The 105,586-nt window shown below is 62.8% G+C and carries 114 protein-coding genes, 1 tRNA gene and 1 pseudogene; 68 read left to right on the top strand and 48 right to left on the bottom strand.

The features are described from left to right. Positions 1-111: 111 nt before the first annotated feature. Positions 112-240: a recombinase family protein gene (locus DQ230_RS17445; RefSeq protein ID WP_275263546.1), complete on the bottom strand. Its 129-nt coding sequence runs from the start codon at positions 238-240 to the stop codon at positions 112-114. Between the two features lie 54 nt (positions 241-294). On the opposite strand from DQ230_RS17445, the pseudogene DQ230_RS10510 reads away from it, so the two are divergent. Continuing rightward, positions 295-543, top strand: a pseudogene (locus DQ230_RS10510) (winged helix DNA-binding protein); the annotation flags it as partial. A 73-nt stretch (positions 544-616) separates the two neighbouring features. On the opposite strand, the gene DQ230_RS10505 reads toward DQ230_RS10510, so the two are convergent. Further along, entirely contained in the window at positions 617-1,045 is a 429-nt protein-coding gene (locus tag DQ230_RS10505; protein ID WP_113912551.1) for a VOC family protein, read from the bottom strand. 144 nt (positions 1,046-1,189) lie between these two features. Here DQ230_RS10505 and thyX point away from each other — a divergent pair, with 144 nt between their 5' ends. Continuing rightward, entirely contained in the window at positions 1,190-2,104 is a 915-nt protein-coding gene (thyX, locus tag DQ230_RS10500) for an FAD-dependent thymidylate synthase (RefSeq protein ID WP_113912550.1), read from the top strand. Positions 2,105-2,131: 27 nt separating this feature from the next. Here thyX and DQ230_RS10495 read toward each other — a convergent pair whose 3' ends face one another. Next, positions 2,132-2,893, bottom strand: coding sequence for an alpha/beta fold hydrolase (locus DQ230_RS10495; protein WP_113912558.1), 762 nt, complete (start codon positions 2,891-2,893; stop codon positions 2,132-2,134). 107 nt (positions 2,894-3,000) lie between these two features. Between DQ230_RS10495 and DQ230_RS10490 the strand changes: the two genes are divergently transcribed. Next, positions 3,001-3,363, top strand: coding sequence for a hypothetical protein (locus DQ230_RS10490; protein ID WP_162497420.1), 363 nt, complete (start codon positions 3,001-3,003; stop codon positions 3,361-3,363). Positions 3,364-3,418: 55 nt separating this feature from the next. On the opposite strand, the gene glyA is transcribed toward DQ230_RS10490, so the two are convergent. Next, positions 3,419-4,702 carry a serine hydroxymethyltransferase gene (glyA, locus tag DQ230_RS10485; protein ID WP_113912548.1) on the bottom strand — a complete coding sequence of 428 codons (1,284 nt, stop codon included), beginning with the start codon at positions 4,700-4,702 and terminating at the stop codon, positions 3,419-3,421. Between the two features lie 174 nt (positions 4,703-4,876). On the opposite strand from glyA, the gene DQ230_RS10480 reads away from it, so the two are divergent. Next, positions 4,877-5,638, top strand: a complete 762-nt coding sequence (locus DQ230_RS10480) for an NAD kinase (protein ID WP_113912547.1) — start codon at positions 4,877-4,879, stop codon at positions 5,636-5,638. Between the two features lie 106 nt (positions 5,639-5,744). Beyond that, entirely contained in the window at positions 5,745-5,948 is a 204-nt protein-coding gene (locus tag DQ230_RS10475) for a CsbD family protein (RefSeq protein WP_113912546.1), read from the top strand. Positions 5,949-6,082: 134 nt separating this feature from the next. Here DQ230_RS10475 and DQ230_RS10470 read toward each other — a convergent pair whose 3' ends face one another. Both DQ230_RS10470 and DQ230_RS10465 read right to left on the bottom strand, forming a co-directional pair. Beyond that, positions 6,083-6,295 carry a hypothetical protein gene (locus DQ230_RS10470; RefSeq protein ID WP_113912545.1) on the bottom strand — a complete coding sequence of 71 codons (213 nt, stop codon included), beginning with the start codon at positions 6,293-6,295 and terminating at the stop codon, positions 6,083-6,085. A gap of 86 nt (positions 6,296-6,381) precedes the next feature. Continuing rightward, positions 6,382-6,780 (bottom strand): MerR family transcriptional regulator, encoded by a 399-nt coding sequence (locus tag DQ230_RS10465; protein ID WP_113912544.1) that lies wholly within the window; start codon positions 6,778-6,780, stop codon positions 6,382-6,384. 191 nt (positions 6,781-6,971) lie between these two features. On the opposite strand from DQ230_RS10465, the gene DQ230_RS10460 reads away from it, so the two are divergent. From DQ230_RS10460 to DQ230_RS10450, 3 genes are read left to right on the top strand one after another with little or no spacing between them, the layout of a single operon-like run. Beyond that, positions 6,972-7,409, top strand: a complete 438-nt coding sequence (locus tag DQ230_RS10460) for a PaaI family thioesterase (protein WP_113912543.1) — start codon at positions 6,972-6,974, stop codon at positions 7,407-7,409. Next, positions 7,406-7,906 carry a PaaI family thioesterase gene (locus DQ230_RS10455; protein ID WP_113912542.1) on the top strand — a complete coding sequence of 167 codons (501 nt, stop codon included), beginning with the start codon at positions 7,406-7,408 and terminating at the stop codon, positions 7,904-7,906. Before DQ230_RS10460 ends, DQ230_RS10455 begins: the two co-directional genes overlap by 4 nt. After that, complete coding sequence (locus DQ230_RS10450) at positions 7,899-9,224, top strand: MATE family efflux transporter (protein ID WP_113912541.1); 1,326 nt, start codon at positions 7,899-7,901, stop codon at positions 9,222-9,224. The genes DQ230_RS10455 and DQ230_RS10450 overlap by 8 nt, the downstream gene beginning before the upstream one ends. A 51-nt stretch (positions 9,225-9,275) precedes the next feature. On the opposite strand, the gene DQ230_RS10445 is transcribed toward DQ230_RS10450, so the two are convergent. The 3 genes from DQ230_RS10445 to ygfZ are packed head-to-tail and all read right to left on the bottom strand — an operon-like array spanning position 9,276 to position 11,452. After that, positions 9,276-10,334, bottom strand: coding sequence for a quinone-dependent dihydroorotate dehydrogenase (locus DQ230_RS10445; RefSeq protein WP_113912540.1), 1,059 nt, complete (start codon positions 10,332-10,334; stop codon positions 9,276-9,278). Then, positions 10,331-10,669, bottom strand: a complete 339-nt coding sequence (locus tag DQ230_RS10440) for a DUF952 domain-containing protein (RefSeq protein WP_113912539.1) — start codon at positions 10,667-10,669, stop codon at positions 10,331-10,333. The genes DQ230_RS10445 and DQ230_RS10440 overlap by 4 nt, the downstream gene beginning before the upstream one ends. A gap of 51 nt (positions 10,670-10,720) precedes the next feature. Next, the gene (gene ygfZ, locus DQ230_RS10435) at positions 10,721-11,452 is read right to left on the bottom strand and encodes a CAF17-like 4Fe-4S cluster assembly/insertion protein YgfZ (RefSeq protein WP_113912538.1); all 732 of its coding nucleotides are present in this window, start codon (positions 11,450-11,452) and stop codon (positions 10,721-10,723) included. Between the two features lie 69 nt (positions 11,453-11,521). On the opposite strand from ygfZ, the gene DQ230_RS10430 reads away from it, so the two are divergent. After that, positions 11,522-12,193 (top strand): TIGR04283 family arsenosugar biosynthesis glycosyltransferase, encoded by a 672-nt coding sequence (locus DQ230_RS10430; RefSeq protein ID WP_113912537.1) that lies wholly within the window; start codon positions 11,522-11,524, stop codon positions 12,191-12,193. An 81-nt stretch (positions 12,194-12,274) separates the two neighbouring features. After that, a tRNA-Gly gene (locus DQ230_RS10425) sits at positions 12,275-12,348 on the top strand. Positions 12,349-12,459: 111 nt separating this feature from the next. Here the strand turns inward: DQ230_RS10425 and DQ230_RS10420 are convergent. The 4 genes from DQ230_RS10420 to DQ230_RS10405 form a co-directional block, all read right to left on the bottom strand. After that, on the bottom strand, positions 12,460-13,029 hold the full coding sequence (locus tag DQ230_RS10420; protein ID WP_113912536.1) for a sarcosine oxidase subunit gamma: 570 nt from the start codon (positions 13,027-13,029) through the stop codon (positions 12,460-12,462). Further along, positions 13,022-15,973, bottom strand: coding sequence for a sarcosine oxidase subunit alpha family protein (locus DQ230_RS10415; RefSeq protein WP_113912535.1), 2,952 nt, complete (start codon positions 15,971-15,973; stop codon positions 13,022-13,024). Before DQ230_RS10415 ends, DQ230_RS10420 begins: the two co-directional genes overlap by 8 nt. Beyond that, complete coding sequence (locus tag DQ230_RS10410; protein ID WP_113912534.1) at positions 15,970-16,257, bottom strand: sarcosine oxidase subunit delta; 288 nt, start codon at positions 16,255-16,257, stop codon at positions 15,970-15,972. Before DQ230_RS10410 ends, DQ230_RS10415 begins: the two co-directional genes overlap by 4 nt. A gap of 154 nt (positions 16,258-16,411) precedes the next feature. After that, complete coding sequence (locus tag DQ230_RS10405) at positions 16,412-17,662, bottom strand: sarcosine oxidase subunit beta family protein (RefSeq protein ID WP_113912533.1); 1,251 nt, start codon at positions 17,660-17,662, stop codon at positions 16,412-16,414. Between the two features lie 101 nt (positions 17,663-17,763). On the opposite strand from DQ230_RS10405, the gene DQ230_RS10400 reads away from it, so the two are divergent. Next, the gene (locus DQ230_RS10400) at positions 17,764-18,711 is read left to right on the top strand and encodes a GlxA family transcriptional regulator (RefSeq protein WP_238987491.1); all 948 of its coding nucleotides are present in this window, start codon (positions 17,764-17,766) and stop codon (positions 18,709-18,711) included. 2 nt (positions 18,712-18,713) lie between these two features. On the opposite strand, the gene dapA is transcribed toward DQ230_RS10400, so the two are convergent. Continuing rightward, complete coding sequence (dapA, locus tag DQ230_RS10395; RefSeq protein WP_113912531.1) at positions 18,714-19,589, bottom strand: 4-hydroxy-tetrahydrodipicolinate synthase; 876 nt, start codon at positions 19,587-19,589, stop codon at positions 18,714-18,716. 156 nt (positions 19,590-19,745) lie between these two features. Here dapA and DQ230_RS10390 point away from each other — a divergent pair, with 156 nt between their 5' ends. Further along, complete coding sequence (locus DQ230_RS10390; protein ID WP_238987490.1) at positions 19,746-21,722, top strand: lytic transglycosylase domain-containing protein; 1,977 nt, start codon at positions 19,746-19,748, stop codon at positions 21,720-21,722. A gap of 35 nt (positions 21,723-21,757) precedes the next feature. Here the strand turns inward: DQ230_RS10390 and DQ230_RS10385 are convergent, their stop codons facing one another. From DQ230_RS10385 to mnmC2, 4 genes are all read right to left on the bottom strand, one after another. After that, on the bottom strand, positions 21,758-22,888 hold the full coding sequence (locus DQ230_RS10385) for a transporter (RefSeq protein WP_113912529.1): 1,131 nt from the start codon (positions 22,886-22,888) through the stop codon (positions 21,758-21,760). 67 nt (positions 22,889-22,955) lie between these two features. Then, the gene (locus tag DQ230_RS10380; RefSeq protein ID WP_113912528.1) at positions 22,956-23,333 is read right to left on the bottom strand and encodes a hypothetical protein; all 378 of its coding nucleotides are present in this window, start codon (positions 23,331-23,333) and stop codon (positions 22,956-22,958) included. Positions 23,334-23,448: 115 nt separating this feature from the next. After that, complete coding sequence (locus DQ230_RS10375) at positions 23,449-24,315, bottom strand: DMT family transporter (RefSeq protein WP_113912527.1); 867 nt, start codon at positions 24,313-24,315, stop codon at positions 23,449-23,451. Then, positions 24,312-24,989, bottom strand: a complete 678-nt coding sequence (gene mnmC2, locus DQ230_RS10370; protein WP_113912526.1) for a tRNA (5-methylaminomethyl-2-thiouridine)(34)-methyltransferase MnmC2 — start codon at positions 24,987-24,989, stop codon at positions 24,312-24,314. The genes DQ230_RS10375 and mnmC2 overlap by 4 nt, the downstream gene beginning before the upstream one ends. A gap of 63 nt (positions 24,990-25,052) precedes the next feature. On the opposite strand from mnmC2, the gene DQ230_RS10365 reads away from it, so the two are divergent. From DQ230_RS10365 to DQ230_RS10355, 3 genes are all read left to right on the top strand, one after another. Continuing rightward, positions 25,053-26,078, top strand: a complete 1,026-nt coding sequence (locus DQ230_RS10365; protein WP_113912525.1) for an NAD(P)/FAD-dependent oxidoreductase — start codon at positions 25,053-25,055, stop codon at positions 26,076-26,078. Between the two features lie 20 nt (positions 26,079-26,098). After that, positions 26,099-26,575: a L,D-transpeptidase family protein gene (locus DQ230_RS10360; protein ID WP_113912557.1), complete on the top strand. Its 477-nt coding sequence runs from the start codon at positions 26,099-26,101 to the stop codon at positions 26,573-26,575. A gap of 259 nt (positions 26,576-26,834) precedes the next feature. Then, complete coding sequence (locus DQ230_RS10355) at positions 26,835-27,209, top strand: H-NS histone family protein (protein WP_113912524.1); 375 nt, start codon at positions 26,835-26,837, stop codon at positions 27,207-27,209. A gap of 87 nt (positions 27,210-27,296) precedes the next feature. Here DQ230_RS10355 and DQ230_RS10350 read toward each other — a convergent pair whose 3' ends face one another. Further along, complete coding sequence (locus tag DQ230_RS10350) at positions 27,297-27,944, bottom strand: YggS family pyridoxal phosphate-dependent enzyme (protein ID WP_113912523.1); 648 nt, start codon at positions 27,942-27,944, stop codon at positions 27,297-27,299. Between the two features lie 161 nt (positions 27,945-28,105). On the opposite strand from DQ230_RS10350, the gene DQ230_RS10345 reads away from it, so the two are divergent. Then, the gene (locus DQ230_RS10345; protein ID WP_113912522.1) at positions 28,106-28,606 is read left to right on the top strand and encodes a DUF3576 domain-containing protein; all 501 of its coding nucleotides are present in this window, start codon (positions 28,106-28,108) and stop codon (positions 28,604-28,606) included. A gap of 58 nt (positions 28,607-28,664) precedes the next feature. Here DQ230_RS10345 and DQ230_RS10340 read toward each other — a convergent pair whose 3' ends face one another. Beyond that, positions 28,665-29,915, bottom strand: a complete 1,251-nt coding sequence (locus tag DQ230_RS10340) for a glycosyltransferase (protein ID WP_113912521.1) — start codon at positions 29,913-29,915, stop codon at positions 28,665-28,667. 150 nt (positions 29,916-30,065) lie between these two features. Here DQ230_RS10340 and leuS point away from each other — a divergent pair, with 150 nt between their 5' ends. Genes leuS through holA form a run of 3 tightly spaced genes read left to right on the top strand, consistent with a single transcriptional unit; the run spans position 30,066 to position 34,112 of the window. Continuing rightward, on the top strand, positions 30,066-32,612 hold the full coding sequence (leuS, locus tag DQ230_RS10335; RefSeq protein WP_113912520.1) for a leucine--tRNA ligase: 2,547 nt from the start codon (positions 30,066-30,068) through the stop codon (positions 32,610-32,612). Further along, positions 32,599-33,090 carry an LPS assembly lipoprotein LptE gene (gene lptE, locus DQ230_RS10330; protein ID WP_113912519.1) on the top strand — a complete coding sequence of 164 codons (492 nt, stop codon included), beginning with the start codon at positions 32,599-32,601 and terminating at the stop codon, positions 33,088-33,090. Before leuS ends, lptE begins: the two co-directional genes overlap by 14 nt. Beyond that, the gene (holA, locus tag DQ230_RS10325; RefSeq protein ID WP_113912518.1) at positions 33,087-34,112 is read left to right on the top strand and encodes a DNA polymerase III subunit delta; all 1,026 of its coding nucleotides are present in this window, start codon (positions 33,087-33,089) and stop codon (positions 34,110-34,112) included. Before lptE ends, holA begins: the two co-directional genes overlap by 4 nt. Before the next feature lie 6 nt (positions 34,113-34,118). On the opposite strand, the gene DQ230_RS10320 is transcribed toward holA, so the two are convergent. Together DQ230_RS10320 and DQ230_RS10315 are read right to left on the bottom strand one after the other, a co-directional pair. Then, complete coding sequence (locus DQ230_RS10320) at positions 34,119-34,565, bottom strand: GFA family protein (RefSeq protein ID WP_113912517.1); 447 nt, start codon at positions 34,563-34,565, stop codon at positions 34,119-34,121. Positions 34,566-34,601: 36 nt separating this feature from the next. Further along, a complete protein-coding gene (locus DQ230_RS10315) occupies positions 34,602-36,080 on the bottom strand; it encodes an MORN repeat-containing protein (RefSeq protein ID WP_238987493.1) in 1,479 nt (492 codons plus the stop codon). A 270-nt stretch (positions 36,081-36,350) separates the two neighbouring features. On the opposite strand from DQ230_RS10315, the gene DQ230_RS10310 reads away from it, so the two are divergent. Next, the gene (locus DQ230_RS10310; protein ID WP_113912515.1) at positions 36,351-38,015 is read left to right on the top strand and encodes an NAD+ synthase; all 1,665 of its coding nucleotides are present in this window, start codon (positions 36,351-36,353) and stop codon (positions 38,013-38,015) included. A gap of 53 nt (positions 38,016-38,068) precedes the next feature. Here the strand turns inward: DQ230_RS10310 and DQ230_RS10305 are convergent, their stop codons facing one another. From DQ230_RS10305 to DQ230_RS10295, 3 genes are read right to left on the bottom strand one after another with little or no spacing between them, the layout of a single operon-like run. Beyond that, a complete protein-coding gene (locus tag DQ230_RS10305) occupies positions 38,069-38,464 on the bottom strand; it encodes a metallopeptidase family protein (protein WP_113912514.1) in 396 nt (131 codons plus the stop codon). 43 nt (positions 38,465-38,507) lie between these two features. Next, positions 38,508-40,103 (bottom strand): 5'-nucleotidase C-terminal domain-containing protein, encoded by a 1,596-nt coding sequence (locus DQ230_RS10300; RefSeq protein WP_113912513.1) that lies wholly within the window; start codon positions 40,101-40,103, stop codon positions 38,508-38,510. After that, the gene (locus tag DQ230_RS10295; protein ID WP_113912512.1) at positions 40,090-40,419 is read right to left on the bottom strand and encodes a hypothetical protein; all 330 of its coding nucleotides are present in this window, start codon (positions 40,417-40,419) and stop codon (positions 40,090-40,092) included. The genes DQ230_RS10300 and DQ230_RS10295 overlap by 14 nt, the downstream gene beginning before the upstream one ends. Before the next feature lie 214 nt (positions 40,420-40,633). Here DQ230_RS10295 and nudC point away from each other — a divergent pair, with 214 nt between their 5' ends. Continuing rightward, on the top strand, positions 40,634-41,602 hold the full coding sequence (nudC, locus tag DQ230_RS10290; protein ID WP_113912511.1) for an NAD(+) diphosphatase: 969 nt from the start codon (positions 40,634-40,636) through the stop codon (positions 41,600-41,602). Positions 41,603-41,674: 72 nt separating this feature from the next. Continuing rightward, positions 41,675-42,142 (top strand): SRPBCC family protein, encoded by a 468-nt coding sequence (locus DQ230_RS10285; protein ID WP_113912510.1) that lies wholly within the window; start codon positions 41,675-41,677, stop codon positions 42,140-42,142. Positions 42,143-42,163: 21 nt separating this feature from the next. Here the strand turns inward: DQ230_RS10285 and DQ230_RS10280 are convergent, their stop codons facing one another. Further along, the gene (locus DQ230_RS10280) at positions 42,164-42,997 is read right to left on the bottom strand and encodes a prephenate dehydratase (protein ID WP_113912509.1); all 834 of its coding nucleotides are present in this window, start codon (positions 42,995-42,997) and stop codon (positions 42,164-42,166) included. 143 nt (positions 42,998-43,140) lie between these two features. Between DQ230_RS10280 and DQ230_RS10275 the strand changes: the two genes are divergently transcribed. From DQ230_RS10275 to fnrL, 6 genes are all read left to right on the top strand, one after another. Next, positions 43,141-43,662, top strand: a complete 522-nt coding sequence (locus DQ230_RS10275; RefSeq protein WP_113912508.1) for a c-type cytochrome — start codon at positions 43,141-43,143, stop codon at positions 43,660-43,662. A 225-nt stretch (positions 43,663-43,887) separates the two neighbouring features. Next, on the top strand, positions 43,888-45,795 hold the full coding sequence (locus tag DQ230_RS10270; protein WP_238987492.1) for an extracellular solute-binding protein: 1,908 nt from the start codon (positions 43,888-43,890) through the stop codon (positions 45,793-45,795). 7 nt (positions 45,796-45,802) lie between these two features. After that, complete coding sequence (locus DQ230_RS10265; protein ID WP_113912506.1) at positions 45,803-46,894, top strand: microcin C ABC transporter permease YejB; 1,092 nt, start codon at positions 45,803-45,805, stop codon at positions 46,892-46,894. Positions 46,895-47,033: 139 nt separating this feature from the next. Then, the gene (locus DQ230_RS10260; RefSeq protein WP_113912505.1) at positions 47,034-48,140 is read left to right on the top strand and encodes an ABC transporter permease; all 1,107 of its coding nucleotides are present in this window, start codon (positions 47,034-47,036) and stop codon (positions 48,138-48,140) included. Then, positions 48,137-49,735 (top strand): ABC transporter ATP-binding protein, encoded by a 1,599-nt coding sequence (locus DQ230_RS10255; protein WP_113912504.1) that lies wholly within the window; start codon positions 48,137-48,139, stop codon positions 49,733-49,735. Before DQ230_RS10260 ends, DQ230_RS10255 begins: the two co-directional genes overlap by 4 nt. A gap of 110 nt (positions 49,736-49,845) precedes the next feature. Next, positions 49,846-50,589 carry a transcriptional regulator FnrL gene (gene fnrL, locus DQ230_RS10250; protein WP_113912503.1) on the top strand — a complete coding sequence of 248 codons (744 nt, stop codon included), beginning with the start codon at positions 49,846-49,848 and terminating at the stop codon, positions 50,587-50,589. A gap of 40 nt (positions 50,590-50,629) precedes the next feature. Here the strand turns inward: fnrL and DQ230_RS10245 are convergent, their stop codons facing one another. Further along, complete coding sequence (locus DQ230_RS10245) at positions 50,630-51,469, bottom strand: universal stress protein (RefSeq protein ID WP_113912502.1); 840 nt, start codon at positions 51,467-51,469, stop codon at positions 50,630-50,632. A 241-nt stretch (positions 51,470-51,710) separates the two neighbouring features. On the opposite strand from DQ230_RS10245, the gene ccoN reads away from it, so the two are divergent. The 4 genes from ccoN to ccoP are packed head-to-tail and all read left to right on the top strand — an operon-like array spanning position 51,711 to position 55,131. Beyond that, on the top strand, positions 51,711-53,315 hold the full coding sequence (gene ccoN / locus DQ230_RS10240; protein WP_113912501.1) for a cytochrome-c oxidase, cbb3-type subunit I: 1,605 nt from the start codon (positions 51,711-51,713) through the stop codon (positions 53,313-53,315). Between the two features lie 14 nt (positions 53,316-53,329). Continuing rightward, positions 53,330-54,055, top strand: coding sequence for a cytochrome-c oxidase, cbb3-type subunit II (ccoO, locus tag DQ230_RS10235; protein WP_113912500.1), 726 nt, complete (start codon positions 53,330-53,332; stop codon positions 54,053-54,055). Positions 54,056-54,064: 9 nt separating this feature from the next. Further along, the gene (locus tag DQ230_RS10230) at positions 54,065-54,262 is read left to right on the top strand and encodes a cbb3-type cytochrome c oxidase subunit 3 (protein ID WP_113912499.1); all 198 of its coding nucleotides are present in this window, start codon (positions 54,065-54,067) and stop codon (positions 54,260-54,262) included. A 5-nt stretch (positions 54,263-54,267) separates the two neighbouring features. After that, on the top strand, positions 54,268-55,131 hold the full coding sequence (gene ccoP / locus DQ230_RS10225; RefSeq protein ID WP_113912498.1) for a cytochrome-c oxidase, cbb3-type subunit III: 864 nt from the start codon (positions 54,268-54,270) through the stop codon (positions 55,129-55,131). A gap of 181 nt (positions 55,132-55,312) precedes the next feature. Here ccoP and DQ230_RS17105 read toward each other — a convergent pair whose 3' ends face one another. Then, positions 55,313-55,459, bottom strand: a complete 147-nt coding sequence (locus tag DQ230_RS17105; protein ID WP_162497418.1) for a hypothetical protein — start codon at positions 55,457-55,459, stop codon at positions 55,313-55,315. A 101-nt stretch (positions 55,460-55,560) separates the two neighbouring features. Here DQ230_RS17105 and DQ230_RS10220 point away from each other — a divergent pair, with 101 nt between their 5' ends. The 5 genes from DQ230_RS10220 (at position 55,561) to ccoS (ending at position 60,913) form a co-directional block, all read left to right on the top strand. Further along, entirely contained in the window at positions 55,561-56,457 is an 897-nt protein-coding gene (locus DQ230_RS10220) for a LysR family transcriptional regulator (RefSeq protein ID WP_113912497.1), read from the top strand. 94 nt (positions 56,458-56,551) lie between these two features. Further along, complete coding sequence (ccoG, locus tag DQ230_RS10215; protein WP_113912496.1) at positions 56,552-58,102, top strand: cytochrome c oxidase accessory protein CcoG; 1,551 nt, start codon at positions 56,552-56,554, stop codon at positions 58,100-58,102. Beyond that, positions 58,102-58,557 (top strand): FixH family protein, encoded by a 456-nt coding sequence (locus tag DQ230_RS10210; RefSeq protein ID WP_203228046.1) that lies wholly within the window; start codon positions 58,102-58,104, stop codon positions 58,555-58,557. The genes ccoG and DQ230_RS10210 overlap by 1 nt, the downstream gene beginning before the upstream one ends. Next, a complete protein-coding gene (locus DQ230_RS10205) occupies positions 58,554-60,758 on the top strand; it encodes a heavy metal translocating P-type ATPase (protein WP_113912494.1) in 2,205 nt (734 codons plus the stop codon). Before DQ230_RS10210 ends, DQ230_RS10205 begins: the two co-directional genes overlap by 4 nt. Continuing rightward, on the top strand, positions 60,755-60,913 hold the full coding sequence (ccoS, locus tag DQ230_RS10200) for a cbb3-type cytochrome oxidase assembly protein CcoS (protein ID WP_113912493.1): 159 nt from the start codon (positions 60,755-60,757) through the stop codon (positions 60,911-60,913). The genes DQ230_RS10205 and ccoS overlap by 4 nt, the downstream gene beginning before the upstream one ends. Positions 60,914-60,999: 86 nt before the next feature. Here the strand turns inward: ccoS and DQ230_RS10195 are convergent, their stop codons facing one another. Together DQ230_RS10195 and DQ230_RS10190 are read right to left on the bottom strand one after the other, a co-directional pair. Next, positions 61,000-62,532, bottom strand: coding sequence for a D-alanyl-D-alanine carboxypeptidase family protein (locus DQ230_RS10195; RefSeq protein ID WP_420820888.1), 1,533 nt, complete (start codon positions 62,530-62,532; stop codon positions 61,000-61,002). A gap of 198 nt (positions 62,533-62,730) precedes the next feature. Further along, complete coding sequence (locus tag DQ230_RS10190; protein WP_113912492.1) at positions 62,731-63,318, bottom strand: DNA-3-methyladenine glycosylase I; 588 nt, start codon at positions 63,316-63,318, stop codon at positions 62,731-62,733. A 92-nt stretch (positions 63,319-63,410) separates the two neighbouring features. Between DQ230_RS10190 and DQ230_RS10185 the strand changes: the two genes are divergently transcribed. The 3 genes from DQ230_RS10185 (at position 63,411) to phbB (ending at position 66,750) form a co-directional block, all read left to right on the top strand. Then, positions 63,411-64,253, top strand: coding sequence for an EAL domain-containing protein (locus DQ230_RS10185; protein WP_113912491.1), 843 nt, complete (start codon positions 63,411-63,413; stop codon positions 64,251-64,253). Positions 64,254-64,392: 139 nt separating this feature from the next. Then, a complete protein-coding gene (locus tag DQ230_RS10180) occupies positions 64,393-65,568 on the top strand; it encodes an acetyl-CoA C-acetyltransferase (RefSeq protein ID WP_113912490.1) in 1,176 nt (391 codons plus the stop codon). 459 nt (positions 65,569-66,027) lie between these two features. Next, the gene (gene phbB / locus DQ230_RS10175) at positions 66,028-66,750 is read left to right on the top strand and encodes an acetoacetyl-CoA reductase (RefSeq protein ID WP_113912489.1); all 723 of its coding nucleotides are present in this window, start codon (positions 66,028-66,030) and stop codon (positions 66,748-66,750) included. A gap of 72 nt (positions 66,751-66,822) precedes the next feature. Here phbB and DQ230_RS10170 read toward each other — a convergent pair whose 3' ends face one another. Both DQ230_RS10170 and DQ230_RS10165 read right to left on the bottom strand, forming a co-directional pair. Continuing rightward, entirely contained in the window at positions 66,823-66,990 is a 168-nt protein-coding gene (locus DQ230_RS10170; RefSeq protein ID WP_113912488.1) for a YdcH family protein, read from the bottom strand. A 190-nt stretch (positions 66,991-67,180) separates the two neighbouring features. After that, complete coding sequence (locus tag DQ230_RS10165) at positions 67,181-67,402, bottom strand: putative signal transducing protein (protein ID WP_113912487.1); 222 nt, start codon at positions 67,400-67,402, stop codon at positions 67,181-67,183. A 72-nt stretch (positions 67,403-67,474) separates the two neighbouring features. Here DQ230_RS10165 and DQ230_RS10160 point away from each other — a divergent pair, with 72 nt between their 5' ends. Beyond that, positions 67,475-68,461: a polyprenyl synthetase family protein gene (locus DQ230_RS10160; protein ID WP_420820887.1), complete on the top strand. Its 987-nt coding sequence runs from the start codon at positions 67,475-67,477 to the stop codon at positions 68,459-68,461. 42 nt (positions 68,462-68,503) lie between these two features. On the opposite strand, the gene DQ230_RS10155 is transcribed toward DQ230_RS10160, so the two are convergent. The 3 genes from DQ230_RS10155 to DQ230_RS10145 all read right to left on the bottom strand — a co-directional run bounded on the left by DQ230_RS10155 (position 68,504) and on the right by DQ230_RS10145 (position 72,848). Continuing rightward, positions 68,504-69,355: a 4-(cytidine 5'-diphospho)-2-C-methyl-D-erythritol kinase gene (locus DQ230_RS10155; protein WP_113912485.1), complete on the bottom strand. Its 852-nt coding sequence runs from the start codon at positions 69,353-69,355 to the stop codon at positions 68,504-68,506. 4 nt (positions 69,356-69,359) lie between these two features. Continuing rightward, complete coding sequence (locus tag DQ230_RS10150) at positions 69,360-71,075, bottom strand: tetratricopeptide repeat protein (protein WP_238987489.1); 1,716 nt, start codon at positions 71,073-71,075, stop codon at positions 69,360-69,362. Between the two features lie 123 nt (positions 71,076-71,198). Beyond that, positions 71,199-72,848 (bottom strand): electron transfer flavoprotein-ubiquinone oxidoreductase, encoded by a 1,650-nt coding sequence (locus DQ230_RS10145; protein ID WP_113912483.1) that lies wholly within the window; start codon positions 72,846-72,848, stop codon positions 71,199-71,201. Positions 72,849-73,110: 262 nt separating this feature from the next. Here DQ230_RS10145 and greA point away from each other — a divergent pair, with 262 nt between their 5' ends. Then, positions 73,111-73,581 (top strand): transcription elongation factor GreA, encoded by a 471-nt coding sequence (gene greA, locus DQ230_RS10140; protein WP_113912555.1) that lies wholly within the window; start codon positions 73,111-73,113, stop codon positions 73,579-73,581. 24 nt (positions 73,582-73,605) lie between these two features. Beyond that, complete coding sequence (locus DQ230_RS10135) at positions 73,606-74,622, top strand: hypothetical protein (protein ID WP_113912482.1); 1,017 nt, start codon at positions 73,606-73,608, stop codon at positions 74,620-74,622. A 140-nt stretch (positions 74,623-74,762) separates the two neighbouring features. Here the strand turns inward: DQ230_RS10135 and DQ230_RS10130 are convergent, their stop codons facing one another. From DQ230_RS10130 to DQ230_RS10115, 4 genes are read right to left on the bottom strand one after another with little or no spacing between them, the layout of a single operon-like run. Next, positions 74,763-75,518, bottom strand: coding sequence for an ABC transporter permease (locus DQ230_RS10130; protein WP_420820886.1), 756 nt, complete (start codon positions 75,516-75,518; stop codon positions 74,763-74,765). A gap of 8 nt (positions 75,519-75,526) precedes the next feature. Beyond that, entirely contained in the window at positions 75,527-76,249 is a 723-nt protein-coding gene (locus DQ230_RS10125; RefSeq protein WP_113912480.1) for an ABC transporter permease, read from the bottom strand. Positions 76,250-76,258: 9 nt separating this feature from the next. Next, positions 76,259-77,035, bottom strand: coding sequence for a transporter substrate-binding domain-containing protein (locus DQ230_RS10120; protein ID WP_113912479.1), 777 nt, complete (start codon positions 77,033-77,035; stop codon positions 76,259-76,261). Positions 77,036-77,093: 58 nt separating this feature from the next. After that, entirely contained in the window at positions 77,094-77,894 is an 801-nt protein-coding gene (locus tag DQ230_RS10115) for an ABC transporter ATP-binding protein (RefSeq protein WP_113912478.1), read from the bottom strand. 101 nt (positions 77,895-77,995) lie between these two features. Here DQ230_RS10115 and DQ230_RS10110 point away from each other — a divergent pair, with 101 nt between their 5' ends. Genes DQ230_RS10110 through DQ230_RS10100 form a run of 3 tightly spaced genes read left to right on the top strand, consistent with a single transcriptional unit; the run spans position 77,996 to position 80,657 of the window. Beyond that, positions 77,996-78,664 (top strand): TetR family transcriptional regulator C-terminal domain-containing protein, encoded by a 669-nt coding sequence (locus DQ230_RS10110; RefSeq protein ID WP_113912477.1) that lies wholly within the window; start codon positions 77,996-77,998, stop codon positions 78,662-78,664. Then, on the top strand, positions 78,661-79,857 hold the full coding sequence (locus DQ230_RS10105) for a pyridoxal phosphate-dependent aminotransferase (protein WP_113912476.1): 1,197 nt from the start codon (positions 78,661-78,663) through the stop codon (positions 79,855-79,857). The genes DQ230_RS10110 and DQ230_RS10105 overlap by 4 nt, the downstream gene beginning before the upstream one ends. A gap of 11 nt (positions 79,858-79,868) precedes the next feature. Beyond that, positions 79,869-80,657, top strand: coding sequence for a dimethylarginine dimethylaminohydrolase family protein (locus DQ230_RS10100; protein ID WP_113912475.1), 789 nt, complete (start codon positions 79,869-79,871; stop codon positions 80,655-80,657). Positions 80,658-80,703: 46 nt separating this feature from the next. Here the strand turns inward: DQ230_RS10100 and DQ230_RS10095 are convergent, their stop codons facing one another. Next, positions 80,704-80,937: a cupin domain-containing protein gene (locus tag DQ230_RS10095; protein WP_338050511.1), complete on the bottom strand. Its 234-nt coding sequence runs from the start codon at positions 80,935-80,937 to the stop codon at positions 80,704-80,706. Between the two features lie 950 nt (positions 80,938-81,887). On the opposite strand from DQ230_RS10095, the gene DQ230_RS10090 reads away from it, so the two are divergent. The 6 genes from DQ230_RS10090 to DQ230_RS10065 all read left to right on the top strand — a co-directional run bounded on the left by DQ230_RS10090 (position 81,888) and on the right by DQ230_RS10065 (position 86,832). Next, on the top strand, positions 81,888-83,129 hold the full coding sequence (locus tag DQ230_RS10090; protein ID WP_113912473.1) for a porin: 1,242 nt from the start codon (positions 81,888-81,890) through the stop codon (positions 83,127-83,129). 96 nt (positions 83,130-83,225) lie between these two features. Beyond that, entirely contained in the window at positions 83,226-84,104 is an 879-nt protein-coding gene (locus DQ230_RS10085) for a sulfotransferase domain-containing protein (RefSeq protein WP_113912472.1), read from the top strand. A 1-nt stretch (position 84,105) separates the two neighbouring features. Continuing rightward, complete coding sequence (locus DQ230_RS10080; RefSeq protein ID WP_113912471.1) at positions 84,106-84,975, top strand: sulfotransferase domain-containing protein; 870 nt, start codon at positions 84,106-84,108, stop codon at positions 84,973-84,975. Positions 84,976-85,044: 69 nt separating this feature from the next. Then, complete coding sequence (locus DQ230_RS10075; RefSeq protein ID WP_162497417.1) at positions 85,045-85,611, top strand: hypothetical protein; 567 nt, start codon at positions 85,045-85,047, stop codon at positions 85,609-85,611. A gap of 85 nt (positions 85,612-85,696) precedes the next feature. After that, complete coding sequence (locus DQ230_RS10070; protein ID WP_113912469.1) at positions 85,697-85,888, top strand: PLDc N-terminal domain-containing protein; 192 nt, start codon at positions 85,697-85,699, stop codon at positions 85,886-85,888. Between the two features lie 68 nt (positions 85,889-85,956). Further along, on the top strand, positions 85,957-86,832 hold the full coding sequence (locus DQ230_RS10065) for a YihY/virulence factor BrkB family protein (RefSeq protein ID WP_238987488.1): 876 nt from the start codon (positions 85,957-85,959) through the stop codon (positions 86,830-86,832). 16 nt (positions 86,833-86,848) lie between these two features. Here DQ230_RS10065 and DQ230_RS10060 read toward each other — a convergent pair whose 3' ends face one another. Beyond that, positions 86,849-87,223 carry a phage holin family protein gene (locus tag DQ230_RS10060; protein WP_113912467.1) on the bottom strand — a complete coding sequence of 125 codons (375 nt, stop codon included), beginning with the start codon at positions 87,221-87,223 and terminating at the stop codon, positions 86,849-86,851. A gap of 8 nt (positions 87,224-87,231) precedes the next feature. Continuing rightward, entirely contained in the window at positions 87,232-87,552 is a 321-nt protein-coding gene (locus DQ230_RS10055; RefSeq protein ID WP_113912466.1) for an ElaB/YgaM/YqjD family protein, read from the bottom strand. A gap of 178 nt (positions 87,553-87,730) precedes the next feature. On the opposite strand from DQ230_RS10055, the gene DQ230_RS10050 reads away from it, so the two are divergent. Next, positions 87,731-87,901, top strand: coding sequence for a DUF1328 domain-containing protein (locus DQ230_RS10050; protein WP_113912465.1), 171 nt, complete (start codon positions 87,731-87,733; stop codon positions 87,899-87,901). A gap of 103 nt (positions 87,902-88,004) precedes the next feature. On the opposite strand, the gene DQ230_RS10045 is transcribed toward DQ230_RS10050, so the two are convergent. Next, on the bottom strand, positions 88,005-88,835 hold the full coding sequence (locus tag DQ230_RS10045) for a response regulator (protein WP_113912464.1): 831 nt from the start codon (positions 88,833-88,835) through the stop codon (positions 88,005-88,007). A gap of 140 nt (positions 88,836-88,975) precedes the next feature. On the opposite strand from DQ230_RS10045, the gene DQ230_RS10040 reads away from it, so the two are divergent. From DQ230_RS10040 to DQ230_RS10025, 4 genes are read left to right on the top strand one after another with little or no spacing between them, the layout of a single operon-like run. Further along, complete coding sequence (locus tag DQ230_RS10040; RefSeq protein ID WP_162497416.1) at positions 88,976-89,155, top strand: NepR family anti-sigma factor; 180 nt, start codon at positions 88,976-88,978, stop codon at positions 89,153-89,155. Further along, on the top strand, positions 89,152-89,733 hold the full coding sequence (locus DQ230_RS10035; RefSeq protein ID WP_113912463.1) for an RNA polymerase sigma factor: 582 nt from the start codon (positions 89,152-89,154) through the stop codon (positions 89,731-89,733). Before DQ230_RS10040 ends, DQ230_RS10035 begins: the two co-directional genes overlap by 4 nt. Before the next feature lie 11 nt (positions 89,734-89,744). Next, a complete protein-coding gene (locus tag DQ230_RS10030; RefSeq protein WP_162497415.1) occupies positions 89,745-91,511 on the top strand; it encodes a sensor histidine kinase in 1,767 nt (588 codons plus the stop codon). 21 nt (positions 91,512-91,532) lie between these two features. After that, positions 91,533-91,790 carry a DUF6522 family protein gene (locus tag DQ230_RS10025; RefSeq protein ID WP_113912461.1) on the top strand — a complete coding sequence of 86 codons (258 nt, stop codon included), beginning with the start codon at positions 91,533-91,535 and terminating at the stop codon, positions 91,788-91,790. Between the two features lie 75 nt (positions 91,791-91,865). Here DQ230_RS10025 and hemN read toward each other — a convergent pair whose 3' ends face one another. Then, positions 91,866-93,221 (bottom strand): oxygen-independent coproporphyrinogen III oxidase, encoded by a 1,356-nt coding sequence (gene hemN / locus DQ230_RS10020; RefSeq protein WP_113912460.1) that lies wholly within the window; start codon positions 93,219-93,221, stop codon positions 91,866-91,868. A gap of 89 nt (positions 93,222-93,310) precedes the next feature. On the opposite strand from hemN, the gene DQ230_RS10015 reads away from it, so the two are divergent. Continuing rightward, on the top strand, positions 93,311-94,063 hold the full coding sequence (locus DQ230_RS10015; RefSeq protein WP_113912459.1) for a ZIP family metal transporter: 753 nt from the start codon (positions 93,311-93,313) through the stop codon (positions 94,061-94,063). A 152-nt stretch (positions 94,064-94,215) separates the two neighbouring features. Here the strand turns inward: DQ230_RS10015 and dps are convergent, their stop codons facing one another. Then, positions 94,216-94,704, bottom strand: coding sequence for a DNA starvation/stationary phase protection protein Dps (dps, locus tag DQ230_RS10010; RefSeq protein ID WP_113912458.1), 489 nt, complete (start codon positions 94,702-94,704; stop codon positions 94,216-94,218). 220 nt (positions 94,705-94,924) lie between these two features. Between dps and DQ230_RS10005 the strand changes: the two genes are divergently transcribed. Next, positions 94,925-95,827 (top strand): DMT family transporter, encoded by a 903-nt coding sequence (locus DQ230_RS10005; protein ID WP_113912457.1) that lies wholly within the window; start codon positions 94,925-94,927, stop codon positions 95,825-95,827. Here the strand turns inward: DQ230_RS10005 and DQ230_RS10000 are convergent. Further along, on the bottom strand, positions 95,760-96,584 hold the full coding sequence (locus DQ230_RS10000) for a putative rhamnosyl transferase (protein ID WP_113912456.1): 825 nt from the start codon (positions 96,582-96,584) through the stop codon (positions 95,760-95,762). The two genes, DQ230_RS10005 and DQ230_RS10000, sit on opposite strands and share 68 nt — an antisense overlap. Next, the gene (locus tag DQ230_RS09995) at positions 96,575-97,411 is read right to left on the bottom strand and encodes a putative rhamnosyl transferase (protein ID WP_238987487.1); all 837 of its coding nucleotides are present in this window, start codon (positions 97,409-97,411) and stop codon (positions 96,575-96,577) included. The genes DQ230_RS10000 and DQ230_RS09995 overlap by 10 nt, the downstream gene beginning before the upstream one ends. 113 nt (positions 97,412-97,524) lie before the next feature. Between DQ230_RS09995 and DQ230_RS09990 the strand changes: the two genes are divergently transcribed. From DQ230_RS09990 to DQ230_RS09950, 9 genes are all read left to right on the top strand, one after another. Next, positions 97,525-97,866: a VOC family protein gene (locus DQ230_RS09990; RefSeq protein ID WP_203228044.1), complete on the top strand. Its 342-nt coding sequence runs from the start codon at positions 97,525-97,527 to the stop codon at positions 97,864-97,866. Between the two features lie 274 nt (positions 97,867-98,140). Continuing rightward, entirely contained in the window at positions 98,141-98,512 is a 372-nt protein-coding gene (rpsL, locus tag DQ230_RS09985) for a 30S ribosomal protein S12 (protein ID WP_076532270.1), read from the top strand. A gap of 12 nt (positions 98,513-98,524) precedes the next feature. Continuing rightward, a complete protein-coding gene (gene rpsG, locus DQ230_RS09980; RefSeq protein ID WP_113912455.1) occupies positions 98,525-98,995 on the top strand; it encodes a 30S ribosomal protein S7 in 471 nt (156 codons plus the stop codon). A 26-nt stretch (positions 98,996-99,021) separates the two neighbouring features. Beyond that, positions 99,022-101,145 carry an elongation factor G gene (fusA, locus tag DQ230_RS09975; protein WP_113912454.1) on the top strand — a complete coding sequence of 708 codons (2,124 nt, stop codon included), beginning with the start codon at positions 99,022-99,024 and terminating at the stop codon, positions 101,143-101,145. An 88-nt stretch (positions 101,146-101,233) separates the two neighbouring features. Further along, positions 101,234-102,409: an elongation factor Tu gene (gene tuf / locus DQ230_RS09970; protein ID WP_113912453.1), complete on the top strand. Its 1,176-nt coding sequence runs from the start codon at positions 101,234-101,236 to the stop codon at positions 102,407-102,409. A 116-nt stretch (positions 102,410-102,525) separates the two neighbouring features. Further along, entirely contained in the window at positions 102,526-102,834 is a 309-nt protein-coding gene (gene rpsJ / locus DQ230_RS09965; protein WP_113912452.1) for a 30S ribosomal protein S10, read from the top strand. A gap of 14 nt (positions 102,835-102,848) precedes the next feature. Next, positions 102,849-103,733, top strand: coding sequence for a 50S ribosomal protein L3 (gene rplC, locus DQ230_RS09960; RefSeq protein WP_113912451.1), 885 nt, complete (start codon positions 102,849-102,851; stop codon positions 103,731-103,733). Beyond that, positions 103,730-104,347, top strand: coding sequence for a 50S ribosomal protein L4 (gene rplD / locus DQ230_RS09955; RefSeq protein WP_113912450.1), 618 nt, complete (start codon positions 103,730-103,732; stop codon positions 104,345-104,347). Before rplC ends, rplD begins: the two co-directional genes overlap by 4 nt. Next, positions 104,344-104,640 (top strand): 50S ribosomal protein L23, encoded by a 297-nt coding sequence (locus DQ230_RS09950; RefSeq protein WP_113912449.1) that lies wholly within the window; start codon positions 104,344-104,346, stop codon positions 104,638-104,640. The genes rplD and DQ230_RS09950 overlap by 4 nt, the downstream gene beginning before the upstream one ends. 142 nt (positions 104,641-104,782) lie before the next feature. Here DQ230_RS09950 and DQ230_RS17100 read toward each other — a convergent pair whose 3' ends face one another. Continuing rightward, positions 104,783-105,307, bottom strand: coding sequence for a hypothetical protein (locus DQ230_RS17100; protein ID WP_162497414.1), 525 nt, complete (start codon positions 105,305-105,307; stop codon positions 104,783-104,785). Positions 105,308-105,586 lie beyond the last annotated feature (279 nt).

Here is a 105,586-nt window from a genome sequence, read left to right as displayed (position 1 = left end):
TGGCCAGTCCTGCCCATGATCGCGTGAAATCACTGCCCGCGATCGCGTGAAACAGGTGCCCGCCTTCCCATGAAATCGCTGCCCACGATCAGCTGAAATCAGTGCCCGCCATCATGCGAAACGCGCAGTCCAACGCTTGGCGGCCTCGGTCTGTCGTTCGAGGCTGGCACCTTGGCGCTGCTTTTCGGAACTGAAGCGGACATACGAGAAGGCGAGTGGCATTTGCTTATGGTCGGTCATGGTCAGGGTCTCCAGTCTATTCAGGCTCCCCGTCTATACCTCTCCTATATCACAAATATCAAAAAACTGGTCGAGATGGAGTATATGCACCACCAGCGCTGCGAAATCGATCGCCGCTCGGTCCGGGTGCGTCTGACGCCGCGGGGTCGGCAGATCCGCGATGTGGTGACGGACCTTTTCGGTCGCCATGCCGAAGGGCTTCAGGCCCAGGGCGTGCTGGGGCTGGACGGGATCGACCAGATCGCCAGTTCCCTGCGCCGGGTCGAGCGGTACTGGACCGACCAGATCCGCTACATCTACTGATAAAGGCCGATACTGGGACGGCCATCAAACTGCTGCGCCGATCATGCGCAGCAGCCTTGATCGCGCCCGTGTCCTACCAGCTTCCGGTGTTTTCCATGCTGGCCCAAGGTTCGGCCGGGGCCAGCGCCTCACCGTCCTGGAGCAGCTCGACCGAGATGTTGTCGGGGCTGCGCACAAAGGCCATCCGCCCGTCACGCGGCGGGCGATTGATGGTCACGCCGTTGGCCTGCAAATGGGCGCACATCTCGTAAATGTTGTCGACGCTGTAGGCCAGATGCCCGAAATGGCGGCTGTCATCGGGCAGCTTGTCGTCACCGTCCCAGTTATATGTCAGCTCAATCGGGCATTCCTCCTGCCCTTCGGGCGCCATGAAGATCAGCGAAAAGCGGCCATCCTCGTTATCCATCCGGCGGATTTCGCGCAGGCCCAGAAGCGCATAGAACGCCATGGATTTTTCCAGATCCTTGACGCGGACCATGGTGTGCAAATAGCGGATTGTCATCGTTCTCTCCTTGCTGCTCCGGCTGGGGCCTATCCTAGGGGGAATGAGCTGCGCGTCCAGCAACGCTTTCTTTCGCGCCGGCTGCGGTCTACAAAGCGTGCCAATCGACTCAACGCTCATTTCCGCCGCGCGAAGGACCAGCCCATGCCCCTTACCCCCCAGCAGATCGCCGAAATCGACGCACAGCGCGCACAGCCGCAAACCACCCTGCGCGCCACAGCCCAAGGGATGGAGACGCATTTATACACCGCCTATCCGGTGCTGGATCACGGGTTTGTCCGCGTGGTGGATTATATGGGCGACGATGCCGCCATTTGCCAGGCCGCGCGGGTCAGCTATGGCAAGGGCACCAAATCGGTGCAGAATGACGAAGGGCTGATCCGCTACCTCATGCGCCATTGGCATTCGACCCCGTTCGAGATGTGCGAGATCAAGCTGCACGTCAAACTGCCCGTCTTCGTCGCGCGCCAGTGGATTCGCCACCGCACCGCCAACGTCAACGAATATTCGGCCCGCTATTCGATCCTGGACCGCGAATTCTACATCCCCGCGCCCGATGCGCTGAATGCGCAGAGCAAAGTCAACAATCAGGGCCGCGGCGACCTGCTGGAAGGGGAGGAGGCGGATCGCGTGCTGAAATACCTGCGCGACGATGCGATGCGCGCATACGATCATTACGAGGAAATGATTTCGGACGAGGGCCAGCAGGGCCTTGCGCGCGAACTGGCCCGCATGAACCTGCCCGCCAACATCTATACGCAGTGGTACTGGAAGGTCGATCTGCACAACCTGCTGCACTTCCTGCGCCTGCGCGCCGACGCCCACGCCCAATACGAGATCCGCGTCTATGCCGAGGAGATCTGCAAACTGGTCGCCGACTGGGTGCCGTTTGCGTACAGGGCTTTCGACGATTACCGCATGGGTGGTGCGCAACTGTCTGCCACGGCACTTGATTGCGTGCGCCGGATGCTGAAGGGCGAAGAGGTCACGCAGGAGAATTCCGGCATGAGCAAGGGGGAATGGCGGGAGTTCGAGGGGGTTTTGAGCGGCTCCGATTGAGCGTCCTTTATCTTGGCGCAAGCGGGCTCAGGCCCGCTCCAACCACCCCTTCACCACATCCACAAACGCCCGCGGCTCCTCGGCATGCAGCCAATGGCCCGCGCCCTTGAGCGCCGCGAACCGCGCCTCGGGAAAGAGCGGCTTGATCACCTTGCGGTGTTCGGGCTGCACGTAGTCCGATTGGCCGCCGGTCAGGAACAGGGCCGGGCGCTCGAACTGGCCGTGCAGGTCGGGGAAGCCCATGATCTGCGGCATCGCGTCTGCCAGCACGTCGAGGTTCAGGCGCCAGCGGCGCCCCGCCACATCCAGCGATTGCAAGAAGAACGGCACCAGCGCCGGATCGTCCACCAGCGGCTCCAGCAGGGCGGCGGCGTCGGAGCGTTTCTCGATGCCCGACAAATCGACCTGCCGCATCGCGTCGAGGTATTTCAACTGGCTGTGCCCATAGCTGACCGGCGCGATATCGGCGACGATCAGGCGGTTCACCAGATCGGGCTGGGTCAGCGCCAGCGTCATCGCCGCCTTGCCGCCCATCGAGTGGCCTAGCAGATCGACGGGGCCGTCCAGCGTAGCGGCAACTTCGGCCAGATCGGCGGCCAGATCGGGGTAGCTGTGGGTATCGCGCCACGCGCTTAGCCCGTGATTGCGCAGATCCACCGCCACAACGCGGCGGGTGTCCGACAGGCGCCGCGCAATGACGCCCCAGTTGCGGGCGGAGCCATAAAGGCCGTGCGCGATCAGCAGGGTGGGGGCGTCCGTGCGCGCCCCGTGGTCAATCATATTCAACATAAGCGCATGAATAGCGCGGTCGCGCCGCGCGTTCCAGTACCATTGAGCCTGCGCGCCCATGCGGCTAGGGTCCGGCGCAAAACGAGGGGCGCGCAATGATTGATCCGGTGACATTTCAGCAAGATATCGACGCGGTGCAGACCAAGCTGCGCATCCGTCTGGGGGCGCGCGGCAAAACGCTGTCGCGCAGTTTGCGGCGGGCCGGACGCGCCTTGCCAAAACCGGCGCGGCAGGCGGGCCGGCGGCTGGTACAGATGCAGGCCATGGTGGCGCATCCCAGGCTGCGCCGTCTGGTGACGCGCGCAGAGGTCGATGGCGCCCTGGCCGACCTGAGCGCGCCGCTGAACCTGATCAATGTGAAAGAGCGGCGCAAGGACCGGCTGCTGAGCATGACGGCCAGCGTGGTGTTTGGTCTGATGGTGCTGGGCGCCGGCATCATCGCGCTGATGCGCTGGCGCGGGTTGCTGTGAACGCAAAACGGCGCCGCTGTTTCCAGCGGCGCCGTAATTCGTGCAATTTATCGGCTCAAAGGTTCGGGTAAAGCGGGAAGCGGTCGCAGAGGTCCGCAACTTCCTTGCGCACCTTCGCCTCGACATCCGCGTTGCCATCGGGGCCGTTCGCTGCCAGCCCGTCGACCAGTTCAACGATCCAGTCACCGATCTGGCGGAATTCAGCCTCTTTGAAGCCGCGCGTGGTGCCCGCCGGGCTGCCCAGACGCAGGCCGCTGGTGACGGTCGGCTTTTCAGGGTCGAACGGCACGCCATTCTTGTTGCAGGTGATATGCGCGCGGCCCAGCGATGCATCGGCGATGTCGCCGGTCACCTTCTTGGGGCGCAGATCGACCAGCATCAGGTGCGTGTCGGTGCCGTCGGTCACGATGTCCAGACCGCCCTTTTTCAGCTGATCGGCCAGCGCCTGCGCGTTCTTTATGACCTGCTGGATATAGCCCTTGAATTCGGGGCGCAGCGCCTCGCCAAAGGCCACGGCCTTGCCTGCGATGACATGCATCAGCGGACCGCCCTGAATGCCGGGGAAGATGGCCGAGTTGAATTTCTTGGCCAGCTTTTCGTCATTGGTCAGGATCATGCCACCGCGCGGGCCGCGCAGGGTTTTGTGCGTCGTGGTCGTGGCCGCGTGGGCGTGCGGGAAGGGCGAGGGATATTCGCCCGCCGCGATCAGGCCCGCGAAATGCGCGACGTCGGCCAGGACATATGCGCCGACCATATCTGCAATCTCGCGGATGCGCTTGAAATCCAGCTGGCGGGGAATCGCGCTGCCGCCGGCGATGATCATCTTGGGCTTATGTTCCTTGGCCAGCGCTTCCATCTGGTCGTAGTCGACATCCAGCGTATCGCGGCGCACGCCGTACTGGATGGCGTTGAACCACTTGCCCGACTGGTTCGGGGCGGCGCCGTGGGTCAGGTGACCGCCTGCATCCAGGCTCATCCCCAGGATGGTGTCGCCGGGTTGCAGCAGGGCGGTGAACACGCCCTGGTTGGCCTGCGATCCCGAGTTGGGCTGCACGTTGGCAAAATCGCAGCCGAACAGCTTGCAGGCCCGCTCGATCGCCAGATTTTCGGCCACATCGACGAACTGGCAACCACCATAATAGCGACGGCCCGGATAGCCTTCGGCGTATTTGTTGGTCATGACAGAGCCCTGGGCTTCCATCACGGCGGCCGAAACGATGTTCTCGGACGCGATCAGCTCGATCTCGCTGCGTTGGCGGCCAAGCTCTTTGGTGATTGAGTCGAACACCGCGGAGTCGCGGCTGGACAAGGATTCAGTGAAAAAACCGGAGTCGGACATGGGGTGGCTCCCTAATTGCAATGTCGTTGCCGGACGTGGTAGCGGAAACATTATTGCAATGTAAGCTATTAATGCGACAAATTCGTGCGTCCATGCGGCAGCACTGGCGAAGCGCGTTAATCTGTGGTGTCATTGCGGCCTTGAGCACGGCAGCAGAGCGGGACAGCCAGAAAAATGCAGGCAAACATAGCCTTCCTTGCCAGCACAGCGCCCAGTGCGCGTGCGGCCCATACTGCATTGGTGCGCCGCTATGGTACGGTGCCGGTTGACAGCGCCGATGTCATCGTGGCGCTGGGCGGTGACGGCTTCATGTTGCAGACGCTGCACAACACGCAGGAGCTGAATGTGCCGGTCTATGGCATGAATCGCGGCACTGTCGGGTTCCTGATGAATGAATACAGCGAATCGGACCTGCTGGACCGGCTGAAGGCCGCCGGCGAGGAGGTCATCAACCCGCTGTCGATGCATGCCGAATCAGCGGGCGGCGGGACGCACCGCGCGCTTGCCATTAACGAGGTGTCGCTGCTGCGGGCCGGACCGCAGGCGGCGCAGCTGAAAATCACCGTGGATGGACACGTCCGGCTGGAAGAGCTGTCTTGCGACGGTGCGCTGCTGTGTACGCCCGCCGGATCGACGGCCTACAACTACAGCGCGCACGGCCCGATCCTGCCGATCGGGTCCGATGTTCTGGCCCTGACGGCGGTTGCGGCCTACCGCCCGCGCCGCTGGCGGGGTGCCTTGCTGCCCAAGGCAGCCACCGTGCGGTTTGACATTTGCGAGCCGGAAAAGCGCCCGGTTATGGCCGTGGCAGACAGCACAGCGGTGAACGACGTCCTGTGGGTCGAAATCCGGTCAGAGCCCAGTATCGCGCACCGGATCCTGTTCGATCCCGGCCATGGTCTGGAGGAACGGCTGCTGCGCGAACAGTTTGTCTGATTTCGCGCGCAAAGGTGGAACCGAAGCGGCTGCCACCGGGTTGGTATGTCAGACGGGCAGGGCAGCGCCTCTGGTCCGGACGGACACCAAGAACAGGAGATTCGAAATGAACTGGGACACAATCAAAGGCAACTGGAAGCAGCTCACCGGCGAAGCAAAATCGCAGTGGGGCGAGCTGACAGATGACGACGTTCAGCAGGCGGAAGGCGACCGCGAAAAGCTGGTCGGTAAGGTGCAGGAGCGCTACGGCATCGCCAAGGACGAGGCAGAGCGTCAGGTTGACGATTTTGCCGCACGCGTCAACAAGTAGGCGCGTTGCAGGTATTCGCGCTATCCCTCAAAGCGCAGTCATGATCAGGGGCGGCTCCATCGGGGCTGCTCCTTTTTCATATTTGGGGGGGGATGTCTGGCGGCTTGGCGCCGCATGGCATCACTGATACCGGCCTAGCGCTTGCGCGCCTCCAGTTCGGAGTTGAAGATCCGCAGGCGGTGGCCAAAGGTATCCTCGTCAATCACGCTGTCGAAATTCTCGAACAGGAATGACAGCGCCTCACCTTCGTCCAGACCAGCCTCTTGCGACAGACGGCGCAGACGGCGATACGCGTCTTCGGTCATTGCCGTATTGAACCGGCGCGTCAGGCGAAAGCGTTTTGGCATGGACGGCTCCTGGGCTGGATGGGCGGGCAGCGCAAGGCGATCCTATACCCGATCAGGCCGTCGCAGCAATCCACCGCCAAGGCCGGCTACTCAGCAGCAGCGCAGGTTTGGCGTTGCGCCAGCAGACGTCCGGCGCAATCAATATGGCCGCGCAGTTCCGAAATGGCGGTGTCCAGCTCATCCCGTTCGCGGATCATCTGCGCCAACCGCTCGGTGGCAAGTTCCCGCGTGCGGCGAAGCTGAATGTTGTCCGGATCGCCCGGCTCGTACAGGTTCAGCAGCTGGCGAATTTCCTCAAGCGCAAAGCCAAAACGCTTGCCACGCAGGATCAGTTTCAGCCGGGCACGCTCGCGTTTGGTGAAAAGCCGTTTCTGCCCCTGCCGAATAGGGGCAAGCAGTTCTTTTGCCTCATAAAACCGCAAGGTGCGAGGGGTCACGTCAAAAGCGTCACACATCTCGCGTATTGTCATCAAATCGCCGCTCATGTCCAACCCGATCCTGTTCGCCGTGCAGTTGAAAAGTAAGGACTATAATTGACGATACAACATGTCACGGCAAATTGGGACAGTTTTGTTGCCTCAATCTTGCGTGATCGGCGCGGCACGGTTCCGGGTTGCGCCCATGCGCGCCTGCGCCGATAGAATATGTGACCAATTTATCGGAAGGAACGTCAAAGATGGCCGATGACACGGACACCCGCGCGGATGGCGCAACCGCCAAGGATTTTTTCGGCACGGTTCCGCACGCCACCGCGCTGGGCCTGACATTTGGCACGATCGAAGGCGGCACCGCTGTCATGTCTATGCCCTGGGCCGAAAGGCTGGTGGGCGATCCGGCGACGGGCGTGGTGCATGGCGGCGCTGTCAGTGCGCTGATGGACACCTGTTGCGGGGCGGCAGTGATGAGCCATCCGCAAATGGGCGGACCCACGGCCACGCTGGGCCTGCGCATTGACTACATGCGCCCCGCTACCCCCGGCCAGACCATCCGCGCCGAGGCGACGTGCCACCACGTCACGCGCACAGTTGCATTCGTGCGCGCCGTGGCGATGGATGACGACAGCGCGCGCCCCGTCGCAACCGCCACCGGCACCTTTACCGTGAGCGCGGCATGACCGCCCGCCGCGCCGCCCCCGAGCCGGTCGAGGTGACCCGCCAGCGCCGCGATCAGGCGCTGGCGACACTGGTTGCAGGCGTGCCTTACATCACCTTTCTGGGCGTCCGGTTTGAACGGCGCGGTGACGAGCTGACGGCGATCATGCCCTATGCGAGCAGTCTGATCGGAAACCCCGCGCCAGCCGCGCTGCATGGCGGCGCGACAGCGGCCTTTCTGGAAATGACGGCGATCATCAGCCTTGGCTGGGCGATGCTGTGGCCCCGGATCGAAGGGGGCGGGCAAGCGCCCGGCGCCGCGCCCGCACTGCCCAAGACGATTGATTTCACCATCGATTATCTGCGCGCCGGCCTGCCGCGTGACGCCTATGCGCGGGCGCGCGTCACGCGCGTAGGGCGCCGCTATGCATCGGTCCAGTCCGAGGCGTGGCAGGACAACCGCGATCGCCCGATTGCACAGGCGGCGGGCCATTTCCTGATGCCGCCCGGCGATGGCTGACGCGGCGCCCGCACATATCCGTCTGACCCATCGCCGCGTCCTGCGCATTGCATGGCCGATCGTTTTGTCTAACGCGACGGTGCCACTGTTGGGCATTGTCGATACCGGCGTGATCGGCCAGCTGGGGCAGGCGGCGCCGATTGGCGCGGTTGGCGTCGGCGCGGTGATATTGACGGCAATCTACTGGATTTTCGGCTTTCTGCGCATGGGCACGAGCGGGCTGACCGCGCAGGCGCGCGGCGCGGGGGACAGTGCCGAAGTGGCAGCAATGCTGACCCGCAGCCTGATGATCGGGGCGGCAGGCGGCGTGCTGGTTGTGCTGCTGCATGTCCCGCTTTTTGCCGGCGCCTTCGCGCTGTCACCCGCCAGCGCCGAGGTCGAGCGTCTGGCGCAGGACTACATGAGCGTCCGTGTCTGGAGCGCGCCCGCCATGATCGCCCTTTTCGGCATGACCGGCTGGCTGATCGCGCTGGAGCGGACGGGCGCCGTTCTGGTGATCCAGCTGGTGATGAACGGGCTCAATATCGTGCTGAACCTGTGGTTCGTGCTGGGGCTGGGCTGGGGCGTGACCGGCGTTGGCTGGGCTACCTTTGTGGCGGAATGGGCGGGGCTGGTGACCGCGTTCGTGCTGTGCCGCGACGCATTTCGCGTGCCTGCATGGCGCAACTGGGCGCTGATCTTTGACGCCGCGCGCTTGTGGCAGATTGCATCGGTGAACACCGATATCCTGATCCGCTCGGCCCTGCTGGAGGTGGTGATGCTGTCCTTCATCTTTCTTGGCAGCGATCTGGGCGATGTCACATTGGCGGCCAATCAGGTGCTGGTGCAGTTTCTGCATGTCAGCAGCTACATGATGGACGGCTTTGCCTTCGCGGCCGAGGCGCTGGTGGGGCAGGCGGTGGGCGCGCGGGCGGCGGGCGCGGTGCGCCGCGCGTCGATCCTGACCAGCCAGTGGGGGCTGGGCGCGGGCGTGCTGCTGGCGCTGTGCTTTGCGCTGTTCGGCGGTGCGGCGATTGATGCGCTGGCCGCGTCCGACGCGGTGCGCGCGGCGGGCCGCGAATTTCTGCCATGGATGGTGGCGGCGCCGATTTTCGGCGCGGCGGCGTGGATGCTGGACGGTATATTCATCGGCGCGACACGCACCCGCGACATGCGCAATATGATGATCGTTTCGTTGGCGGTCTACGGCGCGGCGCTGGTCCCCTTGGTGCCGCTTTTTGGCAATCACGGGCTTTGGGCGGCGCTGCTTGTGGCGTTTGCGGTGCGCGGCATCACGCTGGGCCTGCGCTATCCGGCGCTTGAGCGGGCGGCGGGCTAGGGTGTGATGCCGCGCGCGATTTTCAGCAGCGCGGATCGTGCCGCAGCGTGATCACAGCCACGCGTCCCGCTGCGTGCCGACGGCATTGGCGACGTTGGCATGCCCGTCCGCCTCCAGCAGTCGCTCCAGCCCGCGCGCGATGCGCGGCACCAGCGGCAGCCCCTCATAGACCAGTGCCGAATAGAGCTGCACAGCACTCGCGCCGGCGCGGATCTTGGCATAGGCATCTTCGGCAGTGGCGATGCCACCGACGCCGATCAGGGGCATGGTGCCGTTTGTCAGCTGCGAAAGGCGCGCCAGAACGCGGGTGGATTTGTCAAACAGCGGCGCGCCGGACAGCCCGCCGGCCTCCGCCTTGGCGGCAGAGGTCAGGCCGGCGCGGTCCAGTGTCGTATTCGTGGCGATGATCCCGGCCAGCTGCGCCGATTGCGCCACCTCGGCGATGTCGCCCAAGGCAGCATCATCCAGATCCGGCGCGATTTTCAGGAAGACAGGAATGGGCCGCTCCAGCCAGTCGCGCGCCTCCATCACCCCGGACAGCAGGGCGCGCAGGGCGTCGCCGCCTTGCAAATCACGCAGCTTTTCGGTGTTCGGGCTGGAGACGTTGACGGTGGCAAAATCTAGGTAACGGCCGCAATGGGCCAGCACGCGGGCAAAATCCTCGGCCCGGTCGTCGCTGTCCTTGTTCGCGCCCAGGTTCAGCCCGATCACCGCGTCCTTGGGCCGCTGTGCCAGCCGCCTTGCCGCGGCTTCCATGCCCAGATTGTTGAAACCAAAGCGATTTATTACCGCGCGATCGTCTGGCAGGCGAAACAGGCGCGGGCGCGGATTACCGGCCTGCGGGCGGGGCGTGACCGCCCCAAGCTCAACCATGCCGAAACCGGCCCGCGCCAGCGGCCCCAAAGCCTCGGCATTCTTGTCAAACCCCGCCGCCAGCCCGACGGGGTTATCCAGCCGCAGCCCCGCGACATCGCAGGCCAGACGCGGCGAGGTGATCCGCCCCGGCAGCGGCACCAGCCCGCTGCGCAGCGCCCGTAGGGCCAGCCCATGCGCCCGCTCCGGATCGAGGCGGTGCAGCAGGTTCAGGCCAAGACGATTGATCACGCTCACTCCGCACCCGCCGGAAACTGATGCACGCCGTTTACCAGCGGCAGCGGCTGTGTCCAAGCTACGTCCGCCAGTGTTAATTCCCGGTAAAGATGCGGAAAAAGCGCGCCGCCGCGTGACGGCTCCCACTTCAGATCCGCGCCAAGAGGTGCAGGATCGACGCCCAGCAGCATCAGGTCCGTCTCACCGGCAAAATGCTTGGCCGCCGTTTCCGGGGCTTGCGCAATGGTCGAAAAATGAATGAACCCGTCCGCCACATCAACAGCCGCGCCCGCGCTGGTGCCGGTGCTGCGCAGATCGTCCCACTCATCCTTGCGGAATATCTTATAGATCATCATGGCCTCCTGATGCCGCGCGCCGCCGCGCGGGTCAAGCGTGATGCGCCTGCATCAATCGGGCGCGTAAGTCACGGTAGCGCCGGCCGCATCCATCGGGCTGCCCGCCCGGTCAAAGCGCAGATAGGCGATGCCGCGCCCGCCTGACTGGGTGTAGAGCGTGCCGGCCGCCTTGCCGCCTGCGGTAATCTCGGTGCCCACTGGTGCGGCGCCGTCCACCTGAACCGTGGCCAGCCCCTTGCGCAATTCGGTCTTGTGCTTCATCCTGGCGGTCACTTCCTGCCCGACATAGCACCCTTTGCGGTAATCAACGCCGTTCAGCCGCTCGAACCCGGCCTCAAGAATGAACGTGTCCGGGGTCAGTTCGATCCCGGTTTCGGGGATGCAATGGGCAACGCGCAGCGCGTCCCAGTCCGTGCCGTCATCGCCCGCCTCTGCACCATACAGCCGCCAGCCCATCGCCGGATGACGGGGATCCGCCATCGCGCCCGCGGGCGGTGTTCCGGTCCCGCGCGACAGCTGCAAATCGGTCGGCGCAATCTGCACATCGGCGCGCAGGCGGTACATGTTCAGCCGCTGCACCAGACCCAGCGAAATGCTGTCCGCCGCGTCGATATGCAGCGCGCCATCCCGTTCGAACACAAAAAAATCGGCCAGATATTTGCCCTGCGGCGTCAGCATCGCGGTATAGACAAGGCCCTGATCCAGCTTGGCCAGATCATTGGTGATCAACCCCTGAAGGAAGCTGTGCGCATCGCTGCCGGTGATCTGGTGAATTGTCCGCATGACTGATACCTCCCGTTATGCCGCCCCTGTCATATAGGATCGCGGGGCGCGGGCAACAGGGGGGCGGGGATGCGCGCAAGGCTATCCGTGATCGTGCCGGTGCTGAACAGCGCATCTGCGCTGCCCGAATTACTGCCGGGGCTGATGGCCGGGGTCGAGGCGGGGCTGATCCGCGAGCTGATCCTGTCCGACGGCGGATCGGATGACGCAACCGCGCGCATCGCCGATCAGGTCGGCGCTGTCTGGATCACAGGCACGGCGTCGCGCGGCGCGCAACTGCGCCGGGGCGCTGCGGCGGCGGGCGGCGACTGGCTGCTGTTTCTGCACGCCGATACGCAGCTGCCGGACGGATGGGTGCAGGCCGTTCAGGCGCAGATGGATGACGGCAGGCCAGGATATTTCCGCCTGTCCTTCGCGGCGCAGGGGGCGGCGCCGCGTATTGTAGCTGGGTGGGCCAACCTGCGGTCGCGGGCGTTCAGCCTGCCCTATGGCGATCAGGGCCTGTTGATTGCCCGGCTCGAATATGACAGCGCGGGCGGTTACCCCGCTATCCCGCTGATGGAGGATGTGGCATTGGCGCGCCGATTGGGGCGCAGGCTGCGGATGATGCCCGTGACAGTGCGCACCAGCGCCGCGCGCTACCAGCAAGCCGGCTGGATCGCGCGTGGCGCGCGCAACCTGTCGCTGTTGGCCCGGTATCTGATGGGCGCCGACCCGGAGGATCTGCGCAAACGCTACTGACGGGCGGGATATGAAAATTCGCAGAATTTTCTCTGGCCGCTTGCCTCGGGTTGCGTAGCGCGGTATCAGGAACGCGCCTGAGCGGGCGTTGTGTAATGGTAAGACCTCAGCCTTCCAAGCTGATGACACGGGTTCGATTCCCGTCGCCCGCTCCAAATCCCCCACCATTTGAGCGATGCGCATGACATTTCGCGCGAAATGCGTGCGCAGACATGAAAAAGCCCGGCTGTTAACCGGGCTTTTTGTCGTGGCATGACAGAACCTGTCTAGGTGACGTTTTTCGCCGACAGCTCGACCGCGTGCAGGAATGATTTCGCCGACGAACTGGCCGACAGAAGCAGGAATGTATCTTCGTCCGTGCGGGCAATGATGGCGCCCATATGCTCCATTATCGTCCGGGCGACGGCGCTCACCGCGAACGCGTCCGGGTGCAGATCAACCGGGCAGATCCGCTCCAGCGCGCGCCGCGCGCCGGGGCCGGAGATTTCCAGCGAACACCACGCATCCGTCTGGTCGGTGGTATAGACCGCGCCGTTCAGCTTTGCCGCGATCTGCCGCTCGGCATCGGGCGTTGCGCAGGCAAACAGCACAAACGCCTGGTCGACGCCCAGACGCATGAGCGCCGTGGCGTCATCGCCGGTTGTGGCGGATGTGCCGACCTCGGGCAGATCAATGCCGAAAGCGGACTTGATCGCTGCCTTGGCCGAATCCTCCCCGCCCAGCGGCAGGGCGATGGAAACGATGGCCAGATCCTTGGGCGCGCTCAGCTTGATGTCGCCGAAGCTGGCTGAATACCCGGCCAGTGGCGGGGCGGAGATGAGGGTGAAATCAGGCACGCAGACGCTCTCCTTCGGGGTCGATGAAGTGGGCCGAGACAATCTCGACCTCCATCTCGGTGTTGTGCAGGGGGCTGACGGCGCGAACGATTTCGCCCATGCGTGTATGCCCCGATTTGATAAAGCCAAGCCCGACCGAGTGATCCAGGCTGGGCGACCAGGCAACAGACGTCATCCAGCCCTGATCGTTGGCCATTGTCGCATCATCGCCCTTGTTGATGAAATGCGATCCGGCAATCAGCTTCTGGCTGCGATCCACCGGGCGGAAGCCGACCAGACGTTCGGCATCCTCGCGGTTCATCTCGGGCCGCTGCGACAGGATCTTGCCGATGCAGTCCTTCTTCTTGCTGACCATGCCGCCCATGCCCAGCATATGCGCGGTGGTGCGCCCGTCCAGCTCGTTGCCGGCCGCGTGGCCCTTTTCGATCCGCATGACGCTGAGCGCTTCGGTGCCGTATGGGCAGGCGCCGAACTCCTCGCCCGCCTTCATCAGCGCCTCCATCAGGGAGTTGCCGTAGCGCGCAGGCACCGCAATCTCATAGGCCAATTCGCCCGAGAAGGAGATGCGGAACAGGCGCCCCGGCGTGCCGCCGCAAACGGTGATCTCGCCGCAGGCCATGAAGGGGAAGCCCTCGTTCGACATGTCCTGACTGTCCGCGTCAACGATCTTCGTCAGCAGCTTGCGCGCGTTGGGGCCGGCAACGGCGAACTGCGCCCACGCATCGGTGGTCGAGATCATGTGCACGTCCAGATCCGGGTAAAGGCACTGGCGCACGAATTCCATCCGGCGGAACACCAGAACCGCGTTGGCGGTGGTGGTGGTCATCACGAAATGGTTCTCGGCCATGCGCGCGGTGGTGCCGTCATCATAGCAGATGCCATCCTCGCGCAGCATGATGCCATAGCGCACGCGCCCGACTGCCAGCTTGGCAAAGGCGTTGGCATAGACCTTGTTCAGGAACTCGGCAGCGTCCTTGCCCTGGATGTCGATCTTGCCCAGCGTGGTCACGTCGCAGATGCCGACCGAATTACGGGTGTTCAGAACCTCGCGGTCAACCGAATCGCGCCAGCCAGCCTCGTTGCCCTTGACGAACCACTGCGCACGCAGCCAGTTGCCAACCTCGACGAAGGTCGCGCCATGCTTGGTTGCCCATTCATGGCTGGGGGTCAGGCGGTAGGGGCGGAAATCGGTTCCGCGCGCCCGGCCCGCCAATGCACCCATTGGCACGGGGGTATAGGGCGGGCGGAAGATGGTCGTGCCCGTTTCGGGGATCGATTTGCCGGTGCATTCGGCCATGATCGCCAATGCCGACATGTTCGAGGTCTTGCCCTGATCCGTGGCCATGCCGGTGGTTGTGTAGCGCTTCAGATGTTCGACCGATTTGAACCCTTCACGGTGGGACATCTTGATGTCCTTGACCGTGACGTCGTTCTGAAAATCGACCCAGGCGCGCTTCTTGCCCGAGGGGATGTGCCATTTCGGCTCGCCCTCATATGCCTCGTCCTCGGCCTTGGGTGCGGCTTGCGCGGACGCATCAAAGCCCAGATCCTGCACCTGAGACGTCGCCATTCTGGCACCTTCGCCCAACGCGGCAGCCAGTGTCAGCGCGCCGCCGGCGGCGCCTGCGACGACCATGCCGGCGGGGAGGTTTTCGCCCGGCACGAAGGCCGCGATCTGCTCGTTCCAGACGGGGCGGCCCCGCTGGTGGCAGGTCAGGTGAACGGCCGGGTTCCAGCCGCCGGACACGGCAAGACAATCGACGTCGATCATCTGGCCATCGGTTAGCGTGATCCGCTTCAGCGCCTTGCGCCCTGCGGTATCCACCACGCCAGCGCCGCGGATGTGGCGCGCGCCCGGCACGTCGCAGACGGCGGGACGATTGCGCGTGTCGATGACCGCGACGACCTCAACCCCCTTGGCAGCAAGGTCGGATGCGGTGCGCCAGCCATCGTCATTGTTGGTCAGTACCGCGACCTTCTGGCCGGGTGTCACGCCAAAGCGGTTCACATAGGTGCGCACGGCGCTGGCCAGCATGATGCCGGGGCGGTCATTGTTGCCGAATGCAATGGGCCGCTCCGTCGCGCCGGCGGCCAGCACGGCACGTTTGGAATAGATGCGCCACAGCACCTGACGCGGCTTGCCGCCTGCGCCGGGCAGGTGATCGGTGCAGCGCTCCAGCGCGCCGTAGATGCCGTGATCGAACGCGCCATAAACCGTGGTGCGGGTCATCAGGCGCACATTGTCCATCGAGGCCAGCTCGGCCACGGTTTGTGCGGCCCAGTCGGCGCCGGCCATGCCGTCGACTTCGAATGTTTCCGAGTTCAGGCGCCCGCCGGGGGCGAAATCCTCATCCGCGAGGATCACGCGGGCGCCGGTGCGCGCCGCTGTGAGGGCGGCGGAGAGGCCCGAAGGACCGGCGCCGATGACCAGCAGATCGCAGTGCAGGAAGCCCTTGTCATAGGTGTCGGGATCTTCTTCCATGGACAGCCGGCCGAGGCCGGCGGAGTTGCGGATGACGGGTTCGTAGAATTTCTCCCAGAACGCGGCGGGCCACATGAAGGTTTTGTAGTAGAAACCCGCAGCAAGGAAGGGCGAGACCATGTCCGTTGCGGCCATCAGGTCAAACTCAAGCGAGCCGCGATGGTTCTGGCTGGTGGCAGTCAGGCCGTCGAACAGCTCGGCCACGGTGGCGCGTGTGTTCGGCTCTTGCGCGGCGCCGCTGCGCAGCTGGACCAGCGCGTTCGGCTCTTCCGAGCCGGCGGTCAAAATACCGCGCGGACGGTGATATTTGAACGAGCGGCCGACCAGTACCTGACCATTGGCCAAAAGGGCGGATGCCAGCGTATCGCCGACATAGCCCTGCATGGATTTGCCGTTGAAGGTGAAGTTCAGTGCCTTGGAGCGATTGACGAGACCGCCCTTGATCCGGTTGACTTGGCTCATTTGCTGCGCCCCCGTGCGCGGGCCACATCGCGGGCCATTTCAACATCGGTGATTTCATGGGTGATGGTGTCGCGCGTCACGACCAGCCAGCTGCGATCGCCCTGTTCGTGATACCAAAGTTCTTGCATCTTGCCGGCGATGTTGTCGCGGATATAGCCGTATTCATGGAATTTCTCGGCGGCATCTTCGGCCTCCCAATCCGGACGGTCGATCAGGCAGGCGTCACCGAGATAGATGAATTCAGCGGCGTCGCGTGGTCCAAGAAGCGGGTGGTTGATGATCATGTGTTCACCTCGAAGTGACGCGGAATTCGTCCGAATTCCGGGGAATTTTCCGCGCGGAAAATTGCGCGTTGCGGGGCCAGCGTGCCCGGCAGCCGCTGTGCGGGCTGCGAGGCCGGGATATGGGTATTTTTGCCAAGAAAAAACATGATATCCCTCAATGCAGGTTGGGCTGGTTGCCCTGACCCTTTTCGTCGATAATGTGCCCGCGCTTGAACCGGTCGAGGCGCATTTCGGCGGCGACCGGGTGGGGCGCGTCCTTGGCGATGAGGTGCGCGTAGCACCAGCCCGAGCCCGGCGTTGCCTTGAAGCCGCCATAGCACCAGCCGCCGTTGAAATAGAGGCCGTCGATATGGGTCTTGTCGATATAGGGCGAGCCGTCCATCGACATGTCCATGATGCCGCCCCAGCTGCGCAGCAGGCGGGCGCGGCCGATGATCGGCATGATGGCCATGCCGCCCTCGGCCACGTCCTCGATCACGGGCAGGTTGCCGCGCTGGGCGTAGGAGTTGTAGCCGTCCAGATCGCCGCCGAACACGAGGCCGCCCTTGTCGGACTGGCTGACATAGAAGTGGCCCGCGCCGAAGGTGATGACGCCCGGAATGACCGGCTTGAGCCCTTCGGTGACGAACGCCTGCAGGACGTGCGATTCGATGGGCAGGCGCATTCCGGCGGTGGCCGCGACGCGGCTGGAGGAGCCGGCGACGCACATGGCGACCTTCTTGGCACGGATGGAGCCGCGGGACGTCTGAACGCCGCGGCAGACGCCGTTTTCGATGTCGAAACCGGTGACTTCGCAGTTCTGGATGATGTCGACGCCGCGGCTGTCGGCGCCGCGCGCATAGCCCCATGCGACCGCATCATGGCGCACTGTGCCGCCGCGGCGCTGGAACAGGCCGCCCTTGATCGGGAAGCGGGCGTTGTCGTAGTCAAGGAACGGCAGTTCAGCGCGCAGTTGCTCGGCAGTTGCGTATTCGGCGTCAGCGCCCGCGAGGAACATCGCATTGCCGCGACGGATGAAGGCATCGCGCTGGGCGTCCGAGTGCAGCAGGTTCAGGATCGAACGCTGGCTGACCATGGCGTTGTAGTTGAAGTCCTGCTCTAGCCCTTCCCACAGTTTCAGCGACAGCTCGTAGAACGGCTCGTTGCCCGGCAGCAGGTAGTTGGAGCGGATGATGGTCGTGTTGCGGCCCACGTTGCCGCTGCCGATCCAGCCTTTTTCAAGGACGGCGACATTGGTGATGCCGTGTTCCTTGGCCAGGTAATAGGCAGTGGCAAGGCCATGGCCGCCGCCGCCGATGATGATGACATCATACTCGGCTTTCGGCTCTGGCTCGCGCCAGACGGGTTTCCAGCCTTTGTTGCCGGTGAGGCCCTCTTTGAGGATGCGGAGTGCGGAATAGCGCATGGGATTTCATCCAACGTTTGGTGAGTTGCGCCCAACATATCGTGCCGCACCGATTGCACTTTCCCAAAAAGGACGTCTATATGTAAAAAATGGACACTTCGATGGATGACACGCAAAGACCTGAGCGAATCGGTATTCTGCCGGTCGCTGAGTTTGCCGTGATGTCCTATGCCGCCACGGTGGAGCCGCTGCGCGCGGCCAATCTCTTGGCCGAACGGCCGCTTTACGAGGTGGTTCATCTTGGAATGACGGACGGGCCCGTGCCCAGTTCGGGCGCTGTCGTGGTGCCGCCGGACGCGCAGGTGGGCGATGCGCCGGGGTTGGATATGCTGTTCGTGATCGCCGGCGGCGACATCAGCGCCTATCATGAACCGCGCCTATATCGCTGGCTGGCGCGGTTGGCACGTGAGGGGGTGGCGCTGGGCGGGGTGTCGGGGGGGCCGGTCATTCTGGCGCGCGCCGGGCTGATGGCCCGGCGGCGGATGACCGTACACTGGGAATATGCCGAAGCGCTGGCTGAATTGTCGCCTGATCTGGCGATCGAGCGCACGCTATATGTGATCGACCGCGACAGGATGACATGCGCGGGCGGCACTGCGCCGCTGGATATGATGCACGCGTTGATCGCGCGGCAGCATGGCGCTGCCTTTGCGCGGCAGGTCAGCGACTGGTTCATGCATACCGATATCCGCCCGCCCGTTGGCCCGCAGCGCGGTGGCCTGGCGCAGCGGGTGGGCGTGCATACGCCTGCGATCCTTGATGCGGTCGAGGCGATGGAAAGCCACGTTGCCGATCCGCTGGACCTGGACCAGCTTGCCACCATTGCCGGCGTTTCGGCGCGGCAGCTGAACCGCCTTTTCAGCGATCAGCTGGACCAGCCTGCCATGCGCTACTATCGCGCGCTGCGGCTGGGCCGGGCGCAGAGCCTTTTGCGGAATTCGTCGATGTCGCTGACGCAGATTGCGCTGGCGACAGGGTTTGCCAATTCATCGCATTTCAGCCGCGCCTATTCGGCCCAGTTCGGGCAGGCGCCGTCGCAATACCGTTAGGATCAGTTCAGCAGCCCTGCGTGGCGCATGCCCGCCTCAACCAATGCCTTGGTTTCATCCGTCAGTGGCACCAGGGGCGAGCGGACGTCTTCGCTGCATTTGCCGATCAGGGACATGGCGTATTTGACGCCGACCAGCCCCGGCTCGGTAAAGATGGCGTGATGCAGGGGCATCAGCCGGTCCTGAATTTTCAGCGCCTCGGCGTAATCGCCGCGCAGGCAGGCGGCTTGCAACTGGGCGCACAGTGCCGGCGCCGCGTTTGCCGTGACCGATATGCAGCCAATCCCGCCTTGGGCGTTGAAGCCGTGGGCGGTGGCATCCTCGCCGGAGATCTGGATGAAATCCGCGCCGCAAGTGATACGCTGCGCGCAGACACGGGCCAGATCGCCGGTGGCGTCCTTGACCCCGATGATGCGCGGCAGCTTGGCCAGTTCGCCCATGGTGGCGGGTGACATATCGACGGCAGAGCGGCCGGGGATATTGTAGATGATGATCGGCAGATCGCAGCTGTCATGCGCGGCGGTGAAATGCGCGACGAGGCCGGCCTGCGTCGGCTTGTTATAATAAGGCGTCACAACCAGCGCCGCATCGGCGCCGACCTTGTGCGCGTGCTGCATGAAGCTGACGGTTTCGGCAGTGTTGTTGCTGCCGGCGCCCGCGATGATCGGGATGCGGTTTGCGGCGACGCGCACGACCTCTTCGACGACGGCCATATGTTCGGTATGGCTGAGTGTCGGGCTCTCGCCGGTGGTGCCGACGGGGACCAGCCCATTGCTGCCCTCGGCGATATGCCATTCCACCAGTTTGCCCAGTGTGTCAAAATCCACCTCGCCGTTTTTCAATGGCGTGACCAGGGCCGGAAGGGAACCTTTGATCATTGTGAACTCCTGTTCGTGGCGGGGCGTGTGGCCCGGTGGGGGTGTGCGTTGCCGCGGCCCGGCGAAATCCCCCGCCCCAACGGGCGGGTGGACGGCGCAACGGCGCGCGCTTAGGTTGGCGCTGTCTATCCTTTGCAATGACGGGAAATGCAAGCCATGTTGCGCCCTCTTTTCGCGGTCCTTTTGCTGATACAGGGCGCTTTGCCCGTCCTTGCGGACACTCCGGCGCGGGTTTTGCCGCCCCGCCCGCTGGCCTCGGCGCTGGATGCCGCGGGCGCCGGGCGGTGGGATCGCGCGGTGCAGCTGGCCCGGCGCGATGGTCCGGTGGCGGGGACGCTGATCGAATGGGCGCGCCTGCGCGCGGGTCGCGGCACCGTGCCCGAAGTGCTGGCGTTTCTGGCCGCGCATCCGGATTGGCCGGGGCTGGACCGCCTGCGCGAGAAATCGCTGGAGGCGTTCGAGAATGCCAGCGACGCGCAGATCCTGGCCTTTTACAAGGGCACGTCGCCGGACACGGGCGCTGGCGTGCTGCGCCATGCGGAGGCTTTGAAGAATGCGAACCGGCTGGGCGACGCCGAGGCGGGCGTGGTGCAGGCGTGGCTGACCTTTGACCTCAGCACCGAAGAGCACACCGATTTTCTGAACGCGTGGGGCCGCCTTCTGGCGCCGCATCACGATGCGCGCATGGACATGACCCTGTGGCGCGGCCTGCGCGATTCGGCGCTGATGCTGCCGCTGGTCAGCGACGAAATGCGCGCGCGCGCCGATATTCGCATGATGGCCAGCGATGGCCGCCGCGGGATCGAGGCCAAGGTCGCCACCCTGCCCGAGGCGATGCAGCGCGATCCGGGCATCGCCCACATGCTGTTTGAACGCTACATCAAGGCGGACAACGCCGAAAAGGCCATGACCCTGATGCAGCGCCAGAGCAAGATCGCCGGCGGTTTGGGGCAGGCGTGGCGCTGGGCGGGGTGGCGGCGCAGTTTTGCCCGCCGGATGATGCGAAGCGGCGATTATGCCCGCGCCTATGATCTGGCCGCGCATCATCAGCTGGTGGATGGCGGCGCCTATGCGGATCTGGAATGGCTGTCGGGTTACCTTGCCCTGCGCTTTATGGAGGATCCGGCGCTGGCGCTGGATCATTTTCAGCGGCTGCGCGCCGCTGTCGGCAGCCCCATTTCCATGGGGCGGGCGGGCTACTGGATTGGCCGCGCCCAAGAGGCGCTGGGCGATCCGGAGGCGGCGCAGATCGCCTATGCCCAAGGGGCAGAGGAGCAGACCAGCTTTTACGGATTGCTGGCCGCGGAAAAGGCGGGGCTGCCTGCCGATCCTGCGCTGTCCGGGGCCGAGGTGTTTGCGCCGTGGCAAACGGCAGAGTTTGCGCAGACCGATCTGTTCCGCGCCGCATCGCTGCTGGCCGCCTCGCGCCAGTTGACGCTGGCCGAATGGTTCATCACCGCGCTGGCCGACACGCTGGAGCGCCCCGCGCTGGGCAGTCTGGGCGCCGCGCTGGGCGATATGGGCCAGCCGCATCTGCAAGTGATGCTGGGCAAGGCGGCGGCGCAGCGCGGCATTGTCCTGCCCGCTGCCTATTATGCGCTGCACCCGATGACACAGCTGGATCTGCCGGTGCCGATGGAAATGGCGCTGGCCATCGCGCGGCGCGAAAGCGAATTTGACCACCTTGTTGCCAGCGGCGCGGGCGCGCTGGGCCTGATGCAGGTGCTGCCCGGCACCGCCGGCGACGTGGCGCGCGATCTGGGCATTGCCTATAGCCGCGCTGATTTGCTGAACGAATGGCAATATAATGCACGCATTGGCGCGACCTATCTTGCGCAGATGTCGCAGCGGTTCGGCGGCAATGTCGTGATGGTGTCGGCGGCCTATAATGCCGGGCCGGCGCGCCCGCCGCGCTGGATGGCGGAGCGGGGCGATCCGCGCAGCGGCGAGGGGACCAATGGCCTCGATATCGTCGACTGGATCGAATTCATTCCGTTCGACGAGACGCGCAACTACGTGCAGCGCGTCGCCGAAAGCCTGCCGATCTATCGCGCCCGGCTGGGCAAGGATCCGCATCCGGTGCCGTTCACGGCCGAGCTGACGGGCGCAACAATTCCCTCAACCCTGAAATGATGCGCGCGGGGTGATCCCGCGCGCGTTACCTCGCTTCAGAACATCCGGCGCCAGCCGACGCCCAGCACCCAATCGGTGCCCAGGCGCGGACCGTTCAGATCCTGATAGACCGGCACGCCAATATCCGCGCTCAGCATATGGCCCTTCAGCGGGCCGTTCTGCATCGTGAAATCGGCCCCCGCCGACAGGGTGATCGTATCGCCGCCGTGAAAATCGGGGTTGGCGCCCTGCATCGGCCCCGAAATCAGCCTGTCGCGCCCGTCGATCCGGCCCAGCCGGGCCGCCTCGATCCGGCCCCAGTAGGATACGGCGGGGCCGGGCCTGTAGCTGGCCCATGCGGATACGGCCACCTCGTCGCCCAGCGAATACCCCTCGTCGTTGCTGCCCAGCCGGATGATCCCGCGCAGCTGCGCGCCCCAGTTCAGCCGACCCGCGCCCGTGCGATAGCTGATCGCGGGCAAGAGATCATACGTGCCGGACCCCAGCTGCATCGGATAGGCCATGCGCCGGGTCATCGGAACGCCCATCGGCGACAGCATCGTGCCGGTTTCGGTGATGGACCCCGTCGGAAGGCTGAGCGCCATGCTTAGCAGCACCTTGTCCGGGCCTTTGGTCACCAGCCCGTAGGTGCCGCCAACGCGGATATCGCCCAGCCCGCTTGCGCGCATCTTGGACGTGCCCAGGGTGGCGGTCCCGGCGGGGCCGGCATAGGTCAGCGACGTCATGCTTTTCTCGACCCAGGGCAGCATGGCCATCAGGGTCAGGCGGTCCGTGGGCGCGTACATCAGGCCCAGCATATGCATTTGCATGGTCATTTCCTGCGGCACCACCCGCAGCGTCGGCGGCTGGCCCGGCGCGCCGAAAAAGACGTTCGGAACGGTGGTGGCAATCGCGTCATCGCTGATGCGGCTGGTGCCGATCCGGTTGCCCGACATCGACATCGCGCCAAAGCGATAGCCCAGCATCACCTTGCCCTTGGGCATCAGGTTGTTGCCCATCAGGCCGACCGGCCCGTGCATCGCCCCATGCCCGCCATGCGCCATCTTTCCGGGCATCGCGTCGGTGGCCATGTGGCCGCCTTTCGCGGTGTTCAAATCCATGGCCAATGCAGGCGCGGCTGTCAGGCCAGCCGCAAGGGCCAGCGCTGTCATAAGTTGTTTTTTCATCTTGTTTCACTGTCTTTGCGTGGGCGGCGGCTGTGCCGCGCCCGTTATCCGAGTTTTGGGTTCAAAATCAGATATGCAAAGGCGGCGCGCGGGCCGGGTTACCGGGGCGCGGGGCAGCAGGCAGCACCGGCGCGGCAAAGGCCGTCCACGGGGCGGCAACTGCACGTGTGGGCGCCACCGGAAGCGGCAGGTCGATATCCACCAAGGCCAGCGCCAGTCTGCACAGGCTGCAATGGTCGGCGGGCGGCGCCTCGGGGCTGCCCATCGCAAGCGACGCGTCGACGCGGACCATCTGCCCGTTCAGGCACATCTGCGTCGTGCCGCGCCCCACATCCCCCAGAAACACGCTGGCGGCCAGCATCTGAAGCACCAGCGACAGCGCCATCACCACCGGCAGAACGCCGGAGGTTTGGGCAAGTCTGTCTGAATGATGTCGGCGCGTCATATACTTATCGCCCGGTTGTGCCGCCGCAGATTAGCCGCCGCACCCGCCACCGCCAAGGCAGAGCGGCGCGGTGCCATGCGGCATGGCGTCGCGGTCGCGGCGCGGGCAATCTGGTCTAAGCGGCCTTGCGCTGCCGCCAGAGCGTGAACAGCCCCGCGCCGACAACCACCATCACACCGATCGCCACATTCGTGCGGATCGTCTCGCCAAACACCGCGACACCGATGATCGAAATGAACACCAGTTGCAGATAGGCAAAGGGCTGCACCGCGCTGGCCTCGGCTACTGCATAGCATTTGATCAGCGTGAAATGTCCCAGCACCCCGGTCAGACACAGCGCCGACATCCAGCCCCAGTCGGCCAGCACCATCGGTTCCCAGAACCAGACACCGATGCAGGTCATCCCGATGGCGCCAACCGTGCCGGTCCAGAAGAAACTGGTCGCCGCCGTATCACGCCGCGCCGCATAGCGCGTCAGCAGGCCGTATAGCGCAAACATCAGCGCGCCGATCAGGGGAATCACCGCCTCAGGCTCGAACACTGTCACGCCGGGCTGAAGGATGATCAGCACCCCGACAAAGCCGATGGCAATCGCCGTCCAGCGCCGCCATCCCACCCGCTCGCCCAGCACCGGGCCGGACAGGGCGGCAATCAGCAGCGGATAACAGGCAAAGACGGCGTGCGTTTCCACCAGCCCCAGCAGCGTAAAGCCCAGCACGATGATGCAGATTTCCGTCACCAGCAGTAGCGCGCGGACAGTTTGCAGCACCGGCTGCGTCGTGCGCGCGGCGGCGCGCAGGCCGCCCGCGTTGCGTTTGGAAATGGCGATCACGAAGGCGGCGAAAAACCAGTAGCGGATCATGATGACCATAAAGACGTTATATTCGCCCGCCAGATGGCGCGACAGCCCGTCCTGAACCGCAAAGACCAGCGTGGTCGCCAGCATCAGCAGGATACCCAGCCGTGTGTTCTGTTCGGTCATTGTGGCATCCTTGCGCGGGTCATGTGTCTTTTGCGGCCATAGCCGGGCGTGCGTGTCACGTCCATGCCGGCCTCGGCCAGTGCCCGGCGCACATGGCCCGCCGCCGTGTAAGTGGCTGCCGTTCCGCCGGGCCGCGTGTGCGCCGCAACGCTTGCCAACAGCGCCGGCTCCCACAGTTCAGGATTGCGCGCCGGGGCAAAGCCGTCAAGGAACCACGCATCGGCGCGCCCCTGCCAGCGCGGCAGCGTCTGGCGCGCGTCGCCTGCAATCACCGCGAGCCGCGCGCCATCGCCCAGATCAATCCGCGCCGCGCCGTTTTCCCAGCCCGCCAGCAGCCGCGCGGCGCGCGGTGCCAGCGCCGGAAAGGCCGCCAGCGCGCGCGCCATGTCGGCGGCGTCCATCGGATGCGCCTCGAACGAGGTCAGGTGCAGCGTGCCGGGGGCGCCGTGCGCGGCCCATGCCTCGGCCACCACAAGCATGTTCAGCCCGGTGCCAAAGCCCAGTTCGGCCACGTGGAAGCCGTCGCAAAACCGGCCCGGCAGGTCATTGCCCTCCAGAAACACATGCCGCGTTTCGGCCAGCCCGTCATCCAGACTGAAATACGGATCCTCATACTGGCGCGACACCGGCACATCGCCCGCCCGCCAGTCCAGCCGGGCGCGCTGGTCCTGCATGACGCTGTCCTTTATGCAATGGTTTCAGACGGCAAAGCATGCAGGGGGGCAGGGCGAATGGCAATGGCCGATATAACGGTGCGGGGCGCGGGTATTTTCGGGCTGGCAGTGGCATGGGCCTGCGTCCGGCGCGGCGCGGCGGTGCAGGTGATCGACCCATTCGGGCCGGGCGCAGGTGCCTCGGGCGGGATCGTCGGCGCGCTGGCGCCGCATGTGCCGGAAAACTGGAACGACAAGAAGGCGTTTCAGCTGGACAGCCTGCTGATGGCCAAAAGCTTCTGGGCCGAAGTGGCCGATGTTTCGGGCCACGCCCCCGGCTATGCGCGCACCGGCCGGCTGCAACCGCTGGAGCCGGGGGGCGCGGCGCTGGCGGCGGCGCGCGGGGTCGCGGCGCAGACGCTCTGGCAGGGGCGGGCGGTCTGGCGTGTGGCGGATGCTGCGGAATTTGCGCATCCGCCGGGCGGCGCGGGCGGACAGGTGATTCACGACACGCTGACCGCGCGTTTGCATCCGGGCCGCGCCTGCGCCGCGCTGGCCGCCGCGCTGCTGGCCAAGGGCGCGGTGATCCGTACCGAGGGCGCCGATGAGGGCCGGGTGATCCGGGCGACGGGGGCGGCAGACCTTGCGGCGCTGAACGCCGCGCATTCCCGTCAGGTGGGCAGCCCGATCAAGGGGCAGGCGGCGCTGATGGATCTGGCCCTGCCGGACCATCCGCAGATATTCGCCGGAGGCATGCATATCGTCCCGCATGAGGATGGCACCACCGCCATCGGATCCACGACCGAGCGCGATTTTGACGGGCTGCACTGCGACGCCCTGCTGGAGGATGTCATCGCCGCCGCGCGCTCCGCTTATCCGCCGCTGCAAGAGGCCCGCGTCATCCGCCGCTGGGCCGGGTTGCGCCCGCGCAGCCGCAGCCGCGCGCCGATGCTGGGCGCCCATCCGCTGCATCCGGGGCAGTTCATCGCCAATGGCGGGTTCAAGATCGGCTTTGGCATGGCGCCCAAGGTGGGGCAGGTGATGGCCGATCTGCTGCTGGAGGGACGCGATACCATCCCCGATGGGTTCCGTCCGGAGGCCTCGCTGTGAGCGGGGCGCGCGTGCGCGATATGGTCCTGACGCCGATGGGCCTGCGATTTGGCGGGCGGATATACCCGTGCAGCATCGGCAAGGGCGGCATATCCCCAGCCAAGCGCGAGGGCGATGGCGCAACTCCGGCGGGTATCCACCGCATTGCGATGACGCTCTACCGGCCCGACCGTATGCCGCGCCCGGCGCCATGGGCGCGCCCGATCCGCACCGGCGATCTATGGAGCGATGATATGCGCGATCCGGCCTATAACCAATGGGTTCGCGCCCCCTATACTGCCAGCCACGAGGCATTGCGCCGCGCCGATCCGCTGTATGATCTGGTGCTGGTGACAGATTGGAACTGGCCGGAGGCGGTGCCGGGGCGGGGCAGCTGCATTTTCATCCATCAATGGCGCAGGCCGGGATATCCGACCGAAGGCTGCATTGCATTGCGCCGCGATGATCTGCACGCGATTGCAGCGATGGCCGTGCCCGGCACACGTTTAATTGTTTAATTGAAACAAAGGGACGAGATGCAAAGCGCACCTTTGGTTCAAGGTCATGGCCGATGCATATTAAAACACTGGGTTTCGCAAAGCCTGTGCGAGAAATGGCACAGCCCGAATACGGCTGGCAATAAAACCAGGGTCGGCGCCACCCCCTTGAGTGGTCGAAGTTTCTCCACGCACCTTGTCAAGGTTTCTTTTGCACATCTCGATTAATTCATTTAAAGGGACTGTTAAAGACACTGTTGCAAACCGAATGTAGGAAACAATGGCAAAGTTCGATCTGAAATCCCTGAGCGTACAGGAATTGAAAGCACTGCAAAAGAAAGTCGAGCGTGAAATGGCGGGCCGCGACAAGCGGCAGCGCAAAGAAGCGTTTAACGCGGTCAAGGAAAAGGCCAAGGAGCTGGGGTATTCCCTGAATGAGTTGCTTGGCGACGGAACAGGATCGCAGCCGGCCGGAATCAGTGCCAGCCCCAAGGCAATGCGCGTTCCCGCGCCGGTCAAATACCGCAGCCAGATCGACCCCTCCCTGACGTGGAGCGGGCGCGGACGCCGGCCCCAGTGGATCAAGGACGCAGAGGCAAGCGGCGTTGATCTGGAAACGCTGCGCGTGGACACGACAGACACAGACAACGTCTGAACCCTGAACGCTCGCGTATAAATTAAAACCGCCCGCAGGCTTGATGCCGCGGGCGGTTTTTTTGTGGCGTGCATGATGGAAGTCGCGTTAATCGCGATCCCCGAAAATGGCGCTGCCGACGCGAATATGGGTGGCGCCCTGGGCGATGGCGCTTTCGAAATCGCCGCTCATTCCCATCGACAGTCCCGCCAGATCATTCCGTGCCGCGATTTTCGCCAATAGCGCGAAATGCAGGCTGGGCTCCTCATCCACCGGGGGAATGCACATCAGGCCTTTTACCGGCAGGTTCAGATCGCGGCACTGGGCAATGAACGCATCGGCATCGGCTGGCATGACGCCGGCTTTCTGATCCTCTTCGCCGGTGTTGACCTGCAAAAACAAATCGGGGCAATGGCCAAGCTCATCGGCGATGCGCGCGATTGCGTTCGCCAGTTTGGGCCGGTCGACCGAATGGATTGTCTGAAACAGATCGAAGGCTTGGCGCACTTTGTTTGATTGCAGCGGTCCGATCAGGTGCAAATCGATATTATCGAAAGCCTCGCGAAACTCCGGCCATTTCCCGCCTGCCTCCTGAACGCGGTTTTCGCCAAAGCTGCGATGCCCCTCGCGCAAAACGGCCTCGACGCGCGCGTTCGGCTGCATTTTGGACACCGCAATCAGCGAAACGCTGTCCGGGCTGCGCCCGGCGGCGGAAATTGCGGCATCCACGCGGGCAGTGATATCGGCAAGGCTCATGGGGGCACCCTTGAATGTATGGTTGAAGATTGCCCTTATCTAATCATTCGGACCACCGGGATGCAAAGCGTCATCGCGCGCGCCGTCGATACGGGTTGCAAACAGCTTGCCCCATGGGCGCGCGTTGGTTACTAGGGGGAAAGTCAACGTCGGACGGTAATATGATGCTTTTTTCGGTGAAACGCGCGGTGATCGCTCTTGCGGCCCTCGGCATGCTTGCGGCCTGCGGTGACGAGCCGCCGACATTGGACCGCGAGGCCATGCAGATCAAAAGCGGGCGGGAGGCCAAGGGCCCCGCGCGCGTCGGCAAGGCGCCGGGCGAGCAGGGCAGCAGTATCCTTGAAATTTTCAAGAACAAGGATGCCAGCGTCAAGGTGAACCGTTTCCTCTGGACGGCGTCGCTTCAGGTGCTGGATTTCCTGCCGGTGCAGTCGGCTGATCCCTTTACCGGCGTCATTTCCACCGGCTACGGCGTGCCGCCGGGCGGCGGACGCGCCTATCGCGCCACGATCCTGATCAGCGATCCGGCGCTTGACGCGCGGTCGCTCAACCTGTCGCTGTCCACGCAAAGCGGCCCTGTCGATGCGGGAACGCGCCGCGCGGTCGAAGATGCGATCCTGTCGCGTGCGCGGCAATTGCGTATTCAGGCGGGCAATTTCTGATCGGATCCTTTGCGCGGGTGTGATTGCGCAACTGTGACGCGGCGCCGGGCTTGCCGCGTCAGGATACCACGGGCATCGGCATGATGCTGTCGACCCACGCGATCTGCCGGGGCAGGCAGATGGTTTCCAGATCATATGCCTCTACCGCATGTTTCCGCGCGGCCTGACCCAGCCGCGCGCGCGCGCCGGGATCCTCCAGCAGATCGCAAACCTCGCGCACCAGCGCGGCACGGTCAAAGAAATCCACCAACCGTCCGGTCTGGTCATGCGCGATCACCTCGCGCACCGGGGCCGTGTCGCTGGCAACGATGGCCGCGCCGCAGGACATCGCCTCGATCAGCGACCAGCTAAGCACGAACGGATAGGTCAGATAGACATGCACGCGGCTGATTTGCAGCACGCGGGTGAACTGATCATGCGGAATGCGGCCCAGAAAATGCACGCGGCGCCAATCGGCGTCGCTGATCTGGCCCGCCACCTCATCGCGAAAGATCTGCTTCCACGTTTTGCCCTTGGGCGGGGCGCTGCCATAGCTGACCTCATCACCGCCTATGATGATGACGCGCGCCTTTGGCCGGGCGCGCAGCAGGTCGGGAAGGGCGCGCATGAAAATATGATAGCCGCGATACGGCTCAAGGTTGCGGTTAACGAAGGTGATGATCTCCGTCTCGCGCGTATAGTCGGGAAATCCCTTTAATTTCAGCGCGACACCGGCATCCGGCGCCGACCAGTTGGTGTCAATGCCGTCATGCGCCACGGTGATGCGGCGGCGAAATTCATCCGGAAACGTATCGGCCTGAAACGTCGTGGGGCTAAGGCCGGCCTCGGCATATGGGAAGTGCAGATGGTTGTTCAGGTTCTTCAGCCGGATGCGCAGGGGCTGCACCTCTGGCTCTCTCGCGCGAAATTCGGGGTCGAAATCCAGATGCGGATAGCCCGCCTCGTGATAGAGTTCGCAATACAGACCCATGCGCGCCTCGGGCCACAGATCGCGCAGGAACATCGATTCGCCCCAGCCGGGATGGGCAAGTATCAGATCCGGCACATATCCCTCATCCGCGAGGCGCCGCGCCGCGCGCCAGCATGCCTCGCCGCGCGTGACCTTGGTGTCCAGATCCACCAGCCAAGGGTGAACGTTCTGTCCCTTCCGCTCCGGCAATGTATAAGGCAGAACGCGCACACCCTTCCAGTCGGTCGGCTCTTTTACCTTTAGCGTCAGCGCGGTGCAGTCATCGCCGCGCGCTGCCAGCGCTGGCGCCAGGTGTTTGAACTGGCCGGGAAAATTCTGATGGATGAATAGGATTTTCATTGGCCCGGCCCTGCAATATCGCTCTGCACCGTTATAGGCAGGTCTTGCGCACGTGCAAACCCTTGCAAATATGCGCCTCGCCACTGGACGATACGCGCCGCTGCGCCTATCACCGGACCTGACGTATTGACCTCAGTGAAAGCCGCCGCCATGCCCCGTTATTCCGCCGCCCAAATCGAAGCCAACTGGCGCAAAGCCTGGGATGACGCCGGAATTTTCCGCGCAGGCAACGATCCGGCCAAGCCGAAATACTACGTGCTGGAGATGTTCCCCTATCCCTCGGGCCGTATCCACATGGGCCATGTTCGCAATTATACGATGGGCGACGTGATCGCACGGCACAAGCTGGCGACGGGCCATAACGTGCTGCATCCGATGGGCTGGGACGCGTTCGGCATGCCGGCAGAAAACGCCGCAATGGCGTCGGGCGGGCATCCCAAGGACTGGACCTATCAGAACATCAAAGACATGCGCGACCAGATGAAGCCGCTGGGCCTGTCGATTGACTGGTCCCGCGAATTCGCCACCTGCGATCCGGAATATTACGGCCAGCAGCAGGCGCTTTTCCTCGATATGCTGGAGGCTGGGCTGGTCTATCGCAAGAACGCGGTCGTCAACTGGGATCCGGTGGATATGACTGTTCTGGCCAATGAGCAGGTCGAAAATGGCCGCGGCTGGCGTAGCGGCGCCGAGGTGGAGCGGCGCGAGCTGACGCAGTGGTTCTTTGCCATTTCCGACATGGCCGAGGAACTGCTGGAGGCGCTGGATACGCTAGATGACTGGCCCGCCAAGGTGCGGCTGATGCAGGAAAACTGGATCGGCAAATCGCGCGGGCTTCAGTTTGCCTTCGGCCTGAATGACGGGCCGGAGGGGTTCGACCGCGTCGAAGTATATACAACCCGCCCCGACACCCTGATGGGCGCCAGCTTCGTCGGGATATCCCCCGATCATCCGCTGGCGAAACATCTGGAGAAGGACGACGCCGATCTGGCCGCCTTCAATGCGGACTGCCGCAAGGGCGGCACCACCGAAGAGGCGCTGGAGAAGGCGGAAAAGCGCGGCTACAACACCGGCCTGACCGTGCGCCATCCCTTTGATACATCGTGGGAATTGCCCGTCTATGTGGCCAACTTCATCCTGATGGATTACGGCACCGGCGCCATTTTCGGTGTGCCCGCGCATGACCAGCGCGACTTTGACTTTGCCACGAAATACAGCCTGCCGATCATCCCCGCGTTTCTGCCGGCCGAGGATGCAGACCCGCACCTGACCGCCCCTTACGTGCCACCAAAAACCGAGCCGGTGCATTACGTCAGCACCATCGCGGGCGACACATGGCAGACCGGCGCCGCGGCGATCGAGGCGACCATCGCCTTCTGCGAGCAGAACGGCGTAGGGCAGGGCGTGACCAAATATCGCCTGCGCGACTGGGGCCTGTCGCGGCAACGCTACTGGGGCTGCCCGATCCCGGTGGTGCATTGCGACACCTGCGGCGTGGTGCCGGAGAAAAAGGAAAACCTGCCGATCCGCCTGCCGGACGATGTGACGTTCGACGTGCCCGGCAACCCGCTGGATCGCCACCCGACATGGCGGCAGGCACCTTGCCCTAAATGTGGCGCGGATGCCCGGCGCGAGACGGATACGATGGATACCTTCGTCGACAGCTCGTGGTATTTCGTGCGCTTCACCGCGCCCCATGCCGACACGCCCACCGATATCGCGGCGGCGGAATACTGGATGAATGTCGATCAGTATATCGGCGGGGTCGAACATGCGATTCTGCACCTGCTCTACAGCCGTTTCTTTGCGCGCGCGATGCATATCACCGGCCACCTGCCCAAATCGGCGTCTGAGCCGTTTAACGCGCTTTTCACCCAAGGCATGGTCACGCACGAGATCTACCAGACGCCGGGCGACAATGGCCGCCCCGTCTATCATCTGCCCGAGGATGTGACAGACGGCAAACTGGCCGATGGCACACCGGTGCAGATCGTCCCCTCGGCCAAGATGTCGAAATCAAAGAAAAACGTCGTGGATCCCATCGGCATCATCAATTCCTACGGCGCCGACACCGCCCGCTGGTTCGTGCTGTCCGACAGCCCGCCCGAGCGGGACGTGGAGTGGACAGCCTCGGGCGCCGAAGCGGCGCACAAGCACCTGTCGCGCGTCTGGCGCATCGCCTCCGAGATCGCGGAAGGGGGCGCCGAAGGCACTGCGGAGGCCGACGAGGCGCTGCTGCGCGAGATGCACAAGGCGATCCATGATGTGACGGGGGGCGTCGAATCGTTCGGCTTCAACGCGGCGATTGCGCGGCTTTATGCCTTTACCGGGGTGCTGGCGAAAAGTGAGGCCGGCACCGATGCCAAACGGCAGGCCGCGCGCACGCTGGCGCAGCTGATGTCGCCGATGACGCCGCATCTGGCCGAGGAAATCTGGCAGATGCTGGGCGGCGAAGGGTTGATCGCCGTCGCGCCCTGGCCGGTGGCCGATCCGGCAATGATGCAGGACGATTCCATCACCTTGCCCGTGCAGATCAACGGCAAGCGGCGCACCGAAATTCAGGTGCCGCAGGACATGCCCAAGGACGAGGTTGAAAAGATCGCGCTGGCAACCGATGCTGTGCAGCGTGCGCTGAATGGGGGCCAGCCAAAGAAAATCATCGTCGTCCCCGGCAGGATCGTCAATGTCGTCGTTTAACAGACGCCACTTTTGCCTTGCCGCGCTTGCCGCGGTTCCCGCCTGCGGCTTTGCCCCGGTGTATGGCCCGAACGGCGCCGGCACGGCGCTGCACGGCAAGGTGCTGGTCGATGAACCGATCACGCGGGACGCCTATCTGCTGACCCGCGAGCTGGAGACGCGGCTGGGCCGCGCCAATCCGGGGCAATACGGGCTGAGCTATGCGATTGACGTCGGCAGCGAATCCATAGCCATCTCGAAGGCCAACGTGACGACCCGGTTCAACCTGCTGGGCGATGCCACCTATGCGCTGCGCGATCTGGACACGGGCGCGGTCATCACGTCTGGCAAGGTCAGCAACTTTGTCGGCTACTCCGCGTCCGGCTCCACCGTGGCGACGCAAGCCTCCGAAGGCGATGCGCGGGGGCGGCTGATGAATATCCTTGCCGATCAGATCGTGACGCGCCTGATCGTGGCCGTTCCAGCCGCAGACATATGAAACTCAGCCCCCGCGATGCGCCCGCATATTTCGCGCGCCCCGACCCTGCGCGCGCGGGCCTGCTGATATATGGCGCCGATCCCATGCGCATCGCCCTGCGCCGGGCCGAGGTGATCGCCGCACTCGTCGGCCCCACCGGCGAGGAGGAAATGCGCGTAACCCGCATGGCGGCGGGCGAGCTGCGCAAGGATCCGGCGCGCCTGAACGATGCGGTCAAGGCGGCCAGTTTCTTTCCCGGCCCGCGTGTCGCATTCGTCGAGGACGCGACCGAGGCGATGGCGGCGCCCATCCTTGCCGCGCTCCAGGATTGGCGAGAGGGGGACGCGCAGATCATCGTGACGGCGGGGCAGCTGAAGCCGACATCGAAACTGCGCAAGACGTTCGAGGCGCACAAGAATGCCTATATCGCCGCGATTTATGACGAGCCGCCCAGCCGCGCCGAAATCGAGGAAACGCTGGCAAAATCCGGGCTGAAGAATATCGGGCAGGACGCGCTGCGCGATCTGCACGATCTGGCGCGCGCGCTGGACCCCGGCGATTTTCGCCAGACAATGGACAAGCTGGCACTTTATAAACTGGACGATACCGCGCCGCTGACGCCCGAGGATATCGCCGCCTGCGCGCCCGCCTCGGTCGAGGCGGATCTGGATGATATCCTGCATATCGTGGCCGAATCGCGATCGGGCGAGATCGGCCCGATGATGAAGCGGCTGCGCGCTCAAGGGGTGCAGCCCGTCGCGCTGTGCATCGCGGCAACGCGGCATTTTCGCACGCTTTACACGGCGGCGTCCGATCCCGGCGGCGTAAGCCAAGGCATCGCGCGGATGCGCCCGCCGGTGTTCGGCCCCCGCCGCGACCGGATGCAGCGGCAGGCGCAGGCATGGGGCGCGGCCAATCTGGAAACGGCGCTGGGCCTTTTGACCGAAACCGATCTGGCGCTGCGATCCGCCGCGCAGACAGCGCCGCAGATGCCGCTGGTCGAACGCGCGCTGATCCGGCTGGCGATGACGGTGCGGCGCTAAAGCGGCCTATTCGGGGTATTTCGGTCCGGTTTCGGCTTCGATCATTGCAAAGAATTCGGCGCCGGTGATGCGCGTGTGATCGCCCTCCAGCGCGTAACCTGCCGGTTTGGCATCAATGAACAGCTCATGCGTCAGGGTGATGCCGTCGGTATCGTCCAGCGTGCCCATGTTGATGTAATGCATCCCGTGCTGCGGGCCGGGCGCGGTCAGGCGATACCAAAGGCCGCTGCCGCATTTGCCGCAAAAAGCCCGCTCGCCCCATTTGGATGAGGTGTGGATCTTGATCGTGTCGTGCGCCGTGACCTTCAGCGCATCGCCCGGCACCTGAACCGACAGAACGATCCCGCCCGACCATTTGCGGCACATGCCGCAATGGCAGGCACCTGTTTCGCTGACGGGGTGGTCAAAGCTGAATCTGGCGGCGCCGCACAGGCATGATCCGGTATGGGGCATTTGAGTATCCTCGGTCTGGGCGCGTTTGCGCGGGGGTTACTGTGTGCTGCTGGTGGCATCCTCGCCGGAGGGCGCGCTGTCTGCTGCGCCGTTTGCCGGGGTGTCTGCCGGGGTGTCTTCGGTGCTGTCCGGCGGGGTGTCCGGCGCCGCCGCATCGACAGGCGTGCCTGTCGGCAATGCGCCGTCCTGCCAATCGCCGGTTTCTTCCTGACCGGAGGCATAACGCATTGTGCCGGCGCCCTGCCGCTTGCCATCGACAAACAGCCCCTCGTAGACGTCGCCATTCACATAGGTGGCAACGCCGGTGCCGTTGATTTCGCCGTCTTTCCACTCGCCTTCGTAGGTGAACCCGTCGGGCATCACGATCTTGCCAATGCCGTCGCGCTGGCCGGCGACGAAGCTGCCGGTATAGACGGTGCCATCGGGATAGGTGGCGGTGCCTTGGCCCTGCCGCTCGCCATCGGCCCACTCGCCTTCATAGCGATAGCCATCGGCGTAGGTCATCACGCCCTGGCCGTGGTTGCGGGCGTTCTTGAACATGCCCTCATAGACCAGACCGCTGGGATATGTGGCGCGGCCTTGCCCCTCGATCACGCCATCGGTCCATTGGCCGTCATAGGTGGCGCCGTCGGGATAGGTGATCTTGCCCTCGCCATTGGCCAGATCGTCGCGGAAATCGCCCTCGTAAACCGATCCGTCCGGGTAGGTGACGCGGCCTGTGCCGGCAATTTTGCCCGCGACCCACGATCCGGTGTAGACATAGCCATCGGTGCCGGTGAATGTGCCCTGACCGTCGCGTTTGTCATCGCTGAACGCGCCCTCGTAGATGTCGCCATTGTCATAAACGACGCGGCCTTGCCCCTCGCGGCGGCCGGCCACCAGCGCGCCCTCATAGACATCGCCATTGGGCTGGGTCAGCTTGCCCTCGCCGTCGATCTGGCCATCTTTCCACAGGCCCGCATAGATCAGACCATCGGGCATGGTCAGCGTGCCGGTGCCGTCACGTGCGCCGCGCTTGACCTCGCCCTCGTAGGTGGCGCCGTCGGGATAGGTGATGGAGGCGGTGCCGTCCTTGACACCCTCTACCCAATCGCCCTCATAGATATAGCCGCCGGGCGATGTCATCGTGCCGCGCCCGTGGTGCATGGCATTCATGAATTCGCCCTCATACCGCACGCCGTTGGCATAAATGGCGATGCCGCGCCCGTTGATCTTGCCGTTCAGCCAGCTGCCCTCGTAGGTGCCGCCATCGGTGAACACGATCTTGCCGGTGCCATTGGGCTTGCCCAGGGCAAATTCGCCCTCATAGACCGAACCATTGGGAAAGCGGGCGACGCCGCGACCCTTGATTTCGCCCTCCTGCCAGTCGCCGCTGTATTCATAGCCATTGGGCAGGGTGTAGGTGCCGGTGCCGTGCTGAAGCCCGTCCTTGAACGTGCCCTCATAGACGCCGCCATCGTCATATTGCTTGGTCTCAATGGTGCCGTCCTGCGCCACCAGCTGCGCGCCCATCATCCCGGAGGCCAGCGCCACTGTGGCGGCGAGAAAAGTCTGTCGTTTCAAATTGAATTTCATGCTGCGCCCCGGATGCCTTGCCGCCGCGCCGATGACGCGACCTTCGGGCAAAAGTAATGGACCGCCCCCCTCGGGGCAACGCGATTCGTCCCCGTCGGCCCGGTGCCGCCGGAAGCGATCTGTGGCAAAGGGCAGTTTTGCGGCATTCTGCGATTGGGGTGCGCGCGAAAACACTCTAGATCAGGGCGGGACAACACAAAGGAAACGCCCATGCCTGACCGATTTCGCCTGACCCTTGCCCAGCTAAATCCAACCGTGGGCGATATTGCAGGCAATGCCGAGCAGGCCCGCGCGGCATGGGCGGACGCGCGCGATGCGGGCGCCGACATGCTGGCGCTGCCCGAGATGTTCATTACCGGCTACAACACTCAGGATCTGGTGCTGAAGCCTGCGTTCCATCAGGCCGCGATCGCCGCGATTCATCAACTGGCGGCGGACTGTGCAGACGGTCCGGCCATCGGTATCGGCGGCCCTGCGGTGGAAGGGGCGGAGCTGTGCAATGCCTACTACATCCTTCAGGGCGGCACGGTGTCGGCGCGGGTGCTGAAACATCACCTGCCGAATGAGACGGTTTTTGATGAGGTACGCCTTTACGGATCGGCGCCGCCGAGCGGCCCGTATACGGTGGGGCCAATGCGCATCGGCAGCCCGATTTGCGAGGATGCCTGGCACGAGGACGTGTCCGAGACGCTGGAGGAAACCGGGGCCGAGCTGTTGCTGGTGCCCAACGGCTCGCCCTATTATCGCGGCAAGATGGAGGTGCGCCAGACCATCATGGTCAGCCGCGTGATCGAGACGGGTCTGCCGCTGGTTTACCTGAACATGACCGGCGGGCAGGACGATCAGGTGTTTGACGGTGGCAGTTTCGTGCTGAACCCCGGCGGCGCGCTGGCGGTGCAGATGCCGCTGTTCGAGGATGCGCTGCGTCACGTGGATTTTACCCGCGGGCCGGAGGGCTGGACGGCGCAAAAGGGCGATCTGGCCCCCATACCGGACAGCCTGGAGCAGGATTATCACGCGATGGTCGTGGCCTTGCGTGATTACTTGCGCAAGGCGGGCTTTGGCAAGGTGCTGCTGGGCCTGTCGGGCGGTCTGGATTCGGCCATCGTCGCGGTGATTGCTGTCGATGCGCTGGGCGCGGATAATGTGCGCTGCGTGATGCTGCCATCGGAATACACGTCGCAGGGGTCACTGGACGATGCGCAGGCCGTCGCCGACGCGCTGGGCTGCCGCTATGATTTCGTGCCGATCACCGAGGGGCGCGCGGCGATCACCGCGACACTGGCGCCGCTGTTCGAGGGCGCCGCGCCCGACGTGACCGAGGAGAATATCCAATCGCGCCTGCGGGGCCTTTTGCTGATGGCGATGTCCAACAAATTCGGGGAGATGCTGCTGACCACCGGCAACAAATCCGAGGTGGCGGTGGGCTATTCGACGATTTATGGCGATATGAATGGCGGCTACAACCCGATCAAGGATCTGTACAAAACCCGCGTCTTCGACATTTGCCGCTGGCGCAACGCGCATCATCGCGGCTGGATGATGGGACCGAAGGGCGAGGTGATCGCAAACCGCATCATCGACAAGCCGCCCTCGGCCGAGCTGCGCGCAGATCAAAAGGACAGCGATTCGCTGCCCGATTACCCGGTGCTGGACGGTATTCTGGAATTGCTGATCGATGGCGATGCCAGCGTCGCCGATTGCGTTGCCGCCGGGTATGACCGGACGGATGTGAAGAAGGTCGAGCATTTGATTTACATCAGCGAATACAAACGCTTCCAATCCGCGCCCGGCACGCGTCTGAGCAAACATGCGTTCTGGCTTGACCGGCGCTATCCGATTGTGAACCGCTGGCGGGACGATGGCGGGGAATAAGAGATTTTATGCCTCCGGCGGGGATATTTAAGGCAAAAAGAAAGGGCCTGCGCCTATTCCCACCAGCGGTCTATCGTGGCGATATCATCGTCGGACCAGCCGAAGTGATGCGCGAATTCGTGGATCGTGATATGAGCGATCAGGTCGTGCAATGTCACGCCCTCGCGGCTTGCCAGCTCCGCCAGGATAGGCTGGCGGAACAGCCATACGGTATCGGGCCAGGGCGCGGGGTAGGAGACCGATTTTTCAGTCATCGGAATACCCTCGTAAAGGCCGGTCAGCTCTATCGGGTTGTCCATGCCCAGATCGGCCAGCATGGCCGCATCCGGCATATCCAGAACGCGCAGCACGACATCGGCGGCGGCAGCGGCAAAGGGGGCGGGCAGATCGGCGACGGTGTCGCGGGCCATCTGTTCGATCTGGTCAAGGCTGGGGATGTGCTGCGTCATACACGCTTATATGGGCTGTCCTGCTTGCAAAGGGAAGCCGGCGTCAGAGTGGCACGCGCAGGCGCAGGAAACCTTGCGGCGTTATTCCCAGATCGGTTGCGTTGATATCTGCGATTGCGTCCGGATCGCTGCGCAGGGCCGGGCCGGTGTCCAGAAGGACGGTGTTGCCGGGCATGTTCGTGAACTGCCATGCCGCCGCTTTGTCTTTGGGCAGAACCAGCGGGGTGCGTGCGATGTCATCGACAATTTCGTCACGCAAGATCGGTGTCGATATGTGGATGATGGCGCCCCGATCCACCCGCTGAAACGCGCCGCCGCCCTGCACGCGGTGGCTGTTTGTGGCCAGCAGGAACGCAGCGGTATCTGCCAGGGGTTTGCCGCTGTAGCGCAGATTGCGGATGCGATGAGACGCCGGATTGATCAGCGCGCCGCACCGATCATATCGCGGCGGCGCCGACAGGTCGATCTGATAGCTGAGCCCGGCGATAACGTCGAAATCATGCCCCGGTACGGTGGTGTCGCGCAGCATCGCCTCGGGCCGGTCCGGGTGCTGGGTGGCAAAGCAGATCGCCGCCCGCTCCAGCCAGTCGCGCAGGCCCGCGCCGGTGATCAGCACGCCGCACAGACGGTTGGCAAAGGGGTAGAGATCCGCCGCATGGCGCAGTGAAATCGGCCCGGCTGGCACATCGGTAAAGTTTTGCGGGCCGCCGCGCCCCCCGGTTTTGAACGCTTGGGTCGCCGACAGGATCGGCAGCGCCGCGTAGGGTGTGTCGGCCACCGCGCACGACAGGATGCGCTGTTGCAGCAGGTTGATGGCGGCAACCGACGGATCGGGCCGCACCAGTGCAAGATAGCTGTGCAGGCGCTGCGCAGACTGGCCGATGGGTTTGCGCATGTGGCGCAAGGTCAGGTTGTGCGCGGCATGCAGGCTGCGCGACAGGGCGGGGTCAGGCGCCGTTGCGGCGGCGCTGGAGGCGGCGACCGCGCGCAATGTGCAGTGATGGCTGGCCACGGACCAGCGCCCGGCGCGGCGCGTCAGCGCCAGATCCATGACCCCCAGATGCGTGCCATAGGCGCCCGCCAGAAACGCCGGCGTGCCGTTCAGCGTTGCGCGCGCGTGATCGACGCTTGTGCCGGCAGTGTCGCATGCGGGTTGCGGAAACAGATCGTGGCTGTGCCCGGCCATGATCGCATCCACCCCCGGCAGTGCCGCCAGGGCAAGCGCGGCGTTTTCCGCCATCGGGCGCGGCGCGCCGGTATCGATGCCGGTATGCGCCAGCAGCAGCACCAGATCCGCGCCTGCCGCACGCACCCGCGGGACAATAGCGCGCGCGGTTTCAACCATATCCTGCGCATATAGGCGCCCGGACAGATGCGCCTCGTCCCAGATGGCGATCTGCGGCGGAACCAGCCCGATGACACCCAGCGTCAGGTCGTGCATCTGCCCGTCATCGCCGCGCAGTTTGCGGTGCAGCAGCAAATAGGGCGGCAGGAAGTTGCCCGGCGACGCCGAGCGGGACTGCGTCACCACATTGGCGCAGGTCAGCGGAAAAGTTGCATCGGCCAGCGTTCGGTTCAGCCAGTCAAGGCCGCAGTTGAATTCGTGGTTGCCCAGGCCCGCGGCGTCATATTCCAGCATGGTTCATCGCGGTAATGATCGGGTTGGGGCCGGTCCATCCGCCGCCGCCGGGCTGTGTGACATCGCCAAAAGGTGTGCCTTGCAGCGCGTCGCCATTGTCAAACAGCATCGTGTTTGCAACCTCGGCGCGTGCGGCGCGGATCAGCGTGGCGGTGCGGGACAGGCCGTAGGGGCGGTCGCCCTCGTCAGCGTAATAGTCATAGGGCAAAAGATGCGCATGCAGGTCCGTGGTGCCCAGCAGGCGCAGCTGGGCGGATACATCACCGGCGGCGGTCGGGCTGGCAGGTGCGGTATGGGATCTTAGCCCGATATTCATTCGCTTTTCCGGTTGCGGCATGGCATGGCGGAGGCGCCTTGGCCCGTGTGATGGTGCTGTAATTGCTAGCAGAGTTTCAAAACCTATCCACAAGACAAGCGCAACCCAAGGGCGAGTACGGCGGTTTTGGCGGCAGCTGTTACATCCATGCAACCATGCTTGCGCGGGACCGTGGATCGTGGCAGGGAACGCGGCAAATGCAGGAGGAACACGCGTGAAGCTGGCAGAGGCCGTAACTTTCGGTGGGGCGGCGCTGGACCGGGTGGCGTATTTGCGGGCAAATCCGGCGGATCTGGACCGCGCCATTGCCGAACTGGGCGCCGAGACGATCCTGATGTGGCGCGGCAAGCCGTTGGTGCAGGCGGGCGCGCTGGCGCCGCTGGTGCGGCTGCGCCTTGATCATCGGGTGCTCAAGGGCGCGCGCCGGATCCTGCTGGGCCGGGCGCAGGGTGCGGGGCCGCTGATCCTGGCGCATGACATATCGCATTGGGTGCCGGACGGGCAGGATGCGCAGACGCTGAACAGCTTTCTGGATCCCAGCGAGCAGCGGCACCCTGATCTGCCCGAGGCTTGGGTTTTTGCCGAACTGCGCCGGATCATGACGCTGCTGTCGCCCCGCGATGCAGAACTGGCGGCAACGGCGCGCGGGCTGTTTGGCTGGCACGACAGTCACGGGTTTTGCGCCTGTTGCGGGGCCGCCAGCGATATTTCCATGGCCGGCTGGCAGCGGCGCTGCCCGGTATGCGCGGCGCCGCATTTCCCGCGCACCGATCCGGTGGTGATCATGCTGATAACGCAAGGAAATTCGGCGCTTTTGGGCCGCTCGCCCGGCTGGCCGGAGGGGATGTATTCGCTGCTGGCCGGCTTTGTCGAGCCGGGCGAGACGATCGAGGCCGCCGTGCGCCGCGAGGTTCTGGAGGAAACAGCCATTCGCGTGGGCGAGGTGGGGTATCTGGCCAGCCAGCCGTGGCCGTTTCCGGCCTCCCTGATGATGGGCTGCCACGGCACCGCGCTGAGCCGCGACATCACGATTGACCCGTCGGAGATTGAGGATGCGACATGGGTCACGCGCGAGGATCTGATGGACGCGTTTGCCGGGCGTCATGCATTCCTGTCCCCTGCGCGGCACGGTGCGATTGCGCAGTTTTTGCTGTCCAACTGGCTTGCGGACCGGCTGGATTGAGGCAACACTATCGGCCCGGCCTGCATCCATAGGCGCGCGGCAATATTTGATAAACCTGAGCAGGACACCGGTATGAAACTTGAGGCACGCGAAGATATCGAGGCGCCCATCGACTTTGTTTTTTCCCAGATTTCGGATTTTTCGGCGCTGGAGCGGTCACTGCTGCGGCGCGGCGTCGATGTGCAGCGCACCACGGACAAGACGCCGCCGGCACCCGGCCTTGCGTGGGACACTGAATTCGACATGCGCGGCAAGCGCCGGCAGATGCATCTGGAGATGACGACGTACGAGCCGCCGTCGCTGATGCGCTTCGCCGCGACCTCGAAATCGCTGGATTGCGATATCGAAGTTGAGCTGGTGGCACTGTCCCGCGGGCGCACACGCATGTCCATGATGGCCGAGCTGAAGCCGTTGAACCTGACGTCGCGCCTGATGGTGCAGTCCCTCAAACTGGCCAAGACGAACGTGTCCAAGCGGTTTGACCTGCGCATGGCTGGTTATGCGCGCGATCTGGAAGATAAATACATCCGCCGCGCCTGATCGCGGCGCGGCGCGCGCAGCCTAGTCGCGGCGCGCGTCGCGGGGGTACACGCCCAGGATGTTGATCTGCGACGTGAAATAGTCCAGCTCTTCCAGCGCAAGCGCCACGTTTGCATCGTCTGGATGGCCTTCGATATCGGCGTAGAACTGCGTTGCCGAAAACGACCCGCCTACCATGTAGCTTTCCAGCTTGGTCATGTTGACGCTGTTGGTGGCAAAGCCGCCCATCGCCTTGTAAAGCGCGGCGGGAATGTTGCGCACGGTGAATATAAGGCTGGTCATCATGCCCGCATCGCCGCGCCGGGACATGTCGGGCGCGCGCGACATCACCAGAAAACGGGTTGTGTTGTTGCCCTCATCCTCGATCCCGTCGGCCAGCGGCTCCAGCCCGTAGATTTCGCCGGCCAGTGCGCTGGCCAGTGCGGCGGTGTGCGGCACGCCGTCCTCGGCCACCTGACGCGCCGATCCGGCGGTGTCGGCACCGGCGATACGTGCGATGCCGTGCGTCTCCAGAAATCCGCGGCATTGGCCCAGCAGCATCGGGTGGCTCATCGCGCTGCGCACCTCGGACAGCGGCGTGCCGGGCACGGCCAGCAGGGCAATTTTCACCCTGACGAACGCCTCGCCAATGATGTGCAGGCCGCTGCCCGGCAGCAGATGATGAATGTCCGCCACGCGCCCGAAGGTCGAATTTTCGACCGGCAGCATCGCCAGATCGGCGGTGCCGCCGCGCACCGCGTCAATCGCATCCTCGAAGGTGCGGCAGGGCAGGGCGGTGGCGCCGGGATATGTCTCGCGGCAGGCCTGATGCGAATAGGCGCCCGGTTCTCCCTGAAAGGCGATTGTCTGGGGCATGGGTATGGATCCTTGCGATTGGCATCGCCGCGGCAGCGCGGGTAACGGGCCGGGGGTCATTTCGCCGCGCAAACTATACCTTGCGCAAGGGGAGGGGAAGCGGATAGATACGCGGCCAAAGGATATCAAATGGAAGCGGGTACATGTTCGACACAATGACACTCACCAAGGTTCTGGGCGCCTTTTGCGGCGCGTTTCTGGTGTTCCTTCTGGGCAAATTCGTGGCCGAAGAACTGTATGCATCGCGCGTTGGTCATCACGACGGCGAAGTGGTGCAGGGCTACCTGATCGACACCGGCGGCGATGACGAGCCGACCGAAGTTGCAGAAGGCCCCACGTTTGAAGAAGTCTACGCCGAAGCCGACGCCGGCAAGGGCGAGCGCGTGTTCAACAAATGCAAGGCCTGCCACCAGCTGGAGCAGGGCGCCAACTCGACCGGCCCATACCTCTATAACGTTGTGGGCCGCGACGTGGGGACCGCCGAAGGCTTTGGATACTCGGGCGCGCTGTCGGCTGTTGCAGATGTGTGGACCCCCGAAGAGCTGAGCGGTTTTCTGGAAAAGCCGGCCAGCTACGCGCCCGGCACCTCGATGGGTTTCGCCGGCCTGAACAAGGTCGAGGACCGCGCCAACGTGATCGCGTATCTGGCCACATTCGGCGGCTGAAGCCCCGTAGTGTCCGGCAGATTGGCAAGGGGCGGTCCACCGGGATCGCCCTTTTTCGTTCACCATTGCGGCAGCAGCACCCGATAGCGGCTTTCGGCGCTTGAATTTGGCGCCCCCGCTCCGGTAGCGTGCAGCGTAGTTGCCCCGGCTTCCCGGCGCGGATCACCAATGAGGATAGCCATGCCCCAGCGACCCATCGCCATATCCCGCGCAGCGCCCATCGGCATGTCTGGCATGTCGGGCCTGCTGCGCAGCGCCCTGACAGGGCTGGCCATTGCCGCGCTGGCCGCGCAGGCCGCATTTGCGCAGGACGCGGGCGAGGATGTGATCCGCTCGCACGGGTACAGCTATTTCGGGGATCTGAAATACCCCGCCGATTTCACGCATTTCGACTACGTCAATCCGGCCGCACCCAAGGGCGGTGAAATCGCGCTGGACGCCTCCGGCACGTTCGATTCGATGAACCCCTATTCCCGCAAGGGCCGCGCCGGCGCCTATTCGTGGATGGTTTATGAAAGCCTGCTGGGCGACATGCTGGCCACCAGCGAGGGGCTGCCCGCCGACACCTATGGCGAGGCGTATGGCCTGCTGGCCGAAAGCCTGGAATATGACGCCGGCAAAAACTGGGTCATTTTCCACATGCGCCCCGAAGCGCGGTTTTCCGACGGCACGCCCGTGACCGCGCATGACGTGGTCTTCTCGCACAACCTGTTTCTGGAGCAGGGCCTGCAATCCTATGCCGAGGCGGTCAAGCGCCGCGTGACCGGTGCCGAGGCGCTGGACGATCACACCGTCAAGTTCACCTTCGCGCCCGGTATTTCGCGCCGGTCACTGGTCGATCAGGTGGGCGCGGTGCCGGTATTCCCCAAGGCATGGTATGAGAAAACCGGCGCCCGTCTGGACGAGCCGCGCCTGGATGCCGCGCCCGGATCGGGCCCGTACATGATGGCCGAGGCCGAGGTGAACCGTCGCATCGTCTATAAACGCAATCCCGAATACTGGGGCCGCGACCTGCCGATCAATGTGGGGCGGCATAATTTCGATACGATCCGGATCGAGTATTTCGCGGACGACTCGGCTGCGTTTCAGGCCTTTACCGCAGGCGAATATACTTTCCGGCAGGAAACAAATTCGAAAACATGGGCCACCGGCTATGATTTCCCCGCCGTCCAGAAGGGGTATGTCAAGCTTGAGGATCTGCCAGACGGCACGCCGCCGACACCGTCCGGCATCGTGTTCAACCTTGGCCGCGAGACGCTGAAAGACCGCCGCGTGCGCGAGGCGATCGCGCTGGCGTTCAATTTTGAATGGACCAATGAGAGCCTGCAATACGGCCTGTTCAAACAGCGCGAATCCTTTGTTCAGGACACGCCGCTGCAAGCGTCCGGCGTGCCCGAAGGGGCCGAGCTGGAGCTGCTGCAAAGCCTGGGCGATGTCATTCCGCCGGAAATGCTGACCGAACCTGCCCTGCTGCCGCATACATCGGATGCCAGCCGCCTGACGGACCGGCGCAACCTGCGCCGCGCAATGGGCCTGCTGGACGAGGCGGGCTGGCCCGTGGGCGATGACGGCATGCGTCGGCGCGCAGACGGAACCACGCTGACGCTGGAATTTCCAATCCCGTCCTCGGGGTCTGCCACCATTGGCGCGGTGGTCGAGAATTTCGTGCAGAACCTGCGCGCGATGGGCATTGATGCCAAGATGGAGAAGATTGACCCGTCGCAATACACCCTGCGCAGCCGGGACCGCGATTATGATCTGGTATTCGATAATTATTCATCCTTCCTGCAACCGGGCACCGGCCTGATGCAGCGGTTCGGCAGCCAGGAGGCCGCGTTCAGCCTGTTCAATCCCGCCGGTCTGGCCAGCCCGATGGTGGATGCGATCATCAACGCGGCGCTGGAAACCGACGACCAGCAGATGCAGGACGCCGCCCTGACCGCACTGGACCGCGCGCTGCGCTACGAGCTTTTCATGATTCCGGTGTGGTATAACGATGCGCATTGGGTCGCCTACTGGGACATGTACGCGCATCCCGAAACCATGCCGCCCTATGCACTGGGCGTGCTGGATTTCTGGTGGGCCGATGCAGACAAGGCGGCGGCGCTGAAATCCTCCGGCGCGCTGAGGTAGCGCGGCTATGGGAGCCTACATTCTGCGGCGTCTGCTGCTGATCATTCCGACGCTTTTCGGGATCATGGTCATCAACTTCGCGCTGGTGCAGTTCGTGCCCGGCGGCCCGGTCGAGCAGGCGATTGCCAACATGCAAGGCAAGGGTGACGTCTTCGACAGCTTTGCCGGGGGTGGCAGCGATGCCGGTACGGCCATGGATGCGGGTGGCGCGGGCGACAAATATGTCGGCGCGCGCGGCCTGCCGCCCGAGATGATCGCCGAGCTGGAAAAACAGTTCGGCCTGGACAAACCCGCGCTGGAGCGGTTTGGCCTGATGATGTGGAATTATCTGCATTTCGATTTTGGCGAGAGTTATTTTCGCAAGATCGAGGTGACGGATCTGGTGCTGGAGAAGATGCCGGTGTCGATCTCGCTGGGCCTGTGGTCGACGCTGATCGCCTACCTGATTTCCATCCCGCTGGGCGTGACCAAGGCTGTGCGCGACGGCAGCAGCTTTGACACCTGGACCAGCGGCATCATTATCGTGGCCTATGCGATTCCGGCGTTTTTGTTCGCCATCATGCTGCTGGTGCTGTTCGCAGGCGGCAGTTACTGGAAACTGTTCCCGCTGCGCGGGCTGACCTCGGACAATTTCGAGCAGCTTAGCATGGTGGGCAAGGCGCTGGATTACCTGTGGCACATCGCGCTGCCGGTTCTGGCCAGCACGATTGCGGCCTTTGCCACGCTGACACTGCTGACCAAGAACAGCTTTCTCGACGAGGTGAAGAAGCAATATGTGATGACCGCCCGCGCCAAGGGGCTGAGCGAGAGGCGCGTGCTGTATGGTCATGTTTTCCGCAACGCGATGCTTATCGTGATTGCCGGATTTCCGACTGTCTTTATCGGGATTTTCTTTGGCGGGTCGGTGTTGATCGAGACGATATTCTCGCTGGACGGGCTGGGCCGACTGGGGTTCGAGGCCGCGGTGGGCCGTGATTACCCGGTGATGTTCGGCACATTGTTCCTGTTCGGACTGATCGGGCTTTTGGTCAATATTTTCAGCGATCTGATGTATGTCCTTGTCGATCCGCGCATCGATTTTGAAAAGCGGGAGGGCTGAGCGCGTGATCGGTTTGATTAACGTGGCGCCTTTTGGATGCCGGGGCGGGGGGCGTTGCCCCCCACATCGCACCTGCGTTGCAGTTGCGATGCTCCCCCCAGGATATTTTGGGCAAGAAGAACTGTGGGGGGGCGTCTGAATGGCCTTGTCGCCGCTCAACCAGCGCCGGTGGCGCAATTTCCGCCGCAATCGGCGCGCGTTCTGGTCCCTGATCCTGTTTACGGTGGTGTTCGGGCTGAGCCTGTTTGCCGAGTTTCTGGCCAACGACAAGCCGATCCTCGTGCAGTATCGGGGCGAGTATTACACGCCGATCTTCAAGTTTTATCCGGAGACGGAGTTTGGTGGCGATTTCAGGACCGAAGCGATCTATCGCGATCCCGAAGTGCGCTGCCTGATTGCGTCGGGCGGGCTGGATGCCTGTTTTGACGATCCCGAAGGCGTGATTGAACAGGCGGCATCGGGCGAGGTGGATGGCCAGAAGATCGAGGCGGGCTGGGCCATCTGGCCGCCGATCCCGTACAGCTATGACACGCCCGTCGATCGGCCCGGCGCGGCGCCGCTGCCGCCCAATGCGCAGAACCTGCTGGGCACCGATAATACAAAGCGCGACGTGCTGGCGCGGGTGATTTACGGCTTCCGGCTTTCGGTTTTGTTTACCTTGATCGTGACCACTCTGGCGTCGATTGTCGGGATCGCGGCGGGGGCGGTGCAGGGATATTTCGGCGGCTGGCTGGACCTGACATTCCAGCGCTTTATCGAAATCTGGGCGGCGACACCGCAGCTTTATGTCATCATCATCCTGTTTGCGATCTTGCCGCGGGGTTTCTGGCTGCTGGTGGCGATTACGGTGCTGTTCGGCTGGATGGCGCTGGTGGGAGTCGTGCGGGCGGAGTTCCTGCGTGCCCGCAATCTGGAATATGTGCGCGCGGCCAAAGCCCTGGGCGTCAGCAATGGGCGGATCATGTTCCGGCACATGCTGCCCAACGCGATGGTGGCGACGCTGACCATGCTGCCTTTTGTCATCACCGGCACCATATCGCTGCTTGCGGGGCTGGATTTTCTGGGCTTTGGTCTACCGTCGTCGTCGCCCTCGCTGGGGGAGTTGACGCTTCAGGCAAAGAACAATCTTCAGGCGCCGTGGCTGGCGTTTACCGCGTTTTTCGCCTTTGCGATCATGCTGTCGCTGCTGGTTTTCATTTTCGAGGGCGTGCGTGATGCGTTCGACCCCAGAAAGACATTTCAATGAGCCTGCTGGAAGTTGAAAACCTGACCATCGGCTTTCGCCAGGATGGCCAGCGTGTGCAGGCGGTGCATGGCGTCAGCTTTACCGTCGACCGGGGCGAGACGGTCGCGCTGGTGGGCGAGTCTGGGTCGGGTAAGTCGGTCACTGCGCTGTCCACCGTGTCGCTTTTGGGCGATTCTGCCGAGGTGGGCGGGTCCGTACGCTATGACGGGCAGGAGATGATCGGCGCGTCCGGGCGGCTTTTGCGAAAAGTGCGGGGCAACGACATCAGCTTTATCTTTCAGGAGCCGATGACATCGCTGAACCCGCTGCACACGCTGGAGCGGCAGCTGGCGGAATCGCTGGAATTGCATCAGGGGCTGAAGGGTGGCGCGGCGCGGGCGCGGATTATCGAACTGCTGACCGAGGTGGGCATTCGCGACCCCGAAAGCCGTCTGGATGCCTATCCGCATCAGCTGTCTGGCGGGCAGCGGCAGCGCGTGATGATCGCGATGGCACTGGCCAACGGGCCCGATATCCTGATCGCGGACGAGCCGACGACGGCGCTGGACGTGACCATTCAGGCGCAGATCCTGGACCTGCTGGCCGAGCTGAAAAGCCGCGACATGGGCATGTTGTTCATCACCCATGACCTGACCATCGTGCGGCGCATTGCCGACAGGGTATGCGTGATGAAGGACGGCGTTATCGTCGAGGCCGGCCCGACGGCGGAGGTGTTTGGCAATCCGCAGCATGCCTATACCCGCAAACTGCTGAACGCGCAGGCCGTTGGGCGGCCTGATCCGGTGCCTCAGGACGCGCCGGTGATCGTGGAGACGGATGACTTGCGTGTCTGGTTTCCCATTCAGAAGGGATTCCTCAAAAAGACCGTTGGCCATGTGAAGGCGGTGAATGCGGCCAGCGTCACCGTGCGCGCGGGCGAAACGCTGGGGATCGTGGGAGAATCGGGGTCGGGAAAGACCACGCTGGCGCTGGCGATCATGCGCCTGATCCGGTCCGAGGGGCGCATTACCTTCGATGGCGAGGATGTCCGCAGCTGGTCGACGCGCGAATTGCGGCGCCGCCGGACCGACATGCAGATCGTGTTTCAGGATCCCTTTGGCAGCCTGTCACCGCGCATGACCTGCGCCGAGATCATATCGGAAGGGCTGGGCGTGCATGGCAATCCGGCGGGGCCGGGCGACAAACGGTCGGTGCGTGATCTGGTCGGCGATGTGATGGACGAGGTGGAACTGCCCCGCGCCGTCATGGATCGGTATCCGCACGAATTTTCCGGCGGGCAGCGCCAGCGGATCGCCATTGCGCGCGCGATGATCCTGCGCCCCAAGTTGCTGGTTCTGGATGAGCCGACCAGCGCGCTGGATATGACGGTACAGGTGCAAATCGTTGATTTGCTGCGCCGTTTGCAGGTGAAATACGGGCTGGCCTATCTGTTTATCAGCCACGATCTGACCGTGGTGCGCGCGATGAGCCACAAGATCGTCGTGATGAAACAGGGCGATGTGATCGAGGCCGGCAATGCCGAGGATCTGTTTGAGCGGCCCCGGACCGACTATGCCCGCAGCCTTCTGCGGGCGGCGCGTAACCCGGCCGGCTGACCTCTGGCATGTGCCGGGCGCAGGCATCAGTTGTCTTTCGCGCGGCAACAGCCTAAATTGGCCTTTTGAATTTTGATAAAACCGGTCTGAGCCGAGGGAAACGCGCGCGCATGTTTGCAGATCAGATACTTCAGATGCCGCAGGAATGCGGAAACTGCCCGATCCGGCACCGCGCTGTTTGCGCGCGCTGCGATCCGGACGAATTGGAACAACTCGACCGGATCAAATACAATCGCAGCTTTCAGGCCGGTCAGACGGTGATCTGGGCCGGGGACCGGATGGATTTTGTCGGATCGGTCATCTCGGGCATTGCCACGTTGACCCAGACGATGGAGGACGGGCGCACGCAGATGGTCGGCTTGCTTCTGCCCAGTGATTTCGTTGGGCGACCGGGCCGTAACGAGGCGCCATACAATGTGATCGCAACCAGCGATCTGGTGATGTGCTGTTTCCGCAAGCGCCCGTTCGAGCAGATCATTCACGACACACCGCGCATTTCCCAGCGGCTGCTGGAGATGACGCTGGACGAGCTGGACGCCGCCCGCGAATGGATGCTGGTGCTGGGCCGCAAGACGGCGCGGGAAAAGATCGCGTCGCTTCTGGCCATTATCGCCCGGCGCAGCGCGCTGTCGAAACTTTCGGGTTCGCAAGGCGAGGCGGTATTTGATCTGCCGCTGACGCGGGAGGCGATGTCGGACTATCTGGGCCTGACGCTGGAAACGGTCAGCCGCCAGATTTCTGCCCTGCGCCGTGACAACGTGATCACATTGCGCGGCAAGCGCCACGTCACGATCCCCGATTTCGCCCGCCTGCTGAACGAGGGCGGGAACGAGGGGCAGGCCCTGATATCGTAACGGCTGCTGCGGCGCGAAAGCTGGCATCCGGTCGGCCCTGTCAGTGCGACATGAACAGCGGCAGATGCGCATGTTCCAGCAGGTTGCGCGTCGCGCCGCCAAACATCGCCTCGCGCAGGCGCGAATGGCCGTAGGCGCCCAGCACCATCATATCTGCGTTCATATCAACCGAGTGGCGCAGCAGGACATCGGGCACGCGGGGCAGGGTGCGTGCCAGAACGTCGATTTCCACAGGCAGGCCGTGACGCGCCAGAAACTGTGATACGCGCCCGCCGGGATCAGACCGGTCAGGGCCTTGCACCGGCGGATCGACGATGACCACATGCACCTGTTTGGCCTGGGCGAGCAGCGGCAGGGCGGCGCGCACCGCGCTCATCGCCTCGAAGCTGTCATTCCAGGCGATCATGACACGCTCTGGCGCGGCGGGCATCGCGGTGCCCTCTGGTATGATCAGCGCGGGCAGGCGGCCATTGAACAGGCATGCCTCGGCGGCGGCCTCAACCTCGCCGCCGGCGCCCTGGCTGTAGGGCTGCGGCAGAACGGCCAGATCGGCAAACCGGGCTTCCGTGCCGATCCGTCTGCCCATGTCGGCCATCGGCGCGACCTCGATCTGGGTGCACCAGTGGATGCCACTGTTTTTCATATGATCTTCGGCAGCGCGTTGAATTTCGGCGGCGCGGTCCTGCGCGCGGGCAAGGCACTGCTCGACCAGGGCGGCCGAGGCGGAGGCGTGAAAATAGCCGATTTGCGACGCGTCTACGCCAATGCACATGATATCCAGATTGGCGTCATGCGCGCGGGCCAGACCCGTGGCTGCATCAAGCGCGGGCGCGATCAAAGCGGGATCGGTCAGCACCGTAAAGAGTGATTTGATTGGCATTCGGCTCTCCTTGCGGGGTATTGATGCGACGGGTGGCCGCGTTGCGCGCCGCACTGCGCTGTGCAAGTCTAGTGCATTGCGAGCATGCCAAACTTGATCCGCATCAAGTTCAGGATGAAGATCCGGCCCTTGATGCAGATCAAGGATTGGGCCAATCGGGCAGGCGATACGGTGCAAGTCTGGGCGCGTGCGTGTGATTCGCCGTCCGATTCGCGCGGACAAAGGGACGAAGGGACTAAAAATGACGAATTACATGAAGCTGATTGTGCTGGGAGTGATCGCTTTCCTGGCATTGATCGCGGCAAACTATGCTCGCGATCTGGCTTATCTGGTGAACGCGCTGACGGTCGCGCTGGCCGCCGGCGTGGCGTTTTTGTGGGTACTGCGCACCACGGACGAGCCGGTAGAGCAGGTCGATCTGTCGGGGCAATATATGGACGGCGTGATCCGCGCCGGGGCCATCGCGACCGCCCTTTGGGGTGTCGTCGGGTTTCTGGTGGGCACGTTCATCGCCTTCCAGCTGGCGTTTCCGTGGCTCAACTTTGAATTTTTGCAAGGCATCGGCAACTTTGGCCGTCTGCGCCCGCTGCACACCTCTGCGGTGATTTTCGCCTTTGGCGGCAACGCCCTGATCGCAACGTCCTTTTATGTTGTGCAGCGTACCAGCGCCGCGCGGCTGTGGGGCGGCAATCTGGCGTGGTTCGTCTTTTGGGGCTACCAGCTGTTCATCGTGCTGGCCGCCAGCGGCTATCTGCTGGGCGCGACCCAGTCCAAGGAATATGCCGAGCCGGAGTGGTATGTCGATATCCTGCTGACGGTGGTGTGGGTGTCCTACCTGGCCGTGTTCATGGGCACGATCATGAAGCGCCGCGAGCCGCATATCTATGTGGCAAACTGGTTCTACATGGCGTTCATCATCACCGTTGCCATGCTGCATCTGGTCAACAACATCTCGATCCCGGTCAGCATCTTTGGCTCCAAATCCGTGCAGCTGTTTTCGGGCGTGCAGGATGCGATGACGCAGTGGTGGTACGGCCATAACGCCGTCGGATTTTTCCTGACCGCCGGTTTCCTCGGGATGATGTACTACTTTGTGCCAAAGCAGGCCGAACGTCCCGTCTATTCCTACAAGCTGTCGATCATCCACTTCTGGGCGCTGATCTTCATTTATATCTGGGCCGGTCCGCACCACCTGCACTACACGGCGCTGCCTGACTGGGCGTCGACGCTGGGCATGGTCTTCTCGATCGTGCTGTGGATGCCTTCCTGGGGAGGTATGATCAACGGCCTGATGACGCTGTCGGGTGCCTGGGACAAGCTGCGCACAGATCCGATCATTCGCATGATGGTTATCTCGATCGGCTTTTACGGCATGTCCACGTTTGAGGGTCCGATGATGTCGATCCGTGCGGTCAACTCCCTGTCGCACTATACGGACTGGACCATTGGCCACGTGCATTCCGGCGCCCTTGGCTGGAACGGCATGATCACCTTTGGCGCGCTCTACTTCATGGTGCCGCGTCTTTGGAACCGCTCGGGCCTTTACTCCCTGCGGTTGGTCAGCTGGCACTTCTGGCTCGCGACCATCGGTATCATCCTTTATGCGGCGTCCATGTGGGTCAGCGGCATCATGGAAGGCCTGATGTGGCGCGAAGTGGATGCGAACGGCTTCCTCGTGAACAGCTTTGCGGACACGGTTGCTGCCAAATTCCCGATGAACGTTGTTCGCGGTCTGGGCGGTGTGCTGTTCCTCGCTGGCGGTATCGTGATGTGCTATAACCTTTACATGACCATTCGTCGGAGCCCGGCCGTTGAGGCCACCAACTCCGTCGTCGCGGCAGATTAGGAGGGGCTTTAAACATGGCACTTCTGGACAAACACAAGATCCTTGAACGTAACGTGACGCTTCTGGCCATCTTCGCCTTTCTGGTGGTCAGCGTCGGGGGCATCGTGCAGATTGCACCGCTTTTCTGGCTGGAGAATACCATCGAGGATGTAGAGGGCATGCGCCCCTACTCCCCGCTGGAGTTGACCGGGCGCGACATCTATGTGCGCGAGGGTTGCTACGTCTGCCACAGTCAGATGATCCGCCCCATGCGCGACGAGGTGGAGCGGTACGGCCACTACAGCCTGGCCGCCGAATCGCAGTATGACCACCCGTTCCAGTGGGGGTCCAAGCGGGCAGGGCCGGATCTGGCCCGTGTCGGCGGGCGCTACTCGGACGATTGGCATGTCGATCACCTGATGGACCCGCAATCGGTGGTGCCCGAGTCGCTGATGCCGAAATATGCGTTCCTTGCCGATCGCATGATCGACGGCGAATATGTGGGCGACCTGCTGAAAACCCACCGTTTTGTCGGCGTTCCCTACACCGACGAGATGATCGAGAATGCCTCGCTGGATTTCAGTGTGCAGGTCGATCCGTTCGGTGACTATGACGACATGCTTGAGCGGTATCCGGGCGCGCAGGTGCGCAACTTTGATGCGCAGCCGGGGATTTCGGAAATGGATGCGCTGATCGCGTATTTGCAGATGCTGGGCACGCTGGTCGATTTCTCGACCTTCACGCCAGTGGCCAGCCGGTAAGGGGGGCATATGGAATCCTACACGTTCCTGCGCGCCTTTGCCGACAGCTGGATGTTGATCGCGCTCTTTGCGTTCTTCATCGGCGTCTGCTTCTGGGTGTTCCGCCCCGGCGCGTCGAAAACATACGAATCGCCGGCCAACATCCCGTTCCGGCATGAAGACAAACCCGCGCCCCCGCGTGCGCAAGACCCCTCAAAGGAGGCGTGAGCGACATGGCAAAGCCACCGAAAAAAACAATCGAAGATCCCAAGACAACTGGCCACCAGTGGGACGGGATCGAAGAATTCGACAACCCGATGCCGCGCTGGTGGCTGTGGACCTTCTATGTCACGATCGTTTGGGCCATCGGGTATTCCATCGCCTATCCGGCATGGCCTGGGATCAAGTCGGCCACCACCGGCCTGATCGGATACTCCACCCGCGCCAACGTGGCCGAGGAGATTGCCCGCGTCGACGCCGCTAACGAGGCGATCAACGTGCGCCTTGCCTCGGCGGATCTGTCCAGCATCGCCACCGATCCCGAGCTGTCGGGTTATGCCACATCTGCCGGCGCTGCCGTGTTCAAGACATGGTGCGCCCAGTGCCATGGTTCGGGCGCGGCGGGGGCGGTCGGCTATCCCAACCTGCTGGACAATGACTGGCTGTGGGGCGGCGATATCGAAGCGATCCACACCACCATCGCCCATGGCATCCGCAACGAGGATGATCCCGATGCGCGCTATTCGCAGATGCCCGCCTATGGCGAAATTCTGGAGCGTGAGGAAATCGATCAGGTCGTGAACTATGTCATGTCCCTGTCGGAAGAGCCGCAGGACGCGACCAAGGTTGCGGCGGGCGAGGCGATTTTCATGGATAACTGCGCCGCTTGCCACATGGAAGACGGCACCGGCGACCGCGATCAGGGCGCACCGAACCTGACCGACGCGATCTGGCTATACGGCGGCGATTACGACACCATCAAGGCCACGGTTGAATACAGCCGGTTTGGCGTGATGCCCCCATGGACAGAACGTTTGAGCGAGGCACAGATTGCTGCTGTCGCGTCGTATGTTCACCAGCTTGGCGGCGGCGAGTAATCGCCGCACGCCCCCGGAACACCTGCTCGCCCCCAGGGCGGGCAGGTGGGCGCCGGCCTGGACCGCTTTGTTCGCGCGTCTCGGGCCAGGTCGGCGCCAATTCAGACCAAGGTCATTTCCATGACGACTTAAGGGCCCCAAGGGGCCCTTTTTGCTGTCTCTATGTCGTTTGGTGTGACTGTCAGGCGCGGCGCTGCGCCGTCTTTTCAGCATTGGGTTTGCTGGTTTCGCGGGCCGTTGCCTCTGCGCGGTGGGCGCGGGAGGCCTTGGGCTGCGGTGCGGGGTTGCGGGCAGCGGTCATGATAGATTTCGCAAAGATATTCAGCATGGTGCGTTCCTTCCGCAAGTTTGAGTTGCCCTATACATATGGGCCGCTCAGAGCTAGAATGCCAGTCTGAAACATTTCCGCATTGTAAGGTGGACTTACATATGGACTGGCAATCGCTTCCGCCCCTGACCGCACTGCGTGCCTTTGCCGCATTGGCGCAAGAAGGCTCTGCCAGTGCGGCGGGCGCACGGCTGAATGTAAGTCACGCCGCGATCAACCAGCAAATCAAACAGCTGGAGGCGCATATGGGGCTGGCCCTGACCCGGCGCGAGGGGCGCGGACTGGCCCTGACCGAGGAGGGGCAGCATCTGGCCGAGGCGCTGACCGAAGGGTTTGGCGCCATCGCGCAGCGGGTCGCGGCGCTGACCGGCGCGGACGCGCAGCGCCCGTTGCAGATATCGGTCACGCCGCAATTTGCGGCCAGCTGGCTGATGCCGCGACTGGGCGATTTTCAGGCGCTGCATCCGGGTGTTGATCTGATGGTACATCCCTCGCCGCAGCGGGCGGATCCATCGCCGGGAGGGGTCGATATTGCCATCCGCTTTGGTCTGGGCCAGTGGCCGGGGCTGGAGGCCGAGCTGCTGCTGCAAACCGAGATTGTGGTGGTCGCCGCCCCGTCACTGGTAGGCGACCGGCCGTTTTTGGAGCTTGAGGAGCTGCTGGAGTATCCGTGGCTCAGCGAATTGCACGCCAGTTTCGCGGCGGACTGGATGTTTCGCGGCGATCTGTCCACGCTGCGCGGCACGTCCGTCACGCAGGTGCCGGGCAACCTGATGCTGGACGGTGTGCGCGCCGGGCAGGGCATCGCGGTGCTGACCATGTCCTCGGTCGAGGCGGATGTTGCCGCCGGACGCTTGCGCGTGCTGTTCAGCGAAACCGGCGAAACAGGCTATTTCATCGTCACCCGGCCGGGTATCCTGCGCCCGCATGCCAAATCCTTTTTGCGGTGGTTGCGCGCCCAAAGGCCGCATGGCAACTCGGACGCGGCCGCGATATGAAAGGGTCTGCATTGCAACTGTTGATACAGGTCAATGCACCGCCTGCCCGCCGCGCGCACAACGCGCGGATCAATGACCCTCGGAGATCAGTCCCGTGACCGACACCCAGCCAGATACACCGCCCCCCAGCCTTTATGCCGCGCGCGAGCCGATATTCCCCAAGAAGGTCTATGGTAAATTCCGCAATCTGAAATGGATCATCCTGGCTGTGACGCTGGGCATTTACTATCTGTTTCCCTGGATACGCTGGGATCGCGGCCCCAACCTGCCCGATCAGGCGGTGCTGGTGGATCTGGCAAACCGGCGGTTCTATTTCTTCTGGATCGAAATCTGGCCGCATGAATTCTATTTCGTGGCCGGTTTGCTGGTGATGGCGGGTCTGGGTCTGTTCCTGTTCACCTCGGCGCTTGGCCGGGTCTGGTGCGGCTATGCCTGCCCGCAGACGGTGTGGACCGACCTGTTCATTCTGGTCGAGCGATGGATCGAGGGGGACCGCAACGCCCGTCTGCGCCTGCACCGGCAGGAAAAGATGGACGCGCGCAAACTGCGCCTGCGGCTGACCAAATGGCTGGTCTGGATGGTGATCGCGGTTGCCACGGGCGGCGCGTGGGTGTTCTATTTCACCGATGCGCCAACGCTGCTGGTCGATCTGTTCACGCTGAATGCGCACCCCATTGCCTACACGACCATTGCCATCCTGACCGCGACGACGTTCTTCTTTGGCGGCTTTGCGCGCGAGCAGATCTGCATCTATGCCTGCCCGTGGCCGCGTATCCAGTCGGCCATGCTGGACGAGGATACGCTGACCGTCGCCTACCGCGAATGGCGCGGGGAGCCGCGCGGCAAGGGGAATGTGCGCCGCCGCAGCACCGAAAGGGCCGTCGAGGCCGAGCAGATGAGCCGCGCCGCCGGACCGGGGCAGGCAACCTATGCGCCCACACCCTATCCGGGCCTGCCCACGGGTATTCAGGGGGTTACGGATGGCCCCGGCGATTGCATCGATTGCATGGCCTGCGTCAACGTGTGCCCGATGGGCATCGACATCCGCGATGGCCAGCAGATGGAATGCATCACCTGCGCGCTGTGCATCGACGCCTGCGACGAAATCATGGACAAGATCGGCAAGCCGCGTGGCCTGATTGATTACATGGCCCTGACCGACGAGCAGAGCGAGCGGGAGGGCAACCCGCCCAAACCGATCATCAAGCACATCCTGCGCCCCCGCACGATCCTTTATACGGCGCTGTGGGCCGGTGTGGGCTTTGCCTTGGTCTTTGCGCTGTTCATCCGGCAGGATATCGAACTGACGGTGGCGCCGGTGCGCAACCCGACCTTCGTGACCATGTCCGATGGCACGATCCGCAACACCTATGAGGTGCGTTTGCTGAACAAACATGGCGAGGCACGCGATTTCAAGCTGACCGTGACCGACGCGCCCAACGTCACCTTGTTCGTCGAAGGTGAAAGGGGCGCCTATGTCACGGCGCCGGCCAACGCCACCATGAACCAGCGGGTCTATTTGCAAGCTGCGCCCGGCACACCCGAGGCGACAGCCGAACGGACAGACGTGCGTATCTGGGTCGAGGACCGCTTGAGCGGCGAGCGTGCCTACAAGGACACCACATTCAACGGAAGGGGCCGATAATGTCCGAGGGCAAGATCACCGGGCGGCACGTTCTGATTGGCTTTGTCGGCGCATTCGGCGTCATCATCAGCGTCAATCTGTTTCTGGCCTATAGCGCCGTCAGCACCTTTCCGGGGCTGGAGGTTGCCAATTCCTATGTCGCCAGCCAGCAGTTCGACGAACGGCGCGACGCGCAGGAGGCGCTGGGCTGGACAGTAGATGCCAGCCATCAGGACGGCGTTCTGACCCTTGCCATCACCGGCGCGTCAGGCGCGCCGGTCGAGGTGGCTCAGCTGGATGCGGTGCTGGGCCGCGCGACGCATGTGCGCGATGATATGGCGCCCGATTTCACCTATGACGGCACCGCTTATACGGCGCCTGTGGATCTGGCACCGGGCAACTGGAACATCCGCATGGAGGCTGTGGCCGCTGACGGCACCCAGTTTCAGCAGCGCGTGGTGCTGCGCAAGCAATGACAACCGCCATGCGTCCTTCGTTTTCAGCCTGCCCCGCCTGCGCTGCGGGGCCTGCTGCGTCTGATCTGGCCGGATCGGGCCGCGCGGCGCAGGACGGTGATGCGCGCCTGATGCTGTCGGTGCCGGGTGTGCATTGCGCCGCCTGCATCACCAAGGTCGAACGCGGGCTGATGGCCCATCCCCGCGTCAGCGCCGCGCGCGTCAACCTGACGCTGCGGCGGGCCAGTATCACCGCCGCGCCGGACGTGGACGTGTCCGAGATGATCGCGCTGGTCGAGGCGCTGGGATACGAGGCGCACGAGCTGGACGCCGCCGCCCTGCGCGCCACCGCGACGGACAGGGCCGGGCGCGAATTGCTGATGCGGCTGGCGGTTGCGGGCTTTGCCAGCATGAACGTCATGCTGTTGTCGGTCGCTGTCTGGTCCGGCGCCGCCGATGCGACGCGCGATATGTTCCACTGGATTTCGGCGGCCATCGCACTGCCGACCATCGCGTTTTCGGGCCAGCCGTTTTTCCGTAACGCGTGGCACGCGCTGCGCGGCGGGCGGCTGAACATGGATGTGCCGATCACGCTGGCCATTTTGCTGGCCGTCGGCACATCGCTGTGGGAAACCGCGCTCAGCGGGCATCACGCCTATTTCGACGCCGCGCTGACGCTGGTGTTTTTCCTATTGGCCGGCCGCTATCTGGACCATCGCACCCGCGCCATTGCCCGCTCTGCCGCCGAGGAGCTGACGGCGCTGGAGGTGCCGCGCGCGTGGCGGCTGGAGGGGGACACCGAAACGCAGGTGGCGGTGGCAGAGCTGCGGCTGGGGGATCTGATCCGGGTGCGCCCCGGCGGGCGGATGCCCGTCGATGGCGTGATCGAGGAGGGCACCTCCGAGCTGGATCGCTCGCTGCTGACCGGGGAAACGACGCCGGTTTTCGCCGCGCCGGGCCAGCAGGTTTCGGCGGGCGAGATGAACCTGACCGGCCCGCTTACCTTGCGCGCAACCGCCGTAGGCGCCGACACATCCCTGCACCGCATGGCGGATCTGGTCGCAATGGCCGAGGCGGGCCGCGCCAATTACACGTCGCTGGCCGACCGCGCGGCCAAGCTTTACGCGCCCGGCGTGCATATCCTGTCGGCGCTGGCGTTCCTTGGCTGGCTGATCGGCACCGGCGACATGCGCACGGCACTGAACATCGCCGCCGCCGTGCTGATCATCACCTGCCCCTGCGCGCTGGGTCTGGCGGTGCCAGCGGTGACGACAGCCGCCAGCGGGCGACTGTTCAAACGCGGCATGCTGATCAAACACGCCACCGCGCTGGAGCGTCTGGCCGAGGTTGATACGGTCGTATTCGACAAGACCGGCACGCTGACCACCGGCACCCCTACGCTTGAGACGCCGGAGGCGCTGGACCCCGGTGCGCTGGCGGTTGCAATGGCGCTGGCGGGCGGATCGTCCCATCCGCTGAGCCGGGCGATTGTTGTGGGCGCTGAGGCCGCGGGCATCACCCCGGCAGAGGTGTCGGAGATCCGCGAAGTGCCGGGCTACGGCACCGAAGGCATCTGGCAAGGCAGCCGCGTACGGCTTGGCCGGGCCAGCTGGACCGGGGCCGATGCGCTGGCGCAGACGGCGACATATTTGCAAATGGGGCAGGGCGCCCCACTGGCCCTGACCTTTGCCGACACGCTGCGCACCGGCGCCGCCGAGGCGGTAGATGCGCTGAAGGCCGCGGGCAAGCATGTGGTGCTGATCTCTGGCGACAGCGCCCCCGCCGTTGAGGCCATGGCCCTGCGCCTGGGAATCCCTGAATGGCTGGCCGAGGCGCTGCCCGAGGACAAGGCGAACCGGATTGCGGCAATGACGGACGAGGGCCGCAAGGTGCTGATGGTGGGTGACGGGCTGAACGACACCGCCGCGCTGAGCGCCGCGCATGTATCCATCTCGCCTGCCAGCGCGCTGGATGCAGCGCGCGCGGCGTCCGACATCGTGCTGCTGGGCGCGGACCTGTCACCCATCGCAGATGCCTGCGCCATCGCACAAAGCGCCACCCGCCGTATCCGCGAGAATTTCCGCATCGCCACGTTTTACAATATCATCGCCGTGCCGCTGGCGGTTGCCGGTCTGGCCACACCGCTGATCGCGGCGCTGGCGATGTCCACCAGTTCGATCGTGGTGTCGTTGAACGCGCTGCGACTGAAGGGACGCACATGAATATTCTGGTCTATCTCATACCAATCTCGCTGCTACTGGGCGGTGTCGGACTGGCGGGCTTTGTCTATACGCTGCGCAGCAATCAGTATGACGACCCCGAAGGCGACAGCCGCCGCATCCTGTCCGATGAGTGGGACGACCACCCCAAACCATAGCAGCGCAGACCAGTGCCCAGACGGACATCGGGCGCGGGAGTGTTCCCCGCGCCCGATGTCCGTTTCGCCCTGCTGATTTGAGGATCTTAACCCGGCTCAATCATGAAGCAGGTCATCTGGCGCGATTGCAGCCTGCGGCAGGCCAGATCGGCGGTTTCCCGTGTCAGACCCATGAAGTTGGCGTCATATCCACCTGACCGGTTCACGACCTTGCGCAGCGATCCGTCCAGCGTGCTCATCTCGCTGAGGGCGGTTTTCAGCAATACTTTCTGCGCTTTGTACTGGCTGCCATAGCGCCCGACATTGATACCCCAGTTGCGGCCGCCCGAGGTGGAGATGCGCGTGACGACCTCCTGCACCGGATCCTCTGCCGGAGCCTGAAGGCTGGCAAGGGTCAGGTCGCTGGGCCGGCGCACCGGTTTGACGGATGCGGGCACGCGGGACGGCGCAGGGGCGGCTGCTGCCACCTGCACCAGCGTTTCAGGTGCTGCCGCGGCAGGCTGCGCCGGCTTGACAGGGGGCGCGACGGGCTGGACGGCGGCCACTTCCACGCTTTGCGCGGCCATCAGGGCCTTTTGAATATCGTCCTGTGATGCGACAAGCACCGGAATATCTGGCGCCGCAGGCGCCGGACGCGATTTTGGCCGCAGGCTGACCTTGACGGCGGCGGCGGCGGTCAGACGGACGGTCTTGCCGGCGACGCCCTGCTCTTCGTTGTCTCCGGCGACGCGAATCACCTTGGCGCTGCCGCTGCCCATATATTTCGGCTTGCGGGGCTGGTTGACGGCGACCCGCGTGGGGGCCTGCCGGAATCCCAGATCCAACAGCTCGGCAACCCGCGCATTACGCGTCGCGGTAGACCGGCCACCGAAAACCGTTGCGATGATCCGCTCGCCGCCCCGCTCGGCGCTGGCGACCAGATTGAAACCGGCCGCGCGGGTGTAGCCTGTCTTGATCCCGTCGGCGCCCTGATAGGCGCGCAGAAGCTTGCGGTTGGTATGGTAGACTTTGCCAACCCCGGCATCGGCCGTAATCCGCGAAAACAGGTTATAGTAGCCCGGATAGTCGTAGAAAACGTGCCGGCCCAGAATTGTCATGTCATGTGCGGTGGACAGATGTCCCTCTTCGGTCAGCCCGTGGGCGTTGCGAAAGGTGGTCCGCGTCATGCCAAGCGCCTGCGCCGTGCGGTTCATCCGGCGGGCAAAAGCGGCCTCCGATCCCTCGATCGCCTCGCCAATTGCCGTGGCGGCGTCATTGGCCGATTTTACGGCGGCGGCGCGAATCAGGTAGCGCAGTTTGATGCGCTGGCCTGACTTCAGGCCCAGTTTGCTGGGCGGCTCGCTCGCCGCGTTGCGCGAAATGACCACTTCGTCATCCAGCCCAATCTCGCCATGTTCGATTGCCTCAAAGGCAATATAAAGTGTCATCATTTTTGTCAGGGACGCCGGGTGCAAGCGCGCGTTCGCATTTTCCGAATGCAGCACTTTACCGGATCTCGCGTCCACGACATATGCTGCATAAGGTGCCGCCGCCGCGCTCAGCGGGACGATCACGAACATCCAGACTGTGGCACACACCCACAGCGTCAGCCGCATGGACTGTCTGTTCCGAGTTTTCATGGAACTACTCTTTTTTACTGCCTCGCGCCGCCGAATTGTTTCGACTGACTTTATTTGTCGAGGTAAAGTATCACATGATTTGTTCCAAATAAAGTATTCAATTCGCTCATGTTTCTGAACGACGGCAAGGTATTGATCCCATATGTTGGGGATTTTCGCGTGGCGCCCACTACACAGGCCAATGTGGCGAAAATGTGTTCAATCCGTCGGGCGGCGTTCTGCCATCCCGGCCACCTCTGCGTGGCGCGGGCAGCAGGTCAGGTGATCGTTGACCAGTCCGCATGCTTCCATGAACGCGTAAACGATGGTCGGACCGCAAAATTTGAATCCTCGCCGCTTCAGGTCCTTTGAGATCAGCGTCGATAGTGGCGTGTGCGGCGGCACATCTGATTGCCGGTCCCATGTATTCTGCACGGGCGCGCCCCCGACAAAATCCCAAAGATACGTGTCAAAGCCTTGGTGCGCCTCGATACTCTGCCAAGCCTGCGCATTGCTGATGGTCGCCTCGATTTTGCCGCGGTGGCGGATAATACCGGGATTTGCCAGCAGGCGATCGACGTCCGCCGCACCCCAGTCTGCGATGATATGGGGGTCAAATCCGGCGAACGCCTCGCGGAAATTGTCCCGCTTTTTCAGGATTGTGATCCAGCTCAGACCGGCCTGAAACCCGTCTAGAATCAGCTTCTCCCACAGTGCGCGACTGTCCCATTCGGGCACACCCCATTCGGTGTCATGATAGGCGATGTAGATGTCTTCGGGCCCCGCCCAGTCGCACCGTCTGCACATTTTTAGACATACTCCATCAATTCAAATTTTCACTTTAAGCTTTCCTTAGCTCATACGGCGCAAATTGGGCGATAACCAAATCGGAGCGACCCATGACAGACCACCGGAAGGCGAAATGGGCGGATGTGCCGGCAGGCCACCAGGACCCGTTGTCATTCGCAATCTCCGCGCGCGATCAGTCCACCATCGCGATGGTGGAGGATGCGGTGCGCCATAAACAGGTGATGCTTGCCTATCAGCCGGTCGTTCCGGCGGGGCAGGTGGACCGCGTCGCATTTTACGAAGGGTTGATTCGCGTTCTGGACAGTAGCGGCAGGATTATCCCGGCCAAGGAGTTCATCGGCGCGATCGAAACAACGGAAACAGGGCGCGTCGTCGACTGCCTTGCACTGGAAAAGGGGCTGCGCACCCTGTCGATGCACAGCGCGCTTCGTCTGTCGATTAACATGTCCGCCCGGTCCATCGGCTATGGCCGCTGGATGCGCACCCTGAAACGGGGGCTGGACGCGGATCCGACGGTGGGTGAGCGGCTGATTCTGGAGATCACCGAAAGTTCGGCAATGTTGGTGCCGGAACTGGTGACTGGCTTCATGTCAGATCTGTCGCAGCGCGGCATCAGCTTTGCCTTGGATGATTTCGGCGCCGGATTTACGTCTTTTCGGTATCTCAAGGATTTCTATTTCGACATTCTCAAGATCGACGGTCAGTTTATCCGGGGCATTGCCCAAAACGCAGATAATCAGGTGCTGACAAATGCGTTGGCCACCATTGCGCGGCAATTCGACATGTTCACAGTCGCCGAAAGCGTCGAGCGCGCAGATGATGCGGCGTATCTGACAGCCATAGGAATCGACTGCCTGCAGGGGTATTTTTATGGCGCCCCCACGGTCAAGCCCGCCTGGCAGATGCCGGACAAACGGCGTGCATCTGCGTGAACGGCGCAAAGCGCGAGGCACGCCACCGTCCCGGTTGCTGCATTCATTCGCATCCGCTATTCATTTGGGGAGCGGGCAGGGGTGGCGCCGACGGATAGGTCGGGGCACCGGTGCCTGAAAACCTGTTGGAGGATTTCAATTGACCAATGTCGTTATCGCATCAGCCGCACGCACTGCTGTCGGCTCTTTCGGGGGGGCGTTTGCAAATACGCCCGCACATGATCTGGGGGCTGCCGTCCTCGAAGCGGTCGTCGCCCGCGCAGGCATCGACAAGGCCGAAGTGTCCGAGACGATCCTTGGTCAGGTTCTGACGGCAGCGCAGGGACAAAACCCCGCGCGCCAGGCGCATATAAACGCCGGCCTGCCGCAGGAAAGCGCCGCTTGGAGCATCAATCAGGTGTGTGGTTCCGGTCTTCGGGCGGTTTCGCTGGGCGCGCAGCATATTCAGCTGGGCGACGCTGCAATCATCTGTGCCGGCGGCCAGGAAAACATGACACTCAGCCCCCACGCCGCGCATCTGCGCGCCGGTCATAAGATGGGCGACGTGTCGATGATCGATACGATGATCCGCGACGGCTTGTGGGACGCGTTCAACGGCTATCACATGGGGCAAACCGCTGAAAATGTGGCCGAGCAGTGGTCAATCAGCCGCGAGATGCAGGATGAGTTTGCCCTGGCGAGCCAGAACAAGGCGGAAGAGGCGCAAAACGCAGGGCGCTTTGATGACGAAATTGTCCCGTTCAGCGTCAAGTCCCGCAAGGGCGAGGCGATTATCGACAAGGATGAATATATCCGTCACGGCGCGGTGATTGAGGCCATGCAGAAAATGCGCCCCGCGTTTACCAAGGATGGCACCGTCACCGCCGCCAATGCCAGCGGCATAAATGACGGGGCGGCGGCGACCCTCTTGATGAGTGCGGAAAACGCCGAGAAACGCGGTATTGAGCCTTTGGCGCGGATCGCCAGCTATGCAACCGCGGGTCTGGATCCGTCAATCATGGGCGCCGGTCCCATCTATGCCAGCCAGAAAGCGCTTGAGAAAGCGGGCTGGAAAGTGGGCGATCTGGATCTGATCGAAGCGAATGAAGCCTTCGCCGCTCAGGCCTGTGCGGTCAACAAGGAAATGGGATGGGATCCGGCCATCGTGAACGTGAATGGTGGCGCCATTGCAATCGGCCACCCCATCGGCGCCTCTGGCTGCCGCGTTCTGAATACGCTGCTGTTTGAAATGAAACGCCGCGGCGCCAAGCGGGGTTTGGCAACATTGTGCATCGGCGGCGGTATGGGCGTAGCCATGTGCTTGGAGCGCAGCTGATTGCGAGCGGCCAGTGTTGAGCCGCACGTTTTCCTGCCTTGATATCTGACAGGTAGAGGACAGGCCTCAACGGCCCGCTTGATAGGCGGACACATCAGCCAAAAGGCGGCCCTGCTTTGCGGGCCGCTTTTTTCACATTTATCCATCCGTCTTGATATCGTGGCGTCGCGTCCCGTATCGGGCCAAATTGAGCCCACGGTTGCATTTGCGCAAATGGAGAAGGGAGCGCTTTGATATGGTGACCGTTCGGGGCGTCCAATATCCCGACCGGTTTGAAGCAAACAAGCGCGGACGGGTCTGACTTTTGCGTCGCTCGGCGCTGATCCAGCGCATGGAATCGCCCGTGCCAAAGAAGAACGGCACAAACCGGCTGCGCAAGATTATTGCGCGTTGACACTTGATCAGGTAACAGACTTACTGGTTTGTGATGCAAGAACAAACGACAGAAGGGAATTCAACATGGCAAGAATAGCACTCGTTACAGGTGGAACGCGCGGTATCGGCGCGGCAATCGCCAAACAGCTGAAGGCGGATGGATGCAATGTCGCCGCAACTTACGCCGGTAATGATGAGGCCGCCAAGGCGTTTACCGACGAAACCGGAATTCAGACCTACAAATGGAACGTTGCCGACTACGAGGAAAGCGCGGCGGGTATCGCCCAGGTCGAAAAGGATCTTGGCCCCATCGATATCGTCGTTGCCAATGCGGGGATCACACGCGATGCACCGTTTCACAAGATGACGCCGGAGCAGTGGCATCAGGTCATCGACACCAACCTGACCGGCGTGTTCAATACAGTTCACCCGGTCTGGCCGGGAATGCGCGAGCGTAAATTTGGCCGCGTGATCGTTATCAGCTCCATCAATGGTCAGAAGGGACAGTTTGCGCAGGTGAACTATGCCGCGACCAAGGCGGGCGATCTGGGCATCGTCAAGAGCCTGGCACAAGAGGGCGCGCGCGCGGGCATCACTGCTAACGCTGTCTGCCCCGGCTATATCGCAACCGAGATGGTGATGGCCGTTCCTGAAAAGGTCCGCGAGTCGATCATCGGGCAAATCCCCGCTGGCCGCCTGGGTGAGCCGGAAGAGATTGCGCGCTGCGTGTCGTTTTTGGCGGCTGACGGATCGGGCTTTATCAACGGCTCCACGATTTCGGCCAACGGCGCCCAGTTTTTCGTCTGAAAAGGGCAGGTTCTGCAAAAAGGCCGACGCGATCCGCGTCGGCCTTGTGTTTGTCATTGAAATGATCCGAAGTCAGTTGCCGGAAAGACGCTCAATTTCTTCCTTGAGGCGCAGTTTTTGTTTCTTCAATTCGGATACGTCAAGGTTGCTGACACCCGGCGCGCGCTGCGCGTGATCTACTTTGGTCGACAGGTCCTGATGTTTTCTCTTCAGTTCCTCGATGTGCGAAGCCAAGCTCATGAAAGCACTCCTCTGCTGTATGTACGAAATATCGTGATTTGAGTGCAGCATATATTTCTGTGTCTGTCACGCCGCAGGCGCAGCATGTCGGCGGAATAATGCGGATAAATGTCGCGGCATTTGACCGCACAGCGCAAGCGGTGGTCGCGCCGACCCTAGTGCGCCGGATTACCGCAGCCGCCCGCGCGTGTCAGGGGCCGTCATAAACCTCGATCCCGTTGTCCCGCAGGGCGCGGACGGCATCGGTGAAATCATCGGCGCGCACCATCAGGCGGCGTGGGAAAATACCTATGCCGCCTTCCAGAACGCTCATATTTACGTCCATTTCAAAGCAGTCTATACCCTCGCCCTGAAGCAGGGCCTGGGCGAACGCGATGGTTGCCATATCGGTGGTTCGCAATATCTGTTTCATACCATTTGACTTAAGCGCGCGCCGCGATCTTGTCGAGGCGCGCCAGACACGGACGGGATGAATGTGGACCAGATGCTGAGTAAACCGCATGATAGGCTGGCTGCCCGGTTCGAGGCCAAGATGGCGGCGGTCGATCAGCTGATCCGGTCACGAATGGAATCGCGTCACGCGCCACGCATCCCGCAGGTGACGACGCATCTGGTTGGGGCAGGGGGCAAACGCCTGCGCCCGCTGCTGACGTTGGCGGCAGCGGATATTTGCGGCTACAGCGGTGATAACGACGAAAAACTGGCCGCAACTGTTGAGTTTATCCATACGGCAACCTTGCTGCATGATGATGTCGTCGATGAAAGCAGTCAACGGCGCGGGCGTGCGACGGCCAATCTGTTGTGGGATAACAAATCCAGCATTCTGGTTGGGGATTATTTGTTTGCCCGGTCGTTTCAGCTGATGGTTGAAACCGGCAGTCTGCGGGTGCTGGATATTCTGGCCAATGCCTCTGCGACGATTGCCGAGGGCGAGGTCTTGCAACTGACCGCAGCCCGCGATCTGGCGACGACCGAAGACATCTATTTGCAAGTTGTGCGCGGCAAGACAGCTGCCCTGTTTTCAGCGGCAACGGAGGTGGGCGGCGTGATCGCCGGGGTGCCTGATGCGCAATGCCGCGCGCTCTACGCATATGGTGATGCGCTGGGAATCGCGTTTCAGATTGCGGATGATTTGCTTGATTTTCAGGGCGACAGCGCGGCGACGGGCAAGAATATCGGCGATGACTTCCGCGAGCGCAAACTGACTCTGCCGATCATCAAGGCCGTCGCCAAAGCCGACGAGGCAGAGCGTAATTTCTGGCGCCGCACGATAGAGAAGGGCGATCAGCGGGATGGTGATCTGGACCACGCGATTGACCTGATGCGCGGGCATGGCGCGTTGCAGGCAGCGCGGGAGGATGCGCTGACATGGGCAGCGACGGCTAACCAAAGCCTCGATCTGCTGCCGGCGCATCCGGTACGTGACATGCTTGCCGATCTGGCCGATTACGTGGTGTCGCGCATCGCCTGAGCGCGCCCCGGTGCAGGGCGCGCAAGTCTCATTATTGTTTCGTCAGGTCGCATTCAGGCGCGTGGCCACAACCCACCAGCCGGGATGGCTTTCTTGCAGGCGGCCCGCTGCGCTGGCGGCGGTTTCCGCGTCGGCATAGATGCCGAAGCAGGTGCCGCCGGACCCTGACATGCGGGCCAACATGCAGCCCGGCGTGACCTCAAGCGTCGAAAAAACCTGCTCGATCACCGGCTCGCAGGCGATCGCGGCATCCTGCAAATCGTTACGCTGCGCCTTTAGCCATTCGATGAAGGTCGCCGCGTCAACGCCGCTGGGAATCGGGTCTGGCATGGGCGCGTTGTCACGTTTGGCAAGGCGGCGGAAAACCTCGGTTGTCATCACCGGGATATTCGGGTTGACCAGAACGGCGTGCAATTCGGGCAGATCGGGCAGCGGGGTCACAATCTGGCCCACGCCGCTCATCCGGGCGGCGCCGGCGGGGGCCGCGCAGCAGACCGGCGCATCGGCGCCAAGAGCGAGAATATCATCGGGGATCGGCTTGCCCGTCAGCTCGGACAGGGCACGCAGCGTTGCCGCCGCATCGCTGGATCCGCCGCCGATACCGGCCGCGACAGGCAGCGTTTTCTCAAGCGTGATGTGGGCGTCAGTGCCCATCATACGTGCAGCACGCAGAACGAGGTTATCATCGCCCTTTGGCGTTTTTTCCGCCATGGGGCCGGTCATGTCCAACGCGGGGGTATCCGCCCGGCTCACCGTGACACGGTCCCCGATATCGGCAAACATCACCAGCGAATCCAGTTCGTGATAACCGTCGTCGCGCCTGCCGGTGACGTGCAGGGTCATGTTGATTTTGGCCGGGGCAAAGACTTCGGCTGTGTCGGTGTCATTTACCATATGTTCATCCTTCATCATCGCTCACTTTCAGGGGCTTTGCGCCCTCTTCCTCAAGAACCGCGTCCAGCCCGACCTCCAGCTTGCGGCGGATACGGTCAGGGTCGACGTCGGGGTTCGGTTTGTCCATGTCCACAAGCGACAGCGCGCGCCGCCACTGAAACCGGGCTTCGGTCTGGCGGCCAACGGCCCACATCGCATCGCCAAGATGATCGTTCACAACCGGATCGACCGCGTAGAGTTCCGCTGCCCGCTCCAGATTGACGACCGCCTCGGCATAGCGGCCAAGGCGGAACTGCGCCCAGCCCAAACTGTCGACGATGGCGCCGCTGTTGGGTTCGGCCTGCACGGCGCGTTCGATCATGTCCAGCGCTTCGTCCAGCTTGCTCCGCTGTTCGACCAGCGAATACCCCAGATAGTTCAGCACCATCGGCTCGTCTGGGTTCAACTCCAGCGCGCGGCGAAAATCAGCCTCGGCTTCGGGCCATTTACCCAGTCGCTCATAGCTGATCGCGCGGGAATAGACAACGAACCAGGGCTCATCACCCTTCTCTTTGTAACGGGTGATGGCCGCATCATAAGCCTCGACCGCCTCCTGGAACTGGTCATTCTGGCGGTAGAGATCCCCGGCAGAGGCATGCACCAGCGCGATGGCCGGATGGCTTTGCCGCAGGCTGGCCACGATGGCGATGGAGCCGGGCAAATCACCCGAGCTGCGCAGCGCCTCGGCACGGCTCAGCTCGGACGTGTAGTAGGAGGGCGACGATTTTGGCACCCGCTTGAATGCCTCGCTGGCCAGCTCGTACCGGCCAAGCTGCGCCAGCAATTCGCCGGTCATGATCATCGCATCGACGTCATTGGGGTCCAGATATTCCGCTAGCCGGGTGTAAAGCAGCACGTAATCGGGGCTGGTATCCTGCAACAGCGCCATACCCAGCGACAGAAACACCTCACTGATGCCCTGACGCGGCGTTTCTATCCGGCCAAGGTTCAGCCGCTCGCCCTCTGTCAGGCGGGCGCGCAGATCTGCCACTTGCGGATCGGCGTCGGTGCCGAACGTATCATCCAGAACCTTGATCGCATCGTCGTTGCGCTCAAGCTGGCTCAGCACTTCGGCCCAGGCAATCACGCTGCGGCGGGTGGTTTGCATGGGGCCGTCGGTTTCGCCCGCATAGATTTTGTCCGCGCTCTCGAAATCCCCGACCGAGGCGAGGGCCAGCGCCTTGTGATAGACGGCAAGGCTGCGCAGCCCCGGCTCGGCCGCGATGGCATCGAATTTCTTCAGTGCCGCGCCCATGTCGCCGGTGCCCAGCGTGGCCCATGCGGCGATCAGCCCGTCGGCCAGTGGGCCAACAGCCTGCTCGGCCTCGATCATCTCAAGGACGGTTGCGAAATCGCCCGTAGCGGCGGCGTCGCCCAGCAGCACCATCTGCGCCAGCTGGCTGCGTATCTCGGCCTCTTGCATGCGCTGGGCGATCGGCAGGGCCTTCTCCACCTCGCCGGTCGCCAGCAGCGCGCCAACGGCACTGTCCAGCAACACCAGATTGTCGGGATCGGCCTTCAGGGCAATCAGCGCATATCTTGCGGCGGCGGCGTAATCACTGTCGAATCGCGCGGCGCGGGTGGCAAGGTACGGGCCGGCGGCATCATCCGCGCTGGCGGCAATCGGGGCGGTAAGCGTGGGGGCCACAAGTGCCAGAATGGTCAGAAATCGGATTGTCACACCTGCTGCCCCTGTTTTGAATAAATACATTCGGTGCAACGTAATGCGCAGCAGGTCCGAGGGCAATGACGCCCGGCATATCGCCGCCGGGCGCCCAATGAATTTTGCGTGTTCCGGCGCGGCCTACATATTGGGGTAGTTCGGCCCGTCACCACCCTGCGGTGTGGTCCAGTTGATGTTTTGCGCCGGATCCTTGATGTCGCAGGTCTTGCAATGCACGCAGTTCTGAAAGTTGATCTGAAAACGCGGCGGCTTGCCATCCTCTTCGATGAACTCATAGACGCCGGCGGGGCAATAGCGCGCGGAAGGGCCGGCATATTTCGGCAGGTTGAAATCGACAGGAATGTCGGGATTCTTCAATTTCAGGTGCGCCGGCTGGGACTCTTCATGGTTTGTCATTGAGAAACTGACATTCGTCAGGCGGTCAAAGCTGAGCTTGCCGTCGGGTTTGGGATACTCGATCGGCTTGTGCTTCTCGGCCAGCTCGGTCGCTTCGGCGTCGTTCTTACCGTGCTTGAGCGTGCCCATCAGGGAAAAGCCGAACGTGTTGGTCCACATGTCCAAACCGCCCAGCGCCAGCGATGTACCCAGCCCGTATTTAGACCAGAGCGGTTTGACGTTGCGGACCTTTTTCAGATCCTTGCCAATGTCGCCCTGCCGTACTTCGGCCTCGTAATCGGACAGCTCGTCGCCCTGCCGTCCGGCCTTGATCGCGGCATGCGCAGCCTCGGCCGCGGCCATGCCCGAAAGCATCGCGTTATGGTTGCCCTTGATGCGCGGCACGTTGACCATCCCGACCGAACAGCCCAGCAGGGCAACGCCGGGCGCAACCATTTTGGGCATCGACTGATAGCCGCCTTCGCTGATCGCGCGGGCGCCATAGGCCACGCGTTTGCCGCCTTTCAGCAATTCGGCCACCATCGGGTGATGCTTGAACCGCTGGAATTCCATGTAAGGATAGAGGTAAGGGTTCTTGTAGTTCAGGTGAACGACGAAGCCGACATAGACCTGATTGTTGTCAAGGTGATAGATGAACGATCCGCCGCCTGCATTCTTGCCCAGCGGCCAGCCCATGGTGTGGGTAACGCTGCCCATCCGGTGCTTTTCGGGGTCAATCTCCCAGATTTCCTTCATGCCGAGGCCGTATTTCTGCGGCTCGTGCCCGGCGGACAGATCGAATTTCTGCATGACCTGTTTGGACAGCGACCCGCGCACGCCCTCGCCTAGAAAGACATATTTGCCGTGCAACTCCATCCCCGGCTCGTATCCCGGTCCTTCGCTGCCGTCGGCGTTGCGGCCAAATTCACCTGCCACCACGCCTTTGACGCTGCCATCCTCGCCATACACGATTTCCGAGCAGGCCATGCCGGGGAACACCTCGACGCCCAGCGCCTCGGCCTGTTCGGCCATCCAGCGACAGACATTGCCCATGGAAACGATGTAGTTGCCGTGATTGCTCATCAATCCGGGCATGGGGAAGTTTGGCACGCGCACCTTGCCGCCTTCGCCCAGCAGGTAGAAACTGTCATCCTTGACCGGCACGTTCAGCGGCGCGCCCTTTTCCTTCCAATCGGGCATCAGGCGGTTCAGCCCGACAGGGTCCAGCACGGCGCCCGACAGGATATGCGCCCCGACCTCGCTGCCCTTTTCCAGCACGACAACCTCCATATCGGGGTCCAGCTGTTTCAGGCGGATCGCCGCGCTCAGACCCGCAGGGCCGGCGCCGACGATCACCACATCATATTCCATGGTCTCGCGTGTTGTGCCTGACATCGGATCATCCTTTCAAAGGCCGCGCAGAGCGGACAATATAGTTGCGCACAGTCCTAACGCGGCGCGGTGTATCGCGTCAATTCAAACACGTTCGGACCGCATGCGCAATTTGTCACCCGTCCTGCGCGCTGGCCCGCCCGGCTGATTGCACGCGCAAAGCCAATGCTCTATTGCAAAGCCGCGCGCACTGGGGTCATCCTTGGTTCGGCTGAAATCAATACGGGCGGCAGGCGGCGCCGCGAAAACAACCGAGGGCACAGACATGGAAAAATTTCCAATGACACGCGCAGGCAACGACGCGCTGGGCGCCGAACTGAAACAACTGAAATCGGTTGAGCGCCCGGCCATCATCCGCGCCATCGCCGACGCGCGCGAACACGGCGATCTGTCCGAGAATGCCGAATACCATTCCGCCCGCGAAAAGCAGAGCTTCATAGAGGGTCGGATCAAGGAACTGGAAGGCGCGCTGAGCCTTGCCGAAGTGATCGACCCCAAGAAACTGTCCGGCACGATCAAATTCGGCGCGACCGTGACGCTGGTGGATGAGGATACGGACGAGGAAAAGACCTGGCAGATCGTCGGCGAGCATGAGGCGAACATCGAAAAAGGTTTGCTGAACATCAAGTCGCCCATCGCCCGCGCCCTGATCGGCAAGGACGAGGGCGACAGCGTCGAAGTGCGCACGCCGGGCGGCGACCGGGCCTATGAGGTATTGAAGATCGCGTATGTCTGATCGGTCCGTTTTCAGCACAGGCGTATGACAATGACGCCCAAACCGAAAGGGTTTCAAACCGGCAGCGCGCAAGCGCCCGAACGTCTGTCGGCGGTTGAGTTGGCCGCATTGATCCTGTCGGGGGTCTGGCTGCTGGGGGCAACATTGTTTTTCGTCGTGCAGGGCGCAGGTGTGGGCAACGGCGCGCTGAGTTTTGTGCTGACCGCGCTGGTGATCTTTTTGCCCGTGGCAATGATGTGGGTCGCGGCCATCGCCGCCCGCACGGCCCGGATCATGCGCGAGGAAAGCGCCCGGCTCCATGCCGCGATAGAGGGGATCCGCCAAACCTATATCGCGCAGTCGAAGGCGCAAAACGGCCAGGGCGGCGCGGATATGTCCATCGCGCGCAAGCTGGACGAAATCGCCGCAGCGCAGCGCAAGACGGAAACCGCACTTGCGACATTTTCCTCGACACGGCCCGCGTCGCCGCCGCCGCCGCCGCCTTCGCGTAGCCCCGCCGCCCGCCCGCAAGCGAACGAAGAGAAGCAGGTCGCGTTGCCGCTCGGGACGCCGGCGGAAGATATGCAGCCCCCGCTTGCGCGCAGCGATTTTATCCGCGCGCTGAACTTCCCCGAAACGGCGGAGGACAAGGCCGGCTTTGCCTCACTGCGGCGCGCGCTGAAGGACCGCCCGACGGCTCAGCTGATTCAGGCAGCGCAGGATGTTCTGACGCTGCTCAGCCAGGACGGCATCTACATGGACGATCTGCGCCCGGACATGGCGCGACCAGAAATCTGGCGCAGTTTTGCGGGCGGCGCGCGGGGACGCGCCATTGCCGCGCTTGGCGGCATTCGCGATCGCTCATCGCTCGCACTTGCGGCGGCGCGCATGAAAAACGACCCTATTTTCCGCGACGCCGCGCACCATTTCCTGCGCCGCTTTGATCAGATGTTCAGCACCTTCGCCGAGGCGGCGGACGATAACGACATCTCGGATCTGTCGAACACCCGCACCGCGCGCGCATTCATGTTGCTGGGGCGCGTGGCTGGAACCTTTGACTGACGAAAAGCGGCCGAGTTGTCGGTTTCCAGTGGATAATGCATATTTTCGCGAAGATGAAAGCGCTGGGATTGTGCTTTTCTTGGTGCAAATACCCATAACCCGCCGGTTCCTCCGCGCGCAGCGATGCCTGTGATGCGCAGCTACATCCGCGGGCCGCGCCGTTCGATCCAGCGAAAGCCCAGCGTGATGACACCCGCGATCAGCATGTAGCCCAATGCCAGCAGCAGAAGCGGCTCGTAGATGATGAATGTGTCCTGCCGCACGCGGGCGGCGACGGCGTATAGCTCGACGATGGTGATGGTTGCAACCAGCGGCGTGGCCTTGAGTTGCAGGATCGTCTCGCCGCCCAGCGTGGGCAGGGCCTGACGGATCGCCTGCGGCAGCCAGATGCGGCGGAACATGGTGAATCGCGGCATGCCAAAGGCGCGCGCCGCCTCGATCTGGCCCTTTTGCACAGATGCGAACGCGCCGCGCATGACCTCGCCCTCATATCCGGCATAGCTGAGGGTCAGCGACAGGATCGCGTAGGGCCAGGCCTGGCGCAGATAGGGCCAAAGCTCGGATTCGCGAATCCACGGGAATTGCGGGAAAAGCGAGCCAAGGCCGAAGTAGAGCAGCCAGATTTGCAGCAGGAGCGGCGTGCCGCGGATCACGGTGCAAAAGGCGCGGGCAGGGGCGGCCAAGTACCACGGCCCGATCGCCTGCGCGAGGCCAAGCGGCACGGCGAGGGCAAAGCCGAGTACCAGCGATACGACCAGCAACCAGATTGTCACCCACAACCCGCTGAGCGCCAGCGGCGCGTAGGCGGGGATCCAGGACCAGTCGAGCGTGGCGGCGCACCAGATTACGAAGGCCGCGAAGAGGCCCAGCATGATCAGGCGACGGGGAATCATCATTGCGCGGATCATGGCGTACCCCGATGCGATGGTTGGCCGCGCCGCGCCCATTTTTCGATCCGGCCAAAGACGACGCCCGACAGGAGCGTGACCATCAGATAGAGGAATCCGGCGGCAAGGAAGAAGGTGAAATAGGCCCGCGTCGATTGCGCCGCCTGCCGTGTTTCCAGCGTCAATTCGGAGAACCCGACGACGGCCAGCAAGGCGGTGTCCTTGGTTGCGATCAGCCACAGGTTGGCAAGGCCGGGAATGGCAAAGGCGGTCATTGCCGGGATCGTCACGCGCCGCGCCAGCAGGCCGCGCGGCATGCCAAAGGCGCGCGCCGCCTCGATCTGGCCGGGGGGGACCGCCTTGATCGCGCCGCGCAGGATTTCGGTGGAATAGGCGCCCTGCACGATGCCCAGCACCCAGATGCCGGCAGCAATGCCGCTGATTTCGACGGGGCCGCGCCCCATGGCACCGGCGATATTGTTGATGATGTCGGTGCCGACATAATAGAGGATCAGGATCAGCACCAGTTCCGGCACGGCGCGCACCACGGTGGTGTACACCTCCAGCAGGTCGCGCACCCATGGGCTGCCATAGAGTTTGCCCATCGCGCCAAAGAACCCGATGATCAGGCCAAAACCGAAGGCCCCCAGCGCGATCTGGATCGATGCGACCAGGCCGCGCAGCAGGTTCGCCCCCCAGCCGGGGGGCGAAAGTGACAGAAGTTCAAGCGCTTGCTCCAACGGATGCGCTTACTTGCTGTAGATCGTGGTGGCGAAGTATTTCTGCGTGATCTCGTCATGGGTGCCGTTTTCGAGGATCGCCGCAATGCCTGCGTTCAGCTGCTCGCGCAGGGCGTCGTCGCCCTTGCGCACGCCCGCGCCGATGCCTTGGCCCAGGATCGCCACATCATCGGCGACAGCGCCGACAATCTCGCAGCAGGCGCCGATGTCGCTGGCAACGAAATCGGCCATGGCGATGCTGTCGGCCTGAACCGCGTCAACGCGGCCTGAATAGAGATCCTGATTGGCCTCGTCCTGTGTCTGATAGATGCGGATTTCGGCGGCGACATCCTCGAAATGCTTTTGTGCATAGGTCTGGTGCGTGGTCGAGGCCTGCACGCCGATGATCTTGCCGGACAGCCCTTCGGGGGTGGGTTCGATCCCTGACCCATTGGACGTCACGATGACGGCGGGGGTTTTGTAATAGTGATCGGTAAAGTCGATTTTCTTCGCGCGTTCTTCGGTGATGGACATTGAGGCCATGATCACGTCGATCTGCTCGCCCATCAGGGAAGGGATGATGCCGTCCCATCCGGTGGGTGTGATTTCGCAGGTCATGTCCTGGGCTTCGCAGATCGCCTTGGCGATTTCGACTTCCCAGCCGGACCAGTTGCCGGCGCTGTCGGGCGCGGCAAAGGGTGGGTATGGCTCGGCGGCGATGCCGATCTTGACGGTTTCGGCAGCGGCGGCGCCGGCGGCGAGGGCCAGCGCGGCGGTCGCGGCGGTCAGCATCGTTCTGAGTTTCATTGGTAATTCTCCCTGTTTGGTTTTTTGATTATCTGGTCTTTCGCCGGGGCCGCGCGGGTTACGCCACGGTTCTGAGAAACTGTTGCAGCCGTTCGGATTGCGGATTGCCGAACACCTCTTCGGGCGGGCCTTCCTCTTCGATGCGGCCTTCGGACAGGTAAATGACGTGGGTGGCGACCTCGCGCGCGAATTTCATCTCATGCGTGACCAGGATCATGGTGCGCCCTTCGGCGGCCAGATCGCTGATCACGGTCAGCACCTCGCCCACCAGTTCGGGGTCCAGCGCGCTGGTTGGCTCGTCAAACAGCATCACCGCAGGGTCCACGGCCAGCGCGCGCGCGATGGCGGCGCGCTGCTGCTGGCCGCCCGAGAGGTACGCGGGATAGCTGTCTGCCTTGTGATCCAGACCCACACGTTTCAGCAATTCCATCGCGCGGGCGGTCGCGTCCCGCTTGGGAATGCCCAGCACGTGCACCGGCACCTCGATCACGTTTTCCAAAAGCGTGCGGTGCGTCCACAGGTTGAAGGACTGAAACACCATGCCCAGTTTGGTGCGGATACGCTCGATCTGCTTGGGCTTGGCAGGGCTTCCGTCGGGCTTCATCGCGATTTGCTCGCCGCCGACGATGATGCGCCCGGAACTGGGCGTTTCCAGAAAGTTGATGCAGCGCAGCATGGTGGATTTGCCTGAACCGGATCCGCCGATAATGGCCACCACATCGCCGCGCGCGGCGGTCAGGGACACCCCCTTGAGCACTTCCAGATCGCCAAAGGATTTGTGCAGATCCTCGACGCGGATCGCCTCCTCTGCTGCGGTATCGGTGGCGTCCGCGTGTGCCGCGGTCTGTGCCAGATTCATGCAAAGCCTCCCATTCTTGACTTGCAGTAATTCCGATTTTGGCTAATTATGCAAATGTATAATTACTTCTCCACCCCAAAAATATGAAGGCAGGCCCGCCAATGTCGCCAGAGCGCAAGCCATTTCGCCGTATCGGCCCGGATTTGCGCCGCGAGGCGATGATCGCGGCAATGCTGGCGGTTATCGCCGAAGACGGGATTGCGGCGGCCACCACGCGCGCCGTGGCCGCGCGGGCCGGGGTGACGCCGGGGCTGATCGGGCATTACTTTGACAGCAAGGATGCGCTGATCGGCGCGGCCTATGCGCATTACATGAGCGATCTGACCCGCGCCACCTGCGGGCAGGAGGATGGCGGCAGCGCATCGGCGCGGCTGGCAAGCTTTGTCGCGCGGGGGCTGCGCCCGCCGGTGGCCAGCACCCGCGCGGTGACGCAATGGGCGGGATTCCTGACACTGGTACAGCAGGGCGGCCATATGCAGGATACCCACGCGGCGACCTATGCGGAATTTCGCGATCACTTGCAGGGCCTTATCGCCACCGCGCTGGCCGAGGCCGGGCGCCCTGCCACGCCCGATGCGCTGCGCCGCCATGCCATTGCCTGCAACGCGCTGATTGACGGTCTGTGGCTGGAAGGCGGGCTGCTGCCCGAGGCGTTCGGCGCGGACGAGCTGGCGCAGATCGGGCTGGCCTCGATCAGCGCGATGCTGGGGCTGGAATTGACGTCTGAGATGATACATGACGCTGAGGAACGAAAGGAAGATATGCCATGAAATTTGCCAGCATTACCCAGCGGCTTTCGGGCCTTGGCGGCGCCAAATGGGGCGTCCATTTCCGTGCCCGCACGCTAAAGGCCGCAGGGCGCGACATCATCGAACTGACCATCGGCGAGCCGGACGTTCCACCGCGCCCCGAACTACTGGATGATGCGGCGGATGCCATGCGCGCCGGGCGCATGGGCTACTCCAACGGCATGGGCGAGCCGGGCCTGCGCGAGGCGCTGGCGCAGCGCTACAGCGCCTCGACCGGCCGCGAGATTACCCCCGATCAGGTCATGTGCCTGCCCGGCACGCAAACGTCGCTGTTCACGACGCTGATCGGACTGGTCGAAGACGGCGACGAGGTGCTGGTCGGCGATCCGATGTATGCCACCTACGAGGGCTGCATCCGCGCCAGCGGCGCCGCGATGGTGCCGGTGCCGCTGGACCCTGAAAATGGCTTTCGCATCCGCGCCGCCGATATCGCCGCGCGCATTACCCCCCGCAGCCGGGCGATTTTGCTGAATACGCCGCATAACCCCACCGGCGCGGTGCTGACGCAGGACGACATCCGCGAGATCGGCGCGCTGGCGCGCAAGCACGATCTGTGGATCATCTCGGACGAGGTCTACGAGGAGCTGATCTTTGACGGCGTGCCCTTTGCCTCCCCCTTGGCCGAGCCGGATCTGGCCGATCGCGCGGTGGTGGTGTCCTCCATCTCCAAAAGCCACGCGGCACCGGGATTTCGCAGCGGCTGGGCGATTGGCAGCACTGAATTTACGTCAAACCTGCTGTCGCTGTCGGAAACCATGCTGTTCGGCAGCCAGCCCTTTCTGGCCGATGCCACCGCTGCGGCCGTGTCGGCCCCCTCGCCGGTGGCGCCGGGAATGCGGCAGCGTTTTGCCGCACGCGCGGCCACTCTGGCCCAGCGGCTGGAGGCGGAAAGCGCGCTGACCGTGTCCCGCCCGCAGGCGGGCATGTTTGCGCTGATCGACATATCCAGCACCGGGATGGACGCCGAAACCTACGCGTTCGACCTGCTGGAGCAGGCGGGCGTCGCGGTGATGCCCGGCACATCCTTTGGCGCCACTTTGGGCACATGGGTGCGCGTGGCGCTGACCGCGCCCGACGCCGCGCTGGAAACCGCCTGCGAGCGCATCATCGCCCACGCCGCTGCCCGGCAGGGCGCGCTGGCCGCCACCTCCTGAGGAGCCGATTCATGACCAATCCCGCCACCCATTTCAGCCATGCCATCAGCCGCCGCCCCGGCGCCAGCGTTACCGGCGGCCTGCGCGCCGAGGACCGCGGCGCGCCCGATCCGGCCCGCATGCAGGCGGCGCATGATACCTATGTCGCAACCCTGCGCAGCACCGGCGCCGAGGTCATCGTGCTCGACCCGCTGGAGGAGTACCCCGACGCGCTGTTTGTCGAGGATACGGCGCTGTGCCTGCCGGGCGGCGCGGTGATGATGCGCCCCGGCGCGCCCAGCCGCATGGGCGAGGTGGCGCAGATGCGCCCCACGCTGGCGGCGCTGTTCGAGGATCTGCGCGATATCCAGGGCCCCGGCCATATCGAGGGCGGCGATATCCTGTTCACCGGGCGCGAGGTGCTGGTGGGCCGTTCGGCCCGCACCGACGCCGAAGGCGTGGCCGAGCTGCGCACGATATTGAACGAATGGGGCCATCCCCTGCGCGAGCTGCAAACGCCCGAGGGCGTCCTGCACTTCAAAACCGATTGCTCGCTGCTGGACCCCGAAACGATCCTGTCGACGCGCCTGCTCGATTCCAGTGACTGCTTTGACGGCTACCGCGTGCTGCACCTGCCCGAGGGCGAGGAGGCGGCGGCAAATGCCATTCGGTTCAACGATGTTGTGCTGTTGCCCGATGGGTTCCCCAAAACAGCCGAGATGCTGACGCGCGAGGGGTACGATCTGCGCCCCATCGACAACACCGATTGCGCGCTGCTGGACGGCGGCATGTCCTGCCTGTCGCTGCGTTTCAACGCCTGAAATACCCCGGCCGGGCCGAGCGCCCGGCCCGGTTGCCGCACAAGACCTATTTCAATTCGACCTCGACAAAGGACATCACCGTGTCGCCCGCGTTGATGACGTTATGCTCGGTTCCCTCCACGCGCTTGTACACGCTTCCGGCCGGCACGTGGTTTTGCTGAATCTCGCCGCCGGGCAATTCCAGCCGCATGTTGCATTCCGTCAGGGTGGTGATGACGTAATCCATCCCGTGCGTATGCCAGCCTGTCTGCTGGCCCGGTTCAAAATCGAAGCGGGTCACGCGCGTGCGATCATCATCCAGAAGTTGTTTAGCGGTGCAAGTCATTGTCATGTTCGGGGCCTCCGGCGGGAGTAAGCAGGGAAAGATGAAAGCCCATACCGCCACACAGGCGCCGAACTGTCCAGATCATTGGTGCCCGCATGGCAGCCGGGGCCTGGGAGCCATCCATATCACATCCGTGCCGGGTTTTTTCTTGGGTCAAATACCCATATCGCATCACTGGCCACGCACGCGCCCAAGGGTATGGCGTACCGGATCTTGAACTTGCGCCGTTCGTGACCTCACCGCCGGGAATTGCCAAAAGTTCAGAAAGGTCACCCTTGTCCCGACCGGTTTGTTCAGCGCGCATATATGTTTCGGTCGCGCGTTCAAAGCAATACGAGCGGTCGAAGCTGTCAGCCACTCTGGTCGCCCGGCCTCAAAACGTCGCGGTTGCCCGCAAGCAACCGCAGCTGCGCGGGGGCAAATGGCCCCTTTTGCCCGGCGCCGCCTTGGCAGCCTGATTCTGCGCTTGCATGACGCACTCCTTTCGGGCTCGGAAGTTCGGCTGATGGAGGCGGCCGGTGCAGTGTGCCATGTGATCCTGCCGCTAACCGCAGAATGTCCGATTCGTGGCGGAGGTCCAAAGACGCGGCGCGTTTCGGTTCGGAATCGGTCCGCGTCTGGAGCGGGCCACACGCCGTTATTGCCCCCCTTGCCGCGCTGTTTGCTGATCTGCGGCTGACGGGGCGGCGATGCGGTCGATAAATGCCGCGACCGTACATACCCGCGCCAAAGCCGTGAAAATAAGCGTAAACCGCCATGTTCCCGCCCGCGCCGGGCAAAAGTGTGTGCCTAAAACGTCACATGACGGGCAACAACGTCCGGGGGCGGGCGGGGTTCGTTGACCGAACGGGCAAAAACCCGCATTAGATGCTTCAAGTCGCGTCCATCTGGGGAGGCGGCGGATCATGACACATATTCATACCTGCTACTCTGAGGAGGGACACACCTTGAAAAAGCATCTGCTTAGCACCAGCGCCATCGCCCTGGGCGTCGCCATGGCGGCACCTGCCGCGGCACAAGAATGGGACGTTTCGTTCGGCGGTTTCATGAGCCAGCACGTTGGCTACGCCGACGTAGGTGGCTCGATGTTCCGTAACACACCCGCCGGCATCGCCAACAACCAAGATCGCGACGGTGTCTTCATGCACTCGTCGACAGAAATCATCTTCACCCCGTCGGTCACGCTGGACAACGGCCTGACATTCGGTGTGAACGTGCAGCTCGAAGGTGAAAACCAGGGCGGCCAGACCTACATCGACGAAACCTACATGACCATCAGCTCGGACACACTGGGCCGTATCGTTGTCGGTTCCGAGAACTCGGCCGGTTACACGCTGATGACCAGCGCGCCCGTCGTGACCTCGATGGCCATCAACTCGCCGTCGATCTCGTCGTTCATCCCGTTCAGCGGCACCGGTGTTGGTGCTGTTAACAACGGTTATCCCGGCGGTTTCCGTCAGGCCGGCCTGTCGTCCTTCACCGAAGTTGCGGGTAACAACGACGTTCAGCGTCTGAGCTACTACACGCCTTCGTTCAACGGTCTGACAGTTGGTATCTCCTACGCGCCCAACGCGACGATCAACGCCGTGAACGGTGGTAACTTCAACCGTAACTCAACTCTGTCGGATGTTTTCGACATCGGTGTGAACTACAGCCAGACATTCGGGACAACAAGCGTCACGCTGGCTGCACGCTACGGCACGGCTAATGCTTCGGCTCTGGCTGCCGGTGTGTCCGATCCGGAAACATGGGGTATTGGCGCGCAAATCGGTTTCGGCGCATTCACCATCGGCGGATCGTATTCGGAGAACGATAACGGCTCCGTTGGCGGTCGCGGCGCGGTTGGTGGCATCGCAGCTGGCACCGACTATGGCAACGACAGCACAGGCTGGAACCTGGGTATGACATATGACATCGCTGGCCCTTGGGCTGTCGAATTCGTCACATACCAAGGCGAGACAAAAGCTACCGGTGGTGGTACAGCTGACTACGAAGCCTACCGCATTGGCGCAAGCCGCGACTTGGGCCCGGGCGTTGACTGGGATATCTATGTCGCTCAGGTTGACGCAGATAACGGCCAGGTTGGCGCAGCACGTCGCACAATCGACGGCACAGTCATCGGCACAGGCATCAACCTGTCCTTCTAAGACCGGTTCATGTGAAAATAAGCGGGAGGGGTGGCAACGCCCCTCCCGTTTCTTTATGTCAAAGGCTGATACGCAACTTGGCAGCAGGCGCGACAGATGAGCAAACCCCGGACCAAACCGCCCGCCCCGCCCAAACGGGCCGCACCTAAGGCCAGCATCGTCTGGCTTGCGTCCTATCCCAAATCGGGCAACACTTGGGCGCGGATATTTCTGGCGAACTACCTTGCCAACAGTGCCGAGCCGGTGCCGATCAACAACGTCCACCGCTTCGCCATGGGCGACTCGATCCTCAAGACGTATCGCATGGTCGCCGGTAACGCGTCTGTTGATCTGAATGACGTTCCCACCACCCTGCGTTTGCGCGACGCGGTGCTGCGCGGGATTATCGGCAACGGGGCCGACGTCAATCTGGTCAAGACGCACAACATACGCGGCGCCGCGATGGGGACCGAGCTGATCCCCGCGCAATACACCCGCTCATCGGTCTATATCCTGCGCAATCCGCTGGATATGGTGCTGTCCTATGCGCGCCATTACGGCATCAGCCCCGCCGACGCGGTCGAGGCGATCGGCCGCAGTGACAACGCCAATGCCACCGACGGCACCGCCGTCGCGCAATTCCTTGGCACCTGGTCCGAGCATGTGGAAAGCTGGACGCGCGATGCGCCCTATCCGGGCCTTGTCCTGCGGTACGAGGATATGCTGGAGCGGCCCGAGGAGTCGTTTGGCGCGCTGGTGCAGCATCTGGGCCTGCCGCTGGACCCGGAGCGCCTGAAGCGCTCCATTCACCACGCCAGCTTTGACGAGGTGAAAGGGCAGGAGGCCAAGGGCGGCTTTACCGAAAATCCGGGCAAAAGCGCCACGTTTTTCACGTCCGGCAAGGCCGGCGCATGGAAAGAGGCGCTGACCGATAATCTGATCACCAAGGTCAAAACCGATCACCGCAAGACTATGAAGCGGTTCGGGTATCTGTGAGATGAGCAACCTGAAACGCATCATCTGGATCGCCTCCTATCCGAAGTCCGGCAATACATGGATGCGCAGCCTGCTGGCGCATTACTTCATGCCGCCGGGGCAGGCGCCCGACATCAACAATCTGCGCAATTTCACCACCGCCGACGTGCGGCAGGATTTTTATGACGCGGCCAATGGCAGCCCCTACAAGGGCACCGATATGGCCGACTGGATGCGTGTGCGCCCGCAGGCGCTGCGCCTGATCGCGCAATCGCGGCCCAACCATCATTTCGTCAAGACGCATTGCCAGACGATCGTGATTGGCGGGCAGGATGTGATTCCGCCCGAAGTGACCGCAGGTGCGATTTATCTGGTGCGCAATCCCTTCGATCTGGCGCCCAGCTTTGCCCGCCATCAGTCGGCGGATATCGACACCGCCATCGACCGGATGCTGAACCCCGACACCGTGATGGGGACGGCAAACGGGATTTTTGACGTGATGGGGCGCTGGGATGATCATATCTGGTCCTGGACCAACGCGCCGGGCCTGAAGCGCCGCGTCATTCGCTACGAGGATCTGCTGAGCAAACCCGGCAAGGAGGTGCGCGGCCTTCTGGAGGTGTTTCTGGGCCAGAAGGTGGACGCGGCCAAGCTGGCCCGCGCGGTCAAGGCCACCACCTTTGCAAACATGCAAAAGCAAGAGCGCGAGCTGGGCTTTAACGAGCGCCCCGAGGGCATGACCAGCTTTTTCGCCAAGGGGCAGGCGGGCGTCTGGAAAACGGACCTGACGCCCGCGCAGGTGGGCCGTATTCGGGCGGAATTTCTGCCAACGCTTGAGAAATACTACCCCGAAATGCTACGCGAGACCGAGGCATTCGCCGCCGGCAGCTGAGGCGCAACGCGGGTGGATATGGCGCGCCGCGCCACTATGTTGATGACAGGACAGTCCAGGATGGCTCAGATGAAAACAGTTTTGACACCTCTCGCAGCTGCGGCGCTGTTGGCCGGACTGGTGGCATGTTCGCCCAATGTGCCTGCGGGTCAGGCCGTCCTTGGCCCGGCGCCCACGCTGGCGGGCGGCACTTTTACCTCGCCCGGCGGGCTGACGGTGGCGGTGGATGCGCGCAACATCGGCGGGCGTACCGGGATATGCGGCGTCTGGGCCGAAAGTGACCGTCAGTCGGTCATGACGCGCAATTCCGGCCCCAAAGTTCTGGACAGTGGCGGCGTGTCCCTCAACGGCGAGGCGGTGGCGCAGGGTCTTGGATTCTTGCGCAAGGTGGCGCCTGCGACCTCTTACGCGGGGCTGGAGGCGAATTGCATCACCACGGACCGGCCATGGCGGGCGGGCGACGATGCACGCGCGCTGAGCATTCATCTGCCGCGCCAGATCGTTCGGAACGAGCTGGACGGTGACCTGGACGGCGGCGGCATTATCATCTGGTTCCGCCCCGGCGGACCAAGCGCGCACCCGTCGGACCCCAAGCCATGGGATAATCCCAGCGCATCGCGCGCGGCCGATGGATGAGGATTGCGGAACAAACCACGCGCGCTCTTGGGCCAGAATGTGGTCATCTATGCCCGGATAGGGGCCAAAATCGAAGGAAAGAGCCATGATTGATATTACAAATGTTGGCGGCCTGATCGTTCTGATCTGCGATGTCTGGGCTATTGTCTCGATCTTCGGATCGCGGGCGTCGGGCGGCAAAAAGGTGCTGTGGATCGTTCTGGTTCTGCTGCTGCCGATCCTTGGCTTCATCCTGTGGCTGATCTTTGGCCCGCGTGCCGACCGGGGGCGCGGCTGATGTCGCAAGGCAGGCGGAGCGGCGTCCGCTTGCCCACCGGTCTGTGGCCTGCACTCAAAGGTGTGTGGGTGCTGATCGGCGAAAAGAACCTGAACCTGATCGCTGCCGGCATTGGCTTTTATGGAATTGTTGCCACGTTCCCGTCTATTGCCGCGCTGATTGCGCTTTGGGGGTTTGTGGCCGATCCGGCGCTGATTATCGGGCAGGTGTCGGAATTTACTCGGCTTTTGCCGGATGAGGTGGCCGAACTTTTGACCGCCCGGATTCTTGAGCTGGTCAAGGCCGACGCGATTACGCTGGGCTGGGCCGGGCTGGTGTCGATCGCTGTTGCACTGTGGTCGTCGCGGGCCGGGCTGGGCGCGCTGATTGTCGGCCTGAATGCGGTCTATGGCGAGCGCAATCGCGGTGGATTTCGACACATATTGCTCGCCTTTGGGTTGACGGCCATCATGATATGCCTTGCGCTGGCCTGTTTCGCCGCGTTGGTTATCGCGCCGATTATGCTCAGCTTCCTTCCACTGGGATTTCTGGCAACGCTGCTCGCCGAGTCGCTGCGATGGACGTTCGCCATTGGAACAGTGTTGCTGGCGCTGGGTTTTCTGTATCGCTACGCGCCCAACAGGCGCGGCATTGCGCGTGCAGGCTGGATCACACCCGGCGCGATTGCGGCCACCGTTTTGTGGGCGCTGGCAACGTGGGCCTTCACCCTTTATCTGCAAAATTTCGGGAATTATAACAAGATTTACGGCTCGCTCGGTGCGGTTGTCGTGTTGCTGCTGTGGTTTTATCTGACGGCGTTCGTGTGCCTGCTTGGCGCCGCTTTGAATGCCGAGCTTGAGTTGCAACAGCGCCAGGATACCACCCGCGGCCCCGCCAAACCCATGGGCCAGCGGGGCGCGTTTGTTGCGGATAATATGACACGTGACCCGCCCTTCGCCGATTAGCGCAAGGCGCGGTCACTCACTTGATCGCCGGGCCGCGTCCGCGCGCCGCATAGGCGGCGTTCAGGCCGATGATGAACGCTTCGGCCAGGGGCGGAAGGGCGCCGGGCTGCGGCGGTGTCGCCGGATCGTTCAGGGGGGTGCGCGGCGCGGGTTCCGCATCCTGTTTACCAGATGATGAGGCAACGCCCAACGCGATCAAGCCAATCCCCAGATAGACCCCTGCGATGATCAACGACGCCGCAATGGACGAATACACGTCTTCAAGCGTGATCCATGCCGCCGAGGTCAGAAAACCGACCCCGATGGCAATGAAAATGCCGCCAACGACAATAATCAGCGCACGCCTTACAGCGCGCGCCGAGCGATCCTTTATCGCGGATACAAGGCCCATCTGAGAGATCAGCGACGCGATGTGGACAAGATGCCGACGACAAAGCCAAGCGCAGCGGCCATTCCAAGTGACAGCGCCGGCTTTTCCTGCACGAAATCGTGCGCTTGCGCGTTCAGCGCGTTCGCCTGCGCCTGTGCCGCCGATACCGCATCTGCGCCGCGTTCGCGCGCTTGATCAAACTTCCTCTGGGCCGCATCGGTCATGCTGTCGCGCTGCGCCTTGGCCATCTGCCCAAGCGTTTCTGTGATGGCCCCGATATCCTGGCGCAGAGTTGCGATCTGTGCGTTCAAATCGTCGCTGTCGGGGGTGGTAACTTTGTTCTGTGCCATGTTCGGGCTCCTGAATCGTTGAGTTCAATCAATCCGCTTAACGCGCAAGGTCGCCAAAGGTTCCAGCTGACATTTAGGTGTACGCCGGAACTGGGCCGCGACGATAGACGTTTCGATAGCAGACAATCCACGAACTCTACCACGTACCAATACTGAAATAACATTGAGGGAGATCAAGATGCTGTACTGGGCCATCGTTTTTTTCATTGTCGCGCTTGTCGCTGCTGTTTTTGGCTTTGGCGGAATCGCGTCGGCGTCTGCCGGTATCGCGCAGATCCTGTTTTTCATCTTCGTCGTCTTGTTCATAGTCGCCCTTGTCGCGCGGGCAATCCAGGGGCGGGGCCGCTGAGCAAAGCACAGCTTCTCATCACAGGTGAGCCGACACACCCAAAGAAAAAGCCGCCGATCAATATGTCGGCGGCTTCTTAAATCTGGATTTAGGCACAGGCAGCTTACGCTGTCTTGAGTGTTTCGGTTGAGGAAAAGAACATTGCCTGACTGACGGCCGAGCGTACCTGATCCTCGGTATATGGCTTGGCGATGACAAAGGCGGGTTCGGGCTTGTCCCCGGTCAGCAGGCGCTCGGGGAAGGCGGTGATGAAAATGACCGGCATTTCGCCAATCTGATCCAGTAGCGCCTTGACCGCGTCAATTCCGCTGGAGTTATCGGCCAGCTGAATGTCGGCCAGAATAAGGTCTGGCGTCTTCTGAAGCCCAAGCTCGATCGCGGCGTCACGCGTGCGGCCAATGCCGGTGACGTTGTGGCCCATCGACGTGACGATGCTGTGCAGGTCCATCGCGATGATCGCCTCATCCTCGATCACCAGAACATCACCTGCCATGCTGTTTTCGATGTCTTTTCTGGCGGCTGCAATCAGGTCCTCGGCGTCAGTGGCGCTGATATCCATGATCGCGCCTATCTCTTGCGGGGTGAATTCCTCGATCGAATTCAAGAGCAAGGCCTGCCGCGTGTCCGGTGTCAGCAGGCGCATGTGATCCTGCGCCGCGGTTTCCAGGTTGCGGCCGATCTGTGCACCCTCATCGCCGGTATCGGGGGCGCCGGCGCTCTGCCAGACCAGTCGGAAGGCACGGAACAGCGCGACACGCGGTGAAGGGTCATGGGCGTAGGCATCGCGGTCCATCAAGATCGCTTCCAGCGTGGCGGTCGCAAATGCGTCACCACTGGACTGGCTGCCGGTGAGGGCGCGGGCATATCTGCGCAGATAGGGCAGATGGTGCGCAATCTGCTGAGAGAAATCCGGCTGTGTGTCAGAAGTACCCATTGTTGCTCCGTATTCGTTCGATATATTTCGGGTTATGTCGGGAACTAACCACTGGTGGCTGCGTTTGGTTCCGACGACGGCAAAGAAAAGACATCTTCACGGTGGATTTTAAGGCGACTAAGTATGGATTGGCAGACGTGATGACCACAGGCAAGAGTGATGGGGGCGCAAACAGCGGTAAAACGCCGCAAGTGCAGCCAAAGCGCGACCAGATTGATGAAAACCTCAGGCGTGTCTATGACGACATGCTGGATGACAGCGTGCCGGACAGGTTCGAGGATCTGCTCCGCCAGTTGCGTGAGCAGGACAGCCGAAAATGATACAGAAAAAACTTGATGACAGCGGCCCCCCGCTGGACCCCCGTGATGAAATCATCACGCATCTCAAGCCCATGCGTGCGTTCGCCCTGTCGCTGACCCGCGATATGGCACGCGCGGATGATCTGGTGCAGGACACAGTTGTCAAAGCGTGGACGAATATAGATAAATTCACCGTCGGCACCAACATGCGTGCGTGGTTGTTCACGATCCTGCGCAACACATTTTACTCCGAACGTCGCAAGGCAAAGCGCGAGGTTGCCGATGTGGATGGCGCAATGACCGAACGGATGTCGGTCAAGCCGGCCCATGACGGGCATCTGGCGCTGACAGATTTCCGCCGTGCGTTCGAGCAGCTGCCAGCCGAACAGCGGGAGGCGCTCATTCTGGTTGGCGCCCAAGGCTTTGCCTATGAGGAAGCGGCCAAAATGTGCGATTGCGCTGTCGGCACCGTCAAGAGCCGTGCCAACCGGGGCCGCAAACGTCTGGCCGAGCTGTTGCACATGCACGAGGACGAGGCGATGGAGCTGACAGATCAGGCCACAATCGCAGTTATCAGTCGGAACTCGGGCGCAATGTGACCATGGACAGCGTGCGTCCTGAAAGAGCGGCCATTCCCGAGCAGGGATGGCAGTCGCTTAGGCGGCGCAATGCGCTTTTGCCGCGTGTCGCGCTGCTGTTGACGCTTGCGCTGTTGCCGTTGGGAATTATCGCCGTCGCCCAGACGCAGCGGGCTGTCGATGCTGCACGCGACACCTATCGCGCGAGCCTGAGCGCGCAGACCTCGCGCCTGGCGCAGCCCGAGCGTGAAGCGATCCAGAGCGCCCATGGCATCACGCGTGGCTTGGCCGATGCGCTGGTTGTGCTGGGGCCGACGGATGCGGTTTGCGCGGATCTGATGCGCTACTCCAGTTCGCGAAACGATCAGGTCGTCTTCCTTGGCTTTGTCGACAGCGAGCGTCGGTCGCAGTGCAACAATTTTGGCAAGTCCTACGATTTCAGTGAGATCGAAAGCCTTCAGTCGGCCATGCAGCGCGGCACGTTCACCATCAGCTTCAACGAATCCGGCGGGGCAAGCGGCAAGCCGGTCGTGATCGTTCAGCAGCCGGTTTTCAACGAGCAAGGCGTCTTCAAGGGGCTGGTCAACCTGTCGGTGTTGACCGAAGATCTGGTTGCGCAGCGCCGTGCCGACCGTATGTCAGAGGACGCGGTCCTTGTGACGTTCAACCACACCGGCCAGGTTCTGACGTCAGATCGCCCCGCCGATCAGATGGATGCATTCCTACCGGCGGAGACATCGCTGATTGACCTCGTTGGCGGTGGTAAACAGCTTTTCACAGAAAAGACGCGCAGCGGCGCGCTGCGCGAGTTTGCCGTTGTTCCCATTATCGAAGGCAAGGCCTATGCGCTGGGGAGCTGGAACCCGGCCCGTCCGTTGGTGCGCGACCGGGCGTTTGCAACGCTGACGTTGCTGTTCCCGCTGCTGATGTGGCTGATCAGTCTGGTTGTGGCGCTGGTCGCGATCCGGCTTCAGGTGATCCGCCCGGTGCGTATCCTGGGCCGGCAGATGCGCGACTTTGCCGAAGGCCGCCGCGTGTTCCGCAGTGATGCGCTGGACACCGCCCCCAGCGAGTTGCGCGAGATTGGCGAGACGTTTTCGATCATGGCGCAAAAGGTCATCCGCGACGAGGCCGACCTGGAAAACACCGTTCACGAGCGTGACGTGCTGATCAAGGAAGTGCATCACCGGGTCAAGAACAACCTGCAACTTATGTCGTCGATCCTCAGCATGCAGGCACGCACGGCGCCGACGCAGGACACGCGCAACGCGCTGCGCAAGGTGCAGGACCGGCTGACCAGCCTCGCCGCTGTTCACCGCGGCCTGTATGAAACGCCTATGGTCAGTCAGGTGCGGGTGGATACGCTGCTAAACGATCTGCTGCGCCAGCTGACAACCCTGGGTGGCGGCGTGTCCGAACCGCTGGATGTGAATGTCGATCTGGAACAGGTGGTTCTGGTGCCCGATCAGGCCGGGCCGCTGGCCATGCTGGCTGCCGAAGGGTTCACCAATGCGCTGAAATACGGTAGCGTCGGGGTGGATGGGCGCCGGGCGATCCGGGTGACGCTGCGTCCCGATCCCGACATGACGGACATGGTGATGTTCGAGATTGCCAACACCGTCAGTCCCGGCGTGCGGACCGAAACGGATCAGGGGCTGGGCCTGAAGCTGATACAAGCGTTCTGCGCACAGCTGGATGGCCGCCTGCTGAGCAATCACGAAGAGGGCGGATGGTACACGATGAGCGTCCGCTTCAAGGTTCAGGCATTTGAGCCGGACCAGCACACACCGCGCGTCTGACGCCAGATTCGGGAGGCTACAATGAAGGTGACACGTGACGGCGACAGCGCGGTAATCGACGCCGCCGATCTGGGATCCCTGCTGGACCTGCCCGCCGCCGAGGTCGCGGAGGCGATGCGCGCCGGAGAAATTACCAGCCAGTTCGAGACGGGCACTGGCGAGGATGCAGGCACGTTTCGGATGACGTTCTGGCACGGGGATCGTCGCGTGCGGCTGACCTGCGCTGACGATGGCACTGTGTTGAAAACGCTTCGCAATACCACCCGCCGCAGCGGTTAGAGCGCGAGACATCCGCGAAACGAAACAGGGCGGCATCACGCCGCCCTTTTCAGTGGATATAGACAGATAGCGGCGTCAGGATGCGCGGCTGAACCTTACCCCTTCGGGCATATGCGCGTCCAGGGCGCTGGCCACAATGCGCGTCAGGGGCCGTCCGGGGATCTCAAGCTTCAGCGCCTTGTCGTCCATCTGCACCAGATCGCCAAACCGCGCGACGATCCGGGCCAGATCTGCGTCCAGACCGGCGGCAACTTCGCCATGGCGTTTGCGCAGGGCCACGCGGTCAATGCTGAATTCGCACATCAGCATTTCGATCGCATCGGCCCGCATCAGATCGTCCGCGCTCATCACGTGGCCGCGCGCCCCGGCCAGCTGCCCGGCCTCAATCCGCTGGATATAGGCGGCGGTCGCGGCGGCGTTCTGGACATATCCATCCGGCAGACGCGAGATGGAGGAGGCCCCCAGCCCGATCAGTGTGGCGCAGCTGTCGGCGGTGTACCCTTGGAAATTGCGTCGCAGGCGCCCCTCGTCCTTGGCCAGCGCCAATTCGTCGCCGGGGCGGGCAAAGTGGTCAATACCGATGGCTTCGAACCCGGCAGCGCAGAATTGCGCGGCGGCCAGCTCGGACAGGCGGTGGCGGGCCATGTCATCCGGCAGGGCGGCCTCGTCAATCAGCTTTTGCCGCTTGGCGACCCACGGCACATGGGCGTAGCCAAACAGCGCGATGCGCTCAGGCTTCAGCGCCAGCACCTTGGCGACAGTGTCTGCGATGCGCGCCTCGCTTTGGTGCGGCAGGCCGTACACCAGATCGCAGTTCAGCGACGTGATGCCCGCAGCGCGCAGATCATCCACGCAGGCTTGGGTGACGTCAAAGGGCTGCGCCCGGCCGATCGCGGCCTGCACTTCGGGATCGAAATCCTGAATGCCGATGCTGGCGCGGTTCATGCCCTCGGCGGCCAGCGCGTCAATCTTGGCGCGGTCCACCATGGTCGGATCAATCTCGACCGAGAATTCCCAGTTATCCGCCGGCGGGATCGCCGCCTTGACCGCGCGCGCAAGGCGATGGATCAGATGCGGGGGCAGGATGGTCGGCGTGCCGCCGCCCCAGTGCAGGCGTCCCATGCGCAACCCCTCGGGGATGGTTTTTGCCACCAGCGCCAATTCGGCCTCAAGCGTTCCGATATAGCTTTCGACCGGACTGAGCGTTGTGGTGCCTTGCGTGCGGCAGGCACAGAACCAGCAGAGCCGTTCGCAGAACGGGATGTGCAGGTAGACCGATACCGGCTCGCCTGGGTCCAGTGCGGCCAGTGCCTCGGCCTGAAACGTGCTGCCGACGGCGGGGGAGAAGGCCGGCGCCGTCGGATACGAGGTATAGCGGGGCACGCGGGCATCAAACAGGCCCAGTGCGCGGAGTGTGTCCAGATGTGTCATGCCACTCCTTTCGCATGGGGGCGCGCGGCGGACCTTGTGCCAGATCAAACTACCCGCGAATATGCACGAGGCATGTGAAGGGGGCGTTAATGGAGTTGATCCCGCTGGGAGTGCAGGCCGCCCTGTGGGGGTTGGTCGCCGGCGGCGCGTTGCTGGTCGGGGCATGTGCGGGGTATTTCCTGCGTCTGCCCGCGGTGCTGGCGTCGTCCATCATGGCGTTCGGCATCGGTGTGCTGATCTCGGCGCTGGCGTTCGACCTGATGGATGAGGCATTCAGCATTGGCGGCACTGGCGCTGCGGTGGCCGGTTTTACGGGCGGCGCGGCGCTCTATGCGCTGGCCAATGCGGTGCTGGCCCATTCCGGCGCGCGCGAGCGCAAGGTGTCTGCCCGCGCGCCCGCCGCCAGCGTTTCTGCGTCTCTGGCCATCGCCATTGGCTCGCTGCTGGATGGCATTCCCGAAAGCGCGGCGATTGGCATATCGCTGCTGGACGGGGAGGGGGTGGCGCTGGTCACGCTGCTGGCAATCGTGATTTCAAACATCCCCGAGGGGCTGTCCAGCACGATCGGCATGCGGCGGGCGGGCAAATCCGCCGCCTATATCTTCCGCATCTGGATCGGCATCACGCTGGCCTGTAGCTGCGCGGCGTTTGTGGGCTATATGGTGATCGGCACGCTGGACGCATTCTGGATCGCGGGGGCCACCGCGTTTGCGGCCGGGGCGATCTTTGTCATGCTGATCGACACGATGATCCCCGAGGCGTTTGATGAAATCCACGCGCTGTCCGGGCCGATTGCAGCGGTCGGATTTTTGCTGGCATTCGCGGCGACCCATCTGCTTTGACGCAGAGGGCGAGGCAGGTTGCCGATCGAAACAATGGTGAAGACGCTGTTGAAACAAATAGTGCAGCCGCCGATCTGTCGGCGACTGCACAAGAACCACGTATCGAGGTCACTTACGTGACCCCGACAAACTCATTACCAAACCGAAGTGGTTTATTTCGTGGCGCTGGTGTGGTGCGCGCCGATGAACCACGCGTCTTTGCTAACCGTCCGGCTGACGGCGGTGTAGAGGTCTGCTGTTTCTTCGTCACCTGCATCGCCGACCTCCTTGAGGCCTTCGTGGACGTGCGATACGAACTGAACCATACGCTTTTTCAGCTCGTCGATATGCGTGTCCTGATGCACGGCGTCACGAGGATAGGCATCAAGCTTGCCATTCTTTTCCACACCTTCCAGCGTGCCATCGGCAGTGCCGCCAAGGATGACGATCCGCTCCGCGATGACGTCAACATGCTCGTCCATGCGGGCGCGCACCTCGTCCAGCAGCTCGTGAATGCCGATAAAGCTGGGGCCCTTGATGTTCCAATGCGCCTGCTTCAGCGCCAGTTGCAGCTGGATGCCGGTGGCAAGCGAGACATTCAGATGATTGATGGACGCTTCGCGCGCGTTATCGCTCAGGTAATCTGTGAACTTCTCGGTCATTGGGTGTCCTTTCTAATGTATCACGCCGCAGGCAGGGCCATGGCCCTGCCTGCTGTGTCTGACATCTCTACGCGCTAGCGGGGAATTGGTTCCGTTCTGCGCCTGACTTTCTTTGCCCGCGGTCCGGCTTGGGCCTCTTTTTTCTCCATGACAAAGGCCCGCGCGGGCGCCGAAATTAATTGTCCTTGCCCAAATGGAAAGTCGCTGCGCAAATGCAGGCATGAAACTGTCGGAAAATACCATCGGGGCGCTGCTGATGATGGCCTCTATGGCGGCCTATACCCTGAACGACACGCTGATGAAGTCGCTGTCGGGGCATGTGCCGCTGTTTCAGGTGATCTTCTTGCGGGGGTGTCTGACCAGCGCGGCGGTCGCGGTGATCGCATGGCGCATGGGCGCATTTTCCAAACGTGTGTCGCGCCGCGATACCGGCGCCATTTTCCTGCGCGTGGTGGGCGAGGTGGCGGGTACGTATTTTTTCCTGACGGCGCTGTACCACATGCCGCTTGCGAACGTGACGTCACTGCTTCAGGCGCTGCCGCTGGCGATCACGCTGACGGCGGCGGTCGTGTTTCGCGAAAAGATCGGGCTGCCGCGGTTGGGCGCGATTTTGGTGGGATTTGTCGGCGTGATGCTGATCGTGCGGCCGGGGGCCGAGGGGTTCAATGTCTATGCGCTGTACGGATTGGCCGCCGTAGGCTGCCTGACGCTGCGCGATCTGGCGACCCGCAGTCTCAGCCGCGAGACATCGTCGATGCTGGTCACATTCGCCACGTCGATCACCGTGATGAGCGCCTTTGGACTGGGCGCGCTGGGCGGTGAGTGGGTGCCGCTGGATCGCGCCGACTGGCTGACGATCGTGGGCGCCGCTACGCTGATCGTGGCGGGATACCTGACGTCGATCATGGTGGTGCGCGTGGGCGATATCAGCTTTACCGCGCCGTTCCGCTATACCGCGATTTTGTGGGCGCTGGTGCTGGGCTGGCTGGCGTTCGGTGACTGGCCTGCGCCCATCGTGCTGGTGGGCGCGGGGATCGTGGTGGGAAGCGGTCTGTTCACATTGTACCGCGAGGCGCGTCTAGGGCGGAAAAGACGGCCCGCACCTGTTCTTCGCGCACGTTGAAGCGGTCCTCGAAAATGCGTGCCTGCGCGTCGCTCAGTGGCTTCAGCTTGCGCGGGCGGAATTTGGCGGCGCTGTCATTGTCGCTGTGTTTGGCGCGGATATACATCGGCGGACGCGGGTGGATGATCGACGGCATTTCATGATGCAGCTTGTGATGGCCGTAATTCATGATTGTGCGCGCGTCGCCTTCGGCAAAATGTACCGCCAGCCCGCAGGCCCAGAACGAGCTGATGACATCCTCGGCAATGATGCCATCCGCCGACAGGGTGGCGGAATAGCCGGTGTTGAATTCAATCGCCGTGCGCGGCTCGCGCCGTCGCAGCCGCCCGGTGCGGCGCGCGACCGAGCGGATCTGCTCGACAAAATCGACGCCGACAGCGTCATCGTCATCCAGGCGAAATTGCAGGCTTTCGGGGCGCGCTTCGCCCAGTTCGTCCTGAATGGCCAGTTGCAGGGCCAGCCGGTGCTTCAACGGGGCGCGCGGCACGATCTTGATCTGCGGCACGGGATCGCACAGGTCGCGCAGCTTTTGCAGCCACGGCGCGGGCATGTTTTCACCGATGATGATGAGAAAGGTGAAATCAGGGTCCGTCTGCGCGCGGATCGAGGGCAGGGTCAGCGCCTCGAAATGGGCAAAGCGCAGGGCCATGCGGGCCGGGGCATACAGATATGCCTCACGCTCGGCCACGCTGTCATGCATCCGCTTGAACCCGCCAAGGGCGGGGTAGGAGAAACGGCAGACGCCAATCACGCGCATGGGCTGTCCTGACTGTATAGGCGGCGGACCGCGTCCGCGTCGATGTTATATGTCTGGCGAAACGCGGCCTCGCCCGGTGCATCCAGCAGGGGCAGGCGCACGGGTTTGATGCCGTCCTTCTGCCGCGAATCGTTAAACTGGTTATGGCCGCGAATATACATATCCTCACCCGGCAGGGTGACAACGGGCATGACCCGGCCCAGCTTGGCGTGGCTGAAATTCATGATCCCGCGCGACGCGCCCTGTGCCACCGCCATTCCCAGCGCGGGCGTCCACAGGGTTTCAACCGTGGGTTTCGCGTGGATGCCCTCGGGCCCGATGCGGGCGATATGGCCCTGATTGAAATCAATCCCGATATAGCGGTGTTTGCGCAGCATCGCGCCCAGATCGCCCGCCGCCTCGCGCAGACGCTGCACGAAGGTTACGGATACCGCATCGTCGTCATCCATGCGAAATTGCAGCGATGGCAGCGGCCGGTCCTCGCGCACATGGTTGATGACCTCGCACATCACTTGCCGGTGACGTCCGGGCGCGCGGGGTATCACGATGGCTTGCGGCATGTCCTGCACCAGATCCAGCAGGCGCATCAGCAACGCCTCCGGCATCGCGTCGCCCACAACGATGGCAAGCGTAAAGTCGGGGTCGGTTTGCGCCAGCAGCGGGGGCAGGGTGAGGGACTGGAACGTGGCAAAGCGTTCCTCCATCCGCACCGGATCATAAAGGAACGCCGCACGCGCCTCGGGGGTGTCATGTTCGACCTGGAAACCGCCAAGCGCGGGGTAGGAAAACCGGCAAAGGCCGATGACCTGCATCTTGGAATCGTCCATTGCCCGTGCAATCCTGCCTTTGGTGCGTTACCGCGACCATGCCAGCCGATCACAGCCAAGACAAGGCGCCCCAGCGGCAGATCTGTGGCACGGCGCGTGAGAAGGGGACGGGTATGACCGATCAGCTGACACTGGACTATGTTGAATTCTACGCGCCTGATCTGGAGCGGGAACAGGCATTCTTTGGCGCGGCCTTCGGTTGGGATTTCGTCGAATACGGGCCGGACTATCGCGACATCCAGGGCGCGGGAATCGGCGGCGGGATCGAACGGGCAAAGGCCGCTGCGCCATTGATCGTGCTGAGGGCGGATGACCTTGACGCCGCCCTGGCGCGGGTGCGCCGCGCCGGAGCCGATGTAACGCGCGGCATCTTCGATTTTCCGGGCGGGCGGCGGTTTGAATTTCGCACACCGGACGGCACGCATATGGCCGTGTGGAGCAAGGGGGAAACGTGACTTGCCAGTGCCCCGAGCCGCTGTTGACAAGCCTTCCGACTCCCCCTATACGCCCCTCATCCGGCTTGGGGGTCGCCCCGTCTGCCGATATCAGAACTGAAGTGGTCAAGATCCGGACGCCCGCCGTCCCGATCCTCTGGAAACTCGCCGCGTCCGCACCATCAAGGGTACGGGTCGCGGTTGTTGCCTATTGCGGACGCGCAGCGGGCATGGATTAACCGCACAGGTAAGACCTGTGCACACACATGTGTTGAGAGACGGGGAAAGAACCGGAATGCCAACGATCCAACAGTTGATCCGCAAGCCGCGGCAGCCAAAAGTAAGAGCGCAGAAGTCGCAGCATTTGCAGGGTTGCCCGCAAAAGCGCGGCGTCTGCACACGCGTTTACACCACCACTCCCAAAAAGCCGAACTCGGCCATGCGGAAAGTCGCCAAGGTGCGTCTGACCAACGGCTTTGAAGTCATCAGCTATATTCCGGGTGAGAGCCATAACTTGCAGGAACACTCTGTTGTTCTGATCCGCGGGGGTCGTGTCAAAGACCTTCCCGGTGTGCGGTACCACATTTTGCGCGGCGTTCTGGACACTCAAGGCGTCAAAGATCGTAAGCAGCGCCGTTCGAAATATGGCGCCAAGCGCCCGAAGTAAGAGGATTAACAGATGTCCCGTCGTCACGCCGCCGAAAAGCGCGAAGTTCTGCCCGATGCCAAGTATGGTGACCGGGTTCTGACAAAATTCATGAACAACCTTATGATCGATGGCAAGAAATCTGCCGCCGAGCGTATCGTCTACAACGCGATGACCCGCGTCGAGGACAAGATCAAGCGCGCGCCGATCGAGGTGTTCCACGAGGCGCTGGACCTGATCAAGCCCTCCGTTGAGGTGCGTTCGCGCCGCGTTGGTGGTGCAACGTATCAGGTCCCCGTCGAAGTCCGCCCCGAGCGGCGCGAGGCGCTGGCGATTCGCTGGCTGATCAAAGCCAGCCGCGCGCGCAACGAACACACGATGGAAGAGCGCCTTGCAGGCGAGCTTCTGGATGCGGTCAACAGCCGCGGCAGCGCCGTGAAAAAGCGTGAAGACACTCACAAGATGGCCGAAGCCAACAAAGCCTTCAGCCATTACCGTTGGTAAAACAGATACTCTGAGGAAGCAGCCCCATGGCACGCGACTACGCTCTAGAACGCTACCGTAACTTCGGCATCATGGCCCATATCGATGCAGGCAAGACCACCTGCAGCGAGCGGATCCTGTTCTATACAGGCAAGAACCACGTGATGGGCGAAACCCATGACGGGGCCGGCACGATGGATTGGATGGAGCAGGAGCAGGAGCGTGGCATCACGATCACTTCGGCTGCGACCACCACCTTCTGGCAGCGCCAGAACGATCCGACCAAGGAAGGCACATCCGAAACCAAGTACCGGATGAACATCATCGACACGCCCGGCCACGTCGACTTCACCATCGAAGTCGAGCGTTCGCTGGCCGTGCTTGACGGTGCCGTTGCAGTGCTGGATGCCAACGCCGGTGTCGAGCCTCAAACTGAAACCGTCTGGCGCCAGGCTGACCGGTACAAGGTTCCGCGGGTCGTGTTCGTCAACAAGATGGACAAGATCGGCGCGGATTTCTTCAACTGCGTCAAGATGATCAAGGACCGGACAGGCGCCACGCCCGCACCGATCCAGATCCCGATCGGCTCCGAGAACGACCTTGAGGGTATTGTTGATCTGGTCACCATGGAAGAGTGGGTCTGGAAGGGCGAGGATCTGGGCGCGAACTGGACACGCGGCCCGATCCGCGAAAGCCTGCAGGACACCGCGGATGAGTGGCGCGCACACCTGATCGAGTGCGCCGTCGAAATGGACGACGACGCGATGGAGCAGTACCTTGAAGGCGTCGAGCCTGATGAGGCAACCCTGCGCAAACTGATCCGCAAGGGCACGCTGTCGCTGACTTTCGTTCCGATCCTTTGCGGTTCTGCGTTCAAGAACAAGGGTGTTCAGCCGCTGCTGAACGCGGTTGTCGACTATCTGCCCAGCCCGCTGGACGTGGTCGATTACATGGGCTTTGCCCCCGATGACGAAACCGAGACACGTAACATCGCGCGCCGCGCGGATGACAGCATGCCGTTCTCCGGCCTTGCGTTCAAGATCATGAACGACCCGTTTGTCGGCTCGCTGACTTTCACCCGCATCTACTCGGGTGTCGTCAAGAAGGGTGATACCGTCCAGAACACCACCAAGGGCAAGAAAGAGCGCATCGGCCGTATGATGATGATGCACTCGATCCAGCGCGAGGAGATCGAAGAGGCATTCGCCGGCGACATCATCGCACTGGCGGGCCTGAAGGATACGACAACCGGCGACACGCTGTCGGACGTCAAGGATCAGGTCGTTCTGGAAACGATGACCTTCCCCGATCCGGTGATCGAAATCGCGGTCGAGCCCAAGACCAAGGGCGACCAGGAAAAGATGTCGGCAGGGCTTGCGCGTCTGGCTGCAGAGGATCCGTCGTTCCGCGTGGAAACCGATCAGGAATCTGGTCAGACGATCATGAAGGGCATGGGTGAGCTTCACCTCGACATTCTGGTGGATCGTCTGCGCCGTGAATTCAAGGTTGATGCCAACATCGGTGCGCCTCAGGTGGCCTACCGCGAGACGATCGGTCACGAGGTCGAACATACCTACACCCACAAGAAACAGTCGGGTGGTTCGGGTCAGTTCGCCGAGGTCAAGCTGGTCATTTCGCCAACAGAAGCGGGTGAGGGTTTCTCCTTCGAGAGCCGTATCGTCGGTGGCGCGGTGCCCAAGGAATATATTCCTGGCGTCGAAAAGGGCATTCGCTCGGTGATGGACAGCGGCCCGCTGGCCGGCTTCCCGGTCATCGACTTCAAGGTGGCCCTGATCGACGGCAAGTTCCACGATGTGGACTCCAGCGTAATGGCGTTTGAAATCGCTGCCCGCATGGGGATGCGCGAAGGTTTGCGCAAGGCCGGCGCCAAGCTGCTGGAGCCGATCATGAAGGTCGAGGTCATCACGCCCGAAGATTACACGGGCGGCATCATCGGCGATCTGACCTCGCGCCGGGGTCAGATTTCGGGCCAGGAAAATCGCGGCAATGCCATTGCGATCGACTGCAAGGTTCCGCTGGCCAACATGTTCGGTTACATCAACACCCTGCGGTCCATGTCGTCGGGCCGGGCACAGTTCACAATGCAGTTCTCGCATTACGAACCTGTGCCGAGCAACATCTCGGAAGAGATCCAGGCGAAATACGCTTAAACCGGGTGGCGGGGGCAACCCCGCCCTACCCAACCTGTAGGGTGGGCATGACGCCCGCCACCTGACTTGAAAAAAGAGGAGCCATATCATGGGCAAGGAAAAGTTTGACCGCAGCAAACCGCACGTGAACATCGGGACCATCGGTCACGTTGACCACGGCAAGACCACGCTGACGGCTGCCATCACGAAATACTTCGGCGACTTCAAGGCGTATGACGCGATTGACGGCGCACCCGAAGAAAAGGCACGCGGCATCACCATCTCGACCAGCCACGTCGAGTATGAGACCGAGACGCGTCACTACGCACACGTTGACTGCCCCGGCCACGCCGACTACGTCAAGAACATGATCACCGGTGCTGCCCAGATGGACGGCGCGATCCTGGTTGTGAACGCCGCTGACGGCCCGATGCCCCAGACGCGCGAGCACATTCTGCTGGGCCGCCAGGTGGGTATTCCCTACATGGTCGTCTACATGAACAAGGTTGACCAGGTTGACGACGAGGAACTGCTGGAACTGGTCGAAATGGAAATCCGCGAGCTGCTGAGCAGCTACGAGTATCCTGGCGACGACATTCCTGTCATCCCCGGCTCCGCTCTGGCCGCTATGAACGGTACGGACCCTGAGATTGGCGAAGAGTCCATCAAGAAGCTGATGGCCGCCGTCGACGAGTACATCCCGACCCCTGCACGCGCCGTTGACCAGCCCTTCCTGATGCCCGTCGAAGGTGTCTTCTCGATCTCCGGTCGCGGTACGGTTGTGACCGGCCGTGTCGAGCGTGGCGTCATCAACGTTGGCGACGAAATCGAAATCGTCGGCCTGCGCGACACCAAGAAGACGACCTGCACAGGCGTCGAAATGTTCCGCAAGCTGCTGGACCGCGGTGAGGCAGGCGACAACATCGGTGCGCTGCTGCGCGGTATCGACCGTGAAGGCGTCGAGCGCGGTCAGGTTCTGTGCAAGCCGAAGTCGGTTACGCCGCACACCAAGTTCGAGGCCGAAGCCTATATCCTGAACAAGGAAGAGGGTGGCCGTCACACGCCGTTCTTTGCCAACTACCGTCCGCAGTTCTACTTCCGGACAACAGACGTCACAGGCACCGTCATGCTGCCCGAGGGCACAGAAATGGTCATGCCGGGCGACAACCTGCGCTTTGGTGTCGAGCTGATCGCCCCCATCGCGATGGAAGAGGGCCTGCGCTTCGCCATTCGTGAAGGTGGCCGTACTGTCGGCGCCGGCGTCGTCTCCAAGATCACCGAATAAGACTTCGGAACGAGTACTCCGGGCGGGCTGCATAGTCCGCCCCAAGGGTTCGACGAGGGAGGCTGGATGGTCCAGTCTCCCTCCTATCAACTCCAATGCCGCGAAAGGCTAAATACATGTCAAGCCAGAACATTCGCATTCGGCTGAAGGCGTTCGATTACCGCGTACTGGATGCCAGCACGCAGGAAATCGTCAACACCGCGAAACGCACGGGCGCTGCCGTCCGTGGTCCGATTCCGCTGCCGAACAAGATTGAAAAATTCACCGTTCTGCGTGGTCCCCACGTGAACAAGAAATCCCGCGATCAATGGGAAATCCGCACGCATAAACGCCTGCTGGATATCGTTGATCCGACTCCGCAGACCGTGGACGCGCTGATGAAGCTCGACCTCGCTGCCGGCGTCGACGTTCAGATTTCGGTCTAAGGGGGGCACTGATTATGTTGCGCTCTGGCGTTATCGCAAAGAAGATGGGCATGACCCGTCTTTTCATGGAAGACGGCAAACAGGTTCCTGTGACCGTTCTTCAACTGGACAAACTTCAGGTCGTCGCACAGCGCACGGCCGACACGCACGGCTATTCCGCTGTTCAGCTGGGCGCAGGCTCGGCCAAGGCCAAGCGGACATCGCAGGCCATGCGCGGCCACTTCGCCGCGGCAAACGTGGAGCCCAAGCGCAAGATCGCGGAGTTCCGCGTGGCGCCTGAGAACATGATCGCCGTGGGCGAGGAAATCACTGCCAACCATTATTTCGAGGGGCAGTTCGTGGACGTCTGCGGCACCTCGATCGGTAAGGGTTTTGCCGGTGCCATGAAGCGTCACAACTTCAAGGGTCTGGAAATGACCCACGGTGTTTCGATCTCGCACCGCTCGCACGGCTCCACCGGTCAGTGCCAGGATCCGGGCAAGGTCTTCAAGGGCAAGAAAATGGCCGGTCATATGGGCGCGGCCCGTATCACCACGCAGAACCTGCAAGTGATCAAGACGGACGCGGATCGCGGCCTGATCATGGTCAAGGGTGCTGTTCCCGGCTCCAAGGGTGGCTGGGTGACGATCAAGGATGCGGTGAAAAAGCCGTTCCCCGAGAACGCCATCATGCCCGCCGCGCTGAAGTCTGACGCCGAAGCCGCCGCAAAAGCCGCCGAAGAGGCAGCCGCAGCAGCAGCCGCAGCCGAGGCAGAAGCCGCAGCAGCCGCAGCCGAGGCGCAGGCCGCCGAGGAAGCCGCAGCCGAGCAGGAGGCCGAGGCACAGATCGCGGCAGACGCAGCCGAGGCTGGCGACCAGAGCGAGACTCTGGACGAGACCAAGAAGGATGATGAAGCATGAAACTCGACATGATCAAACTGGACGGCAGCACCGCCGGCTCGGTCGATCTGGGCGAAGACATCTTCGACCTGGACCCCCGTGCCGACATCCTGCACCGCGTCGTCCGCTGGCAGCGTAACAAGGCGCAGGCCGGTACGCACAAGGTGAAAACCCGCTCCGAGGTCAAGTATTCGACCAAGAAGATCTATCGTCAGAAGGGCACCGGCGGCGCACGCCACGGCGCGCGTTCGGCTCCGATCTTTCGCGGCGGCGGCATCTACAAGGGCCCGGTCGTGCGCAGCCACGCGCATGATCTGCCCAAGAAGGTCCGCGCGCTGGGTCTCAAGCACGCCCTGAGCGCCAAGGCGCGCGCAGGCGAGCTGGTGATCATCGAGGATATCTCGGGCGTCACCAAGACCGGCACCCTGGCCAAGCAGGTCAAGGATCTGGGTTGGAAGCGCGCACTGATCATCGACGGCGCCGAAGTGAACGCAGACTTCGCCAAGGCTGCCCGCAACATCGAAGGTCTGGACGTCCTGCCGACGATGGGCGCAAACGTCTATGACATCCTCAAGCGTGACACCCTGGTGATCACCAAGGCGGGTGTCGAAGCACTGGAGGCACGTTTCAAATGAGCGCGAAACCCGAACATTACGATGTGATCCGCAAGCCCGTTGTGACCGAGAAGGCCACCATGGCGTCCGAAAATGGCGCAGTGGTCTTTGAGGTGGCGATTGCCAGCAACAAGCCCCAGATCAAGGAGGCCGTCGAGGCGCTCTTTGGTGTCAAGGTGAAGGCTGTCAACACGACCATCACCAAGGGCAAGGCCAAGCGCTTCCGCGGCCAGATGGGCCGCCGGAACGACGTCAAGAAAGCATATGTCACGCTCGAAGAAGGCAACACGATCGACGTGACCACCGGTCTCTGAGGTCTGAGTTGGCTTGAAGATTTGAAAACCCCGGCTGTAGTGGCCGGGTTTTTTTTCATCAGCTAATATGCATTTTCTTGCGCAAGCGCTCCAATCCGAGTGCTTTCGCAGAACGCGCAGTAAGCAAGTTATGCAGATCAGTTTAGCGTATGGTGTCAGGCTTTGACAACGTCGATTCAATTCCGTCAATTGCTGGACGATATAGATTTACTAGATACTGGGTTTTCCAACCGCTTTTGGGCGCCGATATTATTTTGCCGTCGCCATCTTTATAAACTTTCGCTTCTGGATCGAAATTCCAGTTCATAGTGATTGCTATGCTCGGTTCCGAATGTCCGTGATTGGCGAAGTATGCGTGAAAGCTCGGCCCCGAGCCGCTTGTGATATCCCCCAGAGATTTTACGATGACATTGTTGAAATTTCTATCAATGTGTTTGATTGCATTCGACGCACTTCGAACAATTCCGAAAGCTTCGCAGTGCGCTTCGATTTTGTCCTTGAACTTCGATTCCTCTCCTTTACGACCTGTCTCAAACCATGCCAGAGAAGAGTAGACATCTATTGCCCAGATGAGTGCGTATGCATCCGCCAAAGAATTGTGGTTGGCCAAAAACCTATTCGAAAATTCTGCTAAGATTTGAACTCTGTAGTCTTCTGTTGTTAACATTAAATTTAATCCTACACCCTAGGTTCGTTCGCTTTCTGCGTGGCGTCATCTTGACAAAAATGCAGGTTAAGAAGAAGTCATCTATATTGAACGCTTGAATGTGATGGGCTCAGATCGTTGAGAAAGCAATGCTCTGCATAAACGAAATTTTAGGTACTGTAACCTGACGTCTGGAAATTCGCTCGAGGTGGGGGTCATGAGCCCCTGCTGGGGCGCGCCCCAGCAGGGGCTGCCCATTCTGGTATTCCATGGAGTTGCAAACCAACCATGGAGAAGAGC

The sequence above is a fragment of the Roseovarius dicentrarchi genome, assembly GCF_003316635.1.
Classification (GTDB): domain Bacteria; phylum Pseudomonadota; class Alphaproteobacteria; order Rhodobacterales; family Rhodobacteraceae; genus Roseovarius; species Roseovarius dicentrarchi.
The sequence above is the reverse complement of the archived record's forward strand: the minus strand, read 5'-3'. Positions and strand labels throughout refer to the sequence as shown.

What these genes read in the sequence shown, in the direction of transcription:
- DQ230_RS10245 (WP_113912502.1), bottom strand. Translation starts at nt 51,469, where the DNA reads ATGCCAATCAAATCACTCTTTACGGTGCTGACCGATCCCGCTTTGATC.
- DQ230_RS10060 (WP_113912467.1), bottom strand. Translation starts at nt 87,223, where the DNA reads ATGGGCCTTGTATCCGCGATAAAGGATCGCTCGGCGCGCGCTGTAAGG.
- DQ230_RS10105 (WP_113912476.1), top strand. Translation starts at nt 78,661, where the DNA reads ATGAAATTTGCCAGCATTACCCAGCGGCTTTCGGGCCTTGGCGGCGCC.
- DQ230_RS10350 (WP_113912523.1), bottom strand. Translation starts at nt 27,944, where the DNA reads ATGAGCCTTGCCGATATCACTGCCCGCGTGGATGCCGCAATTTCCGCC.
- DQ230_RS10035 (WP_113912463.1), top strand. Translation starts at nt 89,152, where the DNA reads ATGATACAGAAAAAACTTGATGACAGCGGCCCCCCGCTGGACCCCCGT.
- DQ230_RS10165 (WP_113912487.1), bottom strand. Translation starts at nt 67,402, where the DNA reads ATGAAACAGATATTGCGAACCACCGATATGGCAACCATCGCGTTCGCC.
- DQ230_RS10405 (WP_113912533.1), bottom strand. Translation starts at nt 17,662, where the DNA reads ATGCGCTATTCCGCACTCCGCATCCTCAAAGAGGGCCTCACCGGCAAC.
- DQ230_RS10090 (WP_113912473.1), top strand. Translation starts at nt 81,888, where the DNA reads ATGACACATATTCATACCTGCTACTCTGAGGAGGGACACACCTTGAAA.
- DQ230_RS10145 (WP_113912483.1), bottom strand. Translation starts at nt 72,848, where the DNA reads ATGTCAGGCACAACACGCGAGACCATGGAATATGATGTGGTGATCGTC.
- rpsG (WP_113912455.1), top strand. Translation starts at nt 98,525, where the DNA reads ATGTCCCGTCGTCACGCCGCCGAAAAGCGCGAAGTTCTGCCCGATGCC.
- DQ230_RS10265 (WP_113912506.1), top strand. Translation starts at nt 45,803, where the DNA reads ATGGGAGCCTACATTCTGCGGCGTCTGCTGCTGATCATTCCGACGCTT.
- DQ230_RS10415 (WP_113912535.1), bottom strand. Translation starts at nt 15,973, where the DNA reads ATGAGCCAAGTCAACCGGATCAAGGGCGGTCTCGTCAATCGCTCCAAG.
- DQ230_RS10110 (WP_113912477.1), top strand. Translation starts at nt 77,996, where the DNA reads ATGTCGCCAGAGCGCAAGCCATTTCGCCGTATCGGCCCGGATTTGCGC.
- DQ230_RS10255 (WP_113912504.1), top strand. Translation starts at nt 48,137, where the DNA reads ATGAGCCTGCTGGAAGTTGAAAACCTGACCATCGGCTTTCGCCAGGAT.
- dapA (WP_113912531.1), bottom strand. Translation starts at nt 19,589, where the DNA reads ATGATCAAAGGTTCCCTTCCGGCCCTGGTCACGCCATTGAAAAACGGC.
- DQ230_RS10470 (WP_113912545.1), bottom strand. Translation starts at nt 6,295, where the DNA reads ATGCCAAAACGCTTTCGCCTGACGCGCCGGTTCAATACGGCAATGACC.
- DQ230_RS10385 (WP_113912529.1), bottom strand. Translation starts at nt 22,888, where the DNA reads ATGAAAAAACAACTTATGACAGCGCTGGCCCTTGCGGCTGGCCTGACA.
- hemN (WP_113912460.1), bottom strand. Translation starts at nt 93,221, where the DNA reads ATGACACATCTGGACACACTCCGCGCACTGGGCCTGTTTGATGCCCGC.
- DQ230_RS10205 (WP_113912494.1), top strand. Translation starts at nt 58,554, where the DNA reads ATGACAACCGCCATGCGTCCTTCGTTTTCAGCCTGCCCCGCCTGCGCT.
- DQ230_RS10155 (WP_113912485.1), bottom strand. Translation starts at nt 69,355, where the DNA reads ATGGTAAATGACACCGACACAGCCGAAGTCTTTGCCCCGGCCAAAATC.
- DQ230_RS10120 (WP_113912479.1), bottom strand. Translation starts at nt 77,035, where the DNA reads ATGAAACTCAGAACGATGCTGACCGCCGCGACCGCCGCGCTGGCCCTC.
- tuf (WP_113912453.1), top strand. Translation starts at nt 101,234, where the DNA reads ATGGGCAAGGAAAAGTTTGACCGCAGCAAACCGCACGTGAACATCGGG.
- greA (WP_113912555.1), top strand. Translation starts at nt 73,111, where the DNA reads ATGGAAAAATTTCCAATGACACGCGCAGGCAACGACGCGCTGGGCGCC.
- fusA (WP_113912454.1), top strand. Translation starts at nt 99,022, where the DNA reads ATGGCACGCGACTACGCTCTAGAACGCTACCGTAACTTCGGCATCATG.
- holA (WP_113912518.1), top strand. Translation starts at nt 33,087, where the DNA reads ATGAAACTCAGCCCCCGCGATGCGCCCGCATATTTCGCGCGCCCCGAC.
- DQ230_RS10130 (WP_420820886.1), bottom strand. Translation starts at nt 75,518, where the DNA reads ATGATGATTCCCCGTCGCCTGATCATGCTGGGCCTCTTCGCGGCCTTC.
- DQ230_RS10495 (WP_113912558.1), bottom strand. Translation starts at nt 2,893, where the DNA reads ATGTTGAATATGATTGACCACGGGGCGCGCACGGACGCCCCCACCCTG.
- DQ230_RS10005 (WP_113912457.1), top strand. Translation starts at nt 94,925, where the DNA reads ATGAAACTGTCGGAAAATACCATCGGGGCGCTGCTGATGATGGCCTCT.
- DQ230_RS10455 (WP_113912542.1), top strand. Translation starts at nt 7,406, where the DNA reads ATGACCGCCCGCCGCGCCGCCCCCGAGCCGGTCGAGGTGACCCGCCAG.
- DQ230_RS10230 (WP_113912499.1), top strand. Translation starts at nt 54,065, where the DNA reads ATGGAATCCTACACGTTCCTGCGCGCCTTTGCCGACAGCTGGATGTTG.
- DQ230_RS10345 (WP_113912522.1), top strand. Translation starts at nt 28,106, where the DNA reads ATGATGCTTTTTTCGGTGAAACGCGCGGTGATCGCTCTTGCGGCCCTC.
- mnmC2 (WP_113912526.1), bottom strand. Translation starts at nt 24,989, where the DNA reads ATGCAGGACCAGCGCGCCCGGCTGGACTGGCGGGCGGGCGATGTGCCG.
- DQ230_RS10310 (WP_113912515.1), top strand. Translation starts at nt 36,351, where the DNA reads ATGCCTGACCGATTTCGCCTGACCCTTGCCCAGCTAAATCCAACCGTG.
- ygfZ (WP_113912538.1), bottom strand. Translation starts at nt 11,452, where the DNA reads ATGCGGACAATTCACCAGATCACCGGCAGCGATGCGCACAGCTTCCTT.
- DQ230_RS10055 (WP_113912466.1), bottom strand. Translation starts at nt 87,552, where the DNA reads ATGGCACAGAACAAAGTTACCACCCCCGACAGCGACGATTTGAACGCA.
- glyA (WP_113912548.1), bottom strand. Translation starts at nt 4,702, where the DNA reads ATGTCCGACTCCGGTTTTTTCACTGAATCCTTGTCCAGCCGCGACTCC.
- DQ230_RS10160 (WP_420820887.1), top strand. Translation starts at nt 67,475, where the DNA reads ATGCTGAGTAAACCGCATGATAGGCTGGCTGCCCGGTTCGAGGCCAAG.
- DQ230_RS10220 (WP_113912497.1), top strand. Translation starts at nt 55,561, where the DNA reads ATGGACTGGCAATCGCTTCCGCCCCTGACCGCACTGCGTGCCTTTGCC.
- DQ230_RS10190 (WP_113912492.1), bottom strand. Translation starts at nt 63,318, where the DNA reads ATGTGCAGACGGTGCGACTGGGCGGGGCCCGAAGACATCTACATCGCC.
- rplC (WP_113912451.1), top strand. Translation starts at nt 102,849, where the DNA reads ATGTTGCGCTCTGGCGTTATCGCAAAGAAGATGGGCATGACCCGTCTT.
- DQ230_RS10315 (WP_238987493.1), bottom strand. Translation starts at nt 36,080, where the DNA reads ATGATGGGCGCGCAGCTGGTGGCGCAGGACGGCACCATTGAGACCAAG.
- DQ230_RS10505 (WP_113912551.1), bottom strand. Translation starts at nt 1,045, where the DNA reads ATGACAATCCGCTATTTGCACACCATGGTCCGCGTCAAGGATCTGGAA.
- DQ230_RS10365 (WP_113912525.1), top strand. Translation starts at nt 25,053, where the DNA reads ATGGCCGATATAACGGTGCGGGGCGCGGGTATTTTCGGGCTGGCAGTG.
- DQ230_RS10450 (WP_113912541.1), top strand. Translation starts at nt 7,899, where the DNA reads ATGGCTGACGCGGCGCCCGCACATATCCGTCTGACCCATCGCCGCGTC.
- DQ230_RS10040 (WP_162497416.1), top strand. Translation starts at nt 88,976, where the DNA reads ATGACCACAGGCAAGAGTGATGGGGGCGCAAACAGCGGTAAAACGCCG.
- DQ230_RS10070 (WP_113912469.1), top strand. Translation starts at nt 85,697, where the DNA reads ATGATTGATATTACAAATGTTGGCGGCCTGATCGTTCTGATCTGCGAT.
- DQ230_RS10045 (WP_113912464.1), bottom strand. Translation starts at nt 88,835, where the DNA reads ATGGGTACTTCTGACACACAGCCGGATTTCTCTCAGCAGATTGCGCAC.
- DQ230_RS09950 (WP_113912449.1), top strand. Translation starts at nt 104,344, where the DNA reads ATGAGCGCGAAACCCGAACATTACGATGTGATCCGCAAGCCCGTTGTG.
- DQ230_RS10340 (WP_113912521.1), bottom strand. Translation starts at nt 29,915, where the DNA reads ATGAAAATCCTATTCATCCATCAGAATTTTCCCGGCCAGTTCAAACAC.
- DQ230_RS10375 (WP_113912527.1), bottom strand. Translation starts at nt 24,315, where the DNA reads ATGACCGAACAGAACACACGGCTGGGTATCCTGCTGATGCTGGCGACC.
- DQ230_RS10100 (WP_113912475.1), top strand. Translation starts at nt 79,869, where the DNA reads ATGACCAATCCCGCCACCCATTTCAGCCATGCCATCAGCCGCCGCCCC.
- DQ230_RS10465 (WP_113912544.1), bottom strand. Translation starts at nt 6,780, where the DNA reads ATGAGCGGCGATTTGATGACAATACGCGAGATGTGTGACGCTTTTGAC.
- DQ230_RS10015 (WP_113912459.1), top strand. Translation starts at nt 93,311, where the DNA reads ATGGAGTTGATCCCGCTGGGAGTGCAGGCCGCCCTGTGGGGGTTGGTC.
- phbB (WP_113912489.1), top strand. Translation starts at nt 66,028, where the DNA reads ATGGCAAGAATAGCACTCGTTACAGGTGGAACGCGCGGTATCGGCGCG.
- DQ230_RS17445 (WP_275263546.1), bottom strand. Translation starts at nt 240, where the DNA reads ATGACCGACCATAAGCAAATGCCACTCGCCTTCTCGTATGTCCGCTTC.
- DQ230_RS10475 (WP_113912546.1), top strand. Translation starts at nt 5,745, where the DNA reads ATGAACTGGGACACAATCAAAGGCAACTGGAAGCAGCTCACCGGCGAA.
- DQ230_RS10280 (WP_113912509.1), bottom strand. Translation starts at nt 42,997, where the DNA reads ATGCCCCAGACAATCGCCTTTCAGGGAGAACCGGGCGCCTATTCGCAT.
- DQ230_RS10050 (WP_113912465.1), top strand. Translation starts at nt 87,731, where the DNA reads ATGCTGTACTGGGCCATCGTTTTTTTCATTGTCGCGCTTGTCGCTGCT.
- DQ230_RS10360 (WP_113912557.1), top strand. Translation starts at nt 26,099, where the DNA reads ATGGTCCTGACGCCGATGGGCCTGCGATTTGGCGGGCGGATATACCCG.
- dps (WP_113912458.1), bottom strand. Translation starts at nt 94,704, where the DNA reads ATGACCGAGAAGTTCACAGATTACCTGAGCGATAACGCGCGCGAAGCG.
- DQ230_RS10295 (WP_113912512.1), bottom strand. Translation starts at nt 40,419, where the DNA reads ATGAATATCGGGCTAAGATCCCATACCGCACCTGCCAGCCCGACCGCC.
- DQ230_RS10460 (WP_113912543.1), top strand. Translation starts at nt 6,972, where the DNA reads ATGGCCGATGACACGGACACCCGCGCGGATGGCGCAACCGCCAAGGAT.
- DQ230_RS10430 (WP_113912537.1), top strand. Translation starts at nt 11,522, where the DNA reads ATGCGCGCAAGGCTATCCGTGATCGTGCCGGTGCTGAACAGCGCATCT.
- ccoP (WP_113912498.1), top strand. Translation starts at nt 54,268, where the DNA reads ATGGCAAAGCCACCGAAAAAAACAATCGAAGATCCCAAGACAACTGGC.
- DQ230_RS17105 (WP_162497418.1), bottom strand. Translation starts at nt 55,459, where the DNA reads ATGCTGAATATCTTTGCGAAATCTATCATGACCGCTGCCCGCAACCCC.
- DQ230_RS10000 (WP_113912456.1), bottom strand. Translation starts at nt 96,584, where the DNA reads ATGCGCGTGATTGGCGTCTGCCGTTTCTCCTACCCCGCCCTTGGCGGG.
- rpsJ (WP_113912452.1), top strand. Translation starts at nt 102,526, where the DNA reads ATGTCAAGCCAGAACATTCGCATTCGGCTGAAGGCGTTCGATTACCGC.
- DQ230_RS10390 (WP_238987490.1), top strand. Translation starts at nt 19,746, where the DNA reads ATGTTGCGCCCTCTTTTCGCGGTCCTTTTGCTGATACAGGGCGCTTTG.
- lptE (WP_113912519.1), top strand. Translation starts at nt 32,599, where the DNA reads ATGTCGTCGTTTAACAGACGCCACTTTTGCCTTGCCGCGCTTGCCGCG.
- thyX (WP_113912550.1), top strand. Translation starts at nt 1,190, where the DNA reads ATGCCCCTTACCCCCCAGCAGATCGCCGAAATCGACGCACAGCGCGCA.
- DQ230_RS10195 (WP_420820888.1), bottom strand. Translation starts at nt 62,532, where the DNA reads ATGAAAACTCGGAACAGACAGTCCATGCGGCTGACGCTGTGGGTGTGT.
- ccoO (WP_113912500.1), top strand. Translation starts at nt 53,330, where the DNA reads ATGGCACTTCTGGACAAACACAAGATCCTTGAACGTAACGTGACGCTT.
- ccoS (WP_113912493.1), top strand. Translation starts at nt 60,755, where the DNA reads ATGAATATTCTGGTCTATCTCATACCAATCTCGCTGCTACTGGGCGGT.
- DQ230_RS09995 (WP_238987487.1), bottom strand. Translation starts at nt 97,411, where the DNA reads ATGGACGATTCCAAGATGCAGGTCATCGGCCTTTGCCGGTTTTCCTAC.
- DQ230_RS10300 (WP_113912513.1), bottom strand. Translation starts at nt 40,103, where the DNA reads ATGCTGGAATATGACGCCGCGGGCCTGGGCAACCACGAATTCAACTGC.
- DQ230_RS10260 (WP_113912505.1), top strand. Translation starts at nt 47,034, where the DNA reads ATGGCCTTGTCGCCGCTCAACCAGCGCCGGTGGCGCAATTTCCGCCGC.
- DQ230_RS10305 (WP_113912514.1), bottom strand. Translation starts at nt 38,464, where the DNA reads ATGACGCAGCACATCCCCAGCCTTGACCAGATCGAACAGATGGCCCGC.
- DQ230_RS10135 (WP_113912482.1), top strand. Translation starts at nt 73,606, where the DNA reads ATGACAATGACGCCCAAACCGAAAGGGTTTCAAACCGGCAGCGCGCAA.
- DQ230_RS10380 (WP_113912528.1), bottom strand. Translation starts at nt 23,333, where the DNA reads ATGACGCGCCGACATCATTCAGACAGACTTGCCCAAACCTCCGGCGTT.
- DQ230_RS10400 (WP_238987491.1), top strand. Translation starts at nt 17,764, where the DNA reads ATGGATGACACGCAAAGACCTGAGCGAATCGGTATTCTGCCGGTCGCT.
- DQ230_RS09990 (WP_203228044.1), top strand. Translation starts at nt 97,525, where the DNA reads ATGACCGATCAGCTGACACTGGACTATGTTGAATTCTACGCGCCTGAT.
- DQ230_RS10270 (WP_238987492.1), top strand. Translation starts at nt 43,888, where the DNA reads ATGTCTGGCATGTCGGGCCTGCTGCGCAGCGCCCTGACAGGGCTGGCC.
- DQ230_RS10440 (WP_113912539.1), bottom strand. Translation starts at nt 10,669, where the DNA reads ATGATGATCTATAAGATATTCCGCAAGGATGAGTGGGACGATCTGCGC.
- ccoN (WP_113912501.1), top strand. Translation starts at nt 51,711, where the DNA reads ATGACGAATTACATGAAGCTGATTGTGCTGGGAGTGATCGCTTTCCTG.
- DQ230_RS10480 (WP_113912547.1), top strand. Translation starts at nt 4,877, where the DNA reads ATGCAGGCAAACATAGCCTTCCTTGCCAGCACAGCGCCCAGTGCGCGT.
- DQ230_RS10080 (WP_113912471.1), top strand. Translation starts at nt 84,106, where the DNA reads ATGAGCAACCTGAAACGCATCATCTGGATCGCCTCCTATCCGAAGTCC.
- DQ230_RS10025 (WP_113912461.1), top strand. Translation starts at nt 91,533, where the DNA reads ATGAAGGTGACACGTGACGGCGACAGCGCGGTAATCGACGCCGCCGAT.
- DQ230_RS10210 (WP_203228046.1), top strand. Translation starts at nt 58,102, where the DNA reads ATGTCCGAGGGCAAGATCACCGGGCGGCACGTTCTGATTGGCTTTGTC.
- DQ230_RS10320 (WP_113912517.1), bottom strand. Translation starts at nt 34,565, where the DNA reads ATGCCCCATACCGGATCATGCCTGTGCGGCGCCGCCAGATTCAGCTTT.
- leuS (WP_113912520.1), top strand. Translation starts at nt 30,066, where the DNA reads ATGCCCCGTTATTCCGCCGCCCAAATCGAAGCCAACTGGCGCAAAGCC.
- DQ230_RS10085 (WP_113912472.1), top strand. Translation starts at nt 83,226, where the DNA reads ATGAGCAAACCCCGGACCAAACCGCCCGCCCCGCCCAAACGGGCCGCA.
- DQ230_RS10075 (WP_162497417.1), top strand. Translation starts at nt 85,045, where the DNA reads ATGAAAACAGTTTTGACACCTCTCGCAGCTGCGGCGCTGTTGGCCGGA.
- DQ230_RS10285 (WP_113912510.1), top strand. Translation starts at nt 41,675, where the DNA reads ATGAAACTTGAGGCACGCGAAGATATCGAGGCGCCCATCGACTTTGTT.
- fnrL (WP_113912503.1), top strand. Translation starts at nt 49,846, where the DNA reads ATGTTTGCAGATCAGATACTTCAGATGCCGCAGGAATGCGGAAACTGC.
- DQ230_RS17100 (WP_162497414.1), bottom strand. Translation starts at nt 105,307, where the DNA reads ATGTTAACAACAGAAGACTACAGAGTTCAAATCTTAGCAGAATTTTCG.
- DQ230_RS10170 (WP_113912488.1), bottom strand. Translation starts at nt 66,990, where the DNA reads ATGAGCTTGGCTTCGCACATCGAGGAACTGAAGAGAAAACATCAGGAC.
- rplD (WP_113912450.1), top strand. Translation starts at nt 103,730, where the DNA reads ATGAAACTCGACATGATCAAACTGGACGGCAGCACCGCCGGCTCGGTC.
- rpsL (WP_076532270.1), top strand. Translation starts at nt 98,141, where the DNA reads ATGCCAACGATCCAACAGTTGATCCGCAAGCCGCGGCAGCCAAAAGTA.
- DQ230_RS10275 (WP_113912508.1), top strand. Translation starts at nt 43,141, where the DNA reads ATGTTCGACACAATGACACTCACCAAGGTTCTGGGCGCCTTTTGCGGC.
- DQ230_RS10355 (WP_113912524.1), top strand. Translation starts at nt 26,835, where the DNA reads ATGGCAAAGTTCGATCTGAAATCCCTGAGCGTACAGGAATTGAAAGCA.
- DQ230_RS10410 (WP_113912534.1), bottom strand. Translation starts at nt 16,257, where the DNA reads ATGATCATCAACCACCCGCTTCTTGGACCACGCGACGCCGCTGAATTC.
- DQ230_RS10185 (WP_113912491.1), top strand. Translation starts at nt 63,411, where the DNA reads ATGACAGACCACCGGAAGGCGAAATGGGCGGATGTGCCGGCAGGCCAC.
- DQ230_RS10115 (WP_113912478.1), bottom strand. Translation starts at nt 77,894, where the DNA reads ATGAATCTGGCACAGACCGCGGCACACGCGGACGCCACCGATACCGCA.